The sequence below is a fragment of the Actinoplanes flavus genome, from assembly GCF_017592555.1.
GTDB lineage: Bacteria > Actinomycetota > Actinomycetes > Mycobacteriales > Micromonosporaceae > Actinoplanes > Actinoplanes flavus.
The window spans coordinates 1-114,314 of sequence record NZ_JAGFNS010000027.1; the positions used below are offsets into that span (position 1 = coordinate 1).

At 70.9% G+C, this 114,314-nt stretch carries 99 protein-coding genes and 1 pseudogene (1 of these 100 running past the window's edge); 50 read left to right on the top strand and 50 right to left on the bottom strand.

All coding sequences use genetic code 11. The features are described 5' to 3' along the window. Positions 1 to 54 precede the first annotated feature (54 nt). Entirely contained in the window at positions 55 to 2,103 is a 2,049-nt protein-coding gene (locus J5X75_RS32435; protein WP_208471428.1) for an MMPL family transporter, read from the bottom strand. A 75-nt stretch (positions 2,104 to 2,178) separates the two neighbouring features. On the opposite strand from J5X75_RS32435, the gene J5X75_RS32440 reads away from it, so the two are divergent. Together J5X75_RS32440 and J5X75_RS32445 are read left to right on the top strand one after the other, a co-directional pair. After that, positions 2,179 to 2,664: a MarR family winged helix-turn-helix transcriptional regulator gene (locus J5X75_RS32440; protein ID WP_208471429.1), complete on the top strand. Its 486-nt coding sequence runs from the start codon at positions 2,179 to 2,181 to the stop codon at positions 2,662 to 2,664. Positions 2,665 to 2,882: 218 nt separating this feature from the next. Then, a complete protein-coding gene (locus J5X75_RS32445; protein ID WP_208471430.1) occupies positions 2,883 to 3,737 on the top strand; it encodes a tetratricopeptide repeat protein in 855 nt (284 codons plus the stop codon). An 11-nt stretch (positions 3,738 to 3,748) separates the two neighbouring features. Here J5X75_RS32445 and J5X75_RS32450 read toward each other — a convergent pair whose 3' ends face one another. Continuing rightward, positions 3,749 to 4,162: a MarR family winged helix-turn-helix transcriptional regulator gene (locus J5X75_RS32450; RefSeq protein WP_208471431.1), complete on the bottom strand. Its 414-nt coding sequence runs from the start codon at positions 4,160 to 4,162 to the stop codon at positions 3,749 to 3,751. Between the two features lie 84 nt (positions 4,163 to 4,246). Between J5X75_RS32450 and J5X75_RS32455 the strand changes: the two genes are divergently transcribed. Continuing rightward, on the top strand, positions 4,247 to 6,016 hold the full coding sequence (locus tag J5X75_RS32455; RefSeq protein WP_208471432.1) for an ABC transporter ATP-binding protein: 1,770 nt from the start codon (positions 4,247 to 4,249) through the stop codon (positions 6,014 to 6,016). Positions 6,017 to 6,073: 57 nt separating this feature from the next. On the opposite strand, the gene J5X75_RS32460 is transcribed toward J5X75_RS32455, so the two are convergent. The 4 genes from J5X75_RS32460 to J5X75_RS32475 all read right to left on the bottom strand — a co-directional run bounded on the left by J5X75_RS32460 (position 6,074) and on the right by J5X75_RS32475 (position 11,556). Continuing rightward, positions 6,074 to 9,145 carry an NACHT domain-containing protein gene (locus J5X75_RS32460; RefSeq protein WP_208471433.1) on the bottom strand — a complete coding sequence of 1,024 codons (3,072 nt, stop codon included), beginning with the start codon at positions 9,143 to 9,145 and terminating at the stop codon, positions 6,074 to 6,076. A 212-nt stretch (positions 9,146 to 9,357) separates the two neighbouring features. Next, positions 9,358 to 9,987, bottom strand: coding sequence for a nitroreductase family protein (locus tag J5X75_RS32465; protein WP_208471434.1), 630 nt, complete (start codon positions 9,985 to 9,987; stop codon positions 9,358 to 9,360). Next, positions 9,984 to 10,784, bottom strand: a complete 801-nt coding sequence (locus J5X75_RS32470) for an alpha/beta hydrolase (protein ID WP_208471435.1) — start codon at positions 10,782 to 10,784, stop codon at positions 9,984 to 9,986. Before J5X75_RS32470 ends, J5X75_RS32465 begins: the two co-directional genes overlap by 4 nt. Before the next feature lie 4 nt (positions 10,785 to 10,788). Next, positions 10,789 to 11,556 (bottom strand): 3-hydroxybutyrate dehydrogenase, encoded by a 768-nt coding sequence (locus tag J5X75_RS32475; RefSeq protein WP_208471436.1) that lies wholly within the window; start codon positions 11,554 to 11,556, stop codon positions 10,789 to 10,791. Between the two features lie 137 nt (positions 11,557 to 11,693). On the opposite strand from J5X75_RS32475, the gene J5X75_RS32480 reads away from it, so the two are divergent. From J5X75_RS32480 to J5X75_RS32500, 5 genes are read left to right on the top strand one after another with little or no spacing between them, the layout of a single operon-like run. Then, complete coding sequence (locus J5X75_RS32480) at positions 11,694 to 12,842, top strand: substrate-binding domain-containing protein (protein ID WP_238490356.1); 1,149 nt, start codon at positions 11,694 to 11,696, stop codon at positions 12,840 to 12,842. 5 nt (positions 12,843 to 12,847) lie between these two features. Next, complete coding sequence (locus tag J5X75_RS32485) at positions 12,848 to 13,594, top strand: ABC transporter ATP-binding protein (RefSeq protein WP_208471438.1); 747 nt, start codon at positions 12,848 to 12,850, stop codon at positions 13,592 to 13,594. Then, a complete protein-coding gene (locus tag J5X75_RS32490; RefSeq protein WP_208471538.1) occupies positions 13,585 to 14,295 on the top strand; it encodes an ABC transporter ATP-binding protein in 711 nt (236 codons plus the stop codon). The genes J5X75_RS32485 and J5X75_RS32490 overlap by 10 nt, the downstream gene beginning before the upstream one ends. Beyond that, positions 14,296 to 15,162, top strand: a complete 867-nt coding sequence (locus J5X75_RS32495) for a branched-chain amino acid ABC transporter permease (protein ID WP_208471439.1) — start codon at positions 14,296 to 14,298, stop codon at positions 15,160 to 15,162. It abuts the gene before it with no gap. Next, entirely contained in the window at positions 15,159 to 16,268 is a 1,110-nt protein-coding gene (locus tag J5X75_RS32500; protein WP_372450994.1) for a branched-chain amino acid ABC transporter permease, read from the top strand. Before J5X75_RS32495 ends, J5X75_RS32500 begins: the two co-directional genes overlap by 4 nt. Positions 16,269 to 16,369: 101 nt before the next feature. Here the strand turns inward: J5X75_RS32500 and J5X75_RS32505 are convergent, their stop codons facing one another. Beyond that, positions 16,370 to 17,551 (bottom strand): citrate synthase family protein, encoded by a 1,182-nt coding sequence (locus J5X75_RS32505; protein WP_208471440.1) that lies wholly within the window; start codon positions 17,549 to 17,551, stop codon positions 16,370 to 16,372. A gap of 67 nt (positions 17,552 to 17,618) precedes the next feature. On the opposite strand from J5X75_RS32505, the gene J5X75_RS32510 reads away from it, so the two are divergent. Beyond that, positions 17,619 to 18,818, top strand: a complete 1,200-nt coding sequence (locus tag J5X75_RS32510) for a citrate synthase 2 (RefSeq protein ID WP_208471441.1) — start codon at positions 17,619 to 17,621, stop codon at positions 18,816 to 18,818. Between the two features lie 1,121 nt (positions 18,819 to 19,939). Here the strand turns inward: J5X75_RS32510 and J5X75_RS32515 are convergent. Beyond that, a complete protein-coding gene (locus J5X75_RS32515) occupies positions 19,940 to 20,230 on the bottom strand; it encodes a hypothetical protein (RefSeq protein WP_208471442.1) in 291 nt (96 codons plus the stop codon). Between the two features lie 118 nt (positions 20,231 to 20,348). Between J5X75_RS32515 and J5X75_RS32520 the strand changes: the two genes are divergently transcribed. Then, positions 20,349 to 21,299: a hypothetical protein gene (locus J5X75_RS32520; RefSeq protein ID WP_208471443.1), complete on the top strand. Its 951-nt coding sequence runs from the start codon at positions 20,349 to 20,351 to the stop codon at positions 21,297 to 21,299. Positions 21,300 to 21,813: 514 nt separating this feature from the next. Here J5X75_RS32520 and J5X75_RS32525 read toward each other — a convergent pair. Genes J5X75_RS32525 through J5X75_RS32545 form a run of 5 tightly spaced genes read right to left on the bottom strand, consistent with a single transcriptional unit; the run spans position 21,814 to position 26,026 of the window. Further along, entirely contained in the window at positions 21,814 to 22,653 is an 840-nt protein-coding gene (locus tag J5X75_RS32525) for an alpha/beta fold hydrolase (RefSeq protein WP_208471444.1), read from the bottom strand. Further along, positions 22,650 to 23,528, bottom strand: coding sequence for an SDR family NAD(P)-dependent oxidoreductase (locus J5X75_RS32530; RefSeq protein ID WP_208471445.1), 879 nt, complete (start codon positions 23,526 to 23,528; stop codon positions 22,650 to 22,652). Before J5X75_RS32530 ends, J5X75_RS32525 begins: the two co-directional genes overlap by 4 nt. After that, positions 23,525 to 24,997: a flavin-containing monooxygenase gene (locus tag J5X75_RS32535; protein ID WP_208471446.1), complete on the bottom strand. Its 1,473-nt coding sequence runs from the start codon at positions 24,995 to 24,997 to the stop codon at positions 23,525 to 23,527. Before J5X75_RS32535 ends, J5X75_RS32530 begins: the two co-directional genes overlap by 4 nt. Continuing rightward, a complete protein-coding gene (locus J5X75_RS32540; RefSeq protein WP_208471447.1) occupies positions 24,987 to 25,310 on the bottom strand; it encodes a DUF4873 domain-containing protein in 324 nt (107 codons plus the stop codon). Before J5X75_RS32540 ends, J5X75_RS32535 begins: the two co-directional genes overlap by 11 nt. Then, positions 25,307 to 26,026 carry a TetR/AcrR family transcriptional regulator gene (locus J5X75_RS32545; RefSeq protein ID WP_208471448.1) on the bottom strand — a complete coding sequence of 240 codons (720 nt, stop codon included), beginning with the start codon at positions 26,024 to 26,026 and terminating at the stop codon, positions 25,307 to 25,309. Before J5X75_RS32545 ends, J5X75_RS32540 begins: the two co-directional genes overlap by 4 nt. A gap of 155 nt (positions 26,027 to 26,181) precedes the next feature. Here J5X75_RS32545 and J5X75_RS32550 point away from each other — a divergent pair, with 155 nt between their 5' ends. The 3 genes from J5X75_RS32550 (at position 26,182) to J5X75_RS32560 (ending at position 28,728) form a co-directional block, all read left to right on the top strand. Then, entirely contained in the window at positions 26,182 to 27,093 is a 912-nt protein-coding gene (locus J5X75_RS32550) for an AurF N-oxygenase family protein (protein WP_208471449.1), read from the top strand. Positions 27,094 to 27,354: 261 nt separating this feature from the next. Then, positions 27,355 to 28,359 (top strand): 2-hydroxyacid dehydrogenase, encoded by a 1,005-nt coding sequence (locus J5X75_RS32555; protein ID WP_208471450.1) that lies wholly within the window; start codon positions 27,355 to 27,357, stop codon positions 28,357 to 28,359. A 111-nt stretch (positions 28,360 to 28,470) separates the two neighbouring features. Then, positions 28,471 to 28,728 (top strand): hypothetical protein, encoded by a 258-nt coding sequence (locus J5X75_RS32560; RefSeq protein WP_208471451.1) that lies wholly within the window; start codon positions 28,471 to 28,473, stop codon positions 28,726 to 28,728. Between the two features lie 27 nt (positions 28,729 to 28,755). Here J5X75_RS32560 and J5X75_RS32565 read toward each other — a convergent pair whose 3' ends face one another. Next, positions 28,756 to 30,117: a radical SAM/SPASM domain-containing protein gene (locus tag J5X75_RS32565; protein ID WP_208471452.1), complete on the bottom strand. Its 1,362-nt coding sequence runs from the start codon at positions 30,115 to 30,117 to the stop codon at positions 28,756 to 28,758. Between the two features lies 1 nt (position 30,118). Continuing rightward, a complete protein-coding gene (locus J5X75_RS32570; RefSeq protein ID WP_208471453.1) occupies positions 30,119 to 30,466 on the bottom strand; it encodes a hypothetical protein in 348 nt (115 codons plus the stop codon). 75 nt (positions 30,467 to 30,541) lie between these two features. Between J5X75_RS32570 and J5X75_RS32575 the strand changes: the two genes are divergently transcribed. From J5X75_RS32575 to J5X75_RS32590, 4 genes are all read left to right on the top strand, one after another. Beyond that, positions 30,542 to 33,307 carry an ATP-binding protein gene (locus J5X75_RS32575; RefSeq protein ID WP_208471454.1) on the top strand — a complete coding sequence of 922 codons (2,766 nt, stop codon included), beginning with the start codon at positions 30,542 to 30,544 and terminating at the stop codon, positions 33,305 to 33,307. 89 nt (positions 33,308 to 33,396) lie between these two features. Next, entirely contained in the window at positions 33,397 to 33,633 is a 237-nt protein-coding gene (locus J5X75_RS32580) for a hypothetical protein (RefSeq protein WP_208471455.1), read from the top strand. A 70-nt stretch (positions 33,634 to 33,703) separates the two neighbouring features. Further along, positions 33,704 to 34,027, top strand: coding sequence for a hypothetical protein (locus J5X75_RS32585; protein WP_208471456.1), 324 nt, complete (start codon positions 33,704 to 33,706; stop codon positions 34,025 to 34,027). Between the two features lie 282 nt (positions 34,028 to 34,309). Then, a complete protein-coding gene (locus J5X75_RS32590; protein ID WP_208471457.1) occupies positions 34,310 to 34,570 on the top strand; it encodes a hypothetical protein in 261 nt (86 codons plus the stop codon). Between the two features lie 145 nt (positions 34,571 to 34,715). On the opposite strand, the gene J5X75_RS32595 is transcribed toward J5X75_RS32590, so the two are convergent. Beyond that, complete coding sequence (locus J5X75_RS32595) at positions 34,716 to 35,345, bottom strand: trimeric intracellular cation channel family protein (RefSeq protein ID WP_208471458.1); 630 nt, start codon at positions 35,343 to 35,345, stop codon at positions 34,716 to 34,718. A gap of 289 nt (positions 35,346 to 35,634) precedes the next feature. Between J5X75_RS32595 and J5X75_RS32600 the strand changes: the two genes are divergently transcribed. The 8 genes from J5X75_RS32600 (at position 35,635) to J5X75_RS32635 (ending at position 44,901) form a co-directional block, all read left to right on the top strand. Beyond that, positions 35,635 to 35,853 (top strand): hypothetical protein, encoded by a 219-nt coding sequence (locus tag J5X75_RS32600; protein WP_208471459.1) that lies wholly within the window; start codon positions 35,635 to 35,637, stop codon positions 35,851 to 35,853. A gap of 127 nt (positions 35,854 to 35,980) precedes the next feature. Next, complete coding sequence (locus J5X75_RS32605) at positions 35,981 to 37,081, top strand: uroporphyrinogen-III synthase (protein ID WP_208471460.1); 1,101 nt, start codon at positions 35,981 to 35,983, stop codon at positions 37,079 to 37,081. A gap of 490 nt (positions 37,082 to 37,571) precedes the next feature. Next, the gene (locus tag J5X75_RS32610; protein WP_208471461.1) at positions 37,572 to 38,240 is read left to right on the top strand and encodes a sirohydrochlorin chelatase; all 669 of its coding nucleotides are present in this window, start codon (positions 37,572 to 37,574) and stop codon (positions 38,238 to 38,240) included. 95 nt (positions 38,241 to 38,335) lie between these two features. Next, positions 38,336 to 40,417: a molybdopterin oxidoreductase family protein gene (locus J5X75_RS32615; RefSeq protein WP_208471462.1), complete on the top strand. Its 2,082-nt coding sequence runs from the start codon at positions 38,336 to 38,338 to the stop codon at positions 40,415 to 40,417. Positions 40,418 to 40,419: 2 nt separating this feature from the next. Then, the gene (locus J5X75_RS32620) at positions 40,420 to 40,767 is read left to right on the top strand and encodes a molybdopterin oxidoreductase (RefSeq protein ID WP_208471463.1); all 348 of its coding nucleotides are present in this window, start codon (positions 40,420 to 40,422) and stop codon (positions 40,765 to 40,767) included. Next, complete coding sequence (nirB, locus tag J5X75_RS32625; RefSeq protein ID WP_208471464.1) at positions 40,767 to 43,229, top strand: nitrite reductase large subunit NirB; 2,463 nt, start codon at positions 40,767 to 40,769, stop codon at positions 43,227 to 43,229. The genes J5X75_RS32620 and nirB overlap by 1 nt, the downstream gene beginning before the upstream one ends. Continuing rightward, a complete protein-coding gene (locus J5X75_RS32630; RefSeq protein WP_208471465.1) occupies positions 43,226 to 43,543 on the top strand; it encodes a Rieske (2Fe-2S) protein in 318 nt (105 codons plus the stop codon). The genes nirB and J5X75_RS32630 overlap by 4 nt, the downstream gene beginning before the upstream one ends. Positions 43,544 to 43,545: 2 nt before the next feature. Continuing rightward, positions 43,546 to 44,901, top strand: a complete 1,356-nt coding sequence (locus J5X75_RS32635; RefSeq protein ID WP_208471466.1) for a nitrate/nitrite transporter — start codon at positions 43,546 to 43,548, stop codon at positions 44,899 to 44,901. A gap of 124 nt (positions 44,902 to 45,025) precedes the next feature. On the opposite strand, the gene J5X75_RS32640 is transcribed toward J5X75_RS32635, so the two are convergent. Further along, positions 45,026 to 46,816, bottom strand: coding sequence for an amidohydrolase family protein (locus J5X75_RS32640; protein ID WP_208471467.1), 1,791 nt, complete (start codon positions 46,814 to 46,816; stop codon positions 45,026 to 45,028). A 24-nt stretch (positions 46,817 to 46,840) separates the two neighbouring features. On the opposite strand from J5X75_RS32640, the gene J5X75_RS32645 reads away from it, so the two are divergent. Both J5X75_RS32645 and J5X75_RS32650 read left to right on the top strand, forming a co-directional pair. Further along, on the top strand, positions 46,841 to 47,398 hold the full coding sequence (locus J5X75_RS32645; protein ID WP_208471468.1) for a TetR/AcrR family transcriptional regulator: 558 nt from the start codon (positions 46,841 to 46,843) through the stop codon (positions 47,396 to 47,398). A 417-nt stretch (positions 47,399 to 47,815) separates the two neighbouring features. Beyond that, a complete protein-coding gene (locus J5X75_RS32650; protein WP_208471469.1) occupies positions 47,816 to 48,454 on the top strand; it encodes a maleylpyruvate isomerase family mycothiol-dependent enzyme in 639 nt (212 codons plus the stop codon). A 508-nt stretch (positions 48,455 to 48,962) separates the two neighbouring features. On the opposite strand, the gene J5X75_RS32655 is transcribed toward J5X75_RS32650, so the two are convergent. Together J5X75_RS32655 and J5X75_RS32660 are read right to left on the bottom strand one after the other, a co-directional pair. Beyond that, positions 48,963 to 51,146 carry a hypothetical protein gene (locus tag J5X75_RS32655; protein ID WP_208471470.1) on the bottom strand — a complete coding sequence of 728 codons (2,184 nt, stop codon included), beginning with the start codon at positions 51,144 to 51,146 and terminating at the stop codon, positions 48,963 to 48,965. Between the two features lie 212 nt (positions 51,147 to 51,358). Further along, a complete protein-coding gene (locus tag J5X75_RS32660; protein ID WP_208471471.1) occupies positions 51,359 to 52,117 on the bottom strand; it encodes an ABC transporter ATP-binding protein in 759 nt (252 codons plus the stop codon). Between the two features lie 94 nt (positions 52,118 to 52,211). On the opposite strand from J5X75_RS32660, the gene J5X75_RS32665 reads away from it, so the two are divergent. Next, positions 52,212 to 54,092 carry a zinc metalloprotease gene (locus J5X75_RS32665; protein WP_208471472.1) on the top strand — a complete coding sequence of 627 codons (1,881 nt, stop codon included), beginning with the start codon at positions 52,212 to 52,214 and terminating at the stop codon, positions 54,090 to 54,092. A 58-nt stretch (positions 54,093 to 54,150) separates the two neighbouring features. Here J5X75_RS32665 and J5X75_RS32670 read toward each other — a convergent pair whose 3' ends face one another. Further along, positions 54,151 to 54,519, bottom strand: coding sequence for a MerR family transcriptional regulator (locus tag J5X75_RS32670; RefSeq protein ID WP_208471473.1), 369 nt, complete (start codon positions 54,517 to 54,519; stop codon positions 54,151 to 54,153). 63 nt (positions 54,520 to 54,582) lie between these two features. Here J5X75_RS32670 and J5X75_RS32675 point away from each other — a divergent pair, with 63 nt between their 5' ends. Further along, the gene (locus tag J5X75_RS32675) at positions 54,583 to 55,191 is read left to right on the top strand and encodes an NADPH-dependent FMN reductase (RefSeq protein ID WP_208471474.1); all 609 of its coding nucleotides are present in this window, start codon (positions 54,583 to 54,585) and stop codon (positions 55,189 to 55,191) included. Positions 55,192 to 55,254: 63 nt separating this feature from the next. Here J5X75_RS32675 and J5X75_RS32680 read toward each other — a convergent pair whose 3' ends face one another. Beyond that, the gene (locus J5X75_RS32680) at positions 55,255 to 55,815 is read right to left on the bottom strand and encodes a TetR/AcrR family transcriptional regulator (protein ID WP_208471475.1); all 561 of its coding nucleotides are present in this window, start codon (positions 55,813 to 55,815) and stop codon (positions 55,255 to 55,257) included. A 101-nt stretch (positions 55,816 to 55,916) separates the two neighbouring features. On the opposite strand from J5X75_RS32680, the gene J5X75_RS32685 reads away from it, so the two are divergent. After that, complete coding sequence (locus J5X75_RS32685; RefSeq protein WP_208471476.1) at positions 55,917 to 56,936, top strand: aldo/keto reductase; 1,020 nt, start codon at positions 55,917 to 55,919, stop codon at positions 56,934 to 56,936. 250 nt (positions 56,937 to 57,186) lie between these two features. Here the strand turns inward: J5X75_RS32685 and J5X75_RS32690 are convergent, their stop codons facing one another. From J5X75_RS32690 to J5X75_RS32705, 4 genes are all read right to left on the bottom strand, one after another. After that, entirely contained in the window at positions 57,187 to 58,101 is a 915-nt protein-coding gene (locus J5X75_RS32690) for a carbohydrate ABC transporter permease (protein ID WP_208471477.1), read from the bottom strand. After that, entirely contained in the window at positions 58,101 to 59,078 is a 978-nt protein-coding gene (locus J5X75_RS32695) for a carbohydrate ABC transporter permease (RefSeq protein WP_208471478.1), read from the bottom strand. The genes J5X75_RS32690 and J5X75_RS32695 overlap by 1 nt, the downstream gene beginning before the upstream one ends. 116 nt (positions 59,079 to 59,194) lie before the next feature. After that, on the bottom strand, positions 59,195 to 60,562 hold the full coding sequence (locus J5X75_RS32700; RefSeq protein ID WP_208471479.1) for an ABC transporter substrate-binding protein: 1,368 nt from the start codon (positions 60,560 to 60,562) through the stop codon (positions 59,195 to 59,197). 357 nt (positions 60,563 to 60,919) lie between these two features. Then, positions 60,920 to 62,284 (bottom strand): UDP-glucose dehydrogenase family protein, encoded by a 1,365-nt coding sequence (locus J5X75_RS32705; RefSeq protein WP_208471480.1) that lies wholly within the window; start codon positions 62,282 to 62,284, stop codon positions 60,920 to 60,922. 322 nt (positions 62,285 to 62,606) lie between these two features. Between J5X75_RS32705 and J5X75_RS32710 the strand changes: the two genes are divergently transcribed. The 5 genes from J5X75_RS32710 (at position 62,607) to J5X75_RS32730 (ending at position 73,756) form a co-directional block, all read left to right on the top strand. Further along, complete coding sequence (locus J5X75_RS32710; RefSeq protein ID WP_208471481.1) at positions 62,607 to 65,282, top strand: cellulose binding domain-containing protein; 2,676 nt, start codon at positions 62,607 to 62,609, stop codon at positions 65,280 to 65,282. A gap of 59 nt (positions 65,283 to 65,341) precedes the next feature. After that, positions 65,342 to 68,260: a glycoside hydrolase family 48 protein gene (locus J5X75_RS32715; protein WP_307798402.1), complete on the top strand. Its 2,919-nt coding sequence runs from the start codon at positions 65,342 to 65,344 to the stop codon at positions 68,258 to 68,260. Positions 68,261 to 68,262: 2 nt separating this feature from the next. Next, positions 68,263 to 69,372 (top strand): lytic polysaccharide monooxygenase auxiliary activity family 9 protein, encoded by a 1,110-nt coding sequence (locus J5X75_RS32720; RefSeq protein WP_208471482.1) that lies wholly within the window; start codon positions 68,263 to 68,265, stop codon positions 69,370 to 69,372. A gap of 190 nt (positions 69,373 to 69,562) precedes the next feature. Next, positions 69,563 to 70,816, top strand: coding sequence for an SGNH/GDSL hydrolase family protein (locus tag J5X75_RS32725; RefSeq protein ID WP_208471483.1), 1,254 nt, complete (start codon positions 69,563 to 69,565; stop codon positions 70,814 to 70,816). A gap of 201 nt (positions 70,817 to 71,017) precedes the next feature. Beyond that, entirely contained in the window at positions 71,018 to 73,756 is a 2,739-nt protein-coding gene (locus J5X75_RS32730) for an AfsR/SARP family transcriptional regulator (protein WP_208471484.1), read from the top strand. Here J5X75_RS32730 and J5X75_RS32735 read toward each other — a convergent pair. Continuing rightward, positions 73,740 to 74,369, bottom strand: a complete 630-nt coding sequence (locus J5X75_RS32735; RefSeq protein WP_208471485.1) for an L-threonylcarbamoyladenylate synthase — start codon at positions 74,367 to 74,369, stop codon at positions 73,740 to 73,742. The two genes, J5X75_RS32730 and J5X75_RS32735, sit on opposite strands and share 17 nt — an antisense overlap. A gap of 23 nt (positions 74,370 to 74,392) precedes the next feature. On the opposite strand from J5X75_RS32735, the gene J5X75_RS32740 reads away from it, so the two are divergent. Beyond that, positions 74,393 to 74,848 (top strand): NUDIX domain-containing protein, encoded by a 456-nt coding sequence (locus tag J5X75_RS32740; protein ID WP_208471486.1) that lies wholly within the window; start codon positions 74,393 to 74,395, stop codon positions 74,846 to 74,848. Between the two features lie 6 nt (positions 74,849 to 74,854). On the opposite strand, the gene J5X75_RS32745 is transcribed toward J5X75_RS32740, so the two are convergent. Next, positions 74,855 to 75,601, bottom strand: a complete 747-nt coding sequence (locus J5X75_RS32745) for a hypothetical protein (RefSeq protein ID WP_208471487.1) — start codon at positions 75,599 to 75,601, stop codon at positions 74,855 to 74,857. Between the two features lie 35 nt (positions 75,602 to 75,636). Further along, complete coding sequence (locus J5X75_RS32750) at positions 75,637 to 75,792, bottom strand: hypothetical protein (RefSeq protein WP_208471488.1); 156 nt, start codon at positions 75,790 to 75,792, stop codon at positions 75,637 to 75,639. 87 nt (positions 75,793 to 75,879) lie between these two features. Here J5X75_RS32750 and J5X75_RS32755 point away from each other — a divergent pair, with 87 nt between their 5' ends. Next, positions 75,880 to 77,307 carry an NAD-dependent succinate-semialdehyde dehydrogenase gene (locus J5X75_RS32755; RefSeq protein ID WP_208471489.1) on the top strand — a complete coding sequence of 476 codons (1,428 nt, stop codon included), beginning with the start codon at positions 75,880 to 75,882 and terminating at the stop codon, positions 77,305 to 77,307. Positions 77,308 to 77,572: 265 nt separating this feature from the next. After that, a complete protein-coding gene (locus tag J5X75_RS32760) occupies positions 77,573 to 78,706 on the top strand; it encodes a sugar ABC transporter substrate-binding protein (protein WP_208471490.1) in 1,134 nt (377 codons plus the stop codon). Here the strand turns inward: J5X75_RS32760 and J5X75_RS32765 are convergent, their stop codons facing one another. Next, positions 78,707 to 79,447 (bottom strand): alanyl-tRNA editing protein, encoded by a 741-nt coding sequence (locus J5X75_RS32765; RefSeq protein WP_208471491.1) that lies wholly within the window; start codon positions 79,445 to 79,447, stop codon positions 78,707 to 78,709. Positions 79,448 to 79,689: 242 nt separating this feature from the next. On the opposite strand from J5X75_RS32765, the gene J5X75_RS32770 reads away from it, so the two are divergent. Then, on the top strand, positions 79,690 to 80,244 hold the full coding sequence (locus J5X75_RS32770; protein WP_307798403.1) for a Uma2 family endonuclease: 555 nt from the start codon (positions 79,690 to 79,692) through the stop codon (positions 80,242 to 80,244). A 7-nt stretch (positions 80,245 to 80,251) separates the two neighbouring features. Here J5X75_RS32770 and J5X75_RS32775 read toward each other — a convergent pair whose 3' ends face one another. Genes J5X75_RS32775 through J5X75_RS32790 form a run of 4 tightly spaced genes read right to left on the bottom strand, consistent with a single transcriptional unit; the run spans position 80,252 to position 82,485 of the window. Next, positions 80,252 to 81,259, bottom strand: coding sequence for an LLM class flavin-dependent oxidoreductase (locus J5X75_RS32775; protein ID WP_208471541.1), 1,008 nt, complete (start codon positions 81,257 to 81,259; stop codon positions 80,252 to 80,254). A 7-nt stretch (positions 81,260 to 81,266) separates the two neighbouring features. Then, positions 81,267 to 81,746, bottom strand: a complete 480-nt coding sequence (gene smpB, locus J5X75_RS32780) for an SsrA-binding protein SmpB (RefSeq protein WP_208471493.1) — start codon at positions 81,744 to 81,746, stop codon at positions 81,267 to 81,269. Next, positions 81,739 to 82,026, bottom strand: coding sequence for a hypothetical protein (locus tag J5X75_RS32785; RefSeq protein WP_208471494.1), 288 nt, complete (start codon positions 82,024 to 82,026; stop codon positions 81,739 to 81,741). The genes smpB and J5X75_RS32785 overlap by 8 nt, the downstream gene beginning before the upstream one ends. A 27-nt stretch (positions 82,027 to 82,053) precedes the next feature. Beyond that, positions 82,054 to 82,485 (bottom strand): DUF1801 domain-containing protein, encoded by a 432-nt coding sequence (locus J5X75_RS32790; RefSeq protein ID WP_208471495.1) that lies wholly within the window; start codon positions 82,483 to 82,485, stop codon positions 82,054 to 82,056. A gap of 24 nt (positions 82,486 to 82,509) precedes the next feature. Between J5X75_RS32790 and J5X75_RS32795 the strand changes: the two genes are divergently transcribed. Next, positions 82,510 to 83,193: a suppressor of fused domain protein gene (locus J5X75_RS32795; protein ID WP_208471496.1), complete on the top strand. Its 684-nt coding sequence runs from the start codon at positions 82,510 to 82,512 to the stop codon at positions 83,191 to 83,193. A 145-nt stretch (positions 83,194 to 83,338) separates the two neighbouring features. After that, positions 83,339 to 83,620 (top strand): hypothetical protein, encoded by a 282-nt coding sequence (locus J5X75_RS32800; RefSeq protein ID WP_208471497.1) that lies wholly within the window; start codon positions 83,339 to 83,341, stop codon positions 83,618 to 83,620. 51 nt (positions 83,621 to 83,671) lie between these two features. Here the strand turns inward: J5X75_RS32800 and J5X75_RS32805 are convergent, their stop codons facing one another. The 4 genes from J5X75_RS32805 to J5X75_RS32820 all read right to left on the bottom strand — a co-directional run bounded on the left by J5X75_RS32805 (position 83,672) and on the right by J5X75_RS32820 (position 89,020). Beyond that, a complete protein-coding gene (locus J5X75_RS32805) occupies positions 83,672 to 84,742 on the bottom strand; it encodes a cellulose binding domain-containing protein (protein ID WP_208471498.1) in 1,071 nt (356 codons plus the stop codon). Positions 84,743 to 84,990: 248 nt separating this feature from the next. Continuing rightward, entirely contained in the window at positions 84,991 to 86,403 is a 1,413-nt protein-coding gene (locus J5X75_RS32810; RefSeq protein ID WP_208471499.1) for a (Fe-S)-binding protein, read from the bottom strand. After that, positions 86,403 to 87,563, bottom strand: coding sequence for an FAD-binding oxidoreductase (locus tag J5X75_RS32815; RefSeq protein ID WP_208471500.1), 1,161 nt, complete (start codon positions 87,561 to 87,563; stop codon positions 86,403 to 86,405). Before J5X75_RS32815 ends, J5X75_RS32810 begins: the two co-directional genes overlap by 1 nt. After that, a complete protein-coding gene (locus tag J5X75_RS32820) occupies positions 87,563 to 89,020 on the bottom strand; it encodes an FAD-linked oxidase C-terminal domain-containing protein (RefSeq protein WP_208471501.1) in 1,458 nt (485 codons plus the stop codon). The genes J5X75_RS32815 and J5X75_RS32820 overlap by 1 nt, the downstream gene beginning before the upstream one ends. Before the next feature lie 123 nt (positions 89,021 to 89,143). Here J5X75_RS32820 and J5X75_RS32825 point away from each other — a divergent pair, with 123 nt between their 5' ends. Both J5X75_RS32825 and ppdK read left to right on the top strand, forming a co-directional pair. Next, positions 89,144 to 89,830 carry a hypothetical protein gene (locus J5X75_RS32825; RefSeq protein WP_208471502.1) on the top strand — a complete coding sequence of 229 codons (687 nt, stop codon included), beginning with the start codon at positions 89,144 to 89,146 and terminating at the stop codon, positions 89,828 to 89,830. A 266-nt stretch (positions 89,831 to 90,096) separates the two neighbouring features. Beyond that, the gene (ppdK, locus tag J5X75_RS32830) at positions 90,097 to 92,775 is read left to right on the top strand and encodes a pyruvate, phosphate dikinase (RefSeq protein ID WP_208471503.1); all 2,679 of its coding nucleotides are present in this window, start codon (positions 90,097 to 90,099) and stop codon (positions 92,773 to 92,775) included. A 499-nt stretch (positions 92,776 to 93,274) separates the two neighbouring features. Here ppdK and J5X75_RS32835 read toward each other — a convergent pair whose 3' ends face one another. Beyond that, a complete protein-coding gene (locus J5X75_RS32835; protein WP_208471504.1) occupies positions 93,275 to 94,111 on the bottom strand; it encodes a class I SAM-dependent methyltransferase in 837 nt (278 codons plus the stop codon). Between the two features lie 251 nt (positions 94,112 to 94,362). After that, a complete protein-coding gene (locus J5X75_RS32840; protein ID WP_208471505.1) occupies positions 94,363 to 95,817 on the bottom strand; it encodes a hypothetical protein in 1,455 nt (484 codons plus the stop codon). 180 nt (positions 95,818 to 95,997) lie between these two features. Here J5X75_RS32840 and J5X75_RS32845 point away from each other — a divergent pair, with 180 nt between their 5' ends. After that, entirely contained in the window at positions 95,998 to 96,408 is a 411-nt protein-coding gene (locus tag J5X75_RS32845) for a VOC family protein (RefSeq protein ID WP_208471506.1), read from the top strand. A gap of 56 nt (positions 96,409 to 96,464) precedes the next feature. Here the strand turns inward: J5X75_RS32845 and J5X75_RS32850 are convergent, their stop codons facing one another. Continuing rightward, positions 96,465 to 96,881, bottom strand: a complete 417-nt coding sequence (locus J5X75_RS32850) for a DUF4259 domain-containing protein (RefSeq protein WP_208471507.1) — start codon at positions 96,879 to 96,881, stop codon at positions 96,465 to 96,467. 369 nt (positions 96,882 to 97,250) lie between these two features. On the opposite strand from J5X75_RS32850, the gene J5X75_RS32855 reads away from it, so the two are divergent. Then, positions 97,251 to 97,949 carry a YceI family protein gene (locus tag J5X75_RS32855; protein ID WP_238490359.1) on the top strand — a complete coding sequence of 233 codons (699 nt, stop codon included), beginning with the start codon at positions 97,251 to 97,253 and terminating at the stop codon, positions 97,947 to 97,949. A gap of 73 nt (positions 97,950 to 98,022) precedes the next feature. Here the strand turns inward: J5X75_RS32855 and recQ are convergent, their stop codons facing one another. From recQ to J5X75_RS32870, 3 genes are read right to left on the bottom strand one after another with little or no spacing between them, the layout of a single operon-like run. Next, positions 98,023 to 100,170 (bottom strand): DNA helicase RecQ, encoded by a 2,148-nt coding sequence (gene recQ / locus J5X75_RS32860; RefSeq protein WP_208471508.1) that lies wholly within the window; start codon positions 100,168 to 100,170, stop codon positions 98,023 to 98,025. A 36-nt stretch (positions 100,171 to 100,206) separates the two neighbouring features. Next, positions 100,207 to 102,135, bottom strand: a complete 1,929-nt coding sequence (locus J5X75_RS32865; protein ID WP_307798404.1) for a SpoIIE family protein phosphatase — start codon at positions 102,133 to 102,135, stop codon at positions 100,207 to 100,209. A gap of 50 nt (positions 102,136 to 102,185) precedes the next feature. Further along, complete coding sequence (locus J5X75_RS32870; protein WP_208471543.1) at positions 102,186 to 102,839, bottom strand: GTP cyclohydrolase II; 654 nt, start codon at positions 102,837 to 102,839, stop codon at positions 102,186 to 102,188. Between the two features lie 130 nt (positions 102,840 to 102,969). Here J5X75_RS32870 and J5X75_RS32875 point away from each other — a divergent pair, with 130 nt between their 5' ends. Next, positions 102,970 to 103,689, top strand: a complete 720-nt coding sequence (locus tag J5X75_RS32875; protein ID WP_208471510.1) for a RibD family protein — start codon at positions 102,970 to 102,972, stop codon at positions 103,687 to 103,689. On the opposite strand, the gene J5X75_RS32880 is transcribed toward J5X75_RS32875, so the two are convergent. The 5 genes and pseudogenes from J5X75_RS32880 to J5X75_RS32900 form a co-directional block, all read right to left on the bottom strand. Then, a complete protein-coding gene (locus J5X75_RS32880) occupies positions 103,665 to 104,765 on the bottom strand; it encodes a lysylphosphatidylglycerol synthase transmembrane domain-containing protein (protein WP_208471511.1) in 1,101 nt (366 codons plus the stop codon). The genes J5X75_RS32875 and J5X75_RS32880 overlap by 25 nt on opposite strands. Before the next feature lie 51 nt (positions 104,766 to 104,816). Beyond that, positions 104,817 to 105,593 (bottom strand): class I SAM-dependent methyltransferase, encoded by a 777-nt coding sequence (locus tag J5X75_RS32885; RefSeq protein ID WP_208471544.1) that lies wholly within the window; start codon positions 105,591 to 105,593, stop codon positions 104,817 to 104,819. Between the two features lie 723 nt (positions 105,594 to 106,316). Then, positions 106,317 to 106,688, bottom strand: a pseudogene (locus J5X75_RS44830) (glycosyltransferase family 4 protein); the annotation flags it as partial. Positions 106,689 to 107,887: 1,199 nt separating this feature from the next. After that, on the bottom strand, positions 107,888 to 108,289 hold the full coding sequence (locus J5X75_RS32895) for a 6-pyruvoyl trahydropterin synthase family protein (protein ID WP_208471512.1): 402 nt from the start codon (positions 108,287 to 108,289) through the stop codon (positions 107,888 to 107,890). A 57-nt stretch (positions 108,290 to 108,346) separates the two neighbouring features. Further along, positions 108,347 to 109,321, bottom strand: coding sequence for a zinc-dependent alcohol dehydrogenase (locus tag J5X75_RS32900; RefSeq protein WP_208471513.1), 975 nt, complete (start codon positions 109,319 to 109,321; stop codon positions 108,347 to 108,349). Positions 109,322 to 109,393: 72 nt separating this feature from the next. Between J5X75_RS32900 and J5X75_RS32905 the strand changes: the two genes are divergently transcribed. Beyond that, complete coding sequence (locus tag J5X75_RS32905) at positions 109,394 to 110,137, top strand: CDP-alcohol phosphatidyltransferase family protein (RefSeq protein WP_208471514.1); 744 nt, start codon at positions 109,394 to 109,396, stop codon at positions 110,135 to 110,137. Between the two features lie 192 nt (positions 110,138 to 110,329). Here J5X75_RS32905 and J5X75_RS32910 read toward each other — a convergent pair whose 3' ends face one another. Together J5X75_RS32910 and J5X75_RS32915 are read right to left on the bottom strand one after the other, a co-directional pair. Continuing rightward, complete coding sequence (locus J5X75_RS32910; RefSeq protein ID WP_238490361.1) at positions 110,330 to 111,133, bottom strand: metallophosphoesterase family protein; 804 nt, start codon at positions 111,131 to 111,133, stop codon at positions 110,330 to 110,332. A gap of 55 nt (positions 111,134 to 111,188) precedes the next feature. Then, a complete protein-coding gene (locus J5X75_RS32915) occupies positions 111,189 to 111,443 on the bottom strand; it encodes a hypothetical protein (RefSeq protein ID WP_238490363.1) in 255 nt (84 codons plus the stop codon). Positions 111,444 to 111,628: 185 nt separating this feature from the next. Between J5X75_RS32915 and J5X75_RS32920 the strand changes: the two genes are divergently transcribed. The 3 genes from J5X75_RS32920 to J5X75_RS32930 form a co-directional block, all read left to right on the top strand. Beyond that, a complete protein-coding gene (locus J5X75_RS32920; protein ID WP_208471516.1) occupies positions 111,629 to 111,994 on the top strand; it encodes a hypothetical protein in 366 nt (121 codons plus the stop codon). Between the two features lie 631 nt (positions 111,995 to 112,625). Next, entirely contained in the window at positions 112,626 to 113,507 is an 882-nt protein-coding gene (locus J5X75_RS32925) for an alpha/beta fold hydrolase (protein ID WP_307798407.1), read from the top strand. A 179-nt stretch (positions 113,508 to 113,686) separates the two neighbouring features. Further along, on the top strand, positions 113,687 to 114,314 hold the 5' portion of the coding sequence (locus tag J5X75_RS32930) for an endonuclease/exonuclease/phosphatase family protein (protein ID WP_307798409.1). Its footprint extends 302 nt past the window's final position; only the first 628 of its 930 coding nucleotides appear in the window; it begins with the start codon at positions 113,687 to 113,689; its stop codon lies off the right edge, out of view.

The window sequence follows — 114,314 nt, forward strand, 5'->3', positions numbered from 1 at the left end:
GGGTGGCCCCGAAAAGGGGCCACCCGGCGTCCTCTACCCGTGGTGAGCGAAGCCTCAGGCCTTCGTCTCGGAGAGTTTCGTCCGGTTGACGCTGTCCCAGTCGGTGTGCGGCCGGTGCGGCGGGGGAGTGCGGCCGGCCGCGACGGCCGCCGGGCGGCCGGGCCACCAGAACCGGTCGCCGGTGAGCGTGGCCAGGGCCGGGACCAGCACGGTACGCACGAGCAGCGTGTCCAGCAGCACCCCGATGCCGACGATGACGCCGATCTGGGTGAGTGTGACCACCGGCAGCACCCCGAGGACCGCGAACACCGCCGCCAGCAGGATGCCGGCACTGGTGATGACGGCGCCGGTGACCGCGAGCGCGTGCACCATGCCATCCCTGGTGCCGCGGGTGGCCGCCTCCTCCTTGGCCCGCGTGACCAGGAAGATGTTGTAGTCGACGCCGAGCGCCACCAGGAACAGGAACGAGAACAGCGGCACCGCGTTGTCCAGGGCCGGGTAGTCGAACACGTTGCGGAACAGCCACGATCCGGCGCCCAGCGAGGCCAGGAAGCTGACCACCACGGTGATCATCAGCAGGATCGGCGCGACCAGGGCCCGCAGCAGGGCGACCAGGACCAGGAACACCACCGCCAGGATGACCGGGACGATGACGACCAGGTCGCGGCGGGCGGCGTCCCGGGTGTCCAGGGCGGTGGCCACGGTGCCGCCGACCAGGGCCTCGCCGTCGAGGTTCGCCCGCAGGTCGCGGATGGTCTGGAAGGCCTCGGCGGTGTCCGGGGCGGCCTCCAGCACGGCGCTGACGCTGACCTGGGCCGGAGTCTCCTCGGCGATGCGGGCCTGGGCGACGCCGGGCGTGCCGGAAACGGTTTCCAGCACCCGGGAGGCCTGGTCCGGAGAGGTCAGGATCACCGCCGGCCCGGCGGCGCCCGCCGGGAAGTACTTGGAGAGCGTTTCCAGACCCTGCACCGACTCGGCCTCGACCCGGAACTGCTCGGTCTGCGACAGGCCCACCCTGGTTCCGAGGCCGCCGAGCGACAGCAGCCCGAGCACCACCGCGGAGACGACGGTCACCGCGACCGGGCGGCGCACCACGGCCCGGCCGACCTTGGCCCACATGCCCTTGCCGTCCTCCGGGCCGGACTCGCCGACCCGCGGAATGAACGGCCAGAACAGCCCGCGACCGCAGACCACCAGGGCGGCCGGCAGCACCACCAGGGCGAACAGGGCGGCGATGGCGACACCGGCGGCCGACGTGATGCCCAGCGCGGTGTTGCTCTTCAACGTGGCCAGCACCAGCGTGAGCAGGGCCAGGACGACGGTGCCGGCGCTCGCGGCGATGGCCGGGCCGGCGCCGCGCAGGGCCTTGCCCATGGCCTCGAAGCGGTTCTCGTACCGGTGCAGTTCCTCCCGGTAGCGGGAGATCAGCAGCAGCGCGTAGTCGGTGCCGGCGCCGAAGACCAGCACCGTGACGATGCCGGTGGTGGAGCCGTTGACGGCCAGGTCGGTGTGCTGGGAGAGCAGGGCGACGACCTTGGCGGCGAGCTGGTCGGCGAACCCGACGACGAACAGCGGGATGATCCACAGGATCGGGCTGCGGTACGTGACCAGCAGCAGCACCGTGACCACCACGACGGTGACCAGCAGCAGTTTGGTGTTGGCGCCGCTGAAGCTGTCGGCCAGGTCGGCGCTGAAGCCGGCGCCGCCGGTGACCTGGGCGGTGACGCCGGGCGGCAGGCCGGTGGAGGCCTTCTCGCGCAGGTCCCGCACCGCGTCGATGGTGGCGGCGGAGTCGCCGGTGGTCGCCAGCGGCACGGTGATCAGAGCGGCCTTGCGGTCCTCCGACAGGATCGGCCGGCCCAGGGCCTGCACGGTCGCGAGATCGGCGTCGGAGAGCGGTTGCCCACCCTTGGCGACCACGATCAGCGCCGGGTTGGTCCGCCCGGACGGCAGCTCCTTCTGGAGCTGGGCGACCTTCGTGGACTCCGCCGACGACGGCAGCGAGGAGGCCGGATCGTTGTCCGTCTCCGTGGATCCGGCGAGACCGAGGACCAGCCCGCCGAGCAGCAGGGCCAGCAGAAGCGTCGCCCACGCCCTTCTCATCTGAATCCTCCAAGAACGAGAATCTTTACGATCGAGATTGTTCACGACGGAGCCGGAATCTGCAACACTTACCCCGTGGAAGGCAACGACACCGCGGAACGCCAGCGGTTACGCGGGGAGCTCGTCGACCTGCTGAACACGTACAGCAGCGAGGCGAATCACATCGGGCACGCCTTCGCGCACCTGCACCGGCTGAACGCGACGGATCTGCACGCGCTGCTCGCCGTCATGCACGCCGAACGGCGCGGAGCCCCGCTCACCCCCGGCAAGCTGGGCGAGGCCATCGGCCTCACCTCCGGCGCCACGACGGCGCTGATCGACCGGCTGGAACGCGGCGGCCACCTGCGGCGATCACGGGAGAGCGCGGACCGGCGGGTGGTCCATCTCCGCTACGCGGACGCCGGCATGGCCCTCGCCCTGTCGTTCTTCGCCCCGCTCGCCCCGCGCACCGACGAGGTGATGGCCCAGTTCGGCGTCGGCGAGCTCCAGGCCGTCGAGAGGTTCCTGCACGGCATGATCGCCGCGCTCGTCTCCTACCGCGACGAGCTGCGCAGTCACTGATCAAAACCATTTCTTCGGTACGGGCTGGAGAACGCGATCCCGGCACTCCGCGAGCCACTGCCGGGTCCGGCCCGTGCCGCGACCGCCGGGCGTAGATCGGTGGTCACCCCGGCGAGAACGCTCACTCCGTACCGGGAATGGTGTTGATCGTGGTTTTGCAACGCAGCCGCACCGGATGATCATCGTGAGTCGGGCGGGTGGCTGCCGATCGAAGCGGCGTGCGAACCGAGCCCCATCTGGCCGAGGCCGATGCCCTGCTCGCCCGCGGGCGTGCCCACCATGCCGAACGGCTGCTCGCCCCGATCGTCGAACGGGAGCCGGGGAACGCCGGCGCCTGGCACCGGCTGACCCGCGCACGGCTCGACCTCGGCGACAACGACGGTGCGCTGCGGGCCGCGCGGGCCGCCTGGCGTCTGGACCCGCACGGCGCCGAGTCGTTGTTCTGGCTGAGCGCCGTCCGATCGCGCGCCGGTGACCACGCCGAGGCGATCGCGGCCGCGGCCGCCGCGTGCCGGGAGGATCCCGGAAACCCCCGCCTGCACACCCGGCTGGCCCGGGCGCGGCTCGCCGCCGGTCTCTTCGTCGATGCCGCCGAGGGCCTGCACGGTGTCGCCGAACTGGCCGGGTACGACGCGGACCTGCAGGTCACCTACGGTCAGGCGCTGTTCGCGGTCGGCCGGCCGCTGAGCGCCCGCGAGGCGATCGGGCGGGCCCTGGCGATCGATTCCGGTCACGCCGGGGCGCGCGAGGCGCTGAAGGCCTTCGCGAAGGCGATGCGCACGGCCGTCGACGCCCCGTCGCTGGCGCGGGCGGCGGACCAGTTCGGCGAGTCGCTGCGGATGCACCCCGGCCGGCCCGCCGCCCGCCGCCGCGGCGCCGGCCGGGACGCTCTGGCGCACGTGGCCCGGGTGTCGCTGGTCTGGTTGCTGGTCGCGCTCGCCGCGGCCGGCGCCGTCCAGGTGGCCGGGCTGCTGACCGTGCCGTTCAGCCTCTACCTCACCCTGATCTGCGCCGCCGGGGTGGCTGGCTGCGTCTCCGCGGTGGCCCGCCCGCCGTCGGTGGGCGTCGTGTAGCGGCGGCCTTCCTATCGGGCTTCGCGCAGCAGGTTCAGGATGCGGGCCAGCTCGGTCCGGTCGGCCGGGTCGAGCCCGGCGAACAGGCGCTCGCCCTCGGTGGCCCGGGCCTCGTGGATGGCGGCGGCCGTGGCCACGCCGCCGGGGGTGAGCGCGACCAGCGTGGCGCGCCGGTCGGTCGGATCCGGCTTGCGCTCGACCAGACCGCGTTCCTGCAGGTCGTCGACGACCTCGGTGGCCGAGCGGGGAGCGATGTGCAGCCGCTCGGCGAGCACGCTGAGCCGGACCTCGCCGTGCCTGCTCAGCACGCCCAGCGCCCGCGACTGCGACGGCGAGACGTGCCACGGCTCCAGGGTGATCTTCGTCCGCTCGCGCAGGCGCCGGGTCACCGCCCAGAACGATTCCAGCAGGCTGTCGTCCTCCACCGGAACACGATAGCAGCGACTACCGTTGTTCCCTCATGGTGAGGTAACCTCAGCGTATCGTCGTCGTCCGGAGAGAGGCCGCTTTTGCCGAAGGATCTACCCCGCAGACTCACCGCCGAGGAGCGAGCGCAGGCCCGCGCCGTCTCCCTGCGCCGCATCGGCGCCCTGTTCACCGGCCACCGCCGGCACCTCGCCGTCGTCGTGACCGTCATCGTCGCGTCGTCCGTCATCTCGATGGGCTCGCCGTTCCTGCTGCGCGAGGTCATCGACGTCGCCCTCCCACAGTCCGACCTGCGCCTGCTGTCGCTGCTGGTCGCCGGCATGGTCGGCATCGCCGCCGCCACCTCCGCGCTCGGCGTGGTGCAGACCTGGATCTCCACCACCGTCGGTCAGCGGGTCATGCACCGGCTGCGCACCGACGTCTTCGCCCACCTCCAGCGGCAGTCCGTCGGCTTCTTCACCCGCACCCGCACAGGCGAGGTGCAGTCCCGCATCACCAACGACATCGGCGGCATGCAGCGGGTGGTCACCTCCACCGCCACGTCCGTCGCCGCCAACCTGACCACGGTGATCGCCACCCTGGTCGCGATGGCCGCCCTCTCCTGGCAGCTCACCCTCGCCTCGCTGGTCGCGCTGCCACCGGCGATCTACTGGACCCGGCGGGTCGCCCGCATGCGCCAGAGGATCACCGCCCAGCGGCAGCGCGAGCTCGCCGACCTCAACGTCATCATCGACGAGGGCCTGTCCATCAGCGGCGTCCAGCTGGCCAAGACGATGGGCGCCGGCGGTGCCCTGATCGAGCGGTTCACCGATTCCTCCGCCCGTCTCATCGACCTCGAGCTGCGCTCCGAGCTGGCCGGCCGCTGGCGCATGGCCACGATGAACGTGGTGTTCGCCGTCATCCCCGCGGCCATCTACCTCGCCGCCGGTCTGCCGTTCGCGGCCGGCGCCATGAGCATCGGCACCCTGGTCGCCTTCACCGGCCTGCAGACGGGCCTGTTCCGTCCACTGATGAGCCTGCTCGACGTCGGGGTCACCCTCACCGCGTCACTCGCGCTGTTCCAGCGCATCTTCGAATACCTCGACCTGCCGGTCGGCATCCGCGAGCCGGCGTCGCCCGTGCGGCTCGAGGTGGTGCGTGGCCACCTGCGCTTCGAGGACGTCACTTTCGCGTACGACGGTGGCGCCGCCGCCGCGCTCGCCGGCGTGAGCCTCGACGTGCCCGCCGGCACCTCGCTGGCCCTGGTCGGCGAGACCGGCTCCGGCAAGAGCACCATCGCCGCCTTGATCGCCCGGCTCCACGACCCCACGTCCGGCCGCGTCACCATCGACGGCGTCGACCTGCGCGACCTGGCCCTCGACGATCTGGCCGCCATCGTCGGCGTGGTCAGCCAGGAGACGTACCTGCTGCACACCACGATCCGGGAGAACCTGCGCTACGCGAAACCCGCCGCCACCGACGCCGAGATCGAGCGCGCCGCCCGCGCCGCGCAGATCCACGACCTGATCGCCGCCCTGCCCGACGGCTACGACACGATGGTCGGCTCCCGCGGTCACCGCTTCTCCGGCGGCGAGAAGCAGCGCATCGCGATCGCCCGCACCCTGCTGCGCGACCCCCGCGTCCTCGTCCTCGACGAGGCGACGAGCGCCCTGGACAACGAGACCGAGCGGGCCGTCCAGCGTGCGTTCGACGAGCTGTCCCACGGGCGGACCACGGTGACCATCGCCCACCGCCTGTCGACGATCCGCGACGCCGACCAGATCGCGGTGATCGACCACGGCCGCATCCTGGAGTCCGGCACCCACGACACCCTCCTGGAGGCCGAGGGCCGCTACTGGACCCTGGCCCGCTGACGGCTCGTCCGCGCCGGGCCGTCGCCCTCGCCGCGTCTCGTCGGCCCGCTGGGCGGCTCAGTCGTGTGCCAGGATCAGCGTCTCCAGGAGTTCCGGGTGGCCGCGGCGCTCCTCCAGCAGACAGGTGGCGGCGGCCAGCTCGATCAGGGTGGCCGTGAGGCGGTTGTCGCCGGCCTTCTGCGCGAACCGGGCCAGGACCAGTGCGGGAGCACGGATGGCGGCGGCGGTCGCCGGTGTGATCAGGCGCTCCCGGGCCATGATCGGGTCAGCCACCCGCAGCAGCCGGTCCAGCGCCGCCTCGAAGAACGAGGGGCCGGAGGGCGATCCGAGGCGATCCGGCATCGCCCCGAGCCTGGCCACCAGACCACCGAGGTCGACCGGAAACCGGTTCGCCGTGCGCTGACGGTCGGGCAGCAGCGCCTCGGCCACGATGCGTATCGGCTCGCCGGGCACGGCCGACACCGGCAGCGCGAGGTCGCGATAGGCGATCGGCCCGAGAACATGGTCGATCGGTGACTGTCGCTCGGCGGCCGCGGGAGCGCTGCGGGCGATCGACCGGATCCAACCGACCGCGGTGTCGATCTCCTCGAACTCCGCATGGATGATCGGGAACATCCCCATGGCGCGGGGCGTGCTGCCCGGCTCGGCCGACGCGAGCGCCCGTCGTACCCGGTCGAGGTCGATCACCAGATCGCCCCATCTCGCCGCGGCCCGGCGCCGGTCGGAAATCCCCAGCAGCACGGTCTCCAGCCGGTCGATCTCCGCGTGCAGGCGTTCGGCCCGGTTTCTCAGATCGTCCACCATGCCGCCGGTCCGGTTCCCGGCCGCGTTGTCCGCGTCCGGGGCCAGGATGTGCCGGGTGCTCTCCCGGACGAGCTCGGCCATCTGGGCGGCGACATGGTTCATCTCGGTCACGGACCGGTGAACCATGTCGGTCTGGCGGGCCGCCAGGTCCTCCAGACCCTTGTCGAGCAGCCCCGATCCGCCGAGGTCGGCGCTGAGGGCGTCGAGCAGCGCGTCGGCGGTGACGGCCGCCGGCTTCCTGCCCGGGTAGCGGACCCGCCACCGTCCCTCCACGACCCACACCGGTTGGGCCGGGCGCACCGTGGCGACCTCCGCGCCGGTCGGCAGGCGGAACACGATGCCTTTGCCGCTGCGGGGACCGGCCGCGACCAGCGCGTTGATCCAGGCGAGGAACGCCTCGGCGTCGGGGCGCCAGACACCGCGCGCCGGATCGTCCGGGCCGGCCGGTTCCGTGCCTTCGATGAAGGGCGTGCCGGTCTCCGAGCAGAACAGCTGGTAGAGCTCGGTCGTGATCGGCCATCGGCTGACCCGGGTGCCGTCCGGCGTGGCCACCATCGCGCGCAGCATGCGGCCGATGAGGACGTCGAGGGCCAGCGCCCGGTCGGCGGCGTCGGCGTCCGGCCGCAGACCGCGGTGCAGGAGGCGGTCCAGGTCGTCCCGCAGCCCCCGGTCGACGCGGTCGTCGGATTCGGCGAGTTCGAAGGCCAGAGAACGCGCGACGAGGGTGCCCGAACGCACGGCGCTCGCCACGATCGGGTTCGGGTCCTCGCCGGCCGCGTACAGCAGGATGGTCTCCCGCCACCACGGATCGTCGACCACGTCGGTGAGCAGGTGGTGCAGGCCGCTCTCGGCGATGTAGGCGGCGGCCAGATACTCCTGGAAGGTCTGGTGGGTGAAGGTGAAGTTCTCCAGGTCGGGGACCGGCAGCAGACCGGTGGCCTCCATGTCCGCGAGGAACCGCTCGGCGGTGATCCCGGGCGCGCTCTCGTCGAGCCAGGGCTGCACCGTCCGGATCAGGGTGCGCCGGTCCTGGCCGCGGATCCCCTGCCGCATCCACGCGAAGGCGAGCCGGCCGAGCAGCATCAGCCGCTGCCGGAGCGCCAGCGCGACGATCTGGCCGCGTGCCTCGTCGCGGCGGCCCAGCATCGTCTCGCACACCTCGCGGTAGAGCATGGCGCGGTTCTCCGGGAGCTGCTTCCCGTACCGGTGCACGTTGGCGATCATCGTGAGCAGCAGCGGGTTCGCGGTGAGGTCGGTCAGGCCGGGAATCTCGTCGATCTGCCGCAGCAGGTGCGCGGCCGCCTCCTTCCCGCGTTCGGCGGCGGCCGCGTACTCCCCGTGGTCGGCGCCGTGCCGTTCCGCGGCGGTGTACCACTTCTCCAGGAAGGCGCGGACCTGCGGCCGGCCGAACGGCAGCACCTGGACCGTCTCGGTGGCGTCGACGAACGCGTTGCGATAGCCGGACGGCCGTGAGGTGATCACGAAGTCGTTGCCCGGATGCGCCGCGACCTGCCGGTTGATCCACTGTGCCACGTCGCGGCGGGTCTCGGCCTCGCCCGCCTCGTCGAGTCCGTCGAGCAGGATCACGCAGCGGCCGCCGCGAAGCCGCTTCTCCCACCAGCGGGCCGGTTCGGGGCCGACCGAGTCCGGGATGGACCCGCGAATCAGGCTGAGCAGGGGGACCTGCGGGTCGGCGACGATGGCTTTGGCCTGGTCGCGCAATTGCAGCCACACCGGGATCGGTCGCGTCATCGTACGGTTCGCCTCGACCGTCCGCCGCGCGACATGGCTCAGCAGGGTGGTCTTGCCGCTGCCCGGCGCGCCGAGCACCGCGAGCACGACCCGTCGCCGGCGGTTCAGGAAATGCCAGATCGTGTGATCGCGGCCGTTTCCCCGGGTGGCCGGGACCATGCCGGAGCCGACCTGGCCGGGCGCGCTCGACGTCAGCGCCAGGCGGACGAAGCTGGTGTCCAGTTCGGGGATGAACGGGCCGATGATGTTCAGCCCCTTGGCGTCCAGGTTGCGGCGGCTCTCCCGGACCCAGCGGCGGTAGTCGCGGGCGTACCGGGAAGTGAGGCGGTCGAGGAGCGCGCGGGCGCCGCCCGGCGTGTCCGGGTCGCGCCGCAGGTGGCGGACGGCCACCGTGATCGACAGCAGCAGGCAGCCCGCGAAGATCGCGCCCATCAGCTTCACGTTCCCGGCCCACTTCCAGTCGGCCGGGAACGTGTTGGTGAAGATGTTGGTGACGGTCCCGAGGGCGGCGCCGGCGAGCACGCCGACGGTCACGGACCACCGGCTGTCCGTGGGCCGGCGACCGTCCGTCATCGAGCCATGATGGCAGTCCCATGCCGCCGCTGGAACCCGGCCAACGGCCGATCCACCGTCCTCTGTACACGCATGGCCGAGGAACACGGCCGGCCGGGATCCGTCACCGGAGGTCGTGTTCTCGAGGGTGTGCCGGGTCACGGCGGGTGCGCTGCGGCCCTGCGTTGCAGCGCGCCCGCGCGGACGAGAAGCGGTTCAGCCCACCCGTACGATCAGGCGTTTTGGAACTTCTCGAAATGGACCACCTCGTCGAGTGGGCGGCGCTTCGGCTGGGACCAGCGGCCCTTCGCCGGGTAGCCGAGCGGGATCAGCGCCATCGTGAGGGCGTCCTCGGGGAGGCCGAGCAGCTCGCGGACCTCCTCCTCGTGGCCGATGTGCAGGGTGGTGAGGGTGGCGCCGAGGCCGTGCGCGCGGGCCGCGAGGATCAGCTGCTGGACGGCGCCGTAGATCGACGAGCCCAGCCGCGGGTTGGTGGACTTCGCGGCCCCGAGCAGCACCGGGAAGATCCAGACGGGGGCCTCCTCCAGGTGGTTGGCCAGGTGGTCGGCGGCCAGGAAGCTGGCCTTGCTCATCGGGCCGCCGTCGGGCGCGTTCAGGATCTGCTCGCGGCGGGAGCCGTAGTGGCGCTCCCAGCCCTCCCGGTACCAGCCGGCGATCCGCTTCTTCGTCTCCGGGTCCCGGACCACGATCCATGCCCAGAACTGGCCGTTGCCGGCGGACGGGCCACGGATCGCGGCGTCGAGGATGTCCCGGATCACGTCGTCGGCGATCGGCTCGGTGGACAGGTAGCGGCGGGCCGGGGTGGAGTGCAGCGCCTCCAGCACGGACAGGTCGGTGGTCATGAGGTGAGACTAATGATCCGTTCAGCGATGCGCCGGGCTCCCGCCCCTTGCAGGATCGTGTAGTGGTTGACGTCCGGAATCAACTCGGCGTCAACTCCCGTCACCTGGTCAGGTTGATACAGTCCACGCGGTTCGTCCATCAATCCACGTGGCGCCCAGAGCAGGGGATGGGGCGCCGGAATCGGGTTGGTCAACATGTCGTGCGCGTCGGCGCGGATGGCGTCGATGTTGCAGGACGATCCGGTGCCGGTGAAGTCGCGGCGGATGTAGGCCGCCAGATCCGGCGTCCAGTGATCGCCCAGGGCCGGGTTCTGCCGGAAGTAGTCGAGGTAGGCGGCCTCGTCGCGGAACGTCATCGCCAGCCGGCGCATCGCCGGGCCGATGATCGCGTGCAGCGCCGTGTCGACGTCGATGCCCGGCGGCACCGGCAGCGCGATCCCGCCGTCGACCATCAGCACGGGGCCGACCTCATGAGCCGCCGCGGTGACCGCGACCACGAAGGCGCCCATCGAATGGCCGACGAGCGCCGGCCGCTCGACGCCGAAATGTTCGGATACCGCGATCAGGTCGGCGATGTGCGCGGCCATGCCGAACGGTCCGGGCAGATGCGCGCTTCCCGCGCGGCCCCGCAGATCGGGGGCGATCAGATGGACGCGTCCGCGCAGCTCCCGGGCCACCGAGGTCCAGGACAGCGCGTTGGCCGTGATCCCGTGCACGGCCAGCACCACCGGACCGTCCCCCGGCCAGCTCACCACTCGTAGCTTCCCGCCGGTCACCGCGATGTCGATCTCTTCCATCACGTCAGTGTGCCGTCCACCCGCAGTCGATGGTGATCGAGGACCCGGTGATCAGCCGGGCCGGCGGCGTGCACAGGTAGGCCGCCAGCTCGGCCACGTCCGCCGGGTCGACCAGTTCCTTGATCGCCGCCCGGGCCAGCAGGATCCGCTCGATCACCTCGGACTCGCCGATGCCGTGCACCGCGGCCTGGTCGGCGATCTGCTTGTCGACCAGCGGTGTCCGGACGAACCCGGGGTTGATGCAGTTGGAGGTGACGCCGTGCGCGGCCCCCTCCAGGGCGGTGACCTTGGACAGTCCCTCCATGGCGTGCTTGGCGCTCACATAGGCGGCCTTGTACGGCGACGCCACCAGTCCATGCACCGACGATATGTTGACGATCCGGCCCCATCCGCGTTGATACATGTGTGGAAGCACCAGCTTGACGAGCCGGAACGGCGCCTCGGCCATCACCTTCTGCATCAGCGTGAACTTGTCCGGCGGGAACTCCGTCAACGGCGCCACCACCTGCAACCCGGCGTTGTTGACCAGCACGTCCACCTGTGCCGGCAACTCGTCCACCCGGTCCAGATCGGACAGGTCGGCCGGGAACGCCCGCCCCCCGGTCGCGGCGGCCACCTCCTTCGCCGCCCGCTCGTCGATGTCCACCGCCACCACGTCCGCCCCGGCCGCGGCCAGCCGTTCGGCGCAGGCGCGCCCGATACCGCTGCCGGCGCCGGTCACCAGCGCGGTGCGGCCGGTCAGATCAAGGTCGACCACTCGTGCCGTCGTCATGGCGGTGAACGTACGGGCCGGGCCGTTCCCTCGCCTATGTGTGCGGCCCACACATCCGGCCGCCGCCCCGTGTGATCGACGCCCGTGGTTTTGATGCGGCCCTGTTCCTAGCGTGTGGCCCCATGAAACGAGTTCGGATGACGTCCGCCCTCGCGGCGGTGACCCTTTCCCTGGCCGCGTGCGGCAGCCCACAGGCCGCCACCGACGGCGGCTCCGGCCCACTCAAGGTCGGCATCGTCTACTCCCAGTCCGGGCCGCTCGCCACCTACGGCGCCCAGTACGCCGAAGGCTTCAAGGCCGGCCTGGCCCACGCGACCGGCGGCACCGGCAGGATCGGCGACCGGGCCGTCGAGGTCACCTACATCGACGACGCCGGCGACCCGGTCAAGGCGGTGTCGGCCGCCAAGGACCTGATCGGCAAGGGCTACCGGGTCCTCGGCGGATCCACCTCGTCCGGTGTCGCGTTGCAGGTCGCGCCGCTCGCCGCCGAGAACAAGGTGCTCTTCGTCTCCGGCCCGGCCGCCACCGACGGGCTGACCGGCCTCAACCGGTACACGTTCCGGTCCGGGCGCCAGTCGTACCAGGACGTGCGAACCGCCGAGACCTTCCTCGGCGACGGCAGGAAGGTGCTGGTCTTCGCCCCGGACTCGGCGTTCGGCAAGTCGAACGTCGACGCCGTCACCGCGGTCCTCGGCGGCGCCGGCGCCGAGGTCACCGACATCGCGGTGCCCGCCAACGCCACCGACTTCACCCCGTTCGCCAGCCAGATCAAGGCGGCCGCGCCCGACCTCGTCTTCGTGGCCTGGGCCGGAGCCACCGCCGGCGCCATGTGGCAGGCCCTCGACCAGCAGGGCGTCCTCACCTCCACCAAGGTCGTCACCGGACTCGACATCCGCGCCTCCTGGGCCGGGTTCGGCGCCGGCGGCACCAAGCTCAACCTCCTCGCCCACTACTTCGACGGCGCCGCCGACAACGCCGCCTACCAGGCGCTGAAGGCCGCCGTGCCGGGCGGGAAGACCGACCTGTTCCACCCGGACGGGTTCGCCGCCGCGCAGATGATCGTCCACGCGCTGCAGAGCAGCCCCGACGACGTCGACAAGATGGTCACCGCCCTGGAGGGGTACGCCTTCGACTCGGTCAAGGGCAGGCTCACCGTCCGCGCCGAGGACCACGCCCTGCTCCAGCCGATGTTCCAGGCCAAGCTCACCGGCCCGGACGCCGTCACCGCAACGGGAACCGTTTCCGCCGACGACGCCGCCCCGCCCACGGCGGCGATGAAGGGTTGAGCCCGATGACCGCTGTCACGGTCGAGTCCGTGTCGTGGCGCATCGGCGCCGTGCCGATCGTCGACGACGTGACCCTGGAACTGGCGGCGGGCGAGTTCATGGCGCTGATCGGGCCCAACGGCGCCGGCAAGACGTCCCTGTTCAACCTGATCAGCGGGCTGCGGCGGCCCAGCTCGGGACGGATCCTGCTCGGCGGCGGCGACGTCACCGGGCTGGCCCCGTACCGGCGGGCCCGTCTCGGTCTCGGCCGCACCTTCCAGACGTCGGCCGTCTTCGGCTCGCTCACCGTCGCCGAGAACGTCGCGCTCGCCGTCCAGGCCCGGCGCGGCGGCGCGGCGCGCGCCTGGCGCCGGCGCTCCGACCGGCAGGTCACCGCCCGGGCCGGGGAGATCCTTTCCGAGGTACGCCTGAGCCCGCGCGCCTCGGCCACCGCCGGATCGCTGGCCCACGGCGAGAAACGCAAACTCGAGATCGCCCTGCTGCTGGCCGCCGAACCGAACGTCCTGCTGCTCGACGAGCCGATGGCCGGGGTCAGCGCCGAAGAGGTGCCGGCCCTGGTCGCCGTCATCCGCGACCTCGCCGGGGGAAGCGGCCGCAGCGTGCTCATGGTGGAACACCACATGGACGTGGTGCTCGACGTCGCCGACCGGATCGCCGTCCTGCACCACGGGGCCCTGCTCGCCTGCGACACCCCGGGCGCGGTGATGGCCGACCCCTTCGTCCAGGAGGCCTACCTGGGAGAATCGCTGTGATTTTGAAGATCAACAACTTGTCGGTACGCCTCGGCGGCTCGCACATCCTGCAAGGCGTCGCGTTCGACGTGGCCGAAACCGGGGTGACCGCGCTGCTCGGCCGCAACGGCGTCGGCAAGACCACCACCCTGCGGGCCGTCCTCGGCGAGGTGCCGGCCACCGGCGAAGTCCTGTTCGACGGCCGGCCGGCGCTCGGCCGGGCCACCCACCGGCTGGTCCGCGACGGGCTCGGCTACGTGCCCGAGGACCGGTGCGTGTTCGCCGGGCTCACCGTGGCGGAGAATCTTCGGCTGGCGGTACGCGTACCATCGCCGGATTTCGACCTTGTCTTCGACCTCTTCCCGGAACTCCGGAAGCGGGCCGGGCAGCGGGCGGGCACCCTGTCCGGCGGGCAGCAGCAGATGGTCGCCATCGCGCGCGTGCTGCTCAACCCCAACCGGCTGCTACTCGTCGACGAACCCACCAAGGGGCTCGCGCCCGCCGTGGTGACCGCGGTGGCGGCCGTCCTGGAACGGATCGCGGCACGCGTACCGATTCTCCTGGTCGAACAGAACCTGGCGGTGGTCCGCCGGCTCGCCACCGACGCGGTCGTCCTCGAAGCCGGGCGGACCGCCTGGCGAGGCCGCGCCGCCGACCTGCTCTCCGACGCCGACGCGACCCGGTCGCTGCTCGGTGTCGGAACCACCGCCGGGAGGCACTGAATGTCCACCGTGGTCCTGCTGGCACTCACCGGGCTCGGCCTGGCCGCCCTCTACTTCCTCATCGCCTCCGGGCTGTCGCTGGTGTTCGGCCTGGCCGGAGTGCTGAACTTCGCCCACGGCCTGTTCCTGTCAGTCGGCGCCTACGCCGCCTGGACCGTTTCCGAGAGCTGGGGGGCGATTCCGGCCATCCTGCTCGGCGTCGCCGTCGCCGCCACCACCGGCGCGCTCGTCGAACTCGTGTTGATCCGGCCGCTGTACACCCGGCACACCGAACAGGTGCTCGTCACCGTCGGGCTGTCGCTGGCCGGCGTCGCGCTGCTCCAGTCGGTGTGGGGCGCCGACGCCCGCGTCTTCCCCCGCCCCGCGTGGGCGTCGTCGGTCGTGAACATCGCCGGAGCGCAGGTTCCGGCCGACCGGTTCCTGCTCATCGGCGCGGCCGTGCTCGTTCTCCTCGGGTTGCTCGCGTTCCTCCGGTTCACCCGGTACGGCCTGGTCATCCGGGCCGGAGTGGAGAACCGCGACATGGTCAGCGCCCTCGGCATCGACGTCCGCAACGCGTTCACGCTGGTGTTCGCGATCGGCGGGGCGCTCGCCGGGCTCGCCGGAATCCTCGCCGGCATGTACTTCAGCTCCATCTCACCGGGGCAGGGCGCCTCCCTGCTGATCTTCGCGTTCATCGTGGTCGTCATCGGCGGCCTCGGCTCGGTCACCGGCGCGTTCGCCGCGGCGGTCGCGGTCGGCCTGCTCCAGCAGTTCGTCAACTACTACGGCACCGCCGGCGCCGGGGACGTGAGCGTGGTGGCCCTGCTCGCCGCCGTCCTCCTGCTGCGCCCCGCCGGACTGGCCGGAAAGGCGGCACCCGCGTGAAATCGTCATCCGTCCCCACCACGTCGCCCGCGGCCTCACCCGCCGCGTCCTCGCCCTCCCCGCCGTCCGTGACGCCGCCCGGTCGCCTCCGTCGCCTCGCTCCGCTGCTCGCGCTGCTGGTCGCGGTCGTGCTGCCGTGGTCGACGCTCAGGCTGCCCGGCCTGTTCGAAGGACCGCTCAACTCGCCCGGCACCCTGCAACTGCTCGCCGTCTGCCTGGTCTTCGCCGGGCTGGCGCTCGGCTACGACCTGCTGTTCGGGCGGGCCGGGCTGCTGTCCTTCGGGCACGCCCTCTACGTCGCGGCCGGCGCCTACGGGGTGGACATCCTGGTCAGCCACTACGGCTGGCGGTTGTGGCCGACGGTGGCCGTGACCGTCCTGGCCGCCGCCGTTCTCGCCGCGCTGCTCGGCGCGGTGGCGTTGCGGACCTCCGGCATCGCGTTCTCCATGGTGACGCTCGCCTTCGCCCAGGTCGGGCACATCGTGATCAACCGGGATCCGGGCGGGCTCACCGGCGGCGAGGAAGGGCTGCCGCTGTCCAGTGCCGGTCTGCCCGCGATGTTCACCGGTGTCGTCAACACCGTCAATCTGTACTGGCTCGCCCTCGCCTTCCTCACCGTGGTCGTCGTGACCGTGCACACCATCGACCGGGCGCCGCTGGGTCGCACGTTGACCGGGTTGCGCGACGACGAGCGGCGGATCGCGGTGCTCGGGCTGTCGCCGTACCGGCTCAAACTCCTCGCCTTCGTCCTGGCCGGGACCCTCGCCGGCCTCGGCGGGGCCACCTACGCCCTGGTCGTCGGCGGGGCGTCACCGCACATCGCCTCGTCCGAGCTCACCCTGTCGCTGATCGTCATGGCGGTCCTCGGCGGGGCCGGCACCCGGTGGGGCGCGGTGGTCGGCGGGTTCCTCTACGCCTACCTCGACCAGCGGCTGGCCCGGCTGGGCGGGTCGCTGCCGGGGCCGTTCGGGGAGCCGTTGTTCGTGCTCGGGACGCTGTTCATCCTGGCGGTCTACTTCGCACCCGGCGGACTGGCGAGCCTGAGCTCCCGTCTCGAGCCACTGCGGCGGGCGCTGCGGCCCCGCCCGGCGCCGGACGCGATCTGAGCGGGCGCCCGCCGGTTCCTCCGGCTGGTCGTGAGTGCTGTTCGCGGGGCGTGAGACGGCGCTGAGGCCAGCCGGTTCCGCTGCGGCCTTCTGGCGCGGGATCAGAGGGGCGGCAGGCCGGCGTAGGCGCCGGTCGGCCGGAAACGGCTCGGCCGATCCCCGTACTCCTCCAGCGCGTGCGCCAGCCAGCCCGCGGTCCGGGCCACCGCGAAGATCGCCTCGCCGGCGTCCGCCGGCATGCCGTGATGCAGCGTGAGCGCGGCGAGCGCGAGGTCGATGTTGGGCGCCTGCCCCGATCTCGCGCGTACGGTTTCCGCCAACTCCAGCGCGGTCTCCCGTACCGGACCGTCGGCGATCAGGTCGAACAGCGTCTTGGCACGCGGATCGCCGTCCGGATACAGCGGATGCCCGAAACCCGGGATCGGCGTTCCGGACCGATGGCGATCCGAGAGGGTGGCCATCGGTCCGGCGCCCCTCACGGCTTCCGCCAAGAGGGGGTACGCCAGCGCGCTCGCCGCTCCGTGCAGCGGCCCGTCGAGTGCGGCGAGCCCGGCGCTGACCACCGCATAGGGATGTGCCCGGGTGGAGGCGGCCACCCGGGCGGCCAGTGTCGAAGCGGCGATGTCGTGATCGGCGAGCAGGACCAGCGCGGCGTTGAGCGCGCGCAGGCCGGGCTCGGTCGGGGTCTCCCGCGTCAGCCGGTGCCAGAGCTCCCTGGCGAACGATGTGTCCTCGATCGGGAACACGCCGGACCGCGACGGCAGAGCCCACACCATCGTGGCGAGTAGTTGACGGCCGGTGGCGAGGACGGCGGCCGGCGCGATGTCGAAACGGAGCGGGTCGGCGGCGGCCGCCGCGGCGACCGTGACGCGAAGGCGGTCGGTGAGCCGGGCGGTCGCCGGCAGGGGCGCGGTCACGGCCACGGCCAGTTCCCGCGGCTCGGCCCCGGCTTTGAACGGGGTGTTCTGGAGGTCACCGGTCCAGAGCAGCGCGGCGACGGCCTCGTAGCTGGCGGTGCGGGCGAGCGCCGTCGCGTCCCGTCCGCGGAAGTAGAGGGATCCGTCCTTGATCAGCGTGATACCGGTCTGGATGCCCGGGGTGGTGGTGCGTTTGCGGTTCGCCAGGAACGCGTCGACGTCGGCCTTCGCGAACAGGCTGTTCTTGCCGTCGGCGTTGCGCTGGCTGGTCAGCAGGCCGCGGCTGACGTAGGCGTACACGGTGGTGGGTTTGACACCCAGAAGGACGGCGACCTCTTCGGTCGTCAACAGCGGCTGTGCACTCATGTCATCAGGCTCTCATATTGACTGGATCAACATTGACATCAACTCATGGCGAGTACAGATTGACGTCATGTTGACAGTCAATCCAGGACTCGCCGGTGTCGTTGCATTCGACACCGAGATCGCCGAACCCGACCGGGACGGCGGGGCGTTGCGATACCGCGGCGTCGACATCACCACACTCGCCGGAACGGTCTCGTTCGGCGACGTGTGGGGCCTGCTCGTCGACGGCGACTTCACCCGCGGCCTTCCGGTCGCGGAGCCGCTGCCGCCGCTGACGGCCAGTGGTGACATCCGTGCCGACGTGCAGGCGGCGGTCTCACTGCTGGCGCCCCGGTGGAAGCTGGGGCAGCTGATCGACATTCCTGACGACCAGGCCCGGGACGACCTGGCCCGGGCATCGGCGGCCACGCTGTCCTATGTGGCCCAGGCGGCCCGGGCAGCCTATCCGCCCGCGCCGACATCGGCCCGGGCCCCTGTGGACAACCGTTCCACCGACCGGCTCGGCATGTCGCGTGACGTGCGGATTCCCGCCGTGCCGCAGCGACTCGTCGACGCTGGGCGGACCGCCACCGAACGGTTCATGATCGCCTGGCAGGGCGAGCCGGACCCGCGGCACGTCGCGGCGATCGACCGGTACTGGATCTGCGCGGCCGAACACGGCATGAACGCCTCCACGTTCACCGGCCGCGTGGTCGCCAGCACCGGCGCGGACGCCCCCGCCTGTCTGTCGGCGGCCGTCGCGGCGCTGTCCGGCCCGTTGCACGGCGGAGCGCCGTCCCGGGCGCTGGAGATGATCGAGGAGGTCGAGAGGGGAACCGACGCCCGTCGCCACGTACGCGGGATCCTGGACAGTGGCCGGCGACTCATGGGTTTCGGCCACGCGATCTACCGAACCGAGGACCCTCGGGCGCGCCTTCTGCGTGACGCCGCTCGCGAACTCGCCGCACCCCGTTACGAGGTGGCGCGCGACCTGGAACTGGCGGCCCTGGCCGAGCTGCGCGAACGCAAGCCGGACCGTGTGCTGGCCACGAACGTCGAATTCTGGGCCGCGGTGATCCTGGACTTCGCGGGAGTGCCGGCCGAGATGTTCACGTCCATGTTCACCTGCGCCCGTACGGCCGGCTGGAGCGCGCACATCCTCGAACAGAAGCGCTTGGGCAAGATCATCCGCCCTTCCGCGGACTACGTGGGCCCCACCGAACGCCCGGCCACCGAGGTGCGCGGCTGGCCCGAGGCCCTCCACCGAAACTCCCGCTTGGGCTTGTGAGCGTCGGCCGGTCTCGGCTCTCCGTCTGTTGAGGTGCAGGGCCGGCTCGAGGGTCTCTGTTGCGACTCTTTGTCTGTGAGTGTGGCGGGTCTCGGCTCTCTGTCTGTTGAGGTGCGGGGCCGGCTCGAGGGTCTCTGTTGCGACTCTTTGTCTGTGAGTGTGGCGGGTCTCGACTCTCCGCATGTCGAGGTGCGGGCCGGCTGGAGGTCTTCTGTCGCAGCTCTTGCTTGTGGGTGTTGGCTGATCCGGGCTTTCCGTCTCCGTCTGTTGAGGTCCGAGCCGGCTCGAGGTCCACTGCCGCGACTCTTGTTGTGGTCTGAGCGCCTCGTCCACCGTCGCCGGCTTGCGTGCGCCCGCTGTCGTCGGCCCGGTGGGCCTACCGGTGGTATGGGCAGCGAGGTGGCGCGCGGGGATGGCCGGTGCCCAGAAGGGAGAGTAGCGCCACAATTCCGACACTACGGACAACCGCATCTAAGTCGGGAGTGTCCCGGTTATCGGGACGGACGGCGTCCCCAAGCGCTGTCCTCCGGCCGGCGGCTCTGCCGCCGGCCGCCGATCACGGGTTGCCGGTCGCCGTGAGGCCCTGATCGCGGACTTCCGCCTCGACGGAAGGCTGCCTGGTCAGGTTCTTCCGGGCGGCCGGCGGGCCACGTGCGCAGAGCACTGGATCGTCCGGTCGTTCTGGGCACGGGCCGCGGTTCGCTGCTTGACCCGTCGATCGGGGGTGGGCTCCTGGTCCGGCGTTCGGCTCGCAGTACACGGGCTGATCGCGCGGACAGGCGGCCTAGATCCCGGCCGCAATCAACCGGCGGCCTCCGACCAGGCAGAAGGTGTTCGATGGTAGTCAACCCTCGAGGATCCACGTCCGACGACCCACACGGGTATCCAGCAGTATCCACAACCGACCCGGCAGGTCGCGGGTTCACCGCAACAAGCTCAATATCAAGCCGTTCTTCGATCCCACCAACGCTGATCACCTCAACGCCTGGTTCGTCAACGTTGACGGATGCGACGTTGATTCAGCCGGTTGTTGAGGGTTCGGCATCGGGTCGTTCTTCGATCTCGTCGACGTTGATGGGTTCGGCGGCGGGTTTGTCGACGTTGACGGATGCGACGTTGATTCAGCCGGTTGTTGAGGGTTCGGCATCGAGCCGCTTTTCGATCCCGTCGACGTTGATCGGTTCGACGCCGGGTTTGTCAACGTTGACCGACGCGACATTGATCCAGCCAATTGTTGAGGACTCACCGTCAAGTCGTTCGGCACTGAGCGGTGCAACGGCAAGTGGTCCTGCATTGAGCGGTGCGACGACGCCCCAATCCTTGCTGAGCAGTTCAGCGGCGAGCAGTTCGGTGGTCAGCGGTGCGGTGGCGACCGGTTCGGCGCTGGGTGGCGCGACGACGGACAGGTCCACGTCGAGCGGATCAGGGACACGTCGGACGGCGGCGGGTGATTCGGGTGGGCGGCCGCGTGTAGTGGGTGGTGTCCGTGCGAGGCGGCCAACGCTTGCCGAGTTGGCTGAGACACAGGTGATGTCGAGCGAGGCGATCGCGGCACGCATCGCCGCGAGCCGAATGGGTGGCCAGGGCCAGGCCGGATCCTTCCCGGGGGCAGGCTCCGGAGTCCCCGCCGTGGGCCGGACGCGGCCCGGCGTTCCGGCCTCGGAAGGTCTGGCAGCGGTGCGGGAGCGTTCCGCTTCGGCGGCATCACGGCTGCTGAGTGCGACCGTCAATCTCGCGGCCCTCGGGTGGGCCGCACGGAAACGACCGGCCCTGAGCGTCACCTTTGCCGCCGCCGGGCTCGGGGCGGTCGTCGCCTCCGTGTTCAGCCTTGCGCCGGAGCGTGCGGAGTTCCGTCCACCGCCGGCCTCCGGCATGCGGGTTCCCACCACCGCGAAGGCCTCCGCCGGCTCCTCCCACGCCGGGATCGCCCCCTATGCGCCAACCTCTGCCGCGGCCGGCGATCAGGCCACACCCGGAACCCGGTCGGGCCGGGCCAGGAACGGCCGTTCATCGGCTCGCCCCTCGTCGAGCGGCAGCACACCGGCGAACTCTCTGGTGAGTGCCGACCCGGCGACACCGGCCCCGCGCGGCGGCAAGGCGCGGGACTTCGCCGGCCCGGCCGGCCCCGGAACCCCGGAGACCGCGTCGATCAGGCTGAGCCAGCCAAACGACGGCGGCACTGTCGGCGCCGGTACGTCGATCACCGGTAGCGCCGACCTTCCCGCCGATCACCAGATCTGGCTCTTGTGGCGGCAGGGAGCCGGCTCCTACCACGTCGGAGGCGCCTGCCGTGGTGGCCGGACCTTCACCTGCGATCCTCCAGGACTCGAAAATGGCGGCGACGACACCTTCCAGCTCACGGCTGTCATCGTCGATCCGGATACCGGGCGGACACTCCACGCCGGAGAGACCCGCGACTCCCTGCCGAGCCACCTCGCCCGTCACGACATCACGATCACCGTCCGCCGGGCCGCGGGGTAGCAGGGCCGCGTCGGCCGGCCGGGGGCCTCACCCGTCGAGGCTGTCCGGACAACGGCTGATCTTGTCCAGCGGGCTCTCAGTGCTGTCCCCGCGCCGTTGAGGCAGCACTGAGAGCCAGCCGATCGGTTCCGGCTGGCCATGGGTGCTGTCTCGAGCGCTTCGGGACAGCGCCCACGGCCAGCCGAGCAAGATCGACCACAGTGCACCGGCGCCTGAGAACGGACAGGTGGGGGGTCACGATGGCGGACGGTGATGGGGTCACAGTGGCGGACCGGTGGCGGGATTACGACTGCGGACCGTGATCAGGTAACGGTGGCGGACGGTGACGGGTTCACGGTCGTGGACCGGTGGCTGGATCACGACTGCGGACCGTGACCGGGTAACGGCGGCGGACGGGGACGGGTTCACGGTCGTGGACCGGTGGCGGGATCGCGGTGGCGGAAGGGATGGCGCGATCCGGGCGGCGCCCCCTTGACGCCGCCCGGATCACGTTCGCCTGTCGGGGAAGGGCGCGTCAGACGGCCACCTTCGCCAGCATCGGGCGGACCAGGCCGGCGAACTCCTCCGGCCGTTCGATCTGCGGCATGTGGCCGGTTTTCGCGAACATGTGCGACTGCGCGTGCGGGAACGCCGCCCGCGCGGCGGCCAGGTGGGCACTCGGCAGGATCAGGTCGCGGTCGCCCCAGACGATCATCGTGGGCTTGGCGTGACCGGCGACGCGTGGCAGCAGCTCGGCACGCCACGCCGCGGCGACACCGCGGAGACCACCGAGTTCCTTGGCGATCTCCAGGTAGACGGCGGCGAAGTCCGGCTGCCGGGCGATCCGGATGGCCATCTCGATGCGCTCGGGGGTGACCAGCGTGCGGTCCGCGAAGATCATCCGTTCCATCCGCGGAGCGGTGAGCCGGTCGATGCGGCGCAGCATCTGCCGGCCCAGCCCGGGTACGGCGAGCATGCGCAGCGCGACGGTCACCTCCTTGCCGAACCCGGCGCTGTTCACCAGGGTCAGCGTCGACACCCGCTCGGGCGCGCCGGCCAGCATGGTCATCGACACGGCGCCGCCGAGCGAGTTGCCCATCAGATGTACGGGACGGTTCTCGCCGAGTTCGTCGAGGGTGGCCCATACGCCGTCGGCGAGCACGCCGAGCGTTGTCGGCAACGGCATTCGTTGCGACAGGCCGAAGCCGGGCATGTCCAGACTGATCACCCGGTAGTCACCGTCGAGCAGCGGATGCTGCATCGCCCAGTCCTCCAGACTGCGGCCGATGCCGTGCAGCAGGACGACCGGGGGAGCGGCCGGATCCCCGCTCTCGTGAAAACGAATCCGGCTTCCGCGTACGTCCAGATGTCTCATCGCCGGACCACCGCTCTCGCCGGGCGTGCGCCGCGGGACACCGACGCCGCGGTCAGCGCGCGCACGATCCGCGCGTGACCGACCGGCAGAAGCCGGGCCAGCAGGTCCGGCGCCTTGGCGCTGGAGGCGATCAGCAACCGGGCCTTTCGCTTCGCGACGGCCCGCAGGATCTGCTCCGCGGCCTTGTCGGCGGGATAGCTGAGCAGCGCGGCGAAGACTTTGCGGTGGGGTTCGATCTCTTCTTCCGGTACGTGTGAGCCGACCAGCGCCGACTCCGCGATCCTGGTCCGGATGCCCCCGGGGTGGACCGTCGTGACGCCCACCCCGTTGTCGGCGAGCTCGCCGCGCAGCGACTCACTCAGTCCGCGCAGTGCGAACTTGCTGGCGCTGTAGGCGGCCTGTCCCGGCGGCGCGATCAATCCGAACAGACTGGACACGTTGACGAGATGTCCACCCGGTGTGGCAGTCAATGCGGGAATCAATGCGTGGATGAGAAGCATCGGCGCCCGGAAGTTGACGTTCATGACCTTCTCGAACTGCTCGACCGACACCTGGTCGAAGCGCCCGCCGAGCGCGATCCCGGCATTGTTGACCAGCAGGCCGATCGCCGGATGTTCGGTGAGCACGCGCTTCGCCACCGATTCGACCGCTGCCCGGTCGGAGAGGTCAGCGACGATCGTTTCCACCTGGAGAGCGGGATGGGCGCTCCGGATCCGCTCGGCCACCGGGTTGAGCCGGTCCTCGTCGACGTCGATCAGGACCAGGTCGCTGCCGCGGAACGCCAGGCCGTAGGCGAGTTGTTCGCCGATGCCGCTGGCCGCGCCGGTGAGCACGGCGGTGCGCCCGGCGAACCGGTACTCGGGGAGTCGGGTCATGTAACCACCTCTTCGGAGCGACGGACGGGTGCGGGGCGACGGGTGAAGACCATGTCGCGGGTGACGTCGGCACGCGGGGTGGTGACGACGTCACGCAGATAGTTCTGCCGGACCAGCCACGGATCGCGGTTTCCCTGGCGCGGGAACTTGTCGAGGGCGCGCTGCACGTATCCGGACGAGAGATCGAGCAGCGGGCGCCCGGTCCCGGTTGGGGCGGTCGGGGTCGCGCTGGCGTAGCCGTGCCGTTCCATGTGGTCGAGCAGTTTCAGCAGGTAGCGATGGGACAGGTCGGCGCGCAGGGTCCAGGACGCGTTGACGTAGCCGATGCAGTAGGCGAAGTTCGGCACCCCGCCGAGCATCAGCCCGCGGTAGGCGGCCGTCCCGCCGATCTCGACCGGGTCACCGTCGACGGAGAGCGCGATCCCGCCGACCGGCAGAAGGGACAGCCCGGTGGCCGAGACGACGACGTCGGCATCGACAACCGTTCCCGACTTGAGCCGGATGCCCTCGGGAACGAACGTCTCGATGTGGTCGGTCACCACCGAGGCACGGCCACTCGTGATCGACTGGTAGAGGTCACCGGCCGGGATCACGCACAGGCGCTGGTCCCACGGGTCGTAGTGCGGTTTGAAGTGCTCATCCACGTACCCCGGATTCTGGAGGAAGTGGATGGCGACGCGCCGCAGCGCGCGTCGCACGAGCTTGGGCCGCCGCCTCGCGAGTTGGTAGAAGCCTTGCGTGAGCAGGATGTTCTTGGCGCGTGCCACGCCGTTGGCCGCCTTCGGCGGCAGCAGGCGACGGGCCAGGTCGGCGATCACGTCCCGGTTCGGCAGGGGAGTGACGTACGTGGGAGAGCGCTGCACCATCGTGACGTGCGCCGCGTCGGCGGCCATGGCCGGAACCAGCGTGACGGCGGTCGCGCCGCTGCCGATGACCGCGACACGCTTGCCCCGGTAATCGAGATCCGGTGGCCAGAACTGTGGGTGCACGAGCTTCCCGGTGTAATCGCCGAGGCCCGGGAAGTCCGGCTGGTAGCCCTCGTCGTAGCGGTAATAGCCGGCGCATCCGTAGAGAAAGCCGCAGGTCAGGGCGGTCCCATCGGCGATGTGCACGGTCCAGCGGGCGTCCGCGGTGGACCACTCGGCACGCACCACGCGGGCGCCGAACCGGATGTGCCGGGTGATGCCGGCCTCCTCGGCGGTGTCCTCGATGTACTGGCGGATCTTGTCGCCGGAGGCGAGTGACTCGGGTTCTCGCCACGGGCGGAACGGGTAGCTGAGCGTGTACATGTCCGAGTCGGAGCGGACGCCCGGGTAGCGGAACAGGTCCCAGGTGCCGCCGATCGCGCCGCGCGCCTCGAGGATGGCGTAGGTGTCGTGCGGACGCTGCCGTTGCAGCCGCCAGGCGGCGCCGATGCCGGACAGGCCCGCGCCGATGATCAGGACGTCGAAGTGCTGCTCAGTGGGCATCCTGTGCCTTTCTCGGGTGCGGCGCGAACCACGGTGGAGTGCCGGTGCCGGAGATGCGGACGCCGCCCCAGGGATCCGGATCACTCAACTTCACCGTCGTCTCGGGCGAGCCGGGAACGATGATCGTCGCCGTCCGCAGGCCACCGCTGACCCGTTCGCGCAACAGATCGTCCGGTCCGGTGCGCCCGGCCCAGCGAAACCGGCCCTCCACCGGCTCGAAGTGGGCCGACATGCGCACCTCGACCGCGACCGTGCCGTGGTCGTCGATGCGTAACGTGGCCGGTCCGCGGTACTCCTCCTCGGCGGTGCTCACTGGTCTCCGGCCCACCCTCCGTGTGCGGCGAGCCCGCCGGGGATGTCGGCGGCCCGGCGGATGCCGGCGATGCCTCCCCAGAGGAACGTCGTCAGGTAATCGCTGAGCGCCTCCCGGCTGATCGGCTGCTGCTGGCGCAACCACCAGTCGCCGACCGCCTGCACGTAGCCGACCACCCCGTAGGCCCAGGGCAGCGCGGCGCCGGAGTCGAGGCCGCGGGCGCGCAGCCGGTCGCCGAAGATCCGGGCCAGGCCGCTGGCCACGGTGTCCATCACGTCGGCGACCACGTCGCGATGCCGGGCGATGTCCGGCTGATGCACGACGAACCGGTACAGGTTGAGGTCCGCCTCGATGTGCGCCAGATAGACGTCGATCGCGGCGCCCACGATCGCCCGTTCCTCGCGGACCGCCGCGACCGCCGGGACGATCGCCTCCAGGACCATGGCGCCGGCCTGCTGTCCGACGGCCAGCCACAGCTCCGACTTGTCGGCGAAGTAGCGGTAGAGGACCGGCTTGCTGACGCCGGCGTGGGCGGCGATGGCCTCCATGCCGACGTCGGGACCGTGCATCCGGATCGCTTCGATGGCGGCGGTGGTCAGCTCCGCCCGGCGCTGTTCACGATGACCGTCCCAGCGGCCGCGACGACCGTCGCCTCGATGGGCGCCTGTTGAGCCGCCCGTCGAGCCGGGATTGACTGGCGGAGTGACCGAGTTCATAGTACTAGAAGTAACTGTTACCGCCGGTAACGTCAAGTGCGTTGAGGCGATCGAATTGATCAAGTCGAGTCAGTCAACACGCCCAGTCAACACGCCCAGTCAACACGCCCGGTCAACGCGTTCAGTCAACGCGTTCAGTCAACACGGAGGACGGCATGACCACAGTGACTCCGCCCGATCGTGACCGCACCGCCACCCGGCTGCTCCGCTCCTCAGCCGAGCACTCGTACGACCCCGAGGTGGAGATCGACTGGGAGGCGCCGCTCGTACCCGGCAAGTATTTCGTGCCCCCGCATCGCTCCAGCCTCTACGGCACCCCGCTGTGGGAAGGCATGACCGAGGACCAGCGCATCGAGCTGACCAGGCACGAGGTCGCCAGCATCGCGGGACTCGGCGTCTGGTTCGAGACGATCCTCATGCAGTTGCTCATCCGCGAGTACTTCAAACAGGACCCGACCGCGCCGCACGCCCAGTACGCGCTCACCGAGATCGGCGACGAGTGCCGCCACTCGGTGATGTTCGGTCGCATGATCGCCCGCCTGGGAACCCCCCTTTACCAGCCCACCGGCGTCAACCAGTGGCTCGGCAAGTGGATCGCCCACACCGGAGTCGGCCCCCGCATGTACGCCGCCATCCTCATCGCCGAGGAGATCCTGGACACCCTGCAACGCGAGGCGATGAACGACGAGAACGTGCAGCCGCTGGTCCGGATGGTCTCCCGCATCCACGTCGTGGAGGAGGCCCGGCACGTCCGGTACGCCCGCGAGGAACTGGCCCGCCAGATCCGGTCCGCCGGCCGCGGCCGCCTCGCCTTCGACAAACTGGTCATCGGCCGGGCGGCCTACCTGACCGGGACACGGCTCGTCGACCCGCGTGTCTACCAGGCGGTCGGCCTCGACCCGGAGGAGGGCCGGCGGGCCGCACGCGCCAACCCGCACTTCCGCGAGACGATGCGGTGGGCGGGGGAGCGGGTGGTCGCCTTCCTGTCCGATCTCGACCTGATCGGTGGTCCGGGCACGGCGCTCTGGCACGCTTCGGGGCTTCTTCCGCGTACGGTGCGCGCGTAGCGATGCGGGGAGGGCTGACCCTCGTTCACCGCGAGCTTCTTCCGCGTACGGTGCGCGGGTAGCTCTTTCGTCGCTCCGTCCCGTGGCCACGCGAATGTGTGACTCCGAAGACGGCCGGTCCCGCGAAGGTGCGGTGGCGCCCGGCTCGGCCGCGGCCGATCCCGCCCAGGCGACCTGCGCGCCGGACGGGGCGCCGTCTGGTGATGCCGGTGGTGATTCGCGGGGGCCGGCCGGATCACCGGCTGCCCCTAATGTGGAGGCATGCGTGTCGCCGTGTTCAGCGCCAAGCCCTACGACAAGCGCTTCCTGACCGAGGCCAATCTGGAGGCCGGCCACGAGCTGGTCTTCCTGGAACCGCGGCTGTCACCGGACACGGCCTCCCTCGCCGGCGGGTGCGATGCGGTGTGCGCGTTCGTCAACGACGAGCTGAGCGCGCCGGTGCTGGAGCGGCTCGCCGCCATCGGGGTCCGGCTGGTCGCGTTGCGCTCGGCCGGCTACAACCACGTCGACCTGACGGCGGCGCGCAAGCAGGGCCTCACGGTCACCCGGGTGCCGGGCTATTCACCGTACGCGGTGGCCGAACACTGCGCAGGCCTGGTGCTCGCCCTCAACCGCCGGATCCATCGCGCCTACAACCGGGTGCGTGAACACAACTTCGCACTCAACGGCCTGCTCGGCTTCGACCTGCACGGCCGTACCGTCGGGGTGATCGGCACCGGGAAGATCGGCGTCCGCTTCGTCCGGATCATGGCCGGATTCGGGTGCCGGGTGCTGGCCTACGACCCGTATCCGGGCGACGAGGCGATCGCGGCCGGCGCCCGGTACGTGCCGCTCGAGACGCTGCTCGCCGAGTCGGACATCGTCACGTTGCACTGTCCGCTCACGCCCGAGACCTACCACCTGATCGACGAGCGACGGATCGCGCAGATGCGCGACGGCGTCATGTTGATCAACACGAGCCGGGGCGCGCTGATCGACACGGCCGCCGTGTTGCGGGCGCTGAGGACCGGCCGCATCGGACATCTCGGCCTCGACGTCTACGAGGAGGAGGCGGATCTCTTCTTCGAGGACCTCTCCGACGAGATGCCCGGCGACGACCTGTTCAGCCGCCTGGTCACCTTCCCGAACGTGCTCATCACCGGCCACCAGGCGTTCTTCACCGAGGACGCGCTGCGCAACATCGCTGCGAGCACGGTGGCGAGCCTGACCGCGTACGCCCGGGACGGCTCCACCGCCGCCATCGCACCCGACGCGCTCGTCTGCTGACGTTTTCGGCGCAAGCGGGCCGGAAGGCCCGCGGGAAGGGGACCTCCGCCCACCTCAGCGGCCCTAGTTGATCAATATCGTTGCTGGTGGAGATCGGGGGAGGTGGGTTCCATGAGTGAACTCGGCAGCGGCTGGCAAAACCTGTGGCTCGGTACGGCGACCGCGTGCACGGACCGCACGGTGGAGCCGGCCGGGCGGGCGAAGAACCGGGACGGTTCGATCAGCGTCACCGTCGGTTCCGCCGGACAACTGCTGGGCCTGGACCTGGACGACCGCGTCCGCGACCTGACCGGCCCCCAACTGGCCCGCGAGATCCTCATGGTGATGCGCTGCGCCCACGCCCATGCTGATTCCGGGCCGGTCCGGTAGCGGCCGGGACGCGAGTAACCAGTGGCTCTACCTCGAGATATCGCATCCGGAGACGTCGTGACCGTGCGCACGACCAGGGCCGCAGCCGGATTCCTTCGAGGCCGTGCGGCCCACCATCGCTGAGACCTGTTCCCGATAGGTGTACCGGAACGTCGAACAACGGGAATCCCTCAGGCGTGGGTCCATGGCGTGATACGCGCAGCCGCCCATGCACACCGGCAGTGCCGGGCATGACCGGCACTCCTCGTCGTCGAACGGTTCATAGGTGAGCCAGCGCAACAAGCGGTCACCGGCCCTCGGCCAGGTGAGCAGGTTCCCCACGACCTCGGCCGGATTGCCGACGGTCTCGGTGCACTTGTAGAGCTCGCCCCGGGAGCCGACGACCAGTTCGTTGTCGCGTACCGCGGTACAGGGCGCCCCGACCGGACCCGGCAGTCCCGGCATGTCGAAGCCGAACCGCTGCGCCGCCGCGAAGAACTCCCGCTCGATGGCCGCGAATGCCGCCCGGCCCAGGCAGGAGGTGCGGTAACCGGCGCTGGGCGCGGCCGGGTCGGCGGCAGGAGTCACCACCTGTGCAGGACCGACGGTGACTCGGCCGGCCAGACCCGCTCCGGCCAGCCGCGCCAGGAGTTCCTCGTATGCGTCGGCGTTCCCGGTGTCCAGGTTGACCCGGATCGATATCGGCAGCACGTCCGCAGCGGAGACGATGTTCGCCAGCACGACGTCGAACGTGCCCCGGCCTCCGGTGAGCGGGCGGCGGCGATCATGTATCTCGGAAGGCCCGTCCAGGGTGATGTGCGCCGCTGTCACGTCGTGGGCGCGCAGCTGTGCGGCGACCTCCGGTGTGAGCAGGTATCCGTTCGTCACGATGGCAGCGTGATAGCGGGCGCCGACGGTGGCGGCACGGCCGCGGAATCCGTCGGAGAGGCGCAGCAGCGCGTCCCGGCCCACGAGCGGCTCGCCGCCGTACCAGAGCACCGACAACTCACCGGCAGTGGTCAGCTTCTGATCGATGACCTGGAGGAGTCTGTCCTGAACCGGCTCATCCATGAGGGACGGGTGTTTGGCCTCGAAGCAGTACGGACAGCTGAAGTTGCAGCCCAGACTGGTGACCACGGTGAGGTGGAACCGGCCGTGGTTTCGCCGGGTCTCGGCGTACCGCCGGCGCAGCAGTGCGATCTCGTCCGCGTCGTCCGCGACGATCATTCGTCGGTCGGCGAGCGTCCGCACCAGCACGCCGTCGATGGGTGCCTGATCGTCGCCGGCGAGGAAGTCGGCGATCGGCTTCCGCTGGTCCGCCGGGACGCGCACCGTCGCCCCGGACACGCCGTTGTAGACGTGATGGACGGGACCGTCGGCCACCCAGATGTTGAATCGGGACTCGCGCACGTCAGGCCTGCGGCAGCACGATGTGCTCCCCGTCGAGCACGATGACCGAAGCGTCCTTCAGAATCGGGTTGATCACCCCGGGGCACGTGACCCACCAGCCGACGCGTTCCAGTGCGACACCCGCCCGGAGTAGTTCGTCGGCCCGGTTCTCTGCCAGCACCTGTTCCACCTGCGCGCGGATGTCGGCCGGGCTTCCCGCCTCCTCGGCCGGGGTGACGGAGCCGATCTCCCTCAGTTGGGCGGCGAGGTCGCTGACGGCGTGCCGGACGCCGTCAGGCAGTTGGCTGACCTGTTCACCGGTAAGGTGAATCAAGATGGACCCGCTGTCGGTTCCGTCCTCCGTACCCATCGAGTGCTCCTTTGCTGTTTCGGATATCTCGTACTTAAGCACGTAAAGTCTCGTATGACTGGCTTTTCGATCTCGATGCTGTTCGAGCGAGACCGCGAGCTCGCCGCCATCGCGGATCACCTCGCCGACTGTGCTCGCGGCCACGGCAGTGTGCTGCTCGTCGAAGCCGTAGCCGGACAGGGCAAGACCGCCGTCGTGGCGGCCGCGCTCGATCAAGCCACCTCGAGCGGTGTCCGGGTGCTGTCGGTGCGCGCCTGCCATCTCGAGGCCGCCACTCCCTTCGACCTGATGCGCCGACTGTTGGGTCCCCTGGTCGACGGCCTCGGCGGCCCCGACCGGCTGCGCGGCGCCGGCGCTTTCGCGCAGCCACTGTTCGTCCCCGGCGCGCCCCTCGTGCCCGGCGTCGACTATGGGTGTCAGGCGCTGCTGGCAGCACGCTCAGCCGACTCCCCGCTGCTCGTCGCCGTCGACGACGCGCACTGGGCCGACCCGGACTCGCTGCGGGTACTCGCCGACCTCGCCGAGGATCTCCGCGACGAGCCGATCATGCTGATGATCGCCGCCCGCCCCGGGGCGAGCCGCGTTGCGCAACCGCTGCTGGCCCGATTGGCCATCAGCGAGTCGTCCACCGTGCTCCGCTTGACGCCGCTGACCGAGTGCGGGGTGCACGCCGTCTTGCGTGCGGCCTTCCGGCAGGAACCCGATCCCGCTCTCACCCGGGTATGCGCTGACGCCAGCGGCGGCAACGCCTTCTATCTGCGGGAGATGATCCGCCCGCTGCTGGCCGCGGGAGCCGCCCCGGACTGCACGGCGAGCGGTCAGATCGAGAGCGACGGCCCGGCCTCGCTGGCTCGGACGGTACGGGTACGGCTGGCCGAACTCGGCACCGACGGCACCCGGCTCGCCTACGCGGCGGCCACCCTCGGCGACGAGGCGGCGCTCGAACACACCGCCGACGTCGCCGGGCTGACTCGCGACGCCGCCGGCTACGAGGCCGCCCGGCTGGTCGCGGCGGCGATTCTGGCGTCCGCCGAACCGGTCGTCTTTCCGCATCCGCTGGTCCGCGCCGCTGTGGAGCACACCGCCGAGCCGGGCGTGATCGCCGCCCTGCACGCCCGCGCCGTCGATGTTCTGCGCGCCGCCGGCGCCCCGGTGCGCCACCTCGTGCAGCATCTGCTGGAAGCGCCGCCGACCGCTTCCGCGCAGGTGTGCCGGCTCCTGCTGAGCGAGGCATGCAACGACCTCCAGGTGGGCTCTGCCGTCGTGGCCCACCGCCTGCTCAGACGTGCCCTGGCCGAACCGCCACCCGCCGAGCTGCGCCCGGTCGTACTGCTGGAACTGGCCAGGGCCGAGCGGGCCGTCGGCGACCTGCGGCCCGCTCGCGAGCACCTCACAACAGTGGTCGAGTCAGCGCCCCGGGCCCTGGCCGTCGCGGCGATCTGGGAACTGCTGGAGGTGCTGTTCGCTCTCGACGACCCGGCCGCGGTCGTGCTTCTGCACCGTACGGCCGTCGCCGCCGAGCCGTACGGGGACACCCCGGAGGAGGTCAGGCTGCGGGCACTGCTGCTGGGCCACGCCGCGACCGGCCTGCTCGCCGATCCGCCTCAACGGCTGGTCCAGCTGGAACTCGACCGGTTGCCGGTGCGGACGGCGGAGGACCGGCTACTGCTCGTCTGCGCCGCGGTGCACCGCCGGGCGGCGCGCGAGAGCCCGGCCGACGATCATGTCCGTCACCTGCGCCGCGCCGTCACGGATCTGGCGACCGACCGGCCGCTGACCGACCGGGAGGTGCTCGCCGCCCTGGAGGCGGCGGCCTATCTCGCAGCCGACGAGGCGATGGATGAGGCGGACGAGATCCTTCGGCAGTTGCAGCCGCACGTCGCCCGGCTCCGTGGGATGGCACCCGAGCTGCAAGCCGAGTGGAACAACCGCATCATCCTCAACGCCGTACGCCGCGGCCGGTTCGAGGAGGCGACCGCGCTGCTCGCCGGGGCGGACGACTTCGCCGAGCGCCACCACCTCGCCGTGTACACCAGCATGGGTCACTACGCCCGCGGGTGCATCGCCCTGGACCGGGGCGCCTACCCCGAAGCCGGCTCGCTGCTGCTTCGGGGCCCGCGCGGGCACGGTACCTTCGCCGCACTCGGCGAGCTGTTGTCCGGTCGGCCGGCCGCGGCGCTGGCCCTGCTGGCGGAAGCCGGCCACGCCGCCGAACCGGACGCACCGATCCACGACGCCGAGATCCTGTTCGAGCCGCACCTCGTCGCCAGCCACGCCTACAGCGCCCTGGACCAGCCGGTTCTCGCCCGAGCCGAGGCCGAGCGGGAACTCGCCGTACGCCGACTGCACGGGCCGCCGTTCAGATTGGCGCTCGCCCTGCGCCGGCGAGCGCGGTTCCTCCCCGCACGGGAAGCGCTCGCCTTGCACGCGGAGGCCGCCGAGGTCTGTGCCGTCACGGCCCGGCTACCGGTCCTGGCCCGCGTGAAGGCCGGACACGGTGCGGCACTGCGCCGCTGTTCCCGGCTGGTGGAGGCCCGTGCCGAGCTGAGCTCTGCCCTCGATCTGGCCGACCGGATGGGCCTCACCCGCCTTCGGGAACAGGTCACGCAGGAACTGCGACTGGCCGGCGGGCGGGTACGCCGTGCCCGTACCACCGGGGCGGAAGCCCTGACCGCCATGCAGCGCAAGGCCGCCGAGCTGGCCGCCCAGGGGCTGTCGAACCGGCAGATCGCCGACGAACTGTACTTGACGGTCAAAACCGTGGAATCGCACCTCAACGCGGCGTTCCGCAAGCTCGCGATCGCCGGCCGCGACGCGCTCCGCGACGCCCTCGACAGCTAACTTCGGGGTACCTACCCGGACGACGCGACACCCCCTGCGGGCCGACGCTCATATGGCAAACGAACCAACGTCGGAAGCCGGAGGGCGTCATGCGAACCCACCATCGATGGCTGGTCACGGCCCGCGCCGAGGCCCTTTTCGCGTCAACCGTGCCGACCGGCATGCTGCTCAGCCGTGCCCAGCTCGACGCCACGGTCGCCACGACGGTCCGGCGGCACGGCGGTGTCCGCCAATGCGCGGCCGCCATGGCGACGGAATTCGGCGACCACCCTGAGGCCGCAGTGCACCGCATGCGCTGGGCACTGCGCGCCGCCGCGCACCGGTGATCCAACTCTGTCGATCAAGAAAGCGACCGGAAATCGTCGACGACAGCGCTTTCTCAACTGGGAGGAATCAATGAACAACGCAACAATCCGGCGAATTCGCAACATCGCTGTGGCAGCCGCCTTCGCCGTCGGCGCGGTGGCCGCCGCCGGCAGTGCTCAGGCGCGGCCGGCGGACGTCACCGCCCGTGTGAGCCATTCAGCCGCGGAATGGAGCGGCGTTATCGGGCCGAACTCGACCAATCCCGGGCCGGGCTGGTTCTACTGGACGACTTACGAAAATCACACGCAGTGCCTGTTCGACGGGTTCCGGCGGGTCGCCCTGGGGCTTGCCAAGGGCGTCGTCTGTCCAGCGAGGTTCGACGGTCTCGGCTACGACCAGTGGCTGACCTATTAGGGGAAGGCAGGTGGTCGATCACCGATCCCGGCCGCGATCGGGACGGGTTGCGAACGTTGCCGTCACCACTCGAGGAGTGCCATGAGAATCAGACCCTTCAGGTGCTGTGCGTCAATCGGCGCCGCGGTGGCGGGACTGCTGCTGTGGCAGTGCCGGGTTCCTCCGCACCGGCCGTCCGGTCGAGGCCGGATGCGACGGCGAGCGCCGTAGCCGGATGGCGGTAGGGCAAACCGCGATCATCCGTCCGTTTCGACATTCATCACTGCAAAATGAGGAGAACCAATGAATCATCGGAAGCTGACCAGAAGGATCGTGGCCGGACTCGTTCTTGCGGCGTCCATGGCATTCACGGCCGGACCGGCGATGGCTGTTCCCGAATCGTCGGCCATTACCGCCAGTCGCTGGGTGGAACTCAGTGTCCACCCGGACTACCAGTTCTGCAATTTGGCCTACCAGATGGCAAAGGATCGCTACAGTTCGATGACGTGCATGTACGAGTTCTGGAGAGGCTCTTCGCCCTGGGTGCTCTACGCCTGGGTGTGATAGCCGAGCGGTAGTTGTGTGCGGGGTGGCCGGGCCTGATGTCCGGCCACCCCGCTCAACATGCCCGCCTCGCGCCGCCGTCCGACGGCCGGTACGAGGTGGTACGGGGATCGCTGACCGACCTCTGCGCCGTCACCGGGCATGCTCACCGGCGGACCGCCCAGGCGCCCGGCGCGCGCCAGCCCCGCCACAGGGCGAGCAGGCGGAAGCTGGAGACGAACACGGCCGCTCCGGCCGCGGCCGCCGGCAGCAGCCATCCGCTCTGGTAGGCGACGGCCACGATGATCGCCCCGATCGCGGACGGCACGGCGTACAACTCGCTCTTGGTTTGGAAGAGCTCCGGCGTCTGGCGGGCCAGCACGTCACGGAGCACCCCGCCGCCGACCGCCGTGGTGACGCCGAGGATGACGGCCTGGAGCATGCCGAGGCCGGCGTCGAGAGCCTTCACCGTGCCGGTCACGGTGTAGAGGCCGAGGCCACCGGCGTCGAAGATCAGCACGGCGATGCCGAGCCGGGCGACCTGTGGGTGGAAGAAGAAGGTGACGGCCGCGGCGACCAGCGGGATGACCAGATAGAGCGGATCCCGGAAGGCGGCCGGGGGATGGGCGCCGATGATGACGTCACGCAGGACGCCGCCGCCCAGAGCCGTCGTCTCGGCGAGCACCACGATGCCGACCACGTCGAAATCGCTGCGGATCGCCATCAGCGCCCCGGATGTCGCGAAGGCGAACAGGCCGACGAGTTCGAGCACGTAGATGGCGGTGTCCGGCGACATGACGGCAGCGTACGAGATTCGGTCCGTGATCTTGAAATTGCTCGCCGTAACCGTTCTGAGCTGCGGTGACGTAGATCCCACCGGGTGCGGAACGGTTTCGGCGAGGTTGCCGGTGTACCACCGGCGGCCGTACCGGCCGGCGCGCCCGACGGTCCGGCCGAACCGGACGGTCGGACGGTGGGCCGATCTCCCACGGTGTGCGAGATTGTCGCGGCGCCGCGCGCGGGAAACCGTGGCGCGCGGGTGGCAGCACGACGGAATCACGCGGCGACGCCGGAGAGAGGAAACGATGGACGACGCTCTGGTCGCCTACAACGCCGGGCGGGTGGACGGCGCGGCCGGGTACCGGGACCCGCAGGTCGCCGAGGATCCCGAGGTGGGCGCCGACTACCGGATCGGGCTGCTGGACGGGCGGATCGCGGCGTTCCACCTGATCGCGGAGGTGCGGCGGATCCTCGGGGCGCAGGGGTCGCTCTTCGATCGCCCGGACGATGTCACGGACTCATGATCAACTAGTCACACGGTTCTCAGTGGCCAAGTGAGTGGCCGTTATTCTCGCGGAAACATTCACTTGCCGGTCCCGAAACCAGGCCTTAGGACTCTTGCACCGGACGGCGGCACAGGATGGGGACCGGATGATCGAGGGCGCACTGGCCGGCTTCACCGTGGCGGTGACCGCGGAACGACGCCGGAGTGAGATGGCCGCGCTGCTGGAGCGGCGTGGGGCACGGGTGATCAGCGCACCCGCGATCACCATCATTCCACTGATCGACGACGAGGCACTGCACGCGGCGACGGCGGCCTGCATCGGCCTGGAACCGCACCTGGTGGTGGCCACCACCGGCTTCGGGTTCCGCGGCTGGCTGGAGGCGGCCGAGGGCTGGGGGCTCGCCGAGCGGCTCCGCGAGGTGCTGGGCCAGGCCCGGATCCTCGCCCGCGGGCCGAAACCGTGCGGGGCCATCCGCGCGGCCGGCCTCACCGAGGAGTGGGCGGCGAAGACCGAAGCCTCCGAGGAGGTGCTCGAACGGCTGCTCAGCGAAGGTGTGGCCGGCAAGCGGATCGTCGTGCAGGAGCACGGCGAGCCGCAGACCGAGTTCGTCAACGCGCTGCGTGCGGCCGGTGCGGCCGTCGTCGAGGTGCCGGTCTACCGGTGGGCGATGCCCTCCGACACGGCCCCGGTGCGACGGCTGGCCGAGCAGGTCGCGGCCGGGCAGGTCGACGCGGTGACGTTCACCAGCGCTCCGGCGGTCAAGGCGTTCCTGCAGGTCGCCGAGGAGGCCGGCGCCGACGTCGAGCAGGCGTTCGGCTGCCGCACCCTGGCGGCCTGCGTCGGCCCGGTCACGGCCGCGCCGCTGATCGAGCGCGGGGTTCCGGTGGTGATGCCCGAGCGCTACCGGCTGGGGGCGCTGATCAAGACGGTCACCGACGAGCTGCCGCGGCGCGCGGTCCGGCTTCCGGTCGCCGGATCAACCCTTGAGGTACGCGGACACGCCGTCCTCATCGACGGAGTTCCGCACGCGCTGGCTCCGGCGGCGATGGCGATCCTGTCGGCGCTGGCTCGTAAGCCCGGCGCCGTGGTGTCGAAGGATCAGCTGGCCGCGGCGCTACCCCGCGGCAACGACGGACATGCGGTCGATGTGGCGGTGGCGCGATTGCGGGCGGCGCTCGGCTCGGGCAAGCACATCGAGACGGTGATCAAGCGTGGTTACCGTCTTCGCGTCGACGAGGCGGCCTGACCACCCGATCAACCCGTCGATACGTCAACTCAAGCAAGTCGAGCAAGTCGAGCAAGTCGAGCAAGTCGAGCAAGTCGAGCAAGTCGAGCAAGTCGAGCAAGTCGTCAACTCATCAAGACGAACAACACGAGTAAGACGTCGAGTAGTGCCGAGTGCCGGACGTGACAGCCCGATGACCAGCCGGGGCCCGTCCGGTCAGCTCAACCCCGGCGACGAGGCCGGATCCCGATGAGCCCGATGTCCATGCCGGGCCACTAGGAAACCCGAGGTCGACGACACGATCGGCCGCACGCCCACCGCGATCAAGTGGGCGCGCGGCCGATCGATGGCCCGCACCCGGATCGGTTACTGGACGACCAGGGACGCTCCGGCCGTACCGGAAATGAATCGCGTGCCCGGCACCGATGCCAGGCCGCACCTGATCACGCACCGCAATCCGTGAACGCGCCGTCAGGCGCGGGAAGCGGGCCGATGAACGAGGAGATGTCCCGTGAGTGAGTCCACCACCCTGATCGCCGTGGCGCACGGCACCCGCTCGCCCGCCGGCATCCGCCAGATCCAGGATCTGGCCGCCGCCGTGGCCCGCCGCCGCCCCGGCCTGGACGTCCGCCTCTGCTACGTCGACGTGCAGGAGCCGAAGGTCGCCGACATCGTCCCCACCTGCGAGGACGCGGTCGTGGTGCCGTTGCTGCTGTCGTGCGGCTACCACGTGCGGGTGGACATCGCCGAAGCCGTCGCCGGCACCCACTTCCCGGTGTCGGCGCCGCTGGGCCCGGATCCGGTGTTCACCGAGAGCCTGCGCCGTAACATTCCGGCCGCGGCGGACGCGATCGTGCTGGCCGGCGCCGGCTCCTCCGACCCGCTGTGGGTGGCGGGAGTCCGTGAGGTGGCCGCCCAACTGCCCGGGCGGGTCGAGCTCGGCTACACCTCCGGCGGCGGCCCGCGTGTCGCCGACGTGGTGGCGACGTTGCGGGCGGAGGGTGCCCGGAGGATCGCCGTGGCGGCGTATCTGCTGGCCGAGGGCCTGTTCTACCGCACCCTGCATCAGGCCGGCGCCGATTGGGTGACCCCGCCGCTGTGTCACGACCCGGCGGTCGCCGACCTGGTATTGCGTCGGTTTGATGCCATGCGCCTCACAACGGTGGGTAGCCGTTTGTAGTCACAACTGTGGCGAGGCGGTTGTAGGGAATCCTGAACAACAGCGTCACCGTGAGGCGTCGTAAGGGTTAACGGCGGGCCCCGAACATCATCGGTGTGACGGCGACCCAGACGCATTGCCCCTACTGCGCTCTGCAGTGCGGGATGACGCTGACGCCCGAGATCCCTCGGGTGCGGCTTGAGCCGGCCGAGTTCCCGGTCAACCGGGGCGGCCTGTGCGCCAAGGGCTTCACCGCGGCGGACCTGCTGGACCACACGGACCGGCTGCTGACGCCGCTGGTCCGCAAGGAGCCCGGCAACCGGGAGTCTCCCCTGCGGGAGGCGTCCTGGGAGGAGGCGTACGACCGGATCGTGACCGCGATCCGGGACAGCCAGGAGCGGTTCGGACCGGACAGCGTCGGATGTTTCGGCGGTGGCGGGCTGACCAACGAGAAGGCGTACGCCCTCGGCAAGTTCGTCCGCGTGGCGCTGCGGTCGTCGGCGATCGACTACAACGGCCGGTTCTGCATGTCGAGTGCGGCGACGGCGGCCAACCGGTCCCTCGGGATCGACCGTGGCCTGCCGTTCCCGCTCGCCGACGTGGCCGAGGCGAAGACGGTGATGCTGGTCGGCGCGAACCCGGCCGACGCGATGCCGCCGTCGATGCAGTACCTGGACACGGGACGGGCCAACGGCGCCAAGCACATCGTGATCGACCCGCGCCGCACCAACACGGCCAACGGCGCGCACATGCACCTGGCGCCGCTGCCCGGCACCGATCTGGCGCTGGCGAACGGGATGCTGCACATCGCGATCCGCGAGGGCTGGGTCGACGAGGCGTTCATCGCCGAGCGGACCGAGGGGTTCGCGGCGGTCCGGACGGCGACCAACGCGTACTGGCCGGAACGGGTCGAGCGGATGACCGGCGTCCCGGAGGCGCAGCTGCGCGAGGCGGTGCGGCTGCTCGCCACCGAGGGCCCAAGCATGATCCTCACCGCGCGGGGCGCCGAGCAGCACAGCAACGGTACGGACACCGCGCAGGCCTGGCTCAACCTGGCGCTCGCGCTGGGCCTGGTCGGCCGGCCGTTCTCCGGGTACGGCACGATCACCGGCCAGGGCAACGGGCAGGGCGGCCGCGAGCACGGGCAGAAGGCCGATCAGCTGCCCGGTTACCGCCGGCTCGACGATCCCGCGGCGCGCGCCCACGTGGCCGGGGTCTGGGGCATCGATCCCGACGAGCTGCCACAGCCGGGCCGTTCCGCGTACGAAATGATCGATGCTCTGGGAAATGACGGCGGCGTCCGGGTGCTCTGGATCCTGGCGAGCAACATCGTCGTGTCGGCCCCGCACAGCAGTCATGTCGTGAATCAACTCAACATGACCGACTTCCTCGTCGTCTCCGACATCTTCCCGTCGGAGACCGCGCAGCTCGCCGACGTGGTCCTTCCGACCGCCCAGTGGGCGGAGGAGGAGGGCACCATGACCAACCTCGAAGGTCGGGTGATCCGGCGGAAGATGGCGCTGCCTCCGCCGCCGATGGTGAAGAGCGACCTCACGGTGCTGACCGAGCTGGCCGGCCTGCTGGGCCGCGGCGAGTTCTTCACCGACGAGCCGGAGGCGGTGTTCGAGGAGCTGCGCCGGGCGAGCGCCGGCGGGATCGCCGACTACGCCGGCATCAGCTACGAGCGCATCGAGGCCGAGCAGGGCGTGTTCTGGCCGTGCCCGGACGAGCGGCATCCGGGCACGCGCCGGCTTTTCGCCGACGGCTTTCCGACGGCCTCCGGCCGGGCCAGGTTCGTGCGGGTCGATCACCGCGATCCGGCCGAGGTTCCCGACGATGCCTTCCCGTACGTGTTGACGACCGGCCGCAACATGCAGCAGTACCAGAGCGGCACCCAGACCCGGCGGGTACGGGCGCTCAACGTGGCACTGCCCGAACCGCGCGCCGAGATCCACCCCGACCTGGCCCGCCGGCACGGCATCGCCGACGGCGACATGGTCGAACTGCGCAGCCGCCGGGGCGCCGCGACGTTGCGGGCCCGCCTCAGCGACGGCATCCGCCCGGACACGGTGTTCGCGCCGTTCCACTGGCCCGGAGCCAACCTCTTGACCAACCCGGCACTGGATCCCCATTCCAAGATGCCCGCTTTCAAGGTGTGCGCGATCGCTCTTTGCAAAGCCGAAGAAGGGAGTTCCTGACGATGTACTCCACACCTCGCTTCCTGCAGGGCGTGTTCGCCTTCGAGGGCAAGGGCCTGGACGAGCCGGCCCCGCTCGGCGCGGCTCTCAGCTACACCGTTCCGGCCGGTGCGACCGCGCAGGCCGTCTACTTCCGTGGCGGGAACGCCTCGGACGAACTGATCTGCGTCGTGCTGGTGCGCGACGGAGCACCCATGCGGTACTTCCCGGTCGGCGCGAAGAGCGACGTCCACGTGCCGCTGCGGGTGCTGGAGGACCTCGCCGGTGGCACCACGGTGGAGCTTCGGCTCGCCGCGCCGGCCGGACTGAACGGACATGTGATCGTGGACCTCGGACTGGTGGAGATCTGATGACCCAGCGACTTGTCGTCATCGGCAACGGCATGGCGGGCGCCCGTACGGTGGAGGAGATCCTCGCCCGCAACGGCGACTTCACCGTCACGATGTTCGGTGACGAGCCGTACGGCAACTACAACCGGATCATGCTCTCCAACCTGCTGGCGGGTGTGGAGAGCGAAGAGGGCATCTACCTCAACGACCTGGCCTGGTACCAGGACAACGGGATCACCCTGAACGCCGGTGTGCGGATCGAGCGGATCGACCGGTTCGCCAAGGTGGTGTACGCGACGGACGGGACGGCCACCCCGTACGACAAGCTGATCATCGCGACCGGATCGTCCTCGTGGACGCCGCCGATCAAGAACATCCACAACCCGAAGCGCGGCTTCCACCAGGGCGTCTTCGCGTTCCGGACGCTCGACGACACCCGCGGCATGATCCGCTACGCCCGGGACCACGAGCGCGCGGTCGTGATCGGCGGCGGCCTGCTCGGCCTGGAGGCGGCCCGCGGCCTGCAGAACCATCTCAGCGAGGTGACGTTGCTGCACGCCATGGGCCACCTGATGGAACGGCAGCTGGACGAGAAGGCCGGCCACATGTTGCAGGCCAGCGTCGAGAACAAGCTCGGCATCAAGGTCATCACCAACGCGATGACGACCGAGATCCTCGGCAAGGACCGGGTCACCGGCGTCAAACTGGCCGACGGCACGGTGATCCCGTGCGACGTCGTGGTGATCGCCGCGGGCATCCGGCCGAACACCCAGGTCGCCGCGGACAGCGGGCTGACCGTCGAGCGCGGCATCGTGGTCGACGACCAGATGCGGGTGCAGGACGAGGACGACATCTACTCGGTCGGTGAGTGCGCCCAGCACCGCGGCAACCTGTACGGCCTGGTCGCGCCGCTGTGGGACCAGGCGAAGGTGCTCGCCGACCACATCACCGGCCGGGACACCGAGGCCGCCTACACCGGCTCGAAGCTCTCCACCAAGCTCAAGGTCGCCGGCATCGACGTCGCCTCGATGGGCCTCATCGCCCCGGAGACCGACGACGACGAGGTGATCATCTACAACGAGCCGAAGAAGGGCGTCTACAAGCAGCTCATCATCCGTGAGGGCGCGCTGGTCGGCGCGATCCTGGTCGGCGACAACAGCAAGGCCGCCAGCCTGATCCAGTCGTTCGACCGCGCCCAGGCCCTGCCGGAGGAGCGCGCCGAGCTGCTGTTCGACATCGGCGGGCCGGCCGGCGACGTCAAACCGGAGGACATGCCGGACGACGCCCAGGTCTGCAACTGCAACGGCGTCAGCAAGGGCGCCATCTGCGGTGTCGTCAACGCCGGCTGCAAGACGGTCAGCGGCGTGATGGACAAGACCCGCGCGGGCAAGGGCTGCGGCACCTGCAAGCCGCTGGTGCAGCGGATCGTCGAGTGGGCCGCCGGCGGCGAGGCCGAGGAGGACCCGGCCGCGTCCTGGTACGTGCCGGGCGTACCGATGCCGAAGCCGGAGCTGATGGCCGCGATCCGCAAGTACGAGCTGAAGAGCGTCTCGGCCGTCTTCGAGAAGCTGGTGCCGGGCGGCGAGCACGACGCCAAGAGCAAGATGGGCCTGGCCTCGCTGCTCAAGATGATGTGGGCCGACCAGTACATCGACGAGCGCGACGCCCGGTTCATCAACGACCGGGTGCACGGCAACATCCAGAAGGACGGCACCTTCTCGGTGGTCCCGCAGATGAAGGGCGGTGTCACCACCCCGGCCGAGCTGAAGCGGATCGCCGAGGTGGCCGAGAGGTACAACGTGCCGATGGTGAAGCTCACCGGCGGCCAGCGCATCGACCTGCTCGGCATCCCGAAGGAGCAGCTGCCGGCGATCTGGGCGGACCTCGACATCCCGTCCGGGTACGCCTACGCGAAGAGCTTCCGCACCGTGAAGACCTGTGTCGGCTCCGACTTCTGCCGGTTCGGTGTCGGTGACTCGACGGCGCTGGGCATCGCGATCGAGGAGCGGTTCCAGGGGCTGGAGGGTCCCGGCAAGATGAAGCTGGCGGTCACCGGATGCCCGCGGAACTGCGCTGAGGCGTACGTCAAGGATCTGGGTGTCGTCGCGATCGACGGCGGCCGGTGGGAGATCTACGTCGGCGGTGCCGCCGGCGCCCACGTCCGCAAGGGCGACCTGCTCGCCACGGTGGACTCGCCGGAAGAAGTGATCCGGCTGACCGGCCGGTTCCTGCAGTACTACCGCGAGAACGCCAACTGGCTGGAGCGCACGTACGCGTGGGTTCCGCGGGTCGGCATCGAGAAGATCCGCGCGGTGGTCGTCGACGACGCCGAGGGCATCGCCGAGGCTCTGGACGCCGCGATCGAAGAGGCCGTGCAGGCCTACAAGGACCCCTGGAAGGAGCGGGCCGTCCCGGCCACGCCCGGCCAGTTCCGTACCTCTCTTCCCCTGACCGTTCTCCCCCAGGTTCCGGTGCGCTCATGACCATCGCCCCCATCGAAACGACCATCCTCGGCCCGATCGACGAGATCCCGTTCGGCGAAGGACGCACCTACGCCGTCGGGCCCGACATGATCGCCGTCTTCCGCCTCCGCGACGGCTCCCTTCGCGCGGTGTCGGCGGTCTGCCCGCACAAGGGCGGCCCGCTCGCGGATGGACAGATCGACAACAAGGTTGTCGTCTGCCCCCTGCATCTGTACGCATGGGACCTCTCCACCGGGTGTTCCCAGTCCGGCCAGCCCCCGATCAACGTCTACCCGGTCCGGGTCGATGACGGTCACATCATTCTGGGAGACTGAACATGACTGCGACATTGCCCGCCGCCGACATCACGGCCGCGAGACCCGACGCCGCGACACTCAAGGGTCACTGGATCGACGACTGGCGGCCCGAGGACCGGGAGTTCTGGGAAGCCGGCGGTAAGAAGATCGCCAAGCGCAACCTGATCTTCTCGATCTTCTCCGAGCACATCGGCTTCTCGGTGTGGTCGCTCTGGTCGGTGATGGTGCTCTTCCTCGGCCCGCAGTACGGCTTCGACCCGGCCCAGAAGTTCCTGCTCACCGCCGTTCCCACGCTGGTCGGCGCGGCGCTGCGGATTCCGTACACGTTCGCGGTGGCGAAGTTCGGCGGCCGGAACTGGACGATCGTCAGCGCGTCGCTGCTGCTGATCCCGTCGGTGCTGATGTCCTTCATGATCCAGCCGGGGGTCGAGTACAACACCCTGCTGATCCTGGCGGCACTGGCCGGCGTCGGCGGCGGCAACTTCGCCTCCTCGATGGCGAACATCAACGCCTTCTACCCGGACCGGCTCAAGGGCTGGGCGCTCGGCATCAACGCCGGCGGCGGCAACATCGGCGTCCCGGCGGTGCAGTTGGTCGGCCTGTTCGTCCTGGCGGTCTTCGGCGCCGACAACCCGGGCCTGGTCGCCGGCATCTACATCCCGCTGATCGTGCTCGCGGCGCTCGGCTCGGCGATCTACATGGACAACCTGACCCAGGCCCGCAACGAGAAGGGCGGCATGCGCGCCGCCGCCAAGGAGGGCCACACCTGGATCATGTCGGTGCTCTACATCGGCACCTTCGGGTCGTTCATCGGCTTCGGGTTCGCGTTCGGCCAGGTGCTCCAGGTGCAGTTCGCGGAGACGTTCAACACGCCGATCAAGGCCGCCTACCTGACCTTCCTCGGGCCGCTGCTGGGTTCGCTGATCCGCCCGTTCGGTGGGGCGCTGGCCGACAAGCTCGGTGGCGCGAAGGTCACCTTCGTCAACTTCCTCGCCATGGCGGTGGGCGCCTCGATCGTCCTGTTCGCGGCGCAGCAGCGGTCGCTGCCGCTCTACCTGGTCGGCTTCATCACGCTGTTCATCCTCAGCGGACTGGGCAACGGTTCGACGTACAAGATGATCCCGGCGATCTTCAAGCAGAAGTACGCCGGTGACGAGCCGCGCGCCCGCCGGGTCTCCGGTGCGGTCATCGGCATCGCCGGCGCGATCGGCGCGGTCGGTGGTGTTCTGGTCAACCTGGCCTTCCGCCAGTCGTTCCTGACCTACAAGGACGCCGACGCCGCGTACATGGCGTTCATCGGTTTCTACGCGCTCTGCGTGCTGATCACCTGGGTGGTCTACCTCCGCCCGGCAGCCCGTACGAAGATCGCGGTCTGACGTTCCACTTTCAGCCGAAGAGCCCTCCCCTTTTCGGGGGAGGGCTCTTCGGCTGTCCGGGGGAGGTTTCGGAATAGATCACTCGAACGTGGTGTGCGTGTTCCCGGTCGGCGATCGCGGCGGTTCATAAGATCCAACTTGTCCAGAAGTTACCCTTTCTTACGGAAAGAGTGATTCGATGAACAAGATGACGCGTGCGCTCGTCATGACGGGCGTGGCCGCGGCCGCCGGCCTGGCCATCTCCGCCGGCCCCGCGGTCGCCTCCCCGGCGGGCCCGGCCGCCGTCGACGCCAAGCCGAAGGCCGCCGCGACGCAGCAGAAGGGCTTCAAGAGCCGCGAGCGGCTCCACGGGTTCTACCGCAGCCCGCGAACCTGCCACCGGATCGGCAAGTCCGGCGTCTGGCAGCACCGTTGGGAGCGGTACACCTGCTTCCGCGTCTACCGTGGCCTCCACCGCGGTGAGTGGGCGCTGAAGGTCTCCTACGGCTTCGGGTTCAACGACCGTGACCGGGACTGGAACGACGGCCCGAAGGGCAACCGCTGGAACGACGGTCCGAACGACAACCGCTGGAACGACGGCCCGAACGACAACCGCTGGAACGACGGTCCGAACGACCGTGACCAGGGCCCCCGTGGTCCGTGGAAGAAGAACTGAGCGCACCGCTCGATCGGCCGAGGGCCGCACCCCGCCAGGGGGGCGGCCCGCCGCCGGTCGAACGAACTCACCGGCACGGACCACCGCGCGCACCGAACCCAGCGCGGCCACGTCGCGGATCGGATCGCCGCGCACGATCACCAGATCCGCCGCAAGGCCCGGTCGCAGCCGGCCGGTCCGGTCCGCGATCCCACAGGCGCGCGCGGCCAACGCGGTGGCCGAGGCCAGTGCCGCGACCACCGGCACGCCGCATTCCACCAATTCCGCGATCGTACGGTGGAGAAAGCCGTGTGGTTTCGCCGGATGAATCCCCGAGTCCACGCCACTGATCATCGTCACCCCGCCCCGGAACAGCTCGCCGACCTGCTCGCGCCGCCGGCTCAGGTCGAACCCGGCCCGGGCCATCCGCTCGGCCACCTCCGGAGGCGGCTTCCCGGTCGGCCCGAAGTCGTGACCCACCGTCGGGCAGACCACGATCCCGGCCGCCGCGATCTGTTCGGCCAGCCCCGGCGGCGTACGCGCTCCGCCCGGCCCCAGGCAGGTGCAGTGCTCGATGCCGTCCACACCGGCCGCGACCGCCTGCCGGACCCCGGCGGTGGCGTGCGCGTGCGCGGTGACCGGCAGCCCCAGCCGGTGCGCCTCGCCGACCACGGCCCGCAGCTCCTCACCGGTGAACTGGCAGGCCCGGACATCGGTGCCGATGGTCGCCAGGCCGCCGGTCGCCATCACCTTGACCAGATCGGCGCCGTGCTCGGCCCGTTCCCGCACCGCCCGCCGCAGCTCCGCCACGCCCCGCACGCCGCCACCCATCGCCGCGCAGTGACCGTCCGGTGTGGTGATCGGCGGCCCGGCCGCGACCACGTGCGGACGGGCCGGACGGCTGCCACGGTGCCGGTCGACCACCGCCCAGTCCTGGTCGCCGAGGTCGCGAACCGCCGTGACACCGGCCGCCAGCTGCACGGACAGCGACGCCTCGATCGCCTCGTCCAGCTCGGCACGGCCGAGGCCGGGCAGCCGGTCGAGGGCGTCCGCCTCGCTGTTGCCACACAGGTGGGTGTGCGCGTCGATCAGGCCCGGCAGCAGCGTGGTGCCCGGCTCGTGCCACTCCGGCCACCCGTCCGGAGCGGGTGCGGCACCCGGCTCCACCCCGGTGATCAACCCCTGCTCGACCAGGACCAGGGCGCCGCCGGGCAGCTCTCGCTCGCCGTCGAACGCCAGATCAGCCCGGAAGGCCTGCCGTACTACCTTGGTAGTCCGCATGACTACGATGGTAGTTTGGGTGGCATGGGAAGCAGAAGGGACGAGCTCCTCGACGCCGCCATCGAGGTACTCGGTCAATCCGGCATCCACGGCCTCACCCACCGCAGGGTCGACGCCGCCGCCGGCCTGCCCGCCGGTTCCACGTCCAACCTGTTCCGCACCCGAGACGCGCTCCTGGAAGCGGTCGCCGAACGTTTCACCGAACGGGAAACGGCCAACTGGGAGCGGCTCGCGTTCGGTGTCCCACCCGCGACGCCGCGGGAGTTCGCCCTGCTCATGACGTTGTTCGCCCGGGAGGCCACCGGGCCCAGCCGGACGCTGACGCTGGCCCGCTATGCCATGCTCGTGGAAGCCGGCATCCAGCCGGAGTTGCGGGCCCGGCTGCGGGAGACCGGCGGCCGGGTCAACACCTGGTTCATGGCCTGGTTGCGGTTCGCCGGCTCCACCGATCCCGAACGCCACGCCCCGATCCTGATGAACCACTGGACCGGCGCCGTCCTGCACGAATTGGCCATGCCCGATCCCGACTTCGACCCGTCCGCCCAGTTCACCGCCCTCGCCGAGGCCGTTCTCACACCATGAGGCGGCTCGGTTCTGGGCCGTTCCAGCGTTGCTGAAAGACCGAAGTCCCGGCTCCTTGCCCTGATCCCGCCCGCGTCTTCTCCTACTGTTCCGTCCTTCCGCTCTCCCGGGCACCTGTCCGGATCACGTCCACAGTGCACAGCGGCCAGAAGTCGGCAGGCCCCCGGGTTGTTGTTCCGGTTCGCGTGTCGGATGGCTGTGGTTCCGGTCGGTTTCCGGGTTGTTGTTCCGGCTCGCGTGTCGGATGGCTCTGATTCCGGTCGGTCGGGTCGTTGTTCCGGCTCGTGCGTCGGGTGGCTGTGGTTCCGGTCGGTTTCCGGGTCGTTGTTCCGGCTCGCGCGCCGGGTTGTTGTTCCGGTCGGCCGTTCGGGCCGGCCTTTCCCGCCCGTTCCATCGGTCTACCAGGAGGTCATCGAGATGGACCCATGGCCCGAAATCCACCGGCAGCGGATCGCCGTCGCCGATCTGCTCGACAGCCTCGCCGCCGACGATTGGAACCGGCCGTCCCTCTGTGCCGGATGGACGATCCACGACGTCGCCGCCCATCTCACCCTTCAGCAGCTGGGCCTGCGTGACCTGCCCGCGCTGCTCCGGTCCTGGAAGGGCGGCATGCACCCGACGATTCAGGAAATGGCCCGCCGCCGCGCGTCAGCCCGTACCCCGCGGGAGCTCGTCGCCGAGATCCGCGACACCGCGGCCCTGCGCCGCCGCAACATCGGGGTCACCCCGCTGGAGACGCTCATCGACCTGCTGGTCCATGGGCAGGACATCGCACTGCCCCTCGGTCGCGTCCACCCGATGCCGCCGGAGGCGGCCGCCGTCGCCACCCAACGGATCCTCACCATGCGTTTCCCGCCGCCCGACCCGGCGGCACGCACCGCGGACGGCCTCCGCCTGACCGCCACGGACGTGGACTGGTCCCACGGCGACGGCCCTGAGGCCCGCGGCCCGATCGCCGCTCTGCTCCTGGTCGTCACCGGTCGCACGATCGCACTACCGCAGCTCACCGGCCCAGGCGCCGAACTCCTCGTCGCCCGTGCCGCCCGCCTCCGCTAGAGACCTTCACGTTCCGGGCAGCATGCTGCGCCTCCCACACTCACCGGACCGCGTGTCCTTGGACGTTGCGCCTTCCGCACCCATCTGGCCGCGTGGCCTCGGGCGCTGCGTCTCCCGCGCCTATGTGACCGCACACCTTGGACGTTGCGCCTTCTGCACCCATCTGGCCGCGTGGCCTCGGGCGCTGCGTCTCCCGCGCCTATGTGACCGCACGACTTTGGAGGTTGCGCCTTCTGCACCCATCTGGCCGCGTGGCCTCGGGCGCTGCGTCTCCCGCGCCTATGTCACCGCACGACCTTGGACGTTGCGCCTCTCATACCCATCTGACCGCGCGACCTTGGACGTTAAGCCACCGGGAACGGTGGTGAATCGTCCAAGATCGATGTGTAGACAGGTGCGGGTGGCGTCACCGGCGCGACCCGCACCACGAAAGCGGTCGGGAGACCTTTCGCGGTCCGGGGCCGCGCGAGGAAGGGGCCAGGCCGCCGGGCCTCATCCGCGCCGTCGTTCACCCCGCCGGACGGGGACGGCGACCCCACAGCACCAGACCGGCCAGCAGCATCGCACCGCCCAGGACGGCCATCGCGACGGCCGTGCCGGTCTGGGCGCCACCCTCCAGGTGCGACGCCACGATCCACCCGCCGGAGATGTCGAACACCAACACCATCAGACCCTGGGGAACGACCGGGATCCAGCCGACGGTCAGCAGCACCAGAGCCCAGGCGGTGGAGCGGTTCTCCCGGTACCAGTCAGCGTCCCACTTCATCGGGATCGGCGTTTCCGGCGCGCGCGTGCGTTTCCCGGCCTCGGTGAGCACCTCGGCGCCACGGTTGGCCATCCGGTCGTCGGCCAGCCACGCGCCACCCCACCAGGCGCCGGCGCCGGCCGCGACTCCGGCCAGCGGAGCGAGCCAGCGCAGGCCCTCCGGACCCCAGATCAACAACGCCATCGGTACGGACGACGCGATCACGGCCGCACCGGACGCCACCAGCACGCTGATGATGTCGGTCGGATTGTCGGCCGAGGTGGGATGCCGCGGATCGGGTACCGGCCGAACCCGCAGCAGCGACACCCACACCGGCACCGTGGCACCCGCCCCCAGCACGGCGGGCAGCACCGTGAGCGCGGGCAACGGGTCGACATGCGGAGCGACAAGATTTCCGCCGACCGTCAGCAACAGCGCGATCGGGGTGACCAGAAGCAGCCAGGCGAGCGCCCGCCCGCGCACCTCGGCCCGCTCCCCGCCGGGAACGGTGAGCGGCATCCACAGTGCGGTACCGTCCAGCCCGACGAGCCCAGCCGACATGGCCGCCGCCCACAGTGCGGTGAAGACCCCGGCCCACGGCACGAGCAGATCCGCGTCGGCGAGCATCGGCAGCCCGGCGAGCAGCGCCCCGTAGACGACCGCGAACGCCAGATACTGCACGCGGAGCGGATGCCGCACCCAGGTACGCAGCTCCCGCCCAGCGACCGCCCACACCGGCCCGGGCCCCCACCAGCCGCCCGGCAGCCGCCACACACTCACTGCATCGCGCGCGTTCTCCGAACTGCCCACACCCACAGCATCACCAGTGCTTCCCGCACTGTCGGTGTCGACGACACCGCTGATGTTGACCGCGCTGCCGGTGTTGACGGCGCTCTCGGTGTCGATGCCATTGCCGGCGTCGACTGCGCTGCCCATGTTGATTGCGCTGTTCGTATTGACTGCACTGTTCGTATTGACAGTGCTGCTTGTGTGGACGGGGCTGATTGCGTTGACGGGGTCGCCGGCGTTGACCTTGTTGGTGGCGATGGGTGGGGGAGTCGGGCCCGGGGCGGGTTCGGGGCGGAGGCCCGCTGTGCGGCGGGGGCGCCACGAGATGCCGGCCACGAGGGTTCGCCGGACCAGTGCCACATAGGTGGCGCCCGCGGCCACGACCAGCAGCACCAGGCCGGTGATCATCCAGAGGCTCTGGAGCGGCGGGCCGGACACCGCGGTCACCGGCCAACTGCCGGGGAAGTAGCGCAGCCAGCGGGCGATGTGCTCAGGCGTCCGGTCGAGCAGGACCGTGATCCACGGCGCGACCGCCCACACCGAGCCGAGCACGCCCATCACGGTGCCGGTGAAGGCGCCGGTCACGACGGCGCCGACCGGGCCGCCGGCGTGGCCGACCGTCTCCAGGGCGACCGCCGAGCCGATCAGGCCGGTCAGCCACAGCAGCAGCGCCCCGAGCGCGGCGACCAGGACACCGTCCGGACCGTACCGGACCGCGTGTACCGGCAGTGACCCCAGCGCGATCAGGGAGACCACCGGGCCGATGCCGACCGCGGACGCGGCGAGCAGACCGGCCGCCGCCGTGGCGCCGCTGACCGGCTCCAGGCGCAAATGGGAGGGGCGGACCCGGCCGCGGCCGCCGCCCAGCATCAGTGGGAGCACGATCCAGCCGAGCACCCAGGTGCCCGCCAGGATGGAGAGGGTGTGCTGGTCACCGCTCATCGCGTACCGGATCAGCCATGCGGCCGCGAGTAGACCGCACAGGCCCGCCACCGCCGGACCGGGATGCTCGCGCAGCGAGCGCCGCAGCATCGCGACCCGCATCCGGGCGACGACACCGGCCGCGCTCATCGCACCGATCCCGGCCCGCCCCGATCCCGCGGCCTTGCTGGTGGCGTCGTCATCGAGGGTTGAGAGTGGGCTCGTGACCGTGGCCATCGCGTCGCCGCTTGAGGCTGAGGGTGGGTTCGTGGTCTCGCTCGTTGCGTTGCCGTCTTGAGGTGTGTGCTGGTTCGTCGCGTTGGTGTTCGGGGTTGTGTGCGGGTTGGTGGCCTGGGGCGTCGCGTCGTCGCTGTCGGGGGCTGAGGGTGGGTTCATGGCCTTGTTCGGGGCGTCGCCGCCCGTGGGTGTGGATGGGCGAGCGGCCTCACTCACCGGACCAGCCAGCCCAGACCGTCGGCGCCTTCGGCCTCGGCGCCGACCAGTTCGACGAAGCGGTCCTCCAAGGGGATGCCGCCGGCCACCTCGGCGACCGGCCCGGCGGCCACCACGCGGCCCTGGTGGATGACGGTGACCTCGTCGCACATCTGCTCGACCAGCATCATCGAGTGGGTGGACAGTACGCACGTGCCGCCGCCGTCGACGAAGCGGCGCAGCACCCGGCGGATGCCGGCCGCGGACACCGGGTCGACCGCCTCGAACGGCTCGTCGAGTACCAGCAGGCGGGGCGCGTGCAGCAGGGCCTGGGCCAGGCCGACCTTCTTGCGGTTGCCGGTGGAGCAGTCGGCCAGCGGGGTGACGGCCGCCTTGGTGATGCCGAGGACCTGGATGAGTTCGGTGACGCGTTCGGCGGCGGCGCCGCGGGACAGGCCGCGCAGCCCGGCGCTGTAGCGCAGCAGTTCCGCGCCGGTGAGGCGTTCCGGCAGGTCGAGCCCGTCGGGCAGGACGCCGGTGAGGTTGCGGGCGGCGTCCCGGTCGCGCAGCGCGTCGACGCCGAGGATGCGGATCTCGCCCGCGTCGGGGACGACGAGTCCGACGGCCATGCCGATCGTGGTGGATTTGCCCGCGCCGTTGGGACCGACGATGCCGTGGAAGGTGCCGGGCCGGACGACGAGGTCTATCTTGTCCACCGCCCGGAATGTCCCGAAAGTCTTGCAGAGTCCGCGGATCTCCAGGGCTGGGGATGGCATGACCGTCAGGATAGTCAATGTCTGAACCACGGGGGTTCCCATCGGTCAACGTTGATGGCAGCGTGTCCACATGGGATGGAGACGATCTTTCACCGTGACGGTGGTCGCGGCCATCGTGGCGGCGTCGGTGGGACCCGCCGGCTCCGCCGCGGCCGCGCCGTCGTTCGGCTATCTGCAGCCGGGCGGTCAGCCACGCCTCGCCGAGAAGGTGCCGGTCAACGTGGTGTTCGTCGGCTACGAGCCGGCCCAGGTGGCGAAGTCCGGCTTCCTGGCCGAGCTGGCCGGGGAGTACGAGCCGGTGGTCCGTTCCCGGCTGTGGTACGGCGTGACCGAGAAGCTCGGCATCAAGTACCGGTACGACTACCGCCTCACGTACACCGGCAAGCCGTACGAGGACCAGTTCTTCGAACAGCTCGCCAAACTGGCGAAGCCGGCGCCGCTGACCGCCTACCAGCAGGCCTACAACGACCAGGCGAACAACGTCCTGGACATCGCGGACAACCACACGATCGACGCGCCGAGCGTGGAGAAGTGGCTGGCCTTCCACCCGCCGGCCGGTGTGGACACCCGCCGCAACACCGTCTTCTTCATCAACTGGTACGGGCGTGCCGACTTCCGGCACCACGTCTACACGAAGACCGGTGAACCCGACCCGGACACCGGCTACGACTTCGGTGTCCAGCGGGAGAGCCGCAAGCTGATCGCCTGGGGCGGCACCACCGCCGACGACGAGGAGACCGGCCTGGGCGCCACCCGGCGGGTCTGGTTCCACGACCTGTCGGCCGGCCCGGAGTCCTGGACCAGCAACTTCGACGTCGACAACCCGGACCTCGACGGCGACGGCGTGGTCGACTACCGGATGCCGCCGACCTGGGAGTACGCCACCGGTGGCTTCCGTTCGCCGTCCGCGCTCGCCGGCGACCTCGGCAAACTCACCCGGTACGTGGCGCTGAACCTGCTGTTCACCACGTCCCCGCTGTATCCGCCGGAATTGCCGACGGCCGAGCCGCCGCGGACGCTCAACATTGACAACAACACGTACGAGGGCTGGCCCGGTGTTGACGCGTCGGCGAAGTACATATCGCCGAAGCTGCTCGTCGACGAGTTGAGTGAACTGCGCTGGCGCAATCGGTTCAGTCATGACCTGCAGGATCTGCCGTACGACGCCCGCGCCGAGGAGTGCTACCTCGGTGCGCTGACCGGCGAGTCGTGCTACCCGGACACCGGCTACCCGGCGCTCGCCAACCTTTACCTCTACAACACCGAGAACCTCGACCGGGCCCTCGACGACCAGGGCAAGGTGGACTACGAGATCCCGCTGTTCAACTACGCGGTCGGTGCGGGCGTGGACACGCCGGGCCTCGGGTTCGCCGACGACAACTATGTCGACGGCGACCAGAGCTACGTGTTCTCGTTCGTCTCCCCGGACGTGGTCGCCTCCGGCTACGGCCTGACCACCACCCAGATCCACGAGGTCGGCCACCACCTGGGCATGAGCCACCCGCACGACGGCTACGACAGCGCCACCGGCGTCGACTACGGCCCGGAGGGCGAGTTCTACTTCGCCAACGCCGGCGACGAGAACAACTCGATGATGAGCTACATCGACCTGAACTGGGACTTCAGCCAGTTCGACCGGGACAACAGCGACCGGTTCCTGACCGCCGCCTACTGGGAGGCCGCGAACCGGCTCGCCGCGACCGTCCCGGCCGGTAAGGGGCGGACCGCGCTGAGGGCCGCCGACCTGCTGCTGGGGGGCGCGTCGAAGGCGTTCGCGTCGCACGACTACCGGGCCGCGTACGTACTGGCCGACAAGGCCTACAGCACGGTCGCCGCGATCCCGGGCGTCGACGCCGGCGCGGTGTCGGCGCAGATGCGCGCCGAGGCCGAGCAGGCCCGCACGAGCAGCAAGGTCCACGACACCCACGAGTTCATCGACACGCTGGCTCCGGAGAGCCCGCGCAGCCAGCCGTGACCGCCGCGCCGGCCCCGGTTCGTCCCGGGGCCGGCGCCGCAACCCCGCGGGTGGTCACTCACAGATCGCAGAGTCGCTCTCCGGAGCGCATTTCCGAGAGGTACGCGCGAAGCGCCGCCGTCCGTTGCTCCGCTTCCCTGATCAGGGTCTCCGCGACGCGTCCCCAATCCTCGGGAGCGGGATTCCCGGGCAGCGCGGCGAACACCTCGGCGATCTCCCGGACGGTGAGGCCGACCCGCTGCGCCACCTTCGCCACCCGGATCCGGCAGGCCGCGTCGGCGCTGAACCGGCGCTGGTCACCGGAGGTGCGCTCGGCCCTGATGACGCCGTGCTGCTCGTAGAAGCGGACCGCGGAGGGCGCGACACCGCTTTCCGCGGCGACCTCCCCGACCGTCAGGGTGTAGGCAGTGGAGAGTCGTGCGCTCATCTCCTCATCCTGCTCCGCGCCGCTCTTGACTTCAACATATGTTGAAGGCCGAGGGTGGATCACATGACTGAGACGTCCCTTGCCGACCTGCCCACCGACACCGCCGCCGGCGACGAGCCACTGCGGCTCGCGGTAATCTCCGCCAGCGTCCGTGACCAGCGGATCGGGCGGGCCCTCGCCGAGTGGGCGGCGTTCGGCGCCGCGGCCGCCGGCGCCGAAGTGGACCTGATCGACTGCGCCGAGTGCGTGCTGCCCGACGACGGCGGACTGCGTCCCGGCGGCAGCCCCGGCTCGCCGCTCGCCGAGCGCATCCACGCCGCCGACGCCTACGTGTTCGTCACCCCGGAGTACAACCACAGCTATCCGGCGAGCCTCAAGCGGCTCATCGACTGGCACTATCGGGAGTGGATGTTCAAGCCGGCCACCGTTCTCTCGTACGGCGCTCAGGGTGGCCTACTCGCCACCGAGCACCTGCGCGGCGTCTTCGCCGAGCTGCACGTCGTCACCACCCGCCGGGTCGTCGGCCTGAGCCGGCCGTGGTCCGACCTGGGCCCGGCCGGCTACACGCCGCCGGCCGACGTGACCGAGGCGTTCGGAGCGGCCGTCCACGAACTCGCCTGGTGGGCCGGCCTGCTGCGCACCGCCCGCCGCGAGCGCCCCTACGCCCGCTGATGCCACCCCACACCGAACCGGACCGGCGGTGGGGGAGTGGGATCCACACGGCGATGGCCGGGCTCATTGCGCCAGGCCGGCGACCAGGAGGGCGGCCATCCGGCGTGGGTCGTACCGGTCGTCGCTGCCGGCGCCGATGCAGAGGTTGCCGACCGCGCGCAGCAGTTGGTAGGCGCCTACGCCGGGAATCACCTGGCCGGCCGTGGTGGCGGCGGCCAGCAGGGTGTCGCAGACCGGTACAAGCCGGTCCAGGAAATAGGCGTGCAGCGTCTCAAAGGTGGCGTCGCCGGAACGCAGCGCCTCGGGCAGGCCGTGCTTGGTGATCAGGAAGTCGACGAACAGGTCGATCCAGCGGGCCAGCGCCTCGTGCGGGGTCGCGCTGTCGGTGAGCAGCGCGGGCCCGGCCTCGGCGCAGGCCTCCACCTGGTGCCGGTAGACGGCGACGATCAGGTCGGCGCGGGTCGGGAAGTGGCGGTAGATGGTGCCGACGCCGACCCCGGCGCGGAAGGCGATGTCGCGGACCGGGGCGTCGACGCCGGATGTCACGAACGCCGCGGCGGCCGCGTCCAGCAGGGTCTGCTCGTTGCGGCGGGCGTCGGCCCGTTTCCGCGGCACGGCGGTCACCTGTTGCCTCCGTCACTCCCGTTGGTAAACGGAACATGGTTCCGTATGTTGGTTACCGGAACGCGGTTCCGGTTCCACTCACGTTACCTGAGGAGACCGCCATGCAGTACCGCACCCTCGGCCGCACCGGCGTGCAGGTCAGCGCCCTCGTGCTCGGCGCCATGAACTTCGGCCGGATCGGGAACACCACCCAGCGGGACGCCGAGGCCATGATCGGCGCCGCCCTCGACGCTGGCATCAACCTGATCGACACCGCCGACTGGTACAGCGACGGCCAGTCGGAGGAGATGGTCGGTAAGGCCATCGCCGGTCGCCGCGACGACATCGTGCTGGCCACCAAGGCCAGCATGCCGATGAGCGAGAACCCCAACCACCGGGGCGGCTCACGCCGCTGGCTGTGCACGGCGCTCGACGACAGCCTGCGCCGCCTCGGCGTCGACCACGTCGACCTCTACCAGATCCACCGGTGGGATCCGGAGACCAGTGACGAGGAGACCCTGGCCGCGCTGACCGACCTGCAACGGGCCGGAAAGATCCGCTACTTCGGGTCGTCGACGTTCCCGGCCTACCGGATCGTGCAGGCGCAGTGGGCGGCCCGGGAACACCGTCTGGGCCGCTACGTCACCGAGCAGCCCAGCTACTCGATCCTCCAGCGCGGTATCGAGGCCCACGTCCTGCCGGCCACCCGGGACTACGGGATGGGCGTGCTGGCCTGGAGCCCGCTCGCCTCGGGCTGGTTGTCCGGGGCGGTCCGGGCTGGCCGGGAGATCACCACGAACCGCTCGGCGGTCCTGCCCGAGCGCTTCGACCTCACCATCGCGTCCAACCGGGTCCGGATGGATGCCGTCGAACGGCTCGCCGTGGTCGCCGACCAGGCCGGGCTCACGATGATTCAGCTTGCCCTCGGCTTTGTCACCGCGCACCCGGCGGTGACCAGCGCGATCATCGGACCGCGCACGACGGTCCACCTGGAGGCGCAACTCGCGGCCGCGGACACGGTGCTGCCGGCGGACGTGCTGGACGCGATCGACGAGATCGTCGCGCCCGGGGTGGATCTGGCGGCGCACGAGAAGTTCGACACGCCGCCGGCCCTGCTGGAAGCCGCGCTGCGCCGCCGGTGAGAACCCCGCCAAAGCCGCCGGTGAGAAGCCGCGCTGCGCCACTGGTGGGAACACCGCAAAAGCCGCCGGCGGGAAGACGCCGGGTGGCAGCACCGCCCGGCGGCGCGTCGCGGGCCGGACCCGGCAGGTGGTCGCGGTGCGCTACGGGACGGCGATCGGTGTGGTCGGGGGCGCTCCACCCCGTACCGGAAAGGGTTGAAGGCCGCACCCTCGCGCGGAGAATGCGGCCTTCGGGGGTCTTGCGGAGGGATCAGCCCTTGACGCTGCCCGCGAGCAGGCCGCGGACGAAGTAGCGCTGGAGCAGGAGGAACACCGTGACCGGCACGACGATCGACACGAAGGCGCCGGCGGAGAGCAGGTGCCAGGCCGTGCCGCGGGTGCCGCTCAGGTTGGACAGCTGCACCGTCATCGGGGAGATCTCCGGGGAGCCGGCGAAGGTCAGCGAGACCAGCAGGTCGTTCCAGACCCAGAGGAACTGGAAGATGCCGAACGCGGCCAGGGCCGGCGTGAGCAGCGGCAACAGCACCTTGAAGAAGATCGACACGTGGCCCGCGCCGTCGATGCGGGCCGCCTCGATGAGGCTGGCCGGGACCTCTTTGATGAAGTTGTGCAGCAGGTAGATCGCCAGCGGCAGCGCGAACGTGGAGTGCGACAGCCACAGCGTCCAGAACGTGTTGTTCAGTTCGGCCTTCACATAGAGCTGCAGCAGCGGCACCAGGGTGACCTGGAGCGGGACGATCTGCAACGCGAAGATCGCGATGAACAGGACGTTCTTGCCGGGGAAGTTCATCCAGGCGAACGCGTACGCGGCCAGCGACGCCAGACACAGCGGGATCACCACCGAGGGAATGGTGATGACCAGCGAGTTCAGGAAGAAGTCGGCCAGGTTGATGCCGCCGTCGTCGAAGACGGCCCGGTAGTTGTCGAGCGTCACTTCGGGGTCGGAGAAGAACGTCCACCAGCCGGTCCGCTTGATCGCCATCTCCGGCCGGAACGAGGAGATCAGCAGGCCGAACGTGGGGATCGTCCAGAGCACGGCGATCACGACCGCGGCGAGCGACGCCCACGGCGAGGTGAGCCGGTTCTTCGCGGTCGCCGCGGCGGACAGCTTCTTGGTCTCCGACTTCGACACCGGCGTGGTGGTGAGGGGAGCTGCGGTGGTCATCACGCCTCCGAACGGCGAAGCTGGCGGATGTTGTACACGACGATCGGGATCACGAGGACGAACAGCACCACCGCGAGCGCCGAGCCGAGGCCCTTGTCGTTGCTGCGGAAGCTCTGGCTGTAGAACTCGTTGGCGATCACGTTCGTGTCGAACCGGCCACCGGTCATGGTCTGGACGATGTCGAAGACCTTCAGGGTGCCGATCGCGATGGTGGTCAGCACGACCACGACCGCCGGGCGGATCGCGGGCAGCGTGACGAACCGGAACATGCCCCACGGGCCGACGCCGTCGAGCCGGGCCGCTTCGATGATGTCGTCCGGGATCGCCTTGATGGCCGCCGACAGCACGGTCATCGCGAAGCCGGCCTGAATCCAGATCATGACCACGATCAGCAGGAAGGTGTTCAGCGGCGACTCGATCAGCAGCTGCACCGGCTTGCCGCCGAGCCAGACGATGACCTGGTTGACCAGGCCGATCTGCTCGACGTTGCGCTGGTCGGGCCGGTACTCGTACATGAACTTCCAGATCACCGACGCCGCGACGAACGAGATCGACATCGGTAGGAAGATCAGCGCCTTGGCGAACGACTCCATCCGGGCCTTGTCGACCAGGATGGCGTAGAGCAGGCCGATGCCGGTCGCCGCGAACGGGGTGACCAGCACCCAGAACGCCGTGTTGCGCAGCACGACGAGCTGCTCGGCGTCGGTGAAGATCTTCGTGTAGTTGTCCACGCCGATGAAGTTGCTCAGCGAGGCGTCGAAGAACGACTGGTAGATGGTGCGGACACCGGGGTAGAGCAGCCCGACACTGAGCATCAGCACGGTCGGGAGGAGATAGAGCGCGGCGACCGCACGGTCGCGCTTACCGGACACGCGGCTGGCTGCGAACAGGATCACGCCGACGGCGGCGGCGAACAACAGGATCGCCGCGAACATCTGCAGGATCTTGTCTGAGGTGGTGGAGGCGGTGGTGAACACGCGGCCCGTTCCTCCTTGGCTTGTACAAAGCGAGAGGTTAAGTGAAGAACAGAAGTACGCGAACTGCCAGGGCCGGTCGGGTATGACCCCCGACCGGCCCCGGTATTACCAGTTCGTCACTTGGGCCAAGAGTTCTCGATGTTGTCGAGCGTGGTCTTGGTGTCCTGACCGGTGATCCAGGCCGTCGTCTGCTTCCAGAACGAGTTGGCGCCGACCGCACCGGGCATCATGTCCGAACCGTCGAAGCGGAACTGCGCGTTCGGGTCCTGGAGGATGCCGGCCGAGAGCTGGTCGATCGGGTTGGTCAGGTTCGCCGGGTCGAGACCCTTGTTGGCGGAGACCCAGCCCGAGGAGACCTTGGCCTTGGTGTTCGCCCACACGTCGCTGGACAGGTAGGTCTGGAAGGCCTTGACCTCCGGACGGTCCGCGAACGCCAGGACGAACTCACCGCCGCCGAGGACCGGCTTGGTGGTGGCGTCCTTGCCCGGCAGGTAGAAGGCGTAGATGTCGCCGTCCTTGGCCACCTTGGTGCCGGCCGGGAAGTTGGCGGCGTAGAAGCTGGCCTGGCGGTGCAGCGAGCACTGGCCCTCGAGGATCGGCAGACCCGCGTCCTGGAAGGTGGTGCCGGCGATGCTCTTGACGTCGCCGAGGCCGCCGTTCACGTACTGGTCGTTCTTGAGGTAGGCGCCCACGGCGTCCAGGGCCGCGGTGGCCTCGGGGCCGTTGAAGGGGATCTCGTGCTTGACCCACTTGTCGTAGGTCTCCGCCCCGGAGAGGCGGAGCATGAAGTCCTCCATCCAGTCGGTGAGCGGCCAGCCGGTCGCCTCACCGGACGCGATGCCCGCGCACCACGGCTTGCCGCCGTCCTGGACGATCTTGTCGCTCAGCTGCTTGAGCTCGTCGAGGGTGGTGGGGACCTGGTAGCCCTTGTCCGCGAACTCCTTCGGCGAATACCACACCAGGGACTTCACGTTGGCGCCCAGCGGCGCGGCGTAGAACTTGCCGTCGACCGTGCCGTAGGCCTTCCAGTCGGGGCCGAAGAACTTGTCGACGTTGGCGGCGGTCTCGGCCGGGGCCTCGACGGCCTTGCCGGTCTTCACCAGGTTCTGCAGCAGACCCGGCTGCGGCACATAAGCGATGTCCGGCGGGTTGCCGGCCTCGGCGCGGACCAGGATCTGGGTCTCGAAGGCCTTGTCGCCCTCGTACTTCACCGTGACGCCGGTGCACTGCTCGAAGGGCTTGTAGGACTCCTTGTGCGGAGTGTCCTCCGGGGTCACGATGCCGGTGTAGATCGTGACCGTCTTGCCCTTCAGGTCACCGAACGCGGTGTAGGGCGAGCAGTCGATGGCCGCCGCCGACGCGCCGGTGGTGGCTCCGGAGTCGTCGTCGCCGTCGCCGCAGGCGCTCAGGCCGAAGACCAGCCCCATGCTGAGGGCACCGGCGAGCGCGACCCGCGATCGCGAACTCCCACGTTGAACGAACATACCGCTCCCTATGTCTATAGCGCCTCCGGCGCCTTGCGGCGCCGCCGTCCGAAGCGCTTCTTGACCAACAGTCAAGAGGTAACCAGCAAGTTGCGCAATGATTTCCGGGCGATCGAGTCGGTAACGATATCGCTGCGACCCATCGGCACCTTAACCGGTTAAGGAGATTGGCGGAAGAGCCTACCGGCCCCCGGGATTTCCTGGGTCGTATATCCAGATTTTTCCGGATGAAACCTCGGGTGAGTCGGTTTTGTTGACGTTCAAGACAGCCTACTTCTGGCGATACGGGCCGACAGTCCCAAAAAGGAACCGCCGCACCCCTCGGTGAGGGGCACGGCGGTCGAGTACGACGAAGTGCTAGCGGGCCACCGCGAGGTACCGGTAACCGATCCGGCGCATCCGCTCCGGGTCCAGGACATGGCGGCCGTCGAGGACCACCGGGTTGCGCATCAGGCCGACGAACTTCGACCAGTCCAGCTCCAGGTACTGCGCCCACTCGGTGACCAGCACGACCGCGTCGCAGTCGGCGAACAGGTCGTCGATCGTCGCGCTCAGGTACGGCGCCAGCTCCGGCTGCTCGGCGCGGAACCGCTCGGACGCCACCGGGTCGTGCAGCTTCACCCGGGCGCCCCGGGCCAGCAGCGAGTTCGCGATGTCCAGCGCCGGAGCGTCGCGCAGGTCGTCGGTGTTCGGCTTGAACGCCAGCCCGAGCAGGCCGATCTTGCGGCCCTTCAGGATGCGCAGCTCGTCCTGGAGCCGCTCGACGGCGATGGCCCGCTGCCGGCTGTTGACGTCGCGGGCCGCCTTCACGATCGGCATCTCGAGGTTGTACTCGGACGCGGTGGCGATCAGGGCCTTGGTGTCCTTGCCGAAGCAGGAGCCGCCCCAGCCCACGCCGGGCTGCAGGAACCGGGAGCCGATCCGCTGGTCCAGCCCCATGCCGCGGGCCACCTCGGTGATGTCGGCGCCGACCTTGGCGGCCAGCTGGCCGATCTCGTTGGCGTAGCTGATCTTGAGGGCCAGGAACGCGTTGGCCGCGTACTTGATCAGCTCGGCGGAGGCCAGGTCGGTGGAGACCAGCGGGACCGCGTTGGCGTCCTCCGGCCGGGGCAGGAAGGTCGGCGGCGTGAACGTCTGGTTGATGATCGGCCGGTAGAGGCGGTTGAGCACCTCGAGGCTGCGCGGGTTGTCCGAGCCGATGACGATCCGGTCCGGGTACAGCGTGTCGGCGATGGCGTTGCCCTCACGCAGGAACTCCGGGTTCGACGCGACCGCGAACTCGACGCCCTCCGGCCGGTCCTCCCGGGTGGCGAACGAGTCGCGCAGGATGGCGTCCACCCAGTTGCCGCTGCCGATCGGAACGGTGGACTTGTTGACCACCACGGTGAAGTCGTGGTCGAGAGCGTGCGCCACGCTCTCCGCCGCGCCGCGCAGGTAACGCAGGTCCGGGCTGCCGTCCGGGGCCGACGGGGTCTGCACCGCGACGAAGACCACGTCCGCGCCGGGGACCGCCTCGTCGTACGACGTCGTGAACGTGAGGTTCTGCGCCGCCTCGGCGAGCAGATCCTCCATCCCGGGCTCGTAGATCGGGCACTTGCCACCGCGCAGCATGTCGACCTTGGCCTGGTCGAGGTCGACACAGGTGACGTCATGGCCGAGGAAGGCCAGGCTGACGCCCGTGGTGAGGCCGACATAGCCGGTACCGACAACGCAAACCTTCATGCAATCTCCTCCACCGCTATGCCGGCCCGCGGCTACACCACGTATCGGGGACGTGGCTCACCGGCCTCTCGTCGGAGCCGGCCGGCCGGTGCCGCCGATGGCACCGACCTGCGTGTTCCGGCCGAATGATACACAGCCTTTTGGCTCACTTTTTGTCACTGAATGTGGCCTTCATTCGTGCCGCCTTCCCTCCTCATCGGCAGTTGAACCCCGAGTGCCGCGAAGGATGCGGAAAGTTTCCGGCTCTTGACAGGAAGATGACGGAGACCGACGCTGCTGGGAGCGCTCCCACTCACGTGTTTCAATGGAAGGGTCATCCCCCATGCGAAGGTCCCCCGGCGGCGCGATCGTCGCCGCCCTCGTAACGGCCGCTACCGCGGTCGCCGTCGCGTCTGGCCCGAACATAGCCTCGGCCGCCCCCGCCGAGCCCTACACCTGGAAGAACGTCCGGATCGACGGCGGTGGATTCATCCCCGGCATCGTCTTCAACCCGGGCGAGAAGGACCTCATCTACGCGCGCACCGACATCGGCGGCGCCTACCGCTGGACCCCGTCCACCCAGAGCTGGACACCACTGCTCGACGGGGTCGGTCAGGACGACTGGGGACACAACGGCGTGCTCAGCATCGCCGCGGACCCGGTCGACACCGGCCGGGTCTACGCGGCCGTCGGCATGTACACCAACAGCTGGGACCCCAACAACGGCGCGATCCTGCGCTCCACCGACAAGGGAAGCACCTGGCAGCGGACCGCCCTGCCGTTCAAGGTGGGCGGCAACATGCCCGGCCGCGGCATGGGCGAGCGCCTCGCCGTGGACCCGCGGAACAACCGGAACGTCTATTTCGCCGCCGAGGGTGGAAACGGGCTCTGGCGCAGCACCGACTACGGGGCCACCTGGGCGAAGGTGTCGAATTTCCCGAACGTCGGCAACTATGTGGCCGACCCGTCCGACACGAACGGCTACCTGAGTCAGAACCAGGGGCTGAGCTGGGTCACCTTCGACCCGGCGTCCACCAGCGTCTACGTCGGCGTCGCCGACAAGGAGAACCCGGTCTACCGGTCCACCGACTCCGGCGCCACCTGGGCGCGGATCGCCGGGCAGCCCACCGGCTACCTCGCGCACAAGGGCGTGGTGCAGGGCAGATACCTGTTCATCGCCACCAGTGACACCGGCGGCCCGTACGACGGGACGGCCGGCCAGGTCGCCCGGCTGGACACCACCACCGGCGTCTGGACCGACATCTCGCCGACCCCGGTGGCCGACCGTTACTACGGCTACTCCGGGCTCACCGTCGACCGGCAGAAGCCCGGCACCCTGATGGTCGCCACCCAGACCTCCTGGTGGCCGGACGCGATCTTCTTCCGCTCCACCGACTACGGCGCCACCTGGACCCGGATCTGGGACTGGAACGGCTACCCGAGCCAGACGAAGCGCTACACCATGGACATCTCGGCCAATCCGTGGCTGGACTTCAACAGCAATCCGCAGCCCCCGGAGGCCACCCCGAAGCTCGGCTGGATGAACGAGAGCCTGGAGATCGACCCGTTCGACTCGAACCGGCTCCTCTACGGCACCGGCGCCACCCTCTACGGCACCACCCAGCTGACCAACTGGGACGCCAACACCACCTTCACCATCAAACCGTTCGCCAAGGGCATCGAGGAGACCGCGGTCCAGGACCTGGCCAGCCCGCCGACCGGGGCGCCGCTGGTCAGCGCCCTCTACGACGTCGGCGGCTTCCACCACGCCGACCTCGACACCGTGCCGGCGAGCTTCCACGACAGCCCGGCGCTGGGCAGCAACACCGGCCTGGACTTCGCCGAGCTCAACCCGCAGTTCTTCGTCCGGGTCGGCAACGCCTCGGCCGCCCCGCACATCGGGATCTCCAACGACGGCGGCAAGAACTGGTACCAGGGTCAGGAGCCGTCCGGCGTGACCGGCGGCGGCACCGTCGCGGTCGGCGCCGACGCCAACGCGGTGGTCTGGTCCCCGGCCGGCGTGGGCGTGCACTACTCCACCACGCGGGGCAGCACGTGGACCGCGTCGACCGGCATCCCGGCCGGGGCCAAGGTCGAGAGCGACCGCGTCAACCCCAAGACCTTCTACGGGTACGCCGCGGGCAGGTTCTACACGTCCACCGACGGTGGCGCCACCTTCACCGCCTCGGCGGCCGCCATGCCAGGAGAGGGCCGGGTCAACCTGAGGGCCGTGCCGGGCGCCGCCGGTGAGGTGTGGGTGGCCGGCAAGACCGGGCTGCTGCGCTCCACCGACTCCGGGAAGACGTTCACCACGATCGGCGGTGGCGTGTCGGAGGGGATCAACGTGGCCTTCGGCAAGGCCGCTCCGGGCGCCACCGCCCCGGCGGTCTACCTGGTCGGCACGGTCGACGGCGTGGACGGCGTGTTCCGGTCCGACAACAGCGGCGCCTACTGGGTCCGGATCAACGACGACAAGCACCAGTACGGCAACGCCGGCGACGCCCTGGCCGGTGACCCGCGCGTCTACGGCCGGGTCTACCTCGGCACCAACGGCCGCGGCATCCTCTACGCCGACCGGCAGGGCGGGCCGACCTCGCCGACCCCGTCCACCTCGGCGTCCTCGGCGTCGCCGTCCCCGTCGGTCTCGGTCTCCGTGTCCCCCTCGGTCTCCGTCTCACCCTCGGTCTCCGTCTCGCCCTCCACCTCCACCGGGTGCACCGCCACCTACAAGGTCACCGGGCAGTGGGGCGGCGGCTTCCAGGGCGAGGTCACCGTCAAGAACAACGGCACGGCCGCCACCACCGGGTGGCGGGTCGGCTGGACCTACACGGCCGGGCAGACCGTCACGCAGAGCTGGGGCGGCACCGCCACCCAGTCCGGCGCCGCGGTCACCGTCGTGAACGCCGGATACAACGGCACCCTCACGTCCGGGGCGTCCACCACGTTCGGATTCCTCGGCGGCAACACCGGCACCACGAACCCCGTTCCGTCCCCGATCACCTGTTCCACCACCCCGTAGGCCGGATCCCGGGCGGTCTCGAGCAGGCCGCCCGGACCCGGCGGAGAGGAACATCCCCCGTGAGTCCATTCAGAACCCGCCTGCGACGCAGGCTGGCCCTCTCCGGCGTCGCCGTTCTCGGCGCCGGAGCGGTCCTCGCGGCCGGTGCCCCGGCGTATGCCGCGGCCGGCTGCACCGTCGTGTACAAGGTGCAGAGCCAGTGGCCCGGCGGCTTCACCGGCGACATCCAGATCAAGAACACCGGTGACCCGCTGAGCAGCTGGAAGCTGGAGTTCGACTTCCCGGACGCGGCGCAGAAGGCGGTGCAGGGCTGGAGCGGCGTCTACAGCCAGTCCGGCCAGCACGTCACCGTCAACAACGCCGCCTGGAACGGCTCGCTGGGCACCAACGCCACCGTGAGCACCGGCTTCAACGGCACCTTCGGCTCGGCCAACCCGGTGCCGACCGCGTTCACCCTCAACGGCACCGCCTGCAACCAGGCGGCGAACGCGCCGACCGTGGCGATCAGCAGCCCGGCGGCCAACACCCGCTACACCGCGCCCGCGTCCATCCCGATCGCGGCCACCGCCACGGCGGCCAGTGGGCAGACCATCAGCAAGGTCGAGTTCTACCACGACGGCCTGCTGCTGGGCACCGACACGACCGCGCCGTACGCGTACACCTGGGACGGGGTGCCGGCGCAGACCGCGGCCTACCACCTCCAGGCGATCGCGTACGACAACGCCGGCACCAAGAGCAACACCGCCGACGTGCCGGTCTTCGTGGACGCGGCGACCACCCCGGCGATCGTCGCCGACGCCACCTCCCTGGCGATCAACCCCGGCGCGAGTGGCTCGTTCAAGCTCGCGCTGAGCAAGGCGCCGACCGCGAACGTGACGGTGGCCGTGGCCCGCAGCGCCGGGTCCACCGCGATCACCGTGACCCCGGCGACGCTCACCTTCACCCCGTCGAACTGGAGCACCGGCCAGGCCGTCACGGTCGCGGCCGCGTCGTCGGCGGCGGTCGGGGCCACCGCGACGATCTCCGCCACTTCGACCGGCTACACGGCCGCCCAGCTGGGCGTCACGGTCACCGAGCCGGGTTCCGTGGACACCCGGTTCACGCAGCTCTACAACGACCTGAAGAACCCGGCGAACGGCTACTTCAGCCCGGAGGGCGTGCCCTACCACTCGATCGAGACGCTGATCGACGAGGCGCCCGACCACGGTCACGAGACCACCAGTGAGGCGTTCTCCTACTGGCTGTGGCTGGAGGCCGCCAACTCGCGGATCACCGGCGACTGGGCGCCGTTCAACAGCGCCTGGACGACGATGGAGAAGTACATCATCCCGTCGCACGCCGACCAGCCGACGAACGCGAACTACAACGCCTCCAAGCCGGCGACGTACGCGGCCGAGTACCCGCTGCCGTCGCAGTACCCCTCCCAGCTGGACAGCGGCGTCTCGGTGGGCACCGACCCGCTGGCCGCCGAGCTGAAGAGCGCGTACGGCACCGACGACATCTACGGCATGCACTGGCTGCTGGACGTCGACAACACGTACGGCTTCGGGCACTGCGGTGACGGCACCACCCGCGTCGCGTACATCAACACCTTCCAGCGTGGCCCGCAGGAGTCGACCTTCGAGACCGTGCCGCAGCCGTCCTGCGACACGTTCAAGCACGGCGGCCCGAACGGCTACCTGGACCTGTTCACCAAGGACGCGTCCTACGCCAAGCAGTGGAAGTACACCAACGCCCCGGACGCCGACGCCCGTGCCGTGCAGGTCGCCTACTGGGCCCTGCAGTGGGCCACCGAGCAGGGCAAGCAGTCGCAGATCTCGACGACCGTCGCGAACGCCGCCAAGATGGGCGACTACCTGCGGTACTCGTTCTACGACAAGTACTTCAAGCAGCCGGGGTGCGCGTCCACCTCGTGTGCCGCGGGCACCGGCAAGAACGCCTCCAACAACCTGATGTCGTGGTACTACGCCTGGGGCGGGGCCTACGACACCAGCGCCGGCTGGGCGTGGCGCATCGGGTCGAGCACCAGCCACTTCGGCTACCAGAACCCGATGGCCGCCTACATCCTGTCCAACGTCAGCGCCTTCAACCCGAAGTCGCCGACCGCGAAGGCCGACTGGCAGGCCAGCCTGACCCGTCAGCTGGAGTTCTACCAGTGGCTGCAGTCGTCCGAGGGTGCGATCGCCGGCGGCGCGACGAACAGCTGGAACGGCAACTACTCGGCCCGGCCGGCCGGCACGCCGACCTTCTACGGCCTGGCCTACGTGGAGGCCCCGGTCTACGCCGACCCGCCGTCCAACCAGTGGTTCGGCATGCAGACCTGGTCGCTGGAGCGGCTGGCCGAGTACTACTACACGACCGGTGACACCAAGGCCAAGACGGTCCTCGACAAGTGGGTCACCTGGGCGCTGGCGAACTCCACCATCACGCCCACCAGCTTCGAGATCCCGTCCGACCTGACCTGGTCCGGCGCGCCGGCCACGTGGAACCCGTCGAGCCCGGCGGCCAACACCAACCTGCACGTCACGGTCAAGACCAAGGGCACCGACCTGGGTGTCGCCGGGTCGTTCGCGAAGCTGCTGACCTTCTACGCCGCCAAGTCCGGGAACACGGCGGCCAAGACGGCGGCGAAGAACCTGCTCGACGCGATCTGGACGCACAAGGACGGCAAGGGCGTCTCGGTGACCGAGACCCGCGCCGACTACAACCGGATGGACGACGTCTACAACGCGTCCACCGGCCAGGGCATCTACATCCCGCCGGGCTGGAGCGGCAAGATGCCGAACGGCGACGTGATCCAGCCGGGCGTCTCGTTCCTGGACATCCGCAGCTTCTACCGCAACGACCCGGACTTCCCGAAGGTCGACGCGTACCTGAAGGGCGGCGCCGCGCCGACCTTCAACTACCACCGGTTCTGGGCGCAGGTCGACGTGGCCACCGGCTACGCCGAGTACGCCCGCCTCTTCCCCCAGGGGTGACGATGAGAAACCTTCGTATGGCCGCGGTGGCCCTGTTCGCCGCCGCGGCCGGGATCCTGGCCCTGCCCAGCAGCCCGGCCCAGGCCCACGGCGCCATCCAGGTGCCCGGCAGCCGGACCTGGTTCTGCTACCAGGACGGCCGTAACCCGCAGACCGGCGCGATCGAGCCGAAGAACGCGGCCTGCGCGGCGGCGGTGGCCCAGAGCGGGGTCACCTCGCTGTACAACTGGTTCGCCGTGCTCCGGTCGGACGGCGCCGGGCGGGTCAGCGGCTTCATCCCGGACGGTCAGCTGTGCAGTGGCGGGACCGGTGGGCCCTACAACTTCACCGGGTTCAACCTGGCCCGCACCGACTGGCCGACGACGCACCTGACGGCCGGGGCGACCATGCAGTTCAAGTACAACGACTGGGCCAAGCACCCCGGCACCTTCTACCTGTACATCACCAAGGACGGCTACGACCCGACCAAGCCGCTCGCCTGGAGCGACCTCGAGCCGACGCCGTTCGACCAGGTGACCAACCCGCCGGCCAACGGCGGGCCGGGCACCGACGACGGGCACTACTACTGGACCGGCAAGCTGCCGGCCGGCAAGACCGGCAAGCACCTGATCTACTCGGTGTGGTCGCGCTCGGACAGCACGGAGACCTTCTACGGCTGTTCGGACGTGGTCTTCGACGGCGGCAACGGCGAGGTCACCGGGATCGGCGGCGGGGGCACCACCAGCCCGTCCCCGAGCACGCCCACCTCGCCCTCGCCCAGCGTGCCGGTGTCGCCGAGCGCCTCGGTGTCGCCGAGCAACCCGGGCGGAACCGGCGGCTGCTCCGGCATGTACAACGTGGTCTCGGCGTGGAGCGGTGGCTTCCAGGGCCAGATCATGGTGCACGCCGGCACGTCGGCGGTGAACGGCTGGAACGTCTCCTGGACGTTCCCGGGCGATCAGAAGGTCGCGCAGGTGTGGAGCGGGAAGGCCACCGCCAGCGGATCTCTGGTGTCGGTGACCAACGAGAGCTGGAACGCGAGCGTCCCGGCCAACGGTTCCGTCACCTTCGGATTCCTGGCGTCCGGCACAGCCGCGACACAGTTGCAGAACCTGACCTGCACCACGGGGTGACGCCCCGGTGACGGTTCCCCCGGCAGTGTGATGGAGGTCGCGCCGCCGGGGGCGCCGGACACCGGGAGGCAGCTTGACGAGCCGCACACGATATCCGTACGTTACCCGCATAACGATGAAAAGCACTCTTTTAGATCGATCGGGTCAAGAAGACCCACCGGGCCCAGCCGCCCGGCCCGCGGTCGGTCGCGTGCTCACGCGCCGCGGCCTGCTGCTGGCCGGTGGTGGCGCGACGCTCGTCGTGGCCACGCCCGGCGCCGCCGGGCAGCGGGCCGCCCCGGAACGGGAACCCCCGCGCGTCGGCACCTGGGCCGCGTCGCCGACGGCGGTTCCGGCGGACAAGATACTCACCCTCGACAACCAGACTGTACGGCAGGTCCTGCACACCAGCCTCGGCGGCGACCTCCCGCAGCTCACCCTGTCGAACGAGTACGGCGCCGAACCGGTACGCGTCGGCGCCGCCCGGATCGGGGTGCGCGCCGGTGGCCCGGAGTCCAGCGCCACCGTCCCGGGCAGCGACCGGCCGCTCACCTTCAACGGCTCGCCGACCACCGTCCTCACGCCCGGACAGGTGCAGGTCAGCGACCCCGCCGACCTCGTCGTCGGAGCCGGCGCCGACCTGGTGGTCAGCCTCTACCTGCCGGACCGCGTCCGGGCCGGCACGATCAGCCCCCGCTCGAAGCAGGAGAACCTGATCGTCGCCGGCGACGCCACCGGGCAGCCCGATCCGGGCCGCGGCAAGACCATCACCCGGTACCTGTGGGTGACCGGCCTGAGCGTCCGCGCGGTCCGGGCCGCGTCCGCGATCGTCGCCCTCGGTGACTCGATCACCTGCGGCACCGAGACCACCGACAACGCCAACCACCGCTGGCCCGACCTGCTGGCCGCACGGCTGCGCGTCGAGGGGCTGCCCCGTGGGGTGCTCAACGCCGGTCTCAGCGGCAACCGGCTGCTGTTCGGCTACGAGGACCCGACCGGCAGCGCGGACGAGAAGGCGTACATCGGCGCGGCCACGGTCCGCCGTTTCGACCGTGACGTGCTCACCCACCCGGGCGTGAGCCACGTGATCCTCCTGGTCGGTGTGAACGACCTGGCCAACAAGCCGGCCCGGACCGCCGGCGAGATGATCGCCGGGTACCGGGAAGTCATCCTGCGGTCCCACGCGGCCGGACTGCGGGTGATCGGCGGCACGCTGCTGCCGTTCGCCGGCGCTTCGGCGCGCTTCGACACGGCCGCCAACCAGCGGCTCCGTTCCGAGCTCAACGCGTGGATCCGGGGCGGTGGCGAGTACGACGGGGTGATCGACTTCGACGCGGCGCTGCGTGACCCGGCCGATCCGTGGCGCCTGAACCCCCGCTACGACTCCGGGGACGGGCTGCACCCCAACGACGAGGGCACCGCGGCGCTGGCCGCGGCCGTGCCCCTGCACCTGCTCGGCAACTGACCGGCCGGAATGTGGACCGGGGACGGCCCAAACCAGTGGGCCGCCCCCGGTGTCGCCCCCCATGGACGATCCAGGCGCCCACGGCCCCCCGTGGTACCCGTGGGCGCCGCACCATGGTGCCGGGAACCGTTTGCAAAATCCTTGCACTTGGGCAATCGTTTGAGGCTCTGACGGGGGAAGCTGCACGGGGGACACAACAGGATGCGCTGGCGGTTGCTGGGGCCGATGCGCCTGCACGACGAGAAGGCCGGCCCCGGGGCGGAGCCCGTCGACCTCGGCCCGGGCAAACAGCGCTGCCTGCTCGCCTCCCTGCTGATGACCCCGCGCCAGGTGGTGCCGGCCGGGACCCTGGTCGACCGGGTCTGGGGGGAGACCCCGCCGCGCTCGGTCACCCCGCTGGCCCCGTACGCCACCCGCCTGCGCCGCGTCCTCGACCAGGTGCCGGGCGCCGGGGCGATCCGCTGGACGGCCGGCGGCTACCTGATCGACTGCGAGCCCGAAGAGGTGGACCTGCACCTGGCCCGCCGCCAGGTGTTCGAGGCCCGGGTCGCCGAGGAGGCCGGCGACCACCGGCAGGCCGCCCGGCTGATGCTCACCGCCCTCGACGACTGGGGACCGGAGGCTCTCGCCGGGGTGCCCGGCGTCTGGGCCGCCCGGGTCCGCTACGCCCTGGCCCGGGAACGTCTCGACATCATCGCCCGCCTGGGCCGGGCCGGGCTGCGCCTGGGCCGCGCCGAGGAGGTGGCCGAACGCATCGGCCCGCACTCCGCCGAGCATCCCACCGTGGAGAGCCTGGCCGCGGTGCTGATGGAGGCGCTGGTCGCGGCCGGGCGCCCGGCGCAGGCGCTGGAGGCGTTCGCCCGGACCCGGGACGCCATCGCCGAGGAGCTGGGCAGTGAGCCCGGGCCCGACCTGACCGGCCTGCACACCCGCATCCTGCGGGGCGAGGCGCCCGGCCGTGCCGCCACCGCCGCCCGGTTCCGCCCCGGCACGCCGGCCCAGCTGCCCGCCGACGCCATCGCGTTCACCGGCCGCCGCGCCGAACTCGGCGAACTCGACCACGCGCTGGGCGGCGGCCCGCGGATCGCCGCGGTCACCGGGCCGCCCGGCGTCGGTAAGTCCGCGCTCGCCGTGCACTGGGGCCACCGGGCCCGGCACCGGTTCCCGGACGGCCAGCTCTATCTCAACCTGCGCGGCTTCGACCGCGGTGGGGTGATGAGCCCCGAGGAGGCGGCCCGCAACCTGCTCGTCGCGCTCGCCCCGGACCGGCCGGTGCCGGCCGGGCTGGACGCCCGTACCGGACTGTTGCGCAGCATGCTGGCCGGGCGCCGGGTGCTGCTGGTCCTCGACAACGCCCGGGACGCCGGCCACGTCCGCCCGCTGTTGCCCGGCGCCGGCGACTGCGCCGTGCTGGTCACCAGCCGGGACCGGCTCGCCGGGCTGGTCGCCTCGCACGGCGCCTGCCCGGTGCCGCTGGACGCCCTCGACCCCGGTGCGGCCGGGGAGCTGCTGGCCGGGCGGCTCGGGGCGGGCCGGCTCGCCGCCGAGCCGTGCACCGTGGCCACCCTGGTCACGGCCACCGCCGGGCTGCCGCTGGCCCTGGTCACCGTCGCCGCCCGGGCGGCCATGCGGGCCGGGCAGCCGCTCGGGGAGCTGGCCGCCGAGATCGCCGGCTCCCGGCTGGACGGGCTGGGACCCGCCGACGACGAGACCGACCCGCGGACCGTCTTCTCCTGGTCCTACCGGGCGCTGAGCCCGGCCGCGGCCCGGGTGTTCCGGCTGCTCGGCGCCAACCCCGGGCCGGATCTCTCGGCGGCCGCCGCGCACTCGCTGGCCGGCACCGTGGACGCCGGCGCCGCGCTCGCCGAGCTGGCCGAGGCCAGCCTGATCCGCGAGCACCGGCCGGGGCGGTACGTGATGCACGACCTGCTGCGCGCGTACGCCTCGGATCTTCTCGGCCGTGCGGAACGCGGCCCGGCGCTGCGCCGCCTGCTGGACCACCACCTGCACACCGGCCACGCGGCCGCGCTGGCCCTGGACTCCCAGCGGGAACCGCTGCGGCTCGCCGCGCCGGAGGCGGGCGTGCGACCCGAGCCGATCGACGGCGAGTCCGCCGCGCTGGCCTGGTTCGCGGTCGAGCACGCCGGGCTGATGGCCGCCATCCGCACCGCCGCCGAGCTCGGCGACTACGGCTGGCAGCTGCCCTGGGTGGTGATCGACTTCCTGGACCGGCAGGGCCACTGGGACGACTGGATCACCGCCGAGCGGATCGCCGTGGCGGCCGCCCACCGGCGCGGCGAGGTCCGGGCCGAGGCACTCGCCCAGCGGGTGCTGGCCCGCGGCTACGTCCAGCTGGGGCGGTACGACGAGGCCGAGCCGCACTACGCCGAGGCGGACCGGCTCTACCAGGCGGCCGGCGACCCGGTGGGCCGGGCGCACACCCTGTTCAGCATCAGCTGGATGCGCGAGCAGCAGGGCCGCGACGACGACTGCCTGCGGCTGACCAACCAGGCCCTGGACCTCTACCGGGCGGCCGGGCACCGGGTCGGGGAGGCGCGGGCGCTCAACGCGCTCGGCTGGTACCTGGGCCGGCTCGGCCACCACGACCTGACCCTGCGGCACTGCCGGGCGGCGCTGGCGTTGCAGCAGGAGCTGGGCGACCGGTACGGCGAGGCGGCCGCCTGGGACAGCATCGGCTGGGCGCACCACCACCTCGGTGACCACGATCGGGCGCTGGCCGCCTACCGGACCGCGCTCGACCTCTACCGGGCGGCCGGGGACCTGCTCAACGAGGCGGAGATCCGCGAGCATCTCGGCGACGCGTACGCCGGGGTCGGCGACGCCCCGGCCGCCGCCGGTCAGTGGCGGAAGGCCCTCGCCCTGCTGGAGAAGCTCGACCACCCGGGCGCGGCCGGGCTGCGGGTCAAACTTCGCTCGTGAACCGGTACGGATCCCCGGCGCCCACCCGCAGGATCTCCGGGGCGCCCTCGGACAGGTCGATCACCGTGGTCGGCTCGGTGCTGCAGTCGCCGGAGTCGACCACCGCGTCCAGGGCGTGGTCCAGCTCCTCCTTGATCTGCCAGCCCTGTGTCATCGGCTCGGTCTCGCCGGGCAGCAGCAGGGTGCTGGAGACCAGCGGCTCGCCCAGTTCGGCCAGGATCGCCTGCGCCGTCACGTGACTGGTGATCCGTACCCCCACGGTCTTCTTTTTGGGGTGCAGCAGACGCCGCGGAACCTCCTTGGTGGCCGGGAGGATGAAGGTGAACGGCCCCGGGGTCGACGCCTTCACCGCCCGGAACAGCGCGTTGTTGATCGTCACGAATTGGCCCAGCTGGGCGAAGTCATGACACATCAGGGTGAAATGGTGCCGATCGTCGAGATGACGGATCGCCCGGATCCGGTCCAGCGCATCCTTGCTGCCCAACCGGCAGCCCAGTGCGAAGCACGAGTCCGTCGGATAGGCGATCAGAGCGTCGCCGCGGATCAGGTCGGCGATCTGGTGGATGCTCCGCTGCTGCGGATTCTCCGGGTGCACGTCGAAGTACTTGGCCACTCGTCGCAGCTTAGGCTGCGGTCATGGCGAGCGTTCACCGTCCGGCGGCACGAGTGATCTGTTTCGACGCCGACGGGCGCGTCCTGCTCCTGTATTGGGAGGACCCGGTGACCGGCGACCGGCTCTGGGAGCCGCCCGGCGGCGGCATCGACCCGGGCGAGACACCGCTGCGGGCCGCCCGGCGCGAACTGGCCGAGGAGACCGGGCTCGACCCGTCCGCGGTCCGGGAGCGGTGCATCGACGTGCCGCGCGACACCTGGTGGAAGGGGACCCACTTCGTGGGCCCGGAGCAGTTCTTCGCGGCCTTCTTCGGCACCTCACGGCCGTCCGTGACCAGGGACAACCTGCTTTCGTACGAGCAGAGCGAACTCCAGGGACACCGGTGGGTCCACCCCGCCGACCTGCACACGCTGCCCGGCCGCCTGGAACCGCCGACCCTGCCCACCGTGATCGAGCGGCTGCGCGCCACCCCGGCCTGACCGGCCTCAGCGGTCCAGCAGGTCGCGGCGGGCCTCCGCCAGCGCGTCGGTGACGTCCTCCGGATCGAGACGGCGTACGTCGAAGGCGTCGACCAGATGCCCGGCGAGCCCGTCCCAGATCTCGATGGCCTCCTCGACCAGCTCCACCGCCTCCGTACCGGCCGGCCCGGCGCACAGGATCTCGGTCTCGGCGATCAGGCGGCGGCCCGCGTCCTCCACGTCGGCGATCTCCCAGCGGGAGCCGGTGGTCACGGCCGCGACCTCCTCGAGGACGGCCTCGTACACCTCGACCGCGGAACGGTGCTCGAGCAGGCCCGCCGCGCTCAGCAGCCGGGCCGCGAACAGCCGGTCCCGTGTCGCGTGCTCGACCACCAGCGCGGCCAGCCGGGCGGGGTCGAGCGTCCGGACGGCCCGCTGGTAGACGACGTGGTCCGGCTCCTCGGCGTACGGGTCGGCCTCGGCGGCGAACCGCACGTCGGCGTCGAAGGAGGTCAGCGCCACGGCGACGGCGTGGGCGCAGAAACCGTCGTCGTCGGCCGGGCCGTCGCAGTCGCACTCGCCGGTGAACGCCCGGTCGACGACACCCACCCAGGCCAGGAACACGACGCCGTCGTCGGTCACCTCGGCCTGCGCGCCGCCGCCGACGGACGTCAGATCGCCGACGGCGCCGGTGGCGGCCAGGCGGTCGGCGACCGCGATGATGCCGGAGGGGATCGAGTCACGGAACGCGGGTACGTCGATGAGAGCCGCCATGATCGGGACCCTACCGGCCGGACCGCCTCGTGGGGTCAGCGACGGTGGCTTCGGCTCTGCAGGCGGGTCAGCAGGTTGCGGAGGCGGGCCTGGTTCTCCGGCTTGGCCAGTTCACGGCGGCCCCGGTCGACGATCTGCCGGCCGCGCGGGCTGTTCAGAAACGCTTGGATGCGCTGCGTGATGGTGGGCATGTCTCCAGTGTGCCCAGCTTCGCGTGGCGCGACACGTGCGAGCGGACGATGCTGAGCACGTAACCACCGTGAGTGTGAGGAGTCCCCGTGGAGACCGACCTGTTCATCGCCGGGAAGTGGGTGCCCGCGTCCTCGGGCAACCGGTTCGACGTGCTCGACCCGGCGACCGGCGACACCATTGCGTCGGTCGCCGACGGCGGGGAGGCGGATGCGATCGCCGCGGTGGAGGCGGCCGCCGCGGCCGGGCCGGGGTGGGCCGCGACCCCGCCGCGGGTCCGGTCGGAGGTGCTGCGCCGGGCCTTCGAGCTGATCACCGAACGGGCCGCCGACCTGGCGAAGCTGATCAGCCTGGAGAACGGCAAGGCGCTCACCGACGCGAAGGGCGAGGTGACGTACGCCGCCGAGTTCTTCCGCTGGTTCGCCGAGGAGGCGGTGCGGGGCGACGGCGCGATCGCGACGGCACCGTCCGGCGCCAACCGGATCCTGGTGGTACGCCAGCCGGTCGGCGTGTGTGTGCTGGTGACGCCGTGGAACTTCCCGGCCGCGATGGCCACCCGCAAGATCGGCCCGGCGCTGGCCGCCGGCTGCACGGTGATCCTCAAGCCGGCCAGCGACACGCCGCTCACCGCCCTGGCCATGGCCGCGATCCTGGCCGAGGCCGGCGTGCCGGACGGTGTGGTGAACGTGCTGCCGTCGCGTAGTTCGGGCCGGGTGGTGTCGGCCATGCTGCGTGACTCCCGGGTGCGCAAGCTGTCGTTCACCGGTTCCACCGAGGTCGGCCGGATCCTGCTGGCCCAGGCCGCGGAGAACGTCGTGAACACGTCGATGGAGCTGGGCGGCAACGCCCCGTTCGTGGTGTTCGCCGACGCCGATCTGGACGCCGCGATCGAGGGCGCGATGATCGCGAAGATGCGCAACGGCGGGGAGGCGTGCACCGCGGCGAACCGGTTCTTCGTCGAGGCCCCGGTGGCCGGCGAGTTCGCCCGGCGGCTGGCGCAGCGCATGTCGGAGCTGGTGGTCGGCCCCGGCACGGACGAGAAGACGCAGGTCGGCCCGCTGGTCAACGAGGACACCGTGGCCAAGGTGGACAGCCTGGTCCGGGGCGCCCTGGAGGGTGGCGCGGCGGCGGTCACCGGGGGCAGCCGGCCGGCCGGTCCGGGCTTCTACTACCCGCCGACGGTGCTGTCCGGCGTGGCCGCGGACGCGCCGATCCTGCGGGAGGAGATCTTCGGGCCGGTCGCGCCGATCGTCACGTTCACCGGCGAGGAGGAGGCGGTCCGGCTGGCCAACGACACCGAGTACGGCCTGGTCGCGTACGTATACACCGGAGACCTGGCGCGCGGCCTGCGGGTGAGCGAGGCGATCGAGGCCGGCATGGTGGGCATCAACCGGGGCCTGGTCAGTGACCCGGCCGCGCCGTTCGGCGGGGTGAAGCAGAGCGGTATCGGCCGGGAGGGCGGCCACGAGGGTCTGCTCGAGTACCTCGAATCGAAGTACATCGCCGTCAACTGGTGACCGGCCGTTCGACCGTCCCACCGGGCCTCGCTCGGCCGGCTGTCCGGTGGGCCCGAACGGCCAATCATCGAGGGACCTAACGGCCAGTACCGAGGAGGGATGACCCCATCACGGGCAGTGATTGTTGGCAGTCGGCGTGCAGAAATGAATAATCTTGTTTCTCGGCCCCCCACCCGACGATCATCACGGTGCGTTCTGACCGATACTTGGCGGACCGTTCAGTGCTCACCGCAGCTCGGGACACCCTGAGAGGACACCTATAGCCATGCGCAAGTCTTTGCTCGCTCTGGTCGCCGCCGGCCTGCTGACCACGGCCACGCTCACGGCTTGTGATGACGGGGGTGACACCGACGCGGCGGGCGGCAACGCTCCGGCGACCACGAACGGTGGCAGCGAGCAGGTGACCGGCGATGGCGGCATCGGCGTGATCCTGCCCGACACCAAGAGCTCCCAGCGGTGGAAGTCGGACGACAACCGCTACCTCGAGGCGGCCTTCAAGAAGGCCGGCGTCAAGTACTCGATCGTCAACGCCGAGGGCGACAAGGAAGAGTTCAAGCGCCTCGCCGAGACCATGCTCGACAAGGGCTTCAAGGTCCTGGTGATCGTGAGCCTCGACTCGATCAGCGGCAAGGCCGTCATCGACAACGCGCACTCCCGCGGCGTCCCGGTGATCGACTACGACCGGCTCACCCTGAACGGCGGCGCCGACTACTACGTGAGCTTCGACAACGAGGCCGTCGGCCAGCTCCAGGCCAGGGAGCTGCTGAACTGCCTGAAGGAGAAGAAGGTGAACAACGCGGTGGTCGCCGAGCTCAACGGCTCGCCCACCGACAACAACGCCACCCTCTTCAAGAACGGCTACGACACCGTCCTCAGCGCCAAGTACGACGCCGCCCAGCTGATCAAGGGCCCGGACCAGTGGGTGCCGGACTGGGACAACGACGAGGGCCGCGAGATGTTCTCGCTGATGCTCAAGCAGTACCCGAACATCGGTGGTGTGCTCGCCGCCAACGACGGTCTCGGCAACTCGGCCATCGAGGTCCTCCGGGAGAAGAAGCTCAACGGCAAGGTGCCGGTCACCGGCCAGGACGCCACCACCCAGGGCCTGCAGAACATTCTCGTCGGCGACCAGTGCATGACCGTCTACAAGGACGTGAAGCAGGAGGCGGACGCCGCCGCCGAGCTGGCGATCAACCTGTTCAACGGGGTCAAGCCGGGTCTCACCGACAAGCTCAAGGACCCGGAGTCCGGCCTCTACATCCCGTTCCGGAAGCTGCTGCCGAAGGCCATCACGATCAAGAACGTGAAGTCGGTCGTCGACACCGGCTTCGTCGACGTGGACACGCTGTGCAACGCCAAGTTCAAGGAGGCCTGCAAGCAGGCCAAGGTCATCGACTGATCATCGGCTCCGGGCCGGTGGGACCTGATCCGCGATCCTGATCCGGACGCGGCGGTTCTGCCGGCCCTTGCTCTCCACCTTCACCACCTCGACCCGGCCCACCTGCGCGGTCGACGCCACATGCGTCCCGCCGTCGGCCTGCACGTCCAGCCCCACGATGTCGATCACCCGGATCTCCGGGTGATCGAGCGGCGGCAGCGCGTCCTGTGTCCGCACCAGCGTCGGGATCTCCAGCGCCTCCGCCCGCGGCAGCACCCGCGCCACGATCTTCCGGTCCGCGACGATCTCCGCGTTGACCGCGTCCTCCAGCGCCTGCTTGAAGCCGGGCGGCACCTCGGGCAGGTTGAAGTCCATCCGCGCCTCGCCCGGCTGCATGTTCCCGCCGGTCACCAGCGCCCCGAAATCCCGGAACACGGTCCCGCACAGGATGTGCAGCCCCGAGTGCGTCCGCATCAGGCTGCTGCGCCGCGCGTCGTCGATCGCCCCGCGCACCGTGGTCCCCGCTGCCGGCACCGGATCACCGGGCGCCGGAATCAGATACTGCTCGTCACCCTTGCGCGTGTCGACGATCCGGGTCTGCACGCCCTCCCAGAGCAGCACTCCGTGATCCGGCGGCTGCCCACCCCCGCCCGGGTAGAACGCCGACCGGTCCAGGACGATCCCCGCCTCCGGATCGGACCACAACACCGTGCAGTCCCACTCGCGCACACGCGGGTCGATCCAGTCCAGCCGCTCCGTCACATCACGACTCTATGACAAACACCCCACCGGCGCGGTCACCCTCACCGCCACCCGGCCTTTCCCCCCGATTTCGTACGGCCTGCGCCGCCCCCGACCACACCGACGGCCGTCCCGCCACCTCCGCGCCCCATTGCCGGGTCAAGCCCGCGAGGCCCCGCCGGGCGAAGATCGCCACTCACCCTCCCGCTGCGCGACACTGAACACCGCCAGAGCGAAGCGGAGGTGGCGCAATGAGCTCGGCAGTGCTGGAGCACCCGGAGCCGTGGAGCGAAGACGAATACTTCGCGTTCGGCGAGACCTCGAATCGCATCGAGCTGATCGATGGCAGCCTGTGGCTGAGTCCCGCGCCGAGCAAACGACACCAGCACATCGCGTTCCTGCTCGCCATGGGCCTCTACGCCGCAGCCGAACGATCGGGATTCCTGGTGCTACAGGATGTCAATCTGCGGCTGGCCGGCGGCCGGATTCTCCAGCCCGACATCGTCGTGGCGGACACCGACGACCTCGGCACGACGGTGGAGGCGGCCGAGGCCAAGCTCGTCGTCGAGGTGGTGTCACCGAGCAACGCCGGTACGGACCGCCTGCTGAAGCCCCAGTTGTACGCGGCGGCCGGAATCGCGTGGTATCTGCGCGTGGAGCAGCCGGACGACTCGGTGGAACTGCACCTGCACCGGCTGGTCGACGATCGCTATGCACCGGCCGAGGTGGTGGGCCCCGGCCGGACGCTCGCCTCCGATGAGCCGTTCCCCTTCGCGGTCGAAGTGGCGTCCCTCCTGCGTCGGCGTCCGCGCGACTGAGACCGGGTCACGCCGCCAGGAGTTCGCGGACCCGGGGGACGACCTCGGTGGCGTAGAGCTCGACGCAGGTCATCAGGTGCTCGTGGGGGAGCGGGCCGTGCGAGTACTTCAAGTCGAAGCGGTCGATGCCCAGGGCGCGGATCGTGGCGGCGATCTTCTGGGCGACCGTCTCCGGGGAGCCGACATGCCAGGCGCCCTCGGTGACGTCGGATTCGAAGCGGTCCCGGGTGATCGGGGGCCAGCCCCGTTCGCGGCCGATGCGGTCCAGGTTGCGGCGGGCGTGCGGCCACAGGATGTCGACGGCTCCGGCGTCGGTGGCGGCCACGAAACCGGGGCAGTGCACGGCGATCGGCTGGGGCTCCTGCTCCAGCTCCTTGAGGGCGCGGTGGTAGAGGTCGACGAACGGCGCGAAGCGGGCCGGGGCGCCGCCGATGATCGCCAAGACCAGGGGCATGCCGTACTGGGCGGCGCGGACCACCGACTCGGGGCTGCCGCCCACACCGATCCAGGTGCGGATCCGGCCCGACTCGGTCTTCGGGTAGACCTGCTGGGCGCGCAGGGCGGGACGGATCGAGCCCTCCCAGGTGACCGGGCCCTCGGCGAGCAGCTCGGCCATCAGGTCCAGCTTCTCGGCGAACAACCGCTCGTAGTCGGCCAGGTCGTAGCCGAACAGCGGGAACGACTCGGTGAACGAACCACGGCCCAGGATGATCTCGGCCCGCCCGTTCGCCACGGCGTCCAGTGTGGCGAAGCGCTCGAACACCCGTACCGGATCATCGGAGCTCAGGACCGTGACCGCCGTGCCCAGCCGGATCCGCCCGGTCCTCGCGGCGATCGCCGCGAGCACGATCTCCGGAGCCGAGATCGCGTAGTCGTCGCGGTGGTGCTCGCCCACCCCGAAGAAGTCCACGCCGAGCCGGTCGGCGAGCACACCCTGCTCGACCACGTCCCGGATGACCTGCGGGTACGGCTTGCCGTTGACGTCGCCGAAGGTGTCCAGACCGAATTCCACCAGGTAGACCCTACCGGCGGCCCTTCAATCGCCGGCCCATCTCCTTGGCGATCTCCTTCTTGGCGTCCCGCTCGGCCATGACCTGCCGCTTGTCGTAGCTCTTCAGGCCGCGGGCCACGCCCAGCTCGACCTTCGCCCAGCCGTCCTTGAAGTAGAGCGACAGCGGCACCAGGGTCAGCCCGGAGCCGTCGCGCAGCTGGTTGAGGATCTTCACGATCTCGACCTTGTGCAGGAGCAGCTTGCGGGTGCGCCGTGGGGCGTGGTTGGTCCACGAGCCGAACCCGTACTCGGCGATGTGCAGGCCGTACAGCATGATCTCGCCCTCGTGCTCCTGGGCGAACGTGTCGACCAGCGACGCCCGGCCCAGCCGCAGCGACTTCACCTCGGTCCCGGCCAGGACCAGGCCCGCCTCGTACGTCCTCAGGATGGCGTAGTCGTGCCGTGCCTTCTTGTTCGAGGCGATCAGCTTGACGCCGGTCTCCCTAGGCATCCGGATCCACCAGGTTCGACGGGATCGGCCGCCGCATCGAGTAGGTGACGCTGTTCAGCCGGTGCGGCTCGCCCAGCACGTGGATCGCCGCCCGGTCGTACGCCTGCCAGCCGGCCGCGCCCGCCCGGTTCAGATGCCGCAGGTCGTCGAACCGCTCGTCGGTGCCCCAGCGCAGCACCCCGCCCGGGTGGTGGAAGGTGGCGGTCCAGTCCATGTACCGGTCCTCGCCGAGGGTGCCGGCCGCGCGGTATTCGAAGCGCGCGTATTCCCAGTTGTCCACCGGATGATTATGACGTCCGATTCGCCGCTACTGGTCCCCGGAGACGACAGTCCGGCCGTTCAGATGCCGAAAGCCCTCGGTGACCAGCTCTTTCAGCACGGACAGGTCGACGTCGGCGAGTCGTTTCAGATAGAGGCAGGACTTGCCGGTGGTGTGCGGGCCGAGACGCGACAGCAGATCCTGGTACGCCTCGAAGCCGGCCGAGACGTACAGGGTGAGCGCCTGCTTGCGCGGCGACAGCCCGACCGCCGGCCAGTCGCCCTCCCGCCCGGTGCGATAGCGGTAGTGGTACTGCCCGAACCCGATGATCGCCGAGCCCCACATCACCGGCTGCTCGCCGGTGGCCTCGGTCATCAGCGCGCACGCCGCCTCGGCGTCCGCCCGCCTCCCGGGGTCGGCCACCGCCGCCAGGAAGGCCGTCACATCACCGTCGTTCCGGGTCGTCGCCGGCTCCGCCATCCCGTCAGCGTAGGCTCCCGCGTCATGGGTCAGGGTGACGGGGTGCTGCGGCATCACTCTCAGCACGACGGCTTCGTGCCGGCGCAGGGCGCGCGGCAGGAGATCGCCGAGGCCATCGACGCACACATCGCCGAGTATTTCGGGCCGGTCGAGTTCGTCTACCACGAGATGCTGTCGCACCTGGTCGCCGTGCACGTCTACGTGGTCGAGCCGACCGAGCAGCGGCCGTACCGGACGCTGATCACCTCCGGCATGAGCGAGCTGCCGATGACCGTGCCGGACGGCGTCAGCCCGTACGCCGAGGTGATGCTCAGCCTGCCCGCCGACTGGCCGCTGGACCGGGAGTCACTGTCGGATCCGGCGATCTACTGGCCGATCCGGGTGCTCAAGGAGATCGCCCGGCTGCCCCACGAGTACGGCACGTGGATCGGCGAGTGGCACTCCGTCCCCAACGGCGACCCGGCCGAGCCGTACGCGCCCGGCGTCGGCTTCGCGGCCGTCGTCGTCACCCCGATGCTGCGCGTCCCGGCCGAGGCCCGCACGATCGTGGCGTCCGACGGCACCGAGATCAACCTGCTCGCGGTGATCCCCCTGCACGCGGACGAGGCGGCGGTCAAGGTGGCCCGGGGCACCGACGCCCTGATCGAGATCCTCGACCGCGGCCGGATCTCCGAACTGCTCGACCCGGCGCGCCCCTCCTTCGCCTGAGCCGCCGAGCGCCCACCGGGTTCGGCCGATCTGTGCCAGATATCGGGTTGGCTCCATTTCGGTCGGGGATCCGATTGTCCGGTGGGTTCGGGATGGGTCACGGTGGAATCCGCGAAGCATTTCGGCCGGGTGGGCGGAGGATGCCGTGGACAACGCGTTTTCGCTGTATCAGGGCCGGGCGGACGGGGGGCCGGTCAATCGCAAGGCGTACACGAGCAGGTCGGCCCGGGGGGACGCGCTGGCCCGCAAGCCGCCGGGGCGCTGCTGGATCCACGATTACGAGGACGGCGCCGACGGGCCGCGGTTCGTCGGCTGGGACGCGGACGGGGAGCCGGTCGTCGCGGTGCGCAACGTCCCGCATCATCGGTTTCGGTCAGCCGGGAGCCCCGATCCCGACCTGCGGGACGAGCCTGACGACACGCCGTAGCGCCGGCGCCTCCGCCACGACGGGAGAAGGCGCCGGCACTGCGGGACCGGGTCAGGCGATCGCGGCCTGAACCGCCGGCAGCCAGCGGGCGGCGATCTTGACGTTGCCGGCGTCGTTGGGGTGGACGCCGTCGTACGTGTCGGTGCTGGTGGTGAAGCCGGTCCACTGGTCGACCACGGTGATCGGCGACGTGGCGGTGCTCAGCGAGGCCGCCCAGGCCGGGATGGCCGCGTTCAGGTTGACCACGCGCTGGCCGCAGTCGGTGCAGGTGGACGGGTTCAGCGGGATGATCTGCGCGACGATGATCAGCATCTTCGGGTTGGCGGCGCGCATCTGCCCGACCAGGGTGGTGTAGGCGTTCAGGATCGTGGTCGTGGAGAGGTTGCTCCAGGCGTCGTTGGTGCCGAAGTGCATGAGGACGACGTCCGGGCCGGAGGCGGAGAGCCAGGCCGGCAGCATGTTCTGGCTGGCGACGTTGGTGACCAGGTAACCGCCGTGGCCCTCGTGTTCGCCGTCGTAGGGGAAGCCGCAGCCGTCGCCGGGCAGGGTGCCGACGAAGTCCACCCGGGCGGCCGGCAGTTGCTGCCAGAGCAGGGCGCGCCAGCAGCCGGGGGAGCCGGTGATCGAGTCGCCCAGCGCCATGATCTTCTTCTTGGTGGTGGCCGAGCTGCTCGGTGAGGGGGGTCCCGGGTCGACGTCGGTGGGTGTGGGCACGACGCCTCCGGTGCAGGTCACGCCGTTGAGGGTGAACGACGCGGGGATCGGGTTGCTGCCGGTCCAGGAACCGTTGAAGCCGAACGACGCCTTGCCGTTCGTGGCGATCGCGCCGTTCCAGCCGGCGTTCTTGACGGTGACCGTGGATCCGGACTGGGTGACCGAGCCGTTCCACAGTTGAGTGATCGTCTGCCCGGCCGGGAACGTGAACATCAGCGACCAGGACGAGACCGGGTCGCCGAGGTTGGTGACGTCCACGGCCGCGCCGAATCCGCCCGGCCACTGGCTGCTGACGGTGTACTTGACGGCGCAGCCGGCCGCCGCGTTCGCGCTGGTGGCGGTGGCTACGGCGGTGGCTGAGAGCAGTGCGGTGACGAGGCCGAGGACGGCTGCCTTTCGTCGTTGCATCGGGATGCCTCCGGGGATGTGCTTGACGGGGGTCCGGGGACGGAGCACGCTGGGAGCGCTCCCAATTAACGCACATCAATGCGCGGTTGGAGAAGGGCGTGCGGCGCGATGGGATGGGCGCCGCGCGGGTGGGCGACTGCGGTGGGGGTGAGATCCGCGCGCGATTTCACCCGGCAGCCGTCCGGCCGGGAGAGCGGGGAGACGGGTGCTACGGGCCCGCCTCCCCGCGCCACCCGGACAGGGCGTGATCAATCACGGTCGAGGAGCGCAGAGGTGCCCAGGTTGCGGATCGACGCGTCCAGGACGTGGGCGGTGTGGGCCAGGGCGATCGAGCCGCCCCGGCGGCGGACCGCGGCCGCCACCTGCATGAGACAGCCCGGGTTGGCCGTCACCAGCAGGTCGGCGCCGGTGGCCAGGACCGCCCTGGCCTTGCGGTCGCCCAGCTCGGCGGCCGGGGCCGGATTCAGCACGTTCCACACGCCGGCCGAACCGCAGCAGATCTCCGGGTCGGCGATCGCCCGCAGCTCCAGCCCCGGAATGCCGCGGAGCAGGGCCCGCGGCTGCGCCCGGACCCCCTGGGCGTGCCCCAGATGGCAGGCGTCGTGGTAGGCCACGGTCAGCGGCAGCGGATGACGTCGGGCGGCCGGGCCCAGCTCGGCCAGCAGTTCGGTCAGGTCGCGGACCTTCGCGGTGAACGCGGCCGCCCGCTCGGCGTAGACCGGATCGTCGGCGAGTAGCTCGTCGTACTCCTTCAGCGTCGAGCCGCAGCCCGCCGCGTTGACCACGAACCAGTCCATGCCGCAGCGCTCGAACGTGTCGATCAGCCGCCGGGCGAACCGCTGCGCCTCGGCACGCCGGCCGTTGTGCACGCTCAGCGCCCCGCAACAACCCTGGCCGGGCGGGATCAGCACCTCACAACCCTCGGCCGCGAGGACCCGTACCGTCGCCGCATTGACGTCCGGAAAGAACGCGGACTGAACACAACCGGTCAGCATGCCCACCACCGCGCGCCGGGTGCCGCGTGCCCGCACGCGGGCCGGCGGGCGCGGCACACCGCGCAGGCGCGGCGCCAGCGATTCCAGCGTGGCCAGCGTCGGCGCGAGTCGCTCCAGGAGGCCGGAGCGGGCCACGAGCCTCTGCAAACCCGACATCTGGTACGCGCGAAGCGGCCCCCGCAGCAGCCGGAGCCGTCGCGGGTACGGGAAGAGCGCGAAGATCGCCGTCCGCAGTGCCCGCTCCCGGACCGTCCGTGGGTGCCGGCGCTCCACCTGGGCGCGGGTGTCCTCGATCAGCCGGTCGTAGCGCACCCCGGACGGGCACGCGGTCACACAGGCCATGCAGCCCAGACAGCGGTCGAAGTGGGTGACCATCGAGTCGCTCAACGGCTCCCCGGACAGCCCCTGCCCGATCAGGTGGATGCGCCCGCGCGGCGAATCCATCTCCTCACCCCACAGCACGTAGGTGGGGCAGGTGGTCAGGCAGAACCCACAGTGCACACAGTCCGACACCAGATCGGCGCGCGGCGGGCGGTCGCCGTCGAACGCCGGCCCACCCACCGGCGGACCGCCCGTCCCGGCCGCCCGCAGCGCGTCGACCGGTGGCGTACCGATCCCGCGTGTCGCGTCCACCGGCGTGTGGAGTCCGTCGTCGATATCGGACATCAGATCCCTCCCACGAATCGGCCGGGCGCGAACCGGTGGTCCGGATCGAACTGGTCCTTGACCCGGCGCATCAACTCCAGGCCGGGCACCGGACCCCACATGTCCAGGCCGTCCGAGACCTCGCCGGGTGCGGTCAGCACGACGGCGTGACCCCCGGCCCGGGTGGCCGCCGCCCGCAGCCCGTCCACGATCTCCGGGATCCCGGCCGGCGCCCCGGCCGGGAAGCCCGCGTGCAGGACGCCGGTGGCGGCCGCGCCGCGGACCGTGCCGCCGGCCGCGGTGACCGCCTCCACCAGGGCCGGGACGGCGGAGAGCACGCCGGTCAGCTTCAGGCCCAGACCGCCGGGCGGCCACGGCGGGGTGTCCCACCAGGACGGCGGCAGGTCGGTGACCTCGCCGTCGAGCAGGCGGGCCAGGGTCGCCGCGCGGTCGCGGACACCCTGCTCGGTGCCCTCCACCAGGACCGCGATCTCCGGGGGCGCGCCCGGCCCGGCGTCGATCTCCACGGCGCTCGGGGCCAGCTGGGCGGCCAGGATCTTCGCCACCGCGGTGGGCGGGGCGGTCGCCCGTACGAAAGCGGTGTCGAGAGGGACCGGATGCAGGCGGAAGACGCACTCGGTGATCAGCCCGAGCGTGCCCTGCGCGCCGGTGTAGAGCTTGCCCAGGTCGTAGCCGGCGACGTTCTTCACCACCTTGCCGCCCGCCCGGGCGATCCGGCCGTCCGGCCGCACCACCGTGACGCCGATCAGCAGATCGCGGGCCGTGCCGTAGCGCAGGCGCCGTGGCCCGGAGGCGTTCGCCGAGACGGCGCCGCCGGCCGTCGCGGTGGGCGGCGCGTCCAGCGCGAGCTGCTGACCGGGCAGGGCGTGCAGGTCGGCCATCGGTGTGCCGGCCCGGGCCACGGTGATCAGATCCCCGGCGGCGTGCTCCACCACCCCGGCCAGCCGCCGGGTGTCGATGATCAGATCCAGGTCGCGGGGCGGCGGACCGTACTGGAGCTTCGTGCCACCGCCGCGGATCACGACGGTGAGATCCCGGGCGGCCGCGATCAGCGCGGCGGCCTCCTCGGTGCTGGCCGGAGCGGCGACGAAGCGGGCCGGAACGCCACACACCACATCGTCGTCACCGGCCTTGACCGCGAGGTCGTCGAGGACGCTCATCAGAAGATCTCCGCCACGCCGGACTCCTGCAGGGGGTGTGGGCCGCTACGGCGGCCGGGGCGTTCGCCGCACAGGCGGGGAGTGGGGAAGATCTTGCCGGGGTTGGCCAGGCCCCCGGGGTCGAAGGCGCAGCGGACCAGCTGCATGGTGTCCAGGTCGGTGTCGCTGAACATGCGCGGCATGTAGTGGGCCTTCTCGACGCCGACGCCGTGTTCGCCGGTGATCGAGCCGCCGTACTCGATGCAGAGGTCGATGATGGCGCCGGAGACCGTCTCGGCGCGGTCCTCCTCGCCGCGGACCCGGGCGTCGAACAGGACCAGCGGGTGCAGGTTGCCGTCGCCGGCGTGGAAGACGTTGGCGACCCGGACGCCGTGCGAGGAGGCCACCTCGTCGATGCGGCGCAGCACCTCGGGCAGCGCGGTCCGGGGGATCACCCCGTCCTGGACGATGTAGTCGGGGCTGATCCGGCCGACCGCCGCGAACGCCGACTTGCGGCCCCGCCAGATCAGCTGCCGCTCGTCGTCGTCGGCGGCCACCCGGGTCTCGAAGGCGCCGTTCTCGGCACAGAGCCGGCTCACCTCGTCGAACTGGGCGGCGACCTCGGCCGACGGCCCGTCCAGCTCGACGATCAGGACGGCGCCCGCACCGGCCGGATAGCCGCAGTGGACCGCGGCCTCGGCGGCCTCGATGGAGAGCGCGTCCATCATCTCGATGGCGGCCGGCACCACCCCGGCCGCGATGATCGCCGAGGTGGCGGCGCCCGCCTGGTCGGTGCCGTGGAACGCGGCGAGCAGCGTGCGCACGGTCTCCGGCAGCCGGGTCAGCCGCACCGTCACCTCGGTGGCGACCCCGAGCGTGCCCTCCGAGCCGACGAACGCGCCGAGCAGGTCGTAGCCGGGGGTGTCCGGGGCGGCCCCGCCGAGCCGGACCAGGTCGCCGTCCGGCGTGACCACCTCCAGCCCGGTCACGTGGTTGGTGGTGAAGCCGTACTTGAGGCAGTGGGCGCCGCCCGCGTTCTCCGCCACGTTGCCGCCGATCGAGCAGATCTGCTGGCTGGACGGGTCCGGAGCGTAGTAGTAGCCGTGCTCCTTCGACACCGTCGACACCTGGAGGTTGACGACGCCGGGCTGGACGACGGCCCGCTCGTCCTCCGGCCGCAGCGACAGGATCTCCCGCAACTGGGAGGTCACGATGAGCACCCCCGCGGCGTGCGGCAGCGCCCCACCGGACAGGCCGGTGCCGGAGCCGCGGGCCACGAACGGCACGCCCGCCTCGGCGCACGCGCGGACCACGGCGGCGACCTCGCCGGCGGTGTGCGGCAGGGCGACCAGCGCCGGGATCACCCGGTAATGGGCGAGGCCGTCACACTCGTAGGTCCGCAACTGCTGCCGGTCGGTGAGCACCTGGTCCGGGCTCATCTCGGCTCGCAACCGCACGGCCAGGGCATCGATGCTCATCGCGGACCTCCTCGGCGTCACTGCCCACGGCTCACGCTAACCGCGATCGTCCCGCCGCGCGATGGGAAGCCGGCCGGATCGACCGCCCGCGTTTTCCGGCCGGCGGTCTGGCACTATTGCCGGATGCTCCAGACCGCCAGACCCCTCCGTGCCGTCCTGGGCGCCGCCTGCGCCCTGGTCCTGGCGGCCGGGTGCAGCTCCTCGGACGACCCCGACGAGAGCCTGATCACCGCGACCACCATGCGCGGCGCGTTCCTGCAGCCCACCGAGATCGGCCCGGCCTGGGCGGCCCCGGAGGAGAGCGCGAACCCGCAGCAGATGGTCAGCTTCTGCGGCGGCACGAGCACACCACCGCAGGTTCCGCCGGGCGCCGAGGTGGTGACGTCGTCGGCCGCCGACGAGGGGGAGAAGGGCGCGCAGACCCTCCACCAGACCGCTCTGGTCTTCGCCGACGAGGCGAGCGCGACGGCCGGGCAGGAGCTGCTGCGGGTGGTCGCCGACCAGTGCCCGCCCTCGGCGAGTGTGGCGGCGACCCAGACCGCCGACCGCAACGAGCCGGCCTACACCGAGACGGCCGAGGTGCGCGATCTCAGTGAGGGCGCCTGGTCCGGGTTCGTGATCGTCCGCCACAAGCTGTACGAGTCGGAGCACCCCGGCACCGCCGACACCGCCGTGTCCGTGCTGCGCACCCGCAACGTGGTGCTCGTCGGCACGTACGCCATCTACCGGCTGGAGAACAAGACCCCGTCGCCGGGCTTCGAGGCCGACTGGCAGCGGCTGGTCGGTTCGGTCGTGCAGCGGGTGGGATAGACACACGGACAAACGTCGTCTAATGTTCGCGGTGCGCCGTTGCGAGTTCTTCCCCCGTGGAATTCGCAGCGGCGCCCTTACTTCTGCCGGGTTTTCCGTCGCCGTGCGCGTTGCTGCGCGGAGAGGGCGCGAACCGCGCAGACATCTCCGTACCCGTGTGGAAAAGTCCACGGGACTGTTAACTATTCACTCCGGACGTGCTTAGCCTTACGAATCCCAGGGCAGGACTTGGTATCCGCCGCGGATTCTTCACCGGAGGTAGGGGCATGAAGTTCGTCTACGACTTCGCCGAGGGCAACAAGGACCTCAAGGATCTGCTGGGTGGCAAGGGCGCCAATCTCGCGGAGATGACCAACCTGGGCCTGCCCGTGCCGCCCGGCTTCACGATCACCACCGAAGCCTGTCAGCAGTACCTGCGCAACGGCACCCACGTCGACGGCCTCGCCGCCGAGATCGACGAGCATCTCGCCGCGCTGGAGGCCGGGATGGGCCGCCGCCTCGGCGACCCGGCCGACCCCCTGCTCGTGTCGGTCCGCTCCGGCGCGAAGTTCTCCATGCCGGGCATGATGGAGACCGTCCTCAACGTGGGGCTCAACGACGAGTCGGTGGCCGGGCTGTCCCGTCAGGCCGGGGGCAACGACCGGTTCGCGTGGGACTCGTACCGGCGTCTCATCCAGATGTTCGGCAAGACCGTGTGCGAGGTGCCCGGCCACGAGTTCGAGGACGCGCTGCACGAGGCCAAGGTCGCCAAGGGGGTGCGCGACGACGTCCAGCTCGGCGCCGACGACCTGCGGGAGCTGGTCACCGCGTACAAGAAGGTCTTCGCCAAACACACCGGGCACGAGTTCCCGCAGGACCCGCGCGAACAGCTCGACCTCGCCGTCGAAGCGGTCTTCCGGTCGTGGAACGCCGACCGCGCCGTCCTCTACCGCCGCCAGGAGCGCATCCCCGCCGACCTGGGCACCGCCGTCAACGTGGTCGCCATGGTCTTCGGCAACCTCGGCGCCGACTCCGGCACCGGCGTCGCCTTCACCCGCGACCCGGCCACCGGCGAACCGGGCGTCTACGGCGACTACCTGGCCAACGCGCAGGGTGAGGACGTGGTCGCCGGCATCCGCAACACGCTCCCGCTGGCCGACCTGGAACGGCTCGACCCGGATTCGTACGCCGAGCTGATGCGCATCATGGCCACTCTGGAGAGCCACTACCGCGACCTGTGCGACATCGAGTTCACCATCGAACGCGGCAAACTGTGGATGCTCCAGACCCGCGTCGGCAAACGCACCGCCGCGGCCGCCTTCACCATCGCCGCCCAGCTCGTCGACGAAGGGGTCATCGACCTCGACGAGGCGCTCACCCGGGTGTCCGGCGCGCAGCTCGCCCAGCTGATGTTCCCCCGCTTCGACCTCTCCTCTGATCCGTCGTCGTTGACGCGCGGCATCGGAGCGTCGCCGGGCGCGGCCTACGGTGAGGTCGTCTTCACCTCGCAGCGGGCCGTCGAAGTGGCCGCGTCCGGCGCGCCCGTCATCCTGGTCCGGCGGGAGACCAACCCCGACGACCTGCCCGGCATGATCGCCGCCAACGGCATCCTCACCAGCCGTGGCGGCAAGACGTCACACGCCGCCGTCGTCGCTCGCGGCATGGGCAAGACCTGCGTCTGTGGCGCCGACGAGATGGAGGTTTCCTCTTCCAGCTTCACCATCGGCTCGCACACCGTCCGCGAGGGCGACACGATCTCCATCGACGGCACCACCGGCCGCGTCTACCTCGGCGAGATCCCGGTCCGGCCCAGCGAGGTCGTCCAGTACTTCGAGGGCGACCTGGACCCCAACAGTGCCAACGATCCGCTGGTCGCGGCCGTGCACCGGATCATCACGCACGCCGACGCGGCGCGGCGGCTCAAGGTGCGGACCAACGCCGACACCGGCCTCGACGCCGCCCGCGCCCGGCGCTTCGGCGCCCAGGGCATCGGCCTGTGCCGCACCGAGCACATGTTCCTCGGCGACCGGCGGGAACTCGTCGAACGCCTGATCCTGGCCCGCAACGAGGCGGAACGCAACGACGCCCTCGCCGCCCTCCAGCCACTCCAGCGCGCCGACTTCCTGGAGATCTTCCGGGAGATGAACGGGCTGCCCGTCACCATCCGGCTCATCGACCCGCCGCTGCACGAATTCCTGCCCTCGCTGGAGGAACTCGCCGTCAAGGTCGCCGTCGCGCACGAGCACGGCCAGCACGTCGAACACGACGAACAACTGCTCGCCGCGGTCCGCCGGATGCACGAGCAGAACCCGATGCTCGGCCTGCGCGGCGTACGCCTCGGCCTGGTCATCCCCGGCCTGTTCGCCATGCAGGTCCGCGCCATCGCCGAGGCCGCCGTCGCACTCGCCGCCGAAGGCGGCCGGCCCCGCCCCGAGATCATGGTCCCGCTGGTCGGCGCCGTCCAGGAACTCGAGACGGTCCGCGTCGAAGCCGAGAAGATCATCGCGTCGACCGTCGGCGACTCCGGCGTCGACATCCTGATCGGCACCATGATCGAGGTCCCGCGCGCGGCCCTCACCGCCGGCCAGATCGCCGAGGCCGCCGAATTCTTCTCCTTCGGCACCAACGACCTCACCCAGATGGGCTGGGGCTTCTCCCGCGACGACGTCGAAGGCGCCTTCTTCTGGCGCTACCTCGAACTCGGCATCTTCGGCATCAGCCCCTTCGAATCCATCGACACCGACGGCGTCGGCCGCCTCGTGAAGATCGCCGCCGACGAGGGCCGCGCCGCCCGCCCCGGCCTCAAACTGGGCGTCTGCGGCGAACACGGTGGCGACCCCGACTCGGTCCACTTCTTCCACGAGGTCGGCCTCGACTACGTGTCCTGCTCGCCCTTCCGGGTGCCGATCGCCCGCCTGGAAGCCGGCCGGGCGGCCATCGAATCCGAGGGCTCCGACCACCGCTGATCACTACTCACTCAGCCGGGGGGGGGGGGGGGGGGGGCCCCCGCCCCCCCCCCCCGCCCAACCCCTTTTCCGGTACGCGCACCGCCGCCCCCCGAAGCACCTTCCCCGCTCCGCCGGTTCACGCGACCGATTGCCGTCCCCCAGCCCGTGCCGCGCGTTCCGGGCTGAGCTCGGGAGTCCAGCCGTCCCTCCGGCCAGACCGTGTTCTCCATCCCCGCCATACCTGGCGGGGACGCATGATCGGCATTACCGCAACTCCCGATCGATCATGGTGCGGTGACCACCCCTTGACCCGAGGGCGCTGAGACAGCCGATCGTGTTCACCGGACGGCTCGTACCGCGTGTGAAAACCCGGCGCTGTCGCCCTCATCCCGAAGCCGGGGACGCGACCGAGGGCTCGCCGTGCCGCTGGTGGTCATTCACCTGCTGGGCCGTGAGATTTCGCCTCAGCACTGACGACCTGCTGGACAAGGCTTCCCCGTTCCGAGGAGAGACGGGATCAGAGAGTCGCTGCGAGGGCGTAGAAGAGGGGGATGCGTGGGGCGTCGTCGGGGAGGCGCCAGAAGCCGGTGGCGGTGGGGTGCATGTGCGGCCAGCGGGGCCAGGGGATCTCGTCGCTCTCGTGCAGGGAGCGGATGGTCAGACCGGCCCGGACCAGGGACGTCACCACCTCGCCCAGACCGTGGGACCACTCGTAGCTGACGGTGGCACCGGTCAGGGGCGGGCCGTCGGTGTAGGTGCGGGTGGCGTCGAGCTCAGCGGCGCCACGGCCGGCGAGGTAGTCCTTGCGGAGCAGCAGGGACTGGTCGTCGGCGGAGCCCGGAACCAGGCCGATCGACTGGAGCAGCGGATGGAACTCGACCACGTAGAGTGATCCGCCGGGCTTCAGGAGTCGCTTGATCACGCCGGCCCAACGATCCAGGTCCGGTAGGTAGCAGAGCGCGCCCTTCCCGGTGTAGACCAGGTCGAAACCGCGGCCGGGCAGGGCCTCTACCGCGTCGTAGACGTTGGCGTGGACGTACTCGATCGGCAGGCCGGCGTCGGCGGCCAGCTTGCGCGCTGTCCGGACGGCGGCGCTGGACAGGTCCAGGCCGGTCACCGAGCGTGCTCCCCGGCGGGCGAACGCGGCGGTCTCGGTGCCGAGGTGGCACTGCAGATGCAGGACATCACGGCCGCGCAGATCGCCCATGTCGGACCACTCGTAGTCGGCGAACCAGCTCTCCGGGTCGCGCCCGGCCACGTCGTAGAACCGGCTCGCCGCGTGGATGGGCGTGCGCTCGTCCCAATTCGCCTCGATGGCGGCCATGCGATCGCGGGTGGCGTCGTCGAAGGTCATCGAACTCCTTTTCCGGCCCGGCTCCGCCGGACGGGACGTTTCTCGTCGAAGGTGGGGCGGGCCGGTTTGTGTCTGGGCTCGGCTTTGCTGGGCGGATCGGTGTCTGTCGTCGAGGTGGGGCGGGTCGGCTCGCGTCCGGGCCGGGCTCTGCCGGGCGGGGCCGGTGTCTTGTCGTCGGGGGTGGAGCGGGCCGTATCGCCTCCGGGCTGGGTTTGCCGAGGGGTGGGTGTTTCGTAGTCGGGGTGGGGCGGTCAGCTCGCGGCGTCGGCGTGGGTGCCGTCGATCACCGAGGGTGGGCTGGCGCCGGGTGGGGTGGCGCACATGAACGCGCTGGTGACGGCCTGGTGCAGGTGGTGAGCTATGCGTGGGCCGGACGAGGCCAGCAGCTCGGTGACGGCGTGCTCCAGGACGGCTGCGGCGGTCGGCCAGTCGGCGACGGCGGCGGCGCTCAGATGTCGGGCGGCGTCGGCCGGGCGATGCCGGAAGAGCAGCGTGGACAGCTCGGGAACCGGTGGGCCGGCGGCGGCCCGGACGGCCTGCGGGGTGGCGTAGGCGGCGCCGGCCAGGACGGCGAGCGGATCGGTGTAACCGGCGTCGGCCAGGATGAGCAGGGCCTCGCGGTCGTCACGGGCGGTGGCCTCGGCGCGGACCCGGCCGGCCAGGGCCGCGACGATCGGGGTGTCGGCGTTGTGGCGGACGATCCCCGCATACGCCGGCAGGCGAGCCGGATCGAGCGGGGCGGGCACCGGCTCCGGGGTCAGGTCGTCGGCCCCCAGCTGGTGGGCGCGGACGGTGCGGGCGGTGATCCGGGCGTGCAGGCGGTAGACCGGGTCGGCGACCGGCAGCTCCGGACCGCCGAGGATCTGCTCGTTCGCCGAGACGACCGCCGCCGCCACGGCGCTGCTGCTCGCCGGGGTCTGCCGGATGGTGTGGTGCGCGTGGGCGAGAGCGGGATCGGGCCGCCGGCCGGCCAGGCGCTGGGCGGTGTAGCGGTCGGAAGCGTCGCACGCATAGGCCTCCCGGTAGACGGCGCTCAACCCGGGCAGGTCGGCGAGCAGGGCCCGGCCCAGGTCGGGCGAGAGGTCGAGGACGCCGATCGCGGTGTCGAACCGGGCCCGGTGATCGGGCCGCAGGTAGGCCAGGACGTCACGGTCGTGGACGGTCGCGCCGCCAGGCCAGGACCGCGCCGGCATCCGGGTGATCAGGTGCCGCAGCCGGGACCAGGCGTGGGCCTCGCCCTCCAGGTCGTGGACCCGGACGGCGGCGCGGACCAGCGCGCAGTGGGCGACGGCGGCCTCGCCGGGATCCTCGATCAGGGTGGCCAGGGCGGTCGCGGTGTGCCGGTCGGTGGGCGCCAGATGGGTGACGAAGACGCGCAGGAGGCGGGCCAGTGAATGCGGGTTGCCCGGGTGGGGCGGCGCCGGAAGGAGGGCCCGGGGCAGGTCGGCGGGCGTGGTGAACAGGTGACGGCTGGGGTCGGCGGGCTGCTCGCTCCGGCGCGGGTCCGAAGCGACCGGGGTGGAGAGAAGGCCCCGGAGCACGCTCAGGTGCAGGATCCGCGGCAGGTCGGCCCCGGCGTCGAGGGCGGTCGCCAGAGCGTCGTCGAGCAGGCACCGGAAGTGTTCGTCGGAGCCATGGCGGGTGTGCAGGGACAGCCGCAGCGTGCGGTCGAGGGTGGTCACGCCGTGATCTTCGGTCGCGGTCACGAGTCCTCCGATCGATGTGTGTGGCTGCTGGGCTGCTGCGCGGAATGCTACCGGCCGGGTACGACAAGTCACGGTCCGTCGCCGACCCGGCCGGGTGGAGCGGAGCCGATCGGGCCGAAAACGTCAGGGGGCGGGTCTAGGTTCGAGGGGATCGCGAATTCGACGACCCTGGAGTGTCAGATGACGTCCCGGCTCAATCCCTACCTGGCGTTCAACGGAAACGCGCGCGAGGCCATCGAGTTCTATCAATCGGTCTTCGGTGGCGACCTGAAGATCCACACGTTCGGCCAGTTCGGCTCGCCGGATCCGGCCATCGCCGACCAGGTGATGCACGCCCAGCTCGAGACGCCGCAGGGCTACACCCTGATGGTGTCCGACACCCCGCCGGGCATGAGCCGCACTCCGGGCGACAACATCACCGTCAGCCTCAGCGGCGAGGACGCTGACGAGCTGCGCAAGGCCTGGGAGGGGCTCTCGCCGGGCGGCACGATCGGCGTGCCGCTGGAGAAGCAGATGTGGGGTGACGAGTTCGGTCAGCTGGTCGACCGGTTCGGCATCCCATGGATGGTCAACATCGTCGGAGGCGGGTAGCGGCGCGGGTGGGCGGCCCCGGCGGCGCTGGGGCTGTCCACAGTCGGGGCCGGAGGTCAGGCGGTAGCGGCTTCCAGGACCTCACGGATGGGCTGGAGGGCGGCGAGCGCCTTCGGTAGCCCGTCCTCCCACTGCTCGGCCCACTCGGAGTCGTCGCCGGCCACCCGGTCCAGGGCGCGCAGGGCCAGGGCGGGCAGGTCGCCCGGCAGGTCGAGGGTGCCACCCTCGGTGAGGGAATCCGCGGCGTAGGAGTTGATCAGCGCCGTGCCGCCGGGCAGCAGCGAGGCGATCACGGCCGCTGCGGCGACGACCTGGCTGCCGGAGTCCTGTTCGAGGTATTCGCCCTCGTGCAGGGCCTCCTCGAGGGTCTTGCGGAGTAGTCCGGCGCGTTCGCCGGGGGCGGCCTCGTGCAGGTCGCCGCTCCAGTCGGCGGCGTCGTCGTTGTCGAACGGCCCGAAGCCCCAGGCGCCCATTCGTATCCTCCCGTGTGATGCGTGTCGTCGTGTTCGGGAGATGATCTCACGCTTCTCGGCAACTCCGAATGTGACGGTGTTACATCACGCTGAGTGATAATCGGGTTCCGTGTCACTCTTCCGACAAGGATCTCGGAAGGGTGTCCCGAATAGTGCGACGGAATGGCGTTCCCGCTGCTCAGAAATGGTGGGAAGGGGTGCGCGTGGTCGATGGATTTGGGGCTTGTGACCAATCTTCGGGTGGCTGGTCCACTGTGGCTGCCGACACGAAACGCAATCCTCGGGGTGACTGCGTGATCACAGTGGTGCTTAGACTCCGGAGAAATCGACATCAGGCGAGCCGGGGGGCTCGTGCGCCGCCGTGCGCCCATGATGTTGCTTGAGGGGGAGAGCGACGTGACGGTCGACCGGCCGATCCGTGAGTGGAACGGCCTGATCATTCCGGACCCAGGGGTTTACACACTGGACGAAGCCCACAAGAGGATCGGCTTCGAGGCACAGCACATGATGGTCAGCCCGATCCGGGGCGAATTCGCGAAAGGCAGCGCGACGATCGTGGTGGCGGGGGACCCGCTGCGGTCGTCGATCGACGCGACCATTCAAGCGGACTCGATCAACACTCACAACGCGGAGCGGGACGCACACCTGTCCAGCCCGGATTTCTTGGACGTGCGACGCTATCCGACATTGAGGTACCGCAGCACCGGCATCGCCTGGGAATCGGACAGTGATCCGATCTTCCACTGGGCCCGTCTGCGTAACAATCCGCTCAGCCGCAGGGGGACCGCCGCCGATCTGCCGCCCGCGGCGACCCACGCCTCCGGCCGATTCGTGATCCAGGGTTATCTGACGGTCAGGAACGTGAGCCGGCAGATCGACATGCACATGGAGTTCGGTGGGGCCCGCCGCGATCCGTACGGCCGGGAGATCTTCGGTTTCAGCGCCACCGCCGAGATCGACCGTGCGGACTACGGCCTCATCTGGAACGTGATGCTGGAGGCGGGCGGCGTCCTGGTCGGCAGGAAGATCCGCATCGAGATCGCCGGCGAGGCCATCCGCGACTCCTGACCGGCCCGGTACCAGCCGGCCCGTGTGGCCCGGACGGATCCGGGCCACACGGGCGAGGCGACACGTTCGGGACTCACTCGTCGAAGGGGTTGGGCTCCTCGTCGAAGAAGTCGTATTCGGAGTATCCGGGCTCGGGCTCCGGCCCGTTGTAGGTGCCGGCGGCCGGCCTGCTCGACGATCTGACCGGCCGGGCAGCCGCCGATCCGCCGGCACGAACCGCCCCCGTGCCGGCGGAGGCATCGAAAGCCGAGGCCGGGGCGGGACCGGAGGCTGAGGCGGAGGTCGAGGCGGGACCGGATACGGAGACGGGGGTGGGACCGGACGCGGGAGTCGCACCGGAGAGGTCGGCGGGGGACGCGGCGGTGTCGGGCAATGGCTCGCCGCGGACCACGGCCAGGACCTGGTCACCGAACTTGGTGAGCTTGCTCTGGCCGACCCCGCTCACCGTCCCGAGTTGGTCCAGCGAGGTGGGCGCCAGCGCCGCGACGGCCCGCAGCGTGGCGTCGTGGAAGATGACGTACGCCGGGACGCCCTGCTCTTTGGCGGTGGCGCCGCGCCAGGCCCGCAGCCGCTCGAAGAGGCCCACCGCCTCCCCGGAGAGGTCGGCCGGGGCGGCGGCCGTCTTGGACGCGGCCCGTGTGGAGGAGCGGGACGCCCGCGGCGCCGCCACCTCCCGGCGCATGAGGAGTTTCCGTTCTCCGCGCAGCACCTCACCGCTGCGTGCGGTCAGTGTGATGGTCTGATGGGCCGGTTCGACGGCCAGGAAATCGCCGGCCAGCAGTTGGCGTACCACGTTGCGCCATTCGACCTCGCTCAGGTCGGCGCCGATCCCGAAGACGGTCAGCTGGTCGTGGCGGAACCGGCTCACCTTGTCGGTGCGTTTGCCGAGCAGGATGTCGATGCTCTGCTGGGCGCCGAACCGCTGCCCCCGCTCCTTGTGCAGCCGGTACACCGTGGACAGCAGTTTCTGCGCGGGCACCGTGCCGTCCCACGACTCGGGCGGGTTGAGGCAGGTGTCGCAGTTCCCGCAGGCCTTCGCGGAGGTCTCGCCGAAGTACTGGAGGATCTGCGCCCGCCGGCAGTCGACGCTCTCGCACAGGGCCAGCATGGCGTCCAGGTGGCGGGCGGCGTTGCGCCGGAACGCCAGGTCGCCCTCGGAGCTCTCGATCATGCGGCGTTGCTGCATCACGTCCTGCAACCCGTACGCCAGCCAGGCGGTCGACGGCAGCCCGTCCCGTCCGGCGCGCCCGGTCTCCTGGTAATACCCCTCCAGTGACTTCGGCAGGTCCAGGTGTGCGACGAAGCGGACGTCCGGCTTGTCGATGCCCATGCCGAAGGCGATGGTGGCGACCATGACGAGCCCGTCCTCACGCAGGAAGCGGGACTGGTTCTCGAAGCGGGTCCGCGCGTCGAGGCCGGCGTGGTAGGGCAGCGCCGGAATCCCGTTCTGGGAGAGGAACTCGGCGTGCTTCTCCACCGACGCGCGGGACAGGCAGTAGACGATCCCGGCGTCGCCGGCGTGTTCGGTGCGCAGCAGGTCGAGCAGCTGACGGGACGGGTTGTTCTTGGGCACGATCCGGTATTGGATGTTGGGCCGGTCGAAACTGGCGGTGAAGTGCCGTGCCTCGGTGAGCTGGAGCCGGCCGGCGATCTCCTCGCGGGTGGCCGGGGTGGCGGTGGCGGTCAGCGCGATCCGCGGCACGTCCGGCCAGCGCTCGTGCAGCATCGACAGGGCCAGGTAGTCGGGCCGGAAGTCGTGGCCCCACTGCGACACGCAGTGCGCCTCGTCGATGGCGAACAGCGAGATCTTGCCCCGGTCGAGGAGCCGCTGCACGCCGGCCGTGCCCAGGCCTTCGGGCGCCACGTAGAGCAGGTCGAGCTCTCCGGCCACGAACTCGGCCTCGACGACGCGCCGTTCCTCCAGGTCCTGCGAGGAGTTCAGGAAGTTCGCCCGGACGCCCAGGGTGCGCAGCGCGTCGACCTGGTCCTGCATGAGCGCGATCAAGGGGGAGATCACCACGCCGGTGCCGGGCCGGACCAGCGCGGGGATCTGGTAGCACAGCGACTTGCCGCCGCCGGTCGGCATCAGCACGAGGGCGTCGCCGCCGCCGATGACGTGTTCGACGATGTCGCCCTGCTGCCCGCGGAACGACGGGTAGCCGAAGACCCGGTTGAGGGCGTCGGTGGCGCTGGACACGGAAAGCGAGGGGGCCGAAGTCACCCCGCGAAGTCTAGAGAGCCGAACGGATGATCGGATTCACCCTGTGGATGACGGGAGACCGACCAGGTCGAGAATCCGCTGAGCCGGCGAACCGGTGGCCGCGACCAGGTGGAGCGGCGCCTCGTCGTCGTGGTGGCTCCCGGCGACCTGGTGCAGCGCGGACACCCCGGCGCTGGCCAGATGGCTGACCCCGGACAGGTCGACGGTCATCGGCACGGTGCCGCCCCGGCTGCGGCGCAGCAGCTCCTGCCGGACCTGCTGGGCCGACACGGCGTCCACGGGACCGTCCAGGCGGACCCGGGCCTCGTCCCCGCCGGGCAGTTCGGCGATGGTGAGTTCGGTGGCGCGCGGCACGACGACGGCCGCCTCGTCGAAGCGGACCAGCAGCCGGGCCGGGCGGGCCAGCGGATGCCGGACGGTGGCGACGGTGCCGTCGGCGCCCGGCTCGACCCGCAGGCTCCGGACCAGTTGGGCGGTGAGCGCCAGGCCCCGGCCGCGGGTCGGCTGCCGTTGCGGCGCCTGCCAGCCGCCGTGGTCGGTGACGGTGACCTCGACCGTGCCGGCGCGGTCCAGTCCGGCCCGGATCCCGACGACGTCGCGGCGGGGGTCGCCGCCGCACCCGTGCTCGATCGCGTTGGTGGCCAGCTCCCCGACGGCGTGCTGGAGAACGAAGACGTCGTATTCGGCCGCGCCGATCTCGGCCAGCCAGGCGGCCAGCCGGCCGCGGAGGCCGCGCAGCGCCGACGGCGCCGCGGGCAGATCGACCAGCAGTTCCGGTACGGCGGGAACCCGCTGGGCGGCGAGCAACGTGATGTCGTCGGCGTGCCCACCGGTACGGACCAGCAGCTCCAGCGTCTGGGTGCAGACCCGGTCGGCGGCCGTCGCCGAGTCCCGCAGCGCCCGCCCGGCCGCCGCGTCCGCCGCCACGTGCGCCAGTTCGAGGGCACTGTCCAGGGTGCCGTCACGCCCGCTGCCGGGCCGTTCCAGGATCCCGTCGGTGTAGAGCAGCAGCAGGTCGCCCTCGTCGAGCCGTTCGGTGCGGACCGGGAACGTGCCGCCGGTGCCGAGCGGGACACCCCGCGTGCCGGGCAGGTAGCGGGCGTCGCGGCCGGCCGGGATGAGCAGCGGCGCCGGATGGCCGGCCGTGCAGTACGACAGCTCCCCGGTGGCGGTGTCGAGGACGGCCAGGCACACCGTCGCCGCGTACGCCGCCCGCACCCGCACGGCGAACCGGTCCGCCGCGGCCAGCGCCTCCCCGATGCCGGCCCCGGCGTCGAGCCGTTCCTGCAGCACCGCCCGCAGTTGTCCCATCACCCCGGAGGCGGTGACACCGTGCCCCACCACGTCGCCGACCACCAGCGCGACCCGCCCGTCCGGACGGGCCACCACGTCGAACCAGTCGCCGCCGGCCGCCGTGTCCGCGTCGGCGAGCAGATAGCTGGCCGCCACCTGCAATCCCGGCAGCACCGGCAGCCCGGCCGGCAGCAGCTCCCGTTGCAGGGCGTTTATCACGTCCCGGCTCTGCTGGTAGCGGCGGCGCAGCCGGTCCGCCTCGGCCTCGGCGGCCAGCCGGGTACGGGCGAGTTCGGTGACGTCGAACCCGGCCCCGATGACGCCGCGCCGCCTGCCGTCCGGGTCCAGCCACGGCACGATCGTGAAGGTCGCGAACATCTCCAGCACCGACCCGTCGGGCTGCTCGATGTGGGTCCGCCACTGCCGCCCGATGACCGGCTCCCCGGTGCGGTACACCTCGTGATAGGCGTCCACGTACTGCTGGCCGGCCAGGTCGGCGATGACCTCCCGGATCGGGCGGCCCAGGATGTCGCGCCCGGGCAGCACCGCACGGGTCGCCGCGTTGCACGCCACCAGCAGCAGGTCCGGCCCCTCGCACACGGCGACGATGAAGGGCAGCTGATCGACCGCGGCCATCATCGCGTCGAGCTCACCGGCACCCGGTATGTTCACGCTCGTCACCATGCCATCGTGCCGGACCCGCCGCTAGAAGGCGCCGAACGTCACTCGGCCAGGGGCAGATCGATGGTGTGTGCGGTGTGCGACGCCTTGACGCTCAGGTAGCGGACGTTGGCGGCGGACAGGTGCACCCCGGTCGGGATCCGCTGAGTGACGTCGATCCCCAGGTCGGTCAGCTGGCCGGCCTTGTCCGGGTTGTTGCTGAGCAGCCGCACCCGGTCGACACCGAGGGCGAGCAGCATCTGGGCGGCCGCCGTGTAGTCGCGTTCGTCCTCGCCCCGCCCCAGCGCCACGTTCGCCTGGTAGGTGTCGAGGCCGTCGTCCTGGAGCGCGTACGCGTCGAGTTTCGCGTACAGGCCGATGCCCCGGCCCTCCTGGCGCAGGTAGAGCAGGAAACCGCCCTGCTCGGCGATCCGTTCGACGGCCTCGCGCAGCTGCGGGCCGCAGTCGCAGCGCTGGCTGCCGAACACGTCGCCGGTGAGGCACTCGCTGTGCGGCCGGACCAGCGGGGCCCGTCCACCGGCCGCCGACTTGGTCAGGGCCCGTTGCCAGTCGCCGAGGCCGAGCGCGAGATGTTCCTTGCCGTCGTCCAGCCCGTCGAAGGTCATCACCCGGGCGGTCGTCGCGTAACCGTCGGGGAAACGCAGCGGCACGGTGACCTGCCGGCGAATGCTCGCCTTGGCAACCGTCATATGCATGGCCGTGGCCTCGAACATCGGTCCTCCTCGTTGGTTCCCGCCGTGCTCGGCGACGTCAGATGCACTGCCCGGAGATCGGCCCTCGCACACAGCGGATTATGGTGAGGAACAATCCCGGGAGGCGTCATCGGTGGCTGAGCGTCCTTACACCTTGCTGAGCTGTGGCATGTCCATCGACGGTTACGTCGACGACACGACCCAGGAGCGGCTGCTCCTGTCGAACGACGCGGATTTCGACCGGGTCGACGAGGTCCGCGCCCAGTGCGACGCGATCCTGGTCGGCGCCGGCACGATCCGCCAGGACAATCCGCGGCTGCTGGTGCGCTCCGCGACCCGCCGGGCCGAGCGGATCGCCCGCGGGGAAGATCCGGACCCGGTGAAGGTCACCGTAACGGGTAGCTGCCACCTCGACCCGGGTGCGTCGTTCTTCACCACGGGGGCGTCGGCCAAGCTGGTCTACTGCGCCACGTCGACCGTGGACGAGGCCCGCAAGCTGCTGGCCGACCGGGCCACCGTGGTCGACGGCGGCGACCCGGTGGACGTCCGCCGTGTCTCCGCCGACCTCGGCGCGCGCGGGATCCGCCGCCTGATGGTGGAGGGTGGCGGTCACATGCACACCCAGTTCCTGACCGCCGGGCTCGCCGACGAGTTGCAGCTGGTGGTGGCCCCGTTCTTCGTCGGTGACTCGCGGGCGCCGCGGTTCGTCTACGACGGCGACTTCCCGTGGAGTTCCGGCCACCGGGCCACGCTCGCCGAGGTCCGCCCGATGGGTGACGTGGTGCTGCTGCGTTACGCGCTGTCGGAACGGTTCGGCCGGCTCCGAGATCAAGCCGCGACTCCACCGGAGTAGGCGGGGCGCGCCCCCACCCGTACCGGAACTCGCCGGCCACGATCGGCCGGGAGCGGCACGATGACCGGGAGCAGCGCCATGGCCGGCGCCGGACTGACCGCCGGGGCGGCCGGGAGCGCCGGGGTGGCCACCGGCTGTTCGCGGCGGCGCGCCACCAGGCGCAGCAGCAGGATCACCGCGCCGGGCGCCGCCGCCACGAACGCCAGGATGCCGTAGGCCACCGCGATCGTCAGACCCTGCGCCGCGCTCAGCCCGGCCGCGCCGAACGCCCACGCCATGATCCCCTCGCGGGGACCCCAGCCGCCGACGTTGACCGGCAGGCCCATCGCCAGCAGCGCGAGCAGCAGCAGCGGGGCCAGTTCCAGCAGCGACGCCGTGCTGCCCGCGGCCCGGGCCGCCACCATGAACATCGCCAGGTGCCCGGCCAGCGCCGCGGCCGACGCCAGCAGCACCGCGGGCCCGTTGCGCCGCGACAGCAGACCCACGCGGATCTCGGCCATCCCGGTCCGGGCCGCGCCGGCCGCCCGGGAACGCCCGCGCCGCAGCCGCCGCAGACCGGCGACGACCAGCACGCCGGCCAGCGCGACACCCACGCTCACCGCGGCCACCCGCGCCACGTTGCCCTTCATCAGGGTCAAGACCGGCGAGGGTACGGAGACGAGCACCGCCGCACCGACCACCAGCAGCACGACCTGCCCGGCGATCCGTTCCAGGACCACCGCCCGGACGCCGCGGCCCAGGTCACCTTCGTCCCGGCCGTGCCGGACCGCCCGCCCCACGTCGCCGAGGATCCCGCCCGGCAGCGCGGCGTTGAGGAACAGCGCCTGGTAGTAGTCGGCGGTCGCGTCCTTCAACGGCAGCCGCATGCCCAGGGCACGCGCCACCACACACCACCGCCACGCGGTCAGCACCGTGGTGGCCGCGCCGATCCCCAGCGCCGCCACCAGCGCGCCCGTGTCGAGCACGCGCAATCCGTCCAGGAACGCGCCGGTCCCGAACCGCCACAGGACCAGCGCCAGGATCCCGGCGCCGCCCAGCAGTTTCAGCCAGGTCCAGATCGATCGCGTCACGTCCATCGTCCCCTCGTAGCCTTCGAGGACTAGTACGCCCGACCGGCGGCTTAAGGTTCAGCTGAAGATCGCTAAAACATCCTGGTGTCCCACGGACGCGTGCGGTAGCGATGCCAGACGCCGTTCCACGTAGTCGCCGGCCGGCAGATCGGGCCGCTGTTCGAGGGCCGCCGCGACCCAGCCGCGCAGCCATTCGGCGGTCAGCGCGGGCAGCGCCGGCCCCAGCCGCCACGGGCTCGGCCGGACGATCACCCGGGCGCCCGCCTTCTCGAACGCCGCGACCGCCACCTCCGGCGCGTCCGGCCCGAGCAGCCGGCGGCCACCCTCGGCACGCCGCTGGTGCTCGTTGAACGCCGCCTCGAACTCGGCGTCGAGGGGATCGTCGGGCGCGAGCCGCACCTCGCCCGTCACCGACAGCGTGAACAGCGCCGCCACCTTCGCCTCGGCGCACACCGCGGCCAGCCGTTCCACCTCCTCGGCGGTCAGCAGGTCCAGCAGCGCCGAACACGTCACCAGGTCGGTTCCGGCCAGGTCGGCGGCGGTCAGCTCGGTCACGTCCCGGCGCTGGGTGCTGACGGTCACCCCCTCGGGCATGTCCCCGGCGGCCCGCAGCAGCAGCGCCGGGTCCCGGTCCGTCATGATCCAGTGCTGGGGCAGCGGCAGCCGCGGGGACAGCCACCGGCCCAGCGAACCGGTCCCGCAGCCCAGGTCGCGCACCGTCCGTACCGGTCCGGGCAGTTCCCCGATCAGCTCGGCGGCCCGGGCGGCCGCGTCGGCGGGCTCGCGCAGCGCCAGCCAGGCCGCGCTGAAATCGCCCTCGCCGTCGCCGCTGATGGTCGCGGCCCGCTCGTGCGCCGCGACACGCGGCCCGGCCCCGCTGATCGGCCCACCCTCACTGAGCGTCCCGATCTCCCCGGCGGTCCCGATCTCTCCGGCAGTTCCGGTTTCCCAGGCCGTCCCGATCGCCCCGGCAGTCCCGGTTTCCCAGGCGGCCCCGATCTCCCCGGGGGGCCCGGTCTCGCTGAGCGCCCCGCCCTGGTCGAGCGGGCCGGTCTCGCTGAGGGGTCCGATCCCCCCGGCCGTCTCGTCCCCGTGGGGCCTTCCCGTCCCGGTGGGCGGTTCGTCCGCACGGGGCGGGCCGGTCTCGCTCAGCGGGCCGATTCCCCCAGGCGTCCCGCCCTCGCTGGTCGGCCCGGCGCCGCCGGCCGTCCCGCCCTCGCTGCGGCGTTCCGTCCCGGTGGGCGGTTCGCCTTCACGGAGCGGGCCGGTCTCGCTGAACGTGGCGATCTCCTCGGCGGTGTGGTCGGGTAGTGCCGTGCCGGGCGCCGCCGGGTCGTCCCCGGTCTCGATCCTGCCGTGCACTTCCGTCATTTGCTGCCTCCTCGGCGTGGTCGCCCGGTCCGGGCGCGGTCCCGGCTGGCTGTCAGTGCCGTCTCCCGGCCTGGGAGACAGCACTGACAGCCAGCCGGGTGATCCACCAGGCAGGGCCCGTGCGCCTGGGTGGCATCCGCCCGGTTCCAGGTTGTCAGGTTCGCGTGGTGGCGTGGCCGGATGGGGTCAAGGGAGGGCATTCAGCACCTCACGGATGCGGTTCGCGGTCTCGTCCCAGCTGGGCAGGGTCTCGCGGCGGGCGCGGGCCCGCTCGCGCCAGCGGGCCCGCAGCGCGGGGTCGGTGAGCCACTCGCGCAGGGCGCCGGCGAGGGCGTCGCGATCACCCGGCGGGATCAGCCTCCCGGGCCGGCCGCCGCCGGCTTCGCCGAGCGCCTCCGGAACTCCGCCGACGTCCGTCGCCAGCACCGGCAGACCGCGGGCGAGCGCTTCGGTCACCACCATCCCGTACGTCTCCGCGTACGACGGCAGCACGAACAGATCAGCGTCCGCGTAGACGGCGTCCAGCTCGGCCCCGCTCAGCGGTCCGGTGAATCGCACGTCGCCGTCGTGCGGAACCGGCTCGTCCCGCTCCGGTCGGCTGATTCGCCAGGTCCCTTCGGGTGTCTGTTGTTCGTGGGTCGCGGGGTCGAGTTGGGGTGCGGTCGGCGGTCCGGTGAATCGGAGGTCGCTGTCGTGCGGAACCGGCTCGTCTCGCTTCGGTCGGTTGATTTGCCAGCCGTCTTCGGGTGTCTGTTGTTCGTGGGTCGCGGGGTCGAGTTCGGGTGCGGTCGGCGGTCCGGTGAAACGGAGGTCGCTGTCGTGCGGAACCGGCCCGTTCTGTGCCGGCGGGCTGATCCGCCGGTTTTCCCCGGCCGTCGTGCCGGCTTTCCCGGCCGGACCGTCGCCGGGCTTCCTGCGGGGGCTGAGCAGGTCGCCGTTCGCGTCGAGGGTGGCGCTCAGTGCGGCGGGTGGGGTCAGGGTGAGGGTGGCGGGAGTGGGGACCTCGCCCAGGATGCGGCCCGCTCCGGTGATCGTGCAGGTCCACGGGAGGCCGCTGAGGGTCTGGAGGGCCTGGAGCAGCAGGTGGTAGCCCTTGCGCGGGGTCAGCGAGGCGACCATCAGCAGCCGGTGGCCGGTGGGCGACGGGACGGCCGGGGGAGCGGGGTCGACGCCGGGCGGGACGGCGTGGACGCCGGTCAGGTCGTGGAGCTCCTCGACGCGGCGGGCGGCCGGTGTGCTGGTGGCGATGACGGCGGCGGCCAGGTGCAGGGCGCGGCGTTCCCGGGCGCGCAGGTCGGCGGCGGTCTCGGGGGTGAGGCCGGTCTCGTCGCTGAGCGGCAGGTGCACGAGGATCACCAGGCGCAGCCGGCCGGCGTGCGGTTCGAGCAGCTCGGGGACGCCGCAGGCGATCAGGCCGTCGAGTAGGACGGTGGCGCGATCGGGAATCTCCGCCAGGATTTCCGACAGGGCCTGGCGCGCGGCCGGCGCCGGACGGGGGAAATCGCCGGGGACGAGCTTCTCCCGTACCGCCAAAGGGGTTCGATCGTCCGGGACTGACTCTCGCCGTACCGCCGAGGGGGTTTGATCGTCCGGGTCCGGCTCTCGCCGTACCGCTGAAGGGGTTTGATCGCCGAAGGCGGGCGGGGGAGTGCCGGGGAGGGTGAGGCGGCGCAGCACCTCGCGGTCGTAGCGGTTGCCGCCGGACGGCGCCGCCGGGTCGTCGATCGACGCCGGCAGCACCGCGAACAGCGTGTGGATCACCGCAGGGTGCGCTCGTAGGTCGCCCAGGCGATGTGCGACTCGTGCAGGGTGATCGAGATGCCGGTGAGTCCGGACGCGCCGGGGCCGAACTCGCCGGCGTGGATGCGGACGGCCAGCCGGTCGGCGATGACCTTGGCGAGAAACTCGGTGGACGTGTTGACGCCGGTGAACTCCGGATCGTCGTCGAGGTTGCGGTAGCTGAGCCCGTGGCAGACCGTGTGCAGCTGCTCGCTCGCCTTGCCGATGTCCACGACGATGTTGTCGTCGTCCAGGTCGGGGCGGCGGAAGGTGGCGTCGACGACGAAGGTGGCGCCGTGCAGGCGCTGTGCCGGGCCGAAGACCTCGCCGGTGAAGCTGTGCGCGATCATGATGTGGTCGCGGACGGTGACGCTGAACAAGGGCTCAACTCCTCAGGTGCGGTTCGTGAGGTAGTACGGGTACCCGTTCCGGAAAGATCAATTCACCGGATGGTCGATGACGTGACAAAGCGCGGGCAGTGAGCCGTCGGCGATCCGTGGCATCACCTCGGGCAGTTCGGCGAAATCGCTGCGGCCGCTGATCAGGGCGTCGAAGCGCGGGTCTTTGAGCAGGTCGAGGGCGAGGGCCAGGCGCTGCGCGTAGGAGCGGCGGCGGGCCGGGGCGATGCCGCCGACCTGGCTGCTGCGGATGGTCAGGCGGCGGGAGTGGAAGAACTCACCCAGAGGTACGGCGATGCGGCGGTCGCCGTACCAGGAGAGTTCGACGACCGTGCCCTCGGTGGCGAGCAGTTCCAGTGCCGTGGTGAGGCCCTGTTCGGTGGCGCTGGCGTGGATGACGATGTCGCGCTCGGTAGCCGCCTCTTCCGGGTGCGCGAATCCGACGTTCAGCTCGGTTGCTTCTTTTTCCCGATTTTGTACGTCGACGAGCTCGACATCGGTGCCCGGCATCCCGGCCAGCACCGCGGCCACCGACAGGCCGACCATGCCGCCGCCCACCACCGAGATCCGGTCACCGATCTGCGGGGCGGCGTCCCACACCGCGTTCACCGCCGTCTCCACCGTCCCGGTCAGCACGGCCCGTGCCGCGGGCACCCCGTCCGGCACCACGGTCACCGCGGTCGCCGGGACCACGTACCGGGTCTGGTGGGGGTAGAGGCAGAAAACCGTCTTCCCGACGAGTTCCGGCACGCCGGCCTCCACGACTCCCACGTTCAGGTAGCCGTACTTGACCGGCGCCGGGAAGTCGCCACCCTGGAAGGGGGCGCGCATCGACGGCCACTGGCTCTCCGGGACCCGCCCCTGGAACACCAGCGTCTCGGTGCCCCGGCTCACCCCGGAGTGCAGAGTCCGGACGAGCACCTCACCCGGGCCGGGATCGGGCACCCGTTCGGTGCGTATCTCCCCGATCCCCGGGGAAGTCATCCAGAACGCGCGAGCCGTCAAGAGCCTCATCCTTACTTGCCGTTGAACCGGGAGCCTCCGGTCGGTGTGTCCACTGGTTGAACCCTATGTTGTTCAGGAGGAATGGTGACGATCAGTACGACACTGCGGCCGCTGGCCGGGTTTGCCGCGCAGGTTCTGCTGCTCGCCGTACTCGCCGCCACCGTCGGCCTCACCGGGTGGGGATGGCTCGCCGGGCTGGGGTACGGCCTCCTGCTCTGCGGTCTGCTCGGGGCCGGCCTGCGCCGCGCCGGGATGACCGGCCTCGGATGGGCGAACGCGGTCACGTTCGGGCGCGCGATCCTGGCCGGCGGGGTCACCGCCATGGCCGCCGGCTCGGGCGCCCCGGCCTGGCTGGTGGCAGCCGTCGCCGGGGTGGCCCTCGCGATGGACGGGCTGGACGGGCAGATCGCCCGGCGGACCGGCACCACCACACCGCTCGGCGCCCGCTTCGACATGGAGGTCGACTCGGCGCTGGCCCTGGTCCTGAGCGTGTACGTGGCCGTCGGCCAGCACTGGCTCGCCCTGGTCATCGGCCTGGCCCGCTACCTGTTCGGCGCCGCGTCGTGGGCGCTGCCCTGGCTGAACGCACCCCTGCCGCCGCGATTCAGCCGCAAGGTCGTCGCCGCCGAGCAGGGCATCGTGCTGGTGGCCGTGGCGAGCGGGGTGCTGCCGCCGGTGCTCGCGACGGCTGCCCTGGTGGTGTCGGTGGCGTCGCTGGCCTGGTCGTTCGGCGCCGACGTGCTCTGGCTGCACCGGGCGTCCCGGGTCCGGGAGCAGGCCCGCAGCCGCTGGTCCGGCGCACGGGAGCACGCCCTCGCCCGCTGAGATCCCTCGTCCGGGCGAGGCGGTCGGTCCCCGGGTGGGTTCGCCGGGCGCCGGCACCGTCCACGATGTCCCGACGGGTGCGAACGAGGCGGTGCGGGCCGGTGGGCGCCGTGGCGGCAGCCGGCGCAGACGGTCACCGGGAGCGTCGTCCTCGGCGACGTGGGCCAGGTGGCGAACGTCGGCGGCAGCTGGTCAGCGGACCGTGAGGACCACGGCGCGGCCGTCCACGTTGAGGACGTGACCGTCACCCAGGGTGGCCAGCGGCTCGCGCCAGTGCACGTGACCGCAGACGGTGAGGGCCGGGCCGCCACGCTCCAGCGCCCTACGCAGCTCCGGGTTGCCGCGCTGCTCCGCGACCGGCCCGGCCGGACCCTCGTGCAGCAGCAGCACGTCCGGCGGCGGGGCGGCCACCGCGGCCCGGACGGCGGCCACGAAGTCCTCCGGGGTGCGGCGCCTCGGACGGGCCGGGTCGCCGGCGATGCCGCTCACCCCGGCGACGGTCAGGCCGCCGAACACCCGGCGGCCGCCGTCGAGCAGGGCCACCTCCGGTCCGTACGCGCCGACCTCGGCCGCGGTCACGTCGTCGTGGTTGCCGGCCACGCCGTACACCATCGGGCAGCCGGCCGCCGCGAACGCCAGCCACACCTCGGACACCGGCCCGGACGCGCCGCGCAGATCGGCGCCGGGCGCCGAGTACAGGTCGCCGGCGAGCAGCACGCCCACCCGCTCCGGCGGTGGCAGCAGGCCGTCGGCGGCCCAGCGGCTCAGCCGGTCGGCGAGCGCCACGCCGAGCAGTCCGGTCCGCCCGGTGAGCGGCGACGGCGCCACGCCCTGGAGATCCCCGGCGACCAGTACGGCGTCACAGCCGTCCGGCAGCGCGTCCACCCGGCGGCGCTCGACGGCGAGCGGGAGACTCTCGGTGCCGCCGCCGCGGGCCGCCGACCGGTACGGAATCGTGTCCACCGGTTCCGGCGGTGTGCCGAGCAAACGCAACATCGGGTGCCTGCCTAGGACCAAGGGAACCCTAGTGTTGCATTCCGGTGAAATTCCTCTATGCCTCGCAGCCGGGGCCCGCGGCCCTTCCCCCGATGATCCGGTACCGCGAGATGTCCCCGCTCACGTAGTCCCGGAGCTGTCGTACCGAGGTGGGCTCGACCCCGTTGTTCATCAGGTAACCCACGATCGCCGTCTCCACGGTCCGGCAGGTGGCCTGGTCGGCGACGACCTGGGCACGTGCCTCCAGCTTCGCCGGGTTCAGCGCAACGTAAGAAGCACCGCCGATACTCACCGTAAGGACGCTGGTCATCGCAAGTTCGATCAAACGCACTGACGCAGGCTAGCCATGATCACTCACCGTAGGTAAGTGGGCCTTTCGGCCGAGATCAACAACCCTCTGTCACGGTACGGGTGGGCGAATGAATCGACGTGAGCCGTCCTCCGGGTGCTACCTTGATTACTCGGAGCAACGGTTTGATTGCGCTGGAGGATCCCATGCGTCGTGCCGCTGTCGTTCTCGCCCTCGTCCTCGCCGGTCTCTGGGTCGCCTCGCCCGCCCAGGCGTTCGCGCACACCGCTGTGCACAACCCGGCCATGCACGCCCTGCTCGACGGGCTCACCCTGCTGGTCGCCACGGCGCCGGTGTGGACCGCCCTCCTCTGGGCCGGTGACCGCCGCTGGCTGCTCGCCGCCCTGATCGGCGTGGTCCAGATCCCGGTCGCGATCATCGGCTTCACGCCGATCGCGAACCCCTGGCTGCACCTGTCCCTGTTCGCCCTCGCGCTCGGCCTGACCGCGGTGTCGCTGCGGGTGGTACGCGGACAGGCACGGTCCGCCGCCGCCGTCACGACAATCCACTGACAGGCCGCCTCGGCCGCCGCGGCGTCCTCGCGCCGCGGCGGCCTCTGGCGAATGATCGGTCCCGTTGTTGCCGCAGCGGGATCTCCGCAGGCGCCGGTCCTGCGCCCGCGCCGTTCCCTCCACCGGGTCATCGGGTCTCGGCCGGTGCCTGTCCCGCTCCCGCTCCCGCTCCTCGGCCAGCGTTCTCGCCGGTTCCGCTCCGGGCGTTCGAGCAGCGTTCTTGCCGGTCCGGGCTTTGGGTGTTCTCGCTGGTTCTGCTCCGGGCGTTTGAGTGGCGTTCTCGCCGGTGCCCTTCGGGCGCTTGATCGGTGCTCTTGCCGCCTCTGCGGCCGAGACCTTGAGCAGCGTCCCCGCCGGTTTCGCCCGGGCGTTCTCGCCGCCCTCGCTTCGGCCTTGGGCGGTGTCTCGGTCGGTCTCGCTTCCGGCGGTGAGCGGTGTTCTTGCTGCTCGCTGTCGGTCTTCGACCATTCCCTGCCGGCGCCCGTCCCGATCTCTGCCTCGACGGCCGGGCGGGTGGCACGGCGGATGTCGACCGTGCGATGCGGGCGTTGCGGAAGCCTCTCAGCCGGCACGTCATCCGATGTGATGTCGGCGTAACGTGGTCGTCAGTGAGGCTGGCCACAATGAATTCGTGGTGACGGAGACGATGATGCCGGTCAACGGCATCCACGTGTGCGTGGAGACCTTCGGCGAGCCTACCGACGCCCCGCTGCTGCTCCTGGCCGGGGATGCCAGTCCGATGGACTGGTGGGACGACGAGTTCTGCCGTCGGCTCGCGGCCGGCGGCCGGTTCGTGATCCGCTACGACCACCGGGACACCGGCCGGTCCACCTCCTACCCAGCCGGTGCGGTCGCCTACTCCGGCGCCGACCTCATGGACGACGCCGTCGGCGTGCTCGACGCGCTTCGAGTGCCGGCCGCGCATCTGGTCGGCTTCTCGCTCGGCGGCGCGCTCGCGCAGCGCATCGCGGTCCATCACCCCGAGCGGGTGCTGTCGCTCACCCTCATGGCGACCAGCGCCGGCGGTGCGGGAACGGAGACCGCGCCGGTCACCGTGGGCGGTCCGGTCACGGTCGTCGCGGGCACGGTCACAGCCGGCATCCGTACGGTGGAAGCCGCCCCGATCACCGACGACACCGACTGGTCGAACCGGAAGGCCGCGGTCGCCCGCATGATCGCCGAGGTGCGCGACCACGGTGGCCCGTTCACCCCCGAGGAGCCGCAGCTGCGCCGCCTGGCCGAGCGCATCTTCGACCGTTCCGCGGACCTGGCCGCCACCCGCCTCAACCATCGCCTCGCCGGTTACGGCCCCCCGATCCGCGACCTGCTCGGCGCCATCGAAACCCGAACCGTGGTCCTGCACGGCACCCTCGACCGCCGCTTCCCGGCCGAACACCCGCAGGAGCTGGCCCGCTGCATCCCCAACGCCCGCCTGGTGTGGCTGGAGGGCGTAGGCCACGAGTTCCCACCCCGGGCCGTCTGGGACCAGGTCCTCCACGAGATCCTCCACTGACGTCCTCCCGCCCGTTCCGGTCGATGGGGCCCGCCGACGGGGCGGGTGCGAGATCGACGTTCGGTCGGTTCGAGAAGATGGCCGTCGCCCGCAGCACCAGCGTCTTCTCGCCAACCCAGAGCCGCAGTCGTGATCCGGACCGCGACAGCGGTATTGATCGGCTGTGCGAGCATCGCCGCGTGCGAGTGTTCGAGGGCGTTGGGCGGGATCGGGTCGGGTGGTTCGCCGCCGTTCCGCTCGGGGTCCTGGCCGCCGGGGCGATGGCCGCCCATCCGGTGCTGCCCGGCGGAAGCCTGCTGCCGACCTTTCTGCCCTGGCTGGGCCTGAGCGTCCTGCCGATCCTCGCCCTGGCCGCGTGGCGCCGGTCCAGGATCGCGCTGGTCGCAACGCTGCTTCCGCTGACAGCCTGGCTCGCCCTCTTCGGCGGTCACCTCATCCCGGCCCGGGAGCCCGCGCCCGATCTGGTCGTCGTGCAACACAATGTCAGCGACGAGAACCCCGACGTGCCCGGCACCGTCCGCACCCTGCTGGAAGCCGGGCCCGACCTGGTAGCCCTGGAGGAGGTCACGCCGGAGGCGCTGCCCGCCTACCGGGCCGCATTCCCGCCTGCCTACTCCCATCACAGCCTCCACGGCACGGTCGCGCTCTGGTCCCGGCACCCGCTGAGCGAAGCGGCCGCGCTCGACATCCGCCCGGCAACCCTCGGCGCCGACTGGAACCGCGGCTTGCGCGCCGTCGCCCGAACCCCGCACGGGGACATCGCCGTCTACGTCGTCCATCTGCCCTCGGTGCGGCCCGGCCCGACCG

What these genes read in the sequence shown, in the direction of transcription:
- J5X75_RS32580 (WP_208471455.1), top strand. Translation starts at nt 33,397, where the DNA reads ATGCGAACCCACCATCGATGGCTGGTCACGGCCCGCGCCGAGGCCCTT.
- J5X75_RS32570 (WP_208471453.1), bottom strand. Translation starts at nt 30,466, where the DNA reads ATGGGTACGGAGGACGGAACCGACAGCGGGTCCATCTTGATTCACCTT.
- J5X75_RS32560 (WP_208471451.1), top strand. Translation starts at nt 28,471, where the DNA reads ATGAGTGAACTCGGCAGCGGCTGGCAAAACCTGTGGCTCGGTACGGCG.
- J5X75_RS32910 (WP_238490361.1), bottom strand. Translation starts at nt 111,133, where the DNA reads ATGTTGCGTTTGCTCGGCACACCGCCGGAACCGGTGGACACGATTCCG.
- J5X75_RS32460 (WP_208471433.1), bottom strand. Translation starts at nt 9,145, where the DNA reads ATGACGGACGGTCGCCGGCCCACGGACAGCCGGTGGTCCGTGACCGTC.
- J5X75_RS32465 (WP_208471434.1), bottom strand. Translation starts at nt 9,987, where the DNA reads ATGACCACCGACCTGTCCGTGCTGGAGGCGCTGCACTCCACCCCGGCC.
- J5X75_RS32905 (WP_208471514.1), top strand. Translation starts at nt 109,394, where the DNA reads ATGGTGACGATCAGTACGACACTGCGGCCGCTGGCCGGGTTTGCCGCG.
- J5X75_RS32480 (WP_238490356.1), top strand. Translation starts at nt 11,694, where the DNA reads ATGACGTCCGCCCTCGCGGCGGTGACCCTTTCCCTGGCCGCGTGCGGC.
- nirB (WP_208471464.1), top strand. Translation starts at nt 40,767, where the DNA reads ATGACCCAGCGACTTGTCGTCATCGGCAACGGCATGGCGGGCGCCCGT.
- J5X75_RS32535 (WP_208471446.1), bottom strand. Translation starts at nt 24,997, where the DNA reads ATGCCCACTGAGCAGCACTTCGACGTCCTGATCATCGGCGCGGGCCTG.
- J5X75_RS32470 (WP_208471435.1), bottom strand. Translation starts at nt 10,784, where the DNA reads ATGGAAGAGATCGACATCGCGGTGACCGGCGGGAAGCTACGAGTGGTG.
- J5X75_RS32650 (WP_208471469.1), top strand. Translation starts at nt 47,816, where the DNA reads ATGGACCCATGGCCCGAAATCCACCGGCAGCGGATCGCCGTCGCCGAT.
- J5X75_RS32550 (WP_208471449.1), top strand. Translation starts at nt 26,182, where the DNA reads ATGACCACAGTGACTCCGCCCGATCGTGACCGCACCGCCACCCGGCTG.
- J5X75_RS32555 (WP_208471450.1), top strand. Translation starts at nt 27,355, where the DNA reads ATGCGTGTCGCCGTGTTCAGCGCCAAGCCCTACGACAAGCGCTTCCTG.
- J5X75_RS32525 (WP_208471444.1), bottom strand. Translation starts at nt 22,653, where the DNA reads ATGAGACATCTGGACGTACGCGGAAGCCGGATTCGTTTTCACGAGAGC.
- J5X75_RS32880 (WP_208471511.1), bottom strand. Translation starts at nt 104,765, where the DNA reads ATGGACGTGACGCGATCGATCTGGACCTGGCTGAAACTGCTGGGCGGC.
- J5X75_RS32810 (WP_208471499.1), bottom strand. Translation starts at nt 86,403, where the DNA reads ATGTCCGATATCGACGACGGACTCCACACGCCGGTGGACGCGACACGC.
- J5X75_RS32705 (WP_208471480.1), bottom strand. Translation starts at nt 62,284, where the DNA reads ATGAAGGTTTGCGTTGTCGGTACCGGCTATGTCGGCCTCACCACGGGC.
- J5X75_RS32585 (WP_208471456.1), top strand. Translation starts at nt 33,704, where the DNA reads ATGAACAACGCAACAATCCGGCGAATTCGCAACATCGCTGTGGCAGCC.
- J5X75_RS32600 (WP_208471459.1), top strand. Translation starts at nt 35,635, where the DNA reads ATGGACGACGCTCTGGTCGCCTACAACGCCGGGCGGGTGGACGGCGCG.
- J5X75_RS32835 (WP_208471504.1), bottom strand. Translation starts at nt 94,111, where the DNA reads ATGACCTTCGACGACGCCACCCGCGATCGCATGGCCGCCATCGAGGCG.
- J5X75_RS32590 (WP_208471457.1), top strand. Translation starts at nt 34,310, where the DNA reads ATGAATCATCGGAAGCTGACCAGAAGGATCGTGGCCGGACTCGTTCTT.
- J5X75_RS32675 (WP_208471474.1), top strand. Translation starts at nt 54,583, where the DNA reads ATGACTGAGACGTCCCTTGCCGACCTGCCCACCGACACCGCCGCCGGC.
- J5X75_RS32435 (WP_208471428.1), bottom strand. Translation starts at nt 2,103, where the DNA reads ATGAGAAGGGCGTGGGCGACGCTTCTGCTGGCCCTGCTGCTCGGCGGG.
- J5X75_RS32475 (WP_208471436.1), bottom strand. Translation starts at nt 11,556, where the DNA reads ATGACGACGGCACGAGTGGTCGACCTTGATCTGACCGGCCGCACCGCG.
- J5X75_RS32795 (WP_208471496.1), top strand. Translation starts at nt 82,510, where the DNA reads ATGGGTCAGGGTGACGGGGTGCTGCGGCATCACTCTCAGCACGACGGC.
- J5X75_RS32815 (WP_208471500.1), bottom strand. Translation starts at nt 87,563, where the DNA reads ATGAGCGTCCTCGACGACCTCGCGGTCAAGGCCGGTGACGACGATGTG.
- J5X75_RS32720 (WP_208471482.1), top strand. Translation starts at nt 68,263, where the DNA reads ATGAGAAACCTTCGTATGGCCGCGGTGGCCCTGTTCGCCGCCGCGGCC.
- J5X75_RS32820 (WP_208471501.1), bottom strand. Translation starts at nt 89,020, where the DNA reads ATGAGCATCGATGCCCTGGCCGTGCGGTTGCGAGCCGAGATGAGCCCG.
- J5X75_RS32545 (WP_208471448.1), bottom strand. Translation starts at nt 26,026, where the DNA reads ATGAACTCGGTCACTCCGCCAGTCAATCCCGGCTCGACGGGCGGCTCA.
- J5X75_RS32700 (WP_208471479.1), bottom strand. Translation starts at nt 60,562, where the DNA reads ATGTTCGTTCAACGTGGGAGTTCGCGATCGCGGGTCGCGCTCGCCGGT.
- J5X75_RS32825 (WP_208471502.1), top strand. Translation starts at nt 89,144, where the DNA reads ATGCTCCAGACCGCCAGACCCCTCCGTGCCGTCCTGGGCGCCGCCTGC.
- J5X75_RS32510 (WP_208471441.1), top strand. Translation starts at nt 17,619, where the DNA reads ATGTTGACAGTCAATCCAGGACTCGCCGGTGTCGTTGCATTCGACACC.
- J5X75_RS32495 (WP_208471439.1), top strand. Translation starts at nt 14,296, where the DNA reads ATGTCCACCGTGGTCCTGCTGGCACTCACCGGGCTCGGCCTGGCCGCC.
- J5X75_RS32645 (WP_208471468.1), top strand. Translation starts at nt 46,841, where the DNA reads ATGGGAAGCAGAAGGGACGAGCTCCTCGACGCCGCCATCGAGGTACTC.
- J5X75_RS32760 (WP_208471490.1), top strand. Translation starts at nt 77,573, where the DNA reads ATGCGCAAGTCTTTGCTCGCTCTGGTCGCCGCCGGCCTGCTGACCACG.
- J5X75_RS32660 (WP_208471471.1), bottom strand. Translation starts at nt 52,117, where the DNA reads ATGCCATCCCCAGCCCTGGAGATCCGCGGACTCTGCAAGACTTTCGGG.
- J5X75_RS32630 (WP_208471465.1), top strand. Translation starts at nt 43,226, where the DNA reads ATGACCATCGCCCCCATCGAAACGACCATCCTCGGCCCGATCGACGAG.
- J5X75_RS32520 (WP_208471443.1), top strand. Translation starts at nt 20,349, where the DNA reads ATGTCGAGCGAGGCGATCGCGGCACGCATCGCCGCGAGCCGAATGGGT.
- J5X75_RS32635 (WP_208471466.1), top strand. Translation starts at nt 43,546, where the DNA reads ATGACTGCGACATTGCCCGCCGCCGACATCACGGCCGCGAGACCCGAC.
- J5X75_RS32690 (WP_208471477.1), bottom strand. Translation starts at nt 58,101, where the DNA reads ATGACCACCGCAGCTCCCCTCACCACCACGCCGGTGTCGAAGTCGGAG.
- J5X75_RS32485 (WP_208471438.1), top strand. Translation starts at nt 12,848, where the DNA reads ATGACCGCTGTCACGGTCGAGTCCGTGTCGTGGCGCATCGGCGCCGTG.
- J5X75_RS32730 (WP_208471484.1), top strand. Translation starts at nt 71,018, where the DNA reads ATGCGCTGGCGGTTGCTGGGGCCGATGCGCCTGCACGACGAGAAGGCC.
- J5X75_RS32710 (WP_208471481.1), top strand. Translation starts at nt 62,607, where the DNA reads ATGCGAAGGTCCCCCGGCGGCGCGATCGTCGCCGCCCTCGTAACGGCC.
- J5X75_RS32790 (WP_208471495.1), bottom strand. Translation starts at nt 82,485, where the DNA reads ATGGCGGAGCCGGCGACGACCCGGAACGACGGTGATGTGACGGCCTTC.
- J5X75_RS32850 (WP_208471507.1), bottom strand. Translation starts at nt 96,881, where the DNA reads ATGGGCGCCTGGGGCTTCGGGCCGTTCGACAACGACGACGCCGCCGAC.
- ppdK (WP_208471503.1), top strand. Translation starts at nt 90,097, where the DNA reads ATGAAGTTCGTCTACGACTTCGCCGAGGGCAACAAGGACCTCAAGGAT.
- J5X75_RS32685 (WP_208471476.1), top strand. Translation starts at nt 55,917, where the DNA reads ATGCAGTACCGCACCCTCGGCCGCACCGGCGTGCAGGTCAGCGCCCTC.
- J5X75_RS32655 (WP_208471470.1), bottom strand. Translation starts at nt 51,146, where the DNA reads ATGGCCACGGTCACGAGCCCACTCTCAACCCTCGATGACGACGCCACC.
- J5X75_RS32845 (WP_208471506.1), top strand. Translation starts at nt 95,998, where the DNA reads ATGACGTCCCGGCTCAATCCCTACCTGGCGTTCAACGGAAACGCGCGC.
- J5X75_RS32530 (WP_208471445.1), bottom strand. Translation starts at nt 23,528, where the DNA reads ATGACCCGACTCCCCGAGTACCGGTTCGCCGGGCGCACCGCCGTGCTC.
- J5X75_RS32505 (WP_208471440.1), bottom strand. Translation starts at nt 17,551, where the DNA reads ATGAGTGCACAGCCGCTGTTGACGACCGAAGAGGTCGCCGTCCTTCTG.
- J5X75_RS32870 (WP_208471543.1), bottom strand. Translation starts at nt 102,839, where the DNA reads ATGCATATGACGGTTGCCAAGGCGAGCATTCGCCGGCAGGTCACCGTG.
- J5X75_RS32915 (WP_238490363.1), bottom strand. Translation starts at nt 111,443, where the DNA reads ATGACCAGCGTCCTTACGGTGAGTATCGGCGGTGCTTCTTACGTTGCG.
- J5X75_RS32920 (WP_208471516.1), top strand. Translation starts at nt 111,629, where the DNA reads ATGCGTCGTGCCGCTGTCGTTCTCGCCCTCGTCCTCGCCGGTCTCTGG.
- J5X75_RS32605 (WP_208471460.1), top strand. Translation starts at nt 35,981, where the DNA reads ATGATCGAGGGCGCACTGGCCGGCTTCACCGTGGCGGTGACCGCGGAA.
- J5X75_RS32750 (WP_208471488.1), bottom strand. Translation starts at nt 75,792, where the DNA reads ATGCCCACCATCACGCAGCGCATCCAAGCGTTTCTGAACAGCCCGCGC.
- J5X75_RS32595 (WP_208471458.1), bottom strand. Translation starts at nt 35,345, where the DNA reads ATGTCGCCGGACACCGCCATCTACGTGCTCGAACTCGTCGGCCTGTTC.
- J5X75_RS32575 (WP_208471454.1), top strand. Translation starts at nt 30,542, where the DNA reads ATGCTGTTCGAGCGAGACCGCGAGCTCGCCGCCATCGCGGATCACCTC.
- J5X75_RS32640 (WP_208471467.1), bottom strand. Translation starts at nt 46,816, where the DNA reads ATGCGGACTACCAAGGTAGTACGGCAGGCCTTCCGGGCTGATCTGGCG.
- smpB (WP_208471493.1), bottom strand. Translation starts at nt 81,746, where the DNA reads ATGCCTAGGGAGACCGGCGTCAAGCTGATCGCCTCGAACAAGAAGGCA.
- J5X75_RS32805 (WP_208471498.1), bottom strand. Translation starts at nt 84,742, where the DNA reads ATGCAACGACGAAAGGCAGCCGTCCTCGGCCTCGTCACCGCACTGCTC.
- J5X75_RS32855 (WP_238490359.1), top strand. Translation starts at nt 97,251, where the DNA reads ATGATGTTGCTTGAGGGGGAGAGCGACGTGACGGTCGACCGGCCGATC.
- J5X75_RS32745 (WP_208471487.1), bottom strand. Translation starts at nt 75,601, where the DNA reads ATGGCGGCTCTCATCGACGTACCCGCGTTCCGTGACTCGATCCCCTCC.
- J5X75_RS32620 (WP_208471463.1), top strand. Translation starts at nt 40,420, where the DNA reads ATGTACTCCACACCTCGCTTCCTGCAGGGCGTGTTCGCCTTCGAGGGC.
- J5X75_RS32900 (WP_208471513.1), bottom strand. Translation starts at nt 109,321, where the DNA reads ATGAGGCTCTTGACGGCTCGCGCGTTCTGGATGACTTCCCCGGGGATC.
- J5X75_RS32740 (WP_208471486.1), top strand. Translation starts at nt 74,393, where the DNA reads ATGGCGAGCGTTCACCGTCCGGCGGCACGAGTGATCTGTTTCGACGCC.
- J5X75_RS32670 (WP_208471473.1), bottom strand. Translation starts at nt 54,519, where the DNA reads ATGAGCGCACGACTCTCCACTGCCTACACCCTGACGGTCGGGGAGGTC.